Here is a 97,113-nt window from a genome sequence, read left to right as displayed (position 1 = left end):
TTTTGTTATAGAACTTAGAACGAGTTGTCATTCAAAAAATTCGAACAATCAAAACGGTCTCAAAATAGACCATTTTCTAAACAGAAGATCATCGAGGAAAAACATGCGTGGTCACAAGTGGTCACAATGGTGACCACTTGTGACTAGATAGATATGAGTCATCAAGCGTTGAGTGAATAATGGCGAATAACTATTTTTATGAAAAGATGTAAAAGCGAACTGACATTCTGGTGAGTTGGACACAAAAAAGCCCGCTATAAAGCGGGCTCTTTTGTTTAATTTGGTGGGTCCGGGCGAACTCGAATCGCCGACCCCTACCATGTCAAGGTAGTACTCTAACCAACTGAGCTACGGACCCAAATTTTGTGTTCAACTGAATAATCATTCAAGCAAGAATGGTGCGTCCGAGTGAACTCGAATCACCGACCCCCACCATGTCAAGGTGGTGCTCTAACCAACTGAGCTACGGACGCATTGTCTTGGAACGACGAGGATATTACCCAGTGTTGTTTTTAGGTGCAAGAGGAAATTTTGCTTTTTCGTACCGTTTGATGCACTTATCACCTGTTTGATTATTTTTTGCTCCCAACTTCCTCAATATTGCTTTATTCTCTGCGTAGATGAAATACGGTATGAACGCCACCTTTACCATCTACCATTTGGTATTTTTGGAAGCAAAGTCCGTGACATTGGGCATGTTTACAACAACACGTCGTACCAAAAAGCGATATTCGTTCAAATTATGATTGATCGCTAGCACTAAAGTATTAATATGAATTCCAATATTCACTATCTAGCATATTAATCAACATCGAAAGGATTCGATTAACATGGATATAGACTTGTTTAATCCTTCTAAACAGATCAGGACTCTGATTTTGTTTAGACTCAGCGTATTATTGGCGCTGGTTTCGTTGTTGCTCGCCTTATTCAGTTTCAGTTACGGCAATTATTTCTCCGCCAGTGTGGATCTGCTGTTTTGTTTATTCTCACTTTGGGTTTACGCCAGAATAAAACACTCTCGCTACAGTTTTGTGATGGCGAATTTATATACCCATGCGATCATTACGCTGGTCATAGTCGGAACCCTGACTACCCCACTCTCAGACGGTTTGTTTGTCTGGTCGTGCCTATTTCCGGTGATGTTTTACTTAGTGCTCGGAAAGACGTTTGGCTTCGTTTCAACAGCAATGGCGCTGGTAGTCGAGAGTATTACCATCGTATACAAGCTCAACCACTCAGAAGTATTTGAAGAAACGCTTTTCCTGATTAATTTATATCTGTGCTTCTTTTGTATTTGGGCGACAGTACATATTTTGGAAGTTAAAAGACATAATTCAGAAAATTCATTGGGTGAATTAGCGGCGCGAGATGCACTAACGGGCGTTTATAATCGTCATGCACTGATCCACAATTTTCAAACCTTTCGCCAGCAACAAAACCAACAACCCTTGGCATTATTGATTTTAGATATCGACTTTTTTAAATCGGTTAATGACCGTTTTGGTCATCCTATTGGCGATAAAGTCTTAGTGCAAACCGCAAGCCTTATCGATGGGCTCTCAGGCGATAACATGGTGTATCGAATTGGCGGAGAAGAGTTTTGTGTGGCTTTGACCAACACGGGCATGGCAAAAGCCAAACAAAAAGCCGAGCATCTGCGCTCGGCTATTGAAGCTTATGAATTTAATGATAAAAACTTGCCGATCAAGCTCACGGCGAGTATCGGCGTATATCAATGTGATCGACTGATTTCCTTAGAAGACGTATTAAAAAGAGCAGATAAGGAACTGTATCGCGCCAAACAAAACGGTCGTAACCAGGTGATGATTTCCGGCTTTGAAGAATCGCCAAGTATCGTCAGTTACAGCTAATGGGTAGCGTTATGGCCCATCAATAACCCTTTGTCATTTATAACTCGTCATCTTCTTCAAAGACAACATTGTAGTTTTCTGTATAGGTGCAGTGCGGCTGACGGCTGCAGGTAAAGAATTTTCGCCCTTTGAACTCGCCTTGTGCAGCAACTTTAATTACCATTGGGCTTCCGCAGCGCTTACAAAACCGCACTTCTTTTTCTGGTTCGATCAATTCTATATGAGTCGCTAACAAGCGGCGCAACCGGCCCACTTGATAGCTGTGTTTTATATGGCAACCAATCAGCGGCAAATTCGCGGTTTTACATACATGAATGATCAGCTTTTGACGCTCTATTTTACCTTTATCTAGCTCTTTACCGTTATCAAGTTCAATCACGACTCGCGGTTCAAAGGTTCGAGGGTCGCAAATCACATAATCAAAATAGCTGCGCGCAATACGGTTATTGGCAATGAACCACTGCTTTTTATTGCCTGACTTCGGGCCTATAACTTGGCTCATCGCAACTTTAGGCATCACCACGCCATTGTTCGCTACCGCCGCAACCAATGCGTTGTAAAACACGCTCTCGTTGTTGTTTAACAGACTGCCTTTGAGCTTATATTGGCTCTCTTTGAGTGGGACCTGTTTTGCCGCTCGTTTTTGAACTAAAAAAAAGAATGCCACTAACACGACAACGATGATAAAAACGCTTTCCATGAACCCAACCGATAATGATAAAAATACAAAAAACTGGTAACGCTTTAATTATTATTCGATTTCAGCTCAGTTGAGCAAGAAACTTTTCCTATTTCGAACTCAAAATGCCAGCAAAAGCGCACTCTGTGCCCTATGGTGAGATACTAGGCTACAAAAAACAAACCCGAGCCAAAGCTCGGGTTCACATTACATAATTTGTCGGTTAGCTACCGAACACGTATTTGTCCATCATGGCGACCATCTTGCCAATTTCGGGTTTGGTAATCGTGTCATTGGCACCTAGTGCAAGTGCTTTAACGCGGTTATCGTCACTCATGAGCGATGAAAACATCACAATAGGTGTTGAGTGGTATGCTGCACTGTCGCGAAGGCGTTTCACTAAATGCATTCCGTCCATACGTGGCATTTCAACGTCCGTCACTACAGCGTTAATCAGTTCATCTACGCTCATATTTTCGTTTTTAGCCACACCGGCCACTTCCATCAGTTTGTCATGAGCTTCACCGCCGTCTTTACACGCGATGATGTTATAACCTGCAGAGCTAAGCGTGTCTTGAATGAGGCTACGGATAAATGCTGAATCATCTACCACCATGATGGTTTTAGAATTGCGTTTTGAGACCATTTTTTGGTTAAGATCGACGCTTTTATCCACTTTGACATCGTACTTTTCCATACTCAGTTCTGGGTTGATGTCGGCGATGATCTTTTCAAAGTCCAAAATCATGATCAGGTTGCCATCTTTACGTACCACAGCAACCACACAATCTTGTTCGCCCGCTTCGAGAAATTGGCTTGGCGATTCTACATCATTCCAAGAAATACGATGGATGCGGCTAATGCTGTCGATTAAAAAGCCATTCGTCATACGGTTGAAATCGGTCACGATAACAAATTTCTTTTGGATATCATTGCGAGTCGGTACACCCAGCCAGCCTGCTAAGTCGACTAACGGTGTTAACACGTCGCGCGATGAAAATACACCGATCATATGAGGTTGGGCGTTCGGATAGTCGGTCGTTTCAGGCACTTGAATCACTTCGCGCACTTTCGCAACGTTAATACCGTAATAGCAGGTTTTGGTACTCCCATTAGGCAATTGTTTTTCTAGGTGGAACTCGATGATCTCAAGTTCGTTGGTGCCACTTTCGGTCAGGATAGTACTACTTGAAACACTCATAATTGGTTCTTACTCATCACTGGTATTCTAAACAAGGTAAATCGAACGGCTTCCAGCGTTCAATTCTGCGCTGGAGGACGACTGCATCTTTGTATTTATACTACTGATAAACTTTATATTTATAAATGCTTATGTGAATGTATCGTAGATTGCGAGATAAACGCCAGACAATTTTATCATTGTGCTAGCTGAGCCAAACTATTGAAACAACAACAGCTAAACTCTAGAACTAATTTTTAATATCGTCCAGAAATGGACCGCTATCCCATTCCCTAACCGTTAAACCGTTGCCATCCCTGTAACGACTGTCACTTGAGTGCAAAAATCGCTCAAAATAGTTGAATATTTTATGTGCCTATCTGAGTTGCGGATTATACTTATTTCTTAGATGGATTTTTAACCTGTGCCCAGTGTGAGTCGTTGCAGGTTAAACGTAGTTTTCCTTAGCACGGAAAAGACAGCAAGGAGCAAGAGGTGAATATGGAACGTGACGTCTTTGGCATCTGTTTATCAACATCAATGTTATCTCGTAATTTATCCAGCACGTTTACTCATGTGCGAGCTTATGAAGCGGGTGATGATGTGGAAGTGAAAGTGAAGCACACTTTTCCTCAGTTATCTGGCGAGCAAGTTTTAGAGAGCATGTCTCAACGTGACGATTTGATCTGGCGCGCCGAGTTTTGCTGCCGCTTCGATAAATAGCACCAATCGCTATAGCTAACAGCTAAGCACCCCGTTAAACCTAACACTTTTAAATTTAACCATACTTCATGCCAAAACTGTGTGGTTGAGTATTTGCTCACCACCGACCTCACCAAACTCTCACTATTCATACAGAGCGCCATACTCAAAAATTGGACGTTTACCGGATGCCAATTTTGCTAACAATACTCTGACAGTTGCATAGCGAATGAATCCTATTTTATCGCCACGAGCTTTAAAGGCTCTTGCAATAAATAAGGATTAATAAAATGAAAAAAACTACGTTAGCGCTAGGCCTAGTAATGGCTTCTGTTTCTGCATTCTCTCAAGCAGCGGTATTGCTAGACAAAGGCACACAAGAAATGTCTCTTCAAGGTAACCTAAACCTTGATTACTCTGATGATTACCAACTAATCCTAGATTCTTCTTACGGTTACTTCATCATGGATAACTGGGAAGTGGGTGGTACTCTAGGCATGAACATGTCTGAGCACAACAAACGCTTCGATCTAGGTGCATTCACTGAGTATAACTTCACTAACTCTACTGATTTCGTACCTTACGTTGGCGCTGCAGCTCAATTTGCTAACCTTGACTACAAAGATGGCAACGGCGATGCAGATTGGGGCGACGGTACTAATAACGCTCTTAACTTCAAAATGGCTTTGGGTCTGAAATACTTCGTAAACCCAAGTGTTGCTCTAAGTGCTGAAGTTAACTACAACATCGCAACTGACGACATCAACGTAACTAAAGACGGTCTTGAAGACAGCTTCACTAACATCGTATTCGGTACTCGCTTCTACTTCTAAGCGCAGAGCAATTAGCACATTTGCTAATACGATGAATAGACAAAAGGATGCCAATTGGCATCCTTTTTTATGATCAGTAAAAAGCGAATTGTACGAAACAAGCTAGTACGAAAAGCACATTCGCTCAGTGCTTAACTATCAACACCCTGCTGGGTTTTACGCAAGTTCGTCAAAAACTTGATCCAGTTTTCAGACTCTTCAGAGTGTTTAATATTGTGCGCCTGTTTGGCTTCAACCAGCGCTTTATCAAGATTATCGAGTTTGTAATGCGCTCTTGCCTTCGCCAATAATACTTGCCGCTGTTTATCGGCATCTTTGACTTGCTCTAACGCCGCAATCGCACTTTGATACTGCCCTTGCTGCAATAATAACTCGGCTAAGTTCCACTGATATTTGCTGTCGTGTTTCGCTGCAAGTTGCCAAGATTCAATCGCACTATCCCACTCTTTGGCTTGCTGCCAATACACAGCTTGTTGAGTGATAAGCTTAATATCACTATTCGCATCGGGCAGTTCGCCAAGCACCATGGCGGCACGCTCAGGAATTCCGCGCTGTGCATACAACTGCGCCAGCAAGCGCAAATCAGAATCTTTCAATGGAAATTTTTTTAGCTTAGCTAACGCGAGCGTATCTAAAGCTTTACCATACTGTTTGGTTTGTAATTGCAGACCAACAAGCTGACGCCACCAAGAGAACTTATCCGGCTCTAAGCTAATTAGCGCTTCTAGAGTCGGAATCGCCGCTTTCCAGCGCTCAAGCGCCATTTCTGCGCCCAACTTAAGCGATAAGGTCGGTACTTTATTGATCGGCTGATACTTTTGGTATTGCGTCAGCGTGCTCAATACTTCCGGCCACTGCTCTAGCTGATAATGAGCCTGGGCAAGTCGCATCCAGACTTCGTCAACCTTTTTGCCCTGCGGCACGTTTTTGGTCAGTTGACGATAATGAGGAATCGCTTGTTGATACTCTTGATGAGTCATCAATAGATCGGCCAACATACGTTCAGTCGCCCAGCCAGCTTCATCTTCAAGCTGATGGCTATTCACCGCTTGGCTTAAATGGCTGATCGCTTGTTTGGCGTTGCCCGCTTGCCAATAGAACACGCCAAGCATGCGCTCAACATAAGCGGTATCGTATTCACGTGACGACTCGATTGAATCCAACACTTGAATTGCTGGCTGAAATTGTTCTTTTAGCGCTAACTCATTGGCTTTTTGCACGCGAATTGCCGTGTACTGGCTAAGCTGCGGCGCAGCAAACGATGCCATCGAAAGCGTTAGCAAAGGAACTGAGTAAAAAATTCGTCTGATCATTTTGCTAATTTAAACTCCACTTTTACTGTCTGGCCTGGCTGTTCAACAGCTTTGCCATCAATAATCTGCGGTTGATACTTCCATTTACCCAACGCTCGAACCGCTTCCCTGTCAAAGATACGTTTTGGCTCTGAATCAACTACCTCGATATCGGTTGGACGACCAGTTTTATCTATGGTGAAACGTAGCGAGACAAAACCTTCAATACGGCGCTTTTGCGCCCGAGCTGGGTACACAGGTTCCACTCGCGTAATGGGCATCGCCTGTTGGTTTACACCAAAATCCCCAAACGTCGGTGCGTCGATCGCCAAACCATGAATGCTGGTATCCAGGCCAAGCGCGGGCAGCGATTCAATACTGTTCATTGGCGAAACTTCAGCACTACTCACATCGCTTACTGGGCTCTGCTTTGGCGCCTCAGGCATTTTCGGTTTGTCTGGCACGCTACGGTGGCGGCGCTGAACGTCTTGTTCGTGTTCCACCATCACCATGTTGAAACTCAGTGCTGGTTTAGACGCCGGCGGCTTGCGATTGCCGTTGTCCACCATCCAAGCCATAAACGAAAACACCGCAAACGCCATAACAACCGCGACTGGCGCGGCAAGCATCAGACGTTTCACTATTTATTCTCCGCAGCCAAGGCGATGTTCTTCACACCAGCGCCTTTGGCGGCATCCATCACTTTGACCACAGTACCGTTATAAGCATGTTCATCGGCTTGGATAACCAATGAGGCATCCGGCTTATCCAAAATTAAATGCTCTAAGGTCGCCTGTACACGCTCAGCATCGACCATACGTTTATCGATGTAGATATCGTTCGCGGATGTAATCGCGACAAAAATACCGGCATCCTTTTGACTAACAGCGTGCGAGGCTTGAGGACGATTCACCTCAACTCCGGACTCACGCACAAATGAGCTGGTTACAATAAAGAAGATCAACATAATGAAGACGATATCTAGCATCGAGGTTAAATCGATCTGCGCTTCTTCTGTTTTTGAATGACGTCTACCGAGTCTCACTTCTGACTCCTCAAAGATTTTTCTAATTTCAACTCTCGAAGCTGACAAGCTTTGACTAAACGCGCATGGACGAACATGCCTGCCAGCGCTGCCACCATGCCAGCCATGGTTGGTAAAGTGGCAAGAGAAATACCTGCGGCCATTAATTTCGGGTTACTGCTGCCTTGGTTGGCCATCACATCAAACACTGAAATCATGCCAGTCACGGTGCCTAGCAAACCTAGCATTGGGCAAATAGACACCAACACTTTGATGAGATTGAGGTTTTGCATCAATTCGCTTTGCGCTTGTCCAAGCCAGCCTTCACGAATCGAACGGGCATACCAAGAATGCTGTTCACTGCGCTTTTGCCACTCGGAGATCCACACTGAACGCTGCTTTGGAAAGGAAAACAGCAAATACAGCGCTCGTTCCACAATCAAAAGCCAATACAGCGCAACGACTGCGGCAAGCCACCAAAGCACCTGACCGCCCTGCTCCATAAACTGTTGCAGCGAGACTGCCCAGTCAGTATGCGCAAGCGCATTTGGTAGCCATGCGAAAAGGTTAACGCTACTCATTAGGCTGCGTTCCCAACCGGCGCACTATGATTGACGGTTTGATCTTTCTCGGCCTGCGCCGCGACCAAACCGATGCCTTGTTTCTCTAAAATATTGCGAATGTGTTCGGCTTGTGAGCTCAAGAAATTGTGAGCCAACAGAAGTGGCATCGCCGCAACCAAACCAAGAACCGTGGTCACCAGCGCCATCGAAATACCGCCTGCCATAACTTTTGGATCGCCGTTACCAAACTGAGTGATAACTTGGAACGTATCAATCATCCCGGTGACAGTACCCAAAAGGCCGAGCATAGGCGCAAGCGCCGCAAGTAGCTTAAGCATTGATAAGCCTTTTTCTAGGCTTGATTGCTCATCAACCACCGCTTCGAGTAAACGCAGTTCAAGGGATTCAACGCTGCGGTTTTGTTCTTTGCTGTACACACCGAGCACACGGCCAAGCGGGTTATTGCCGGGATTTTGCGGATTTTTCAGCTGAGCGCGAATTTTTTGTCGCGCAAGCGCTAGGCTAGTACCGCGAACCAGCGCGATAACAATACCGATCACCAACAAACCAAGAATGATCTTACCGACCACGCCGCCAGCTTGCAGGCGCTCCATCGTTGTTGGCTCTAAAGCAAGTTGGTCAATCATCACGCCTCGCGATGGGTCGACCACCATATTGACGATGCCGCCTTGGTTAAGCGCTGAGAGGCTTGATAACGTTGGGCCATTTTCAGGCTGCTTCGCAAAGCCTTGCGCTTCGTTTTTATCGCCTTTCCAATCGACATAACCTTGGTCGGTCACTAAGCCAAATGCGCCAATACGCTCGGCTTTGACTTGCTCAGTTTTGCCTTGGCCATCCACAAATTTAATTTGGGTGCTCGCTGCTTCGCCGCTGGCTTTGATTTGCTCTTCAAATGCCTGCCACAAACCTTTTAGCTGTTTGATCGAAGGCAACGATTTTGCCGCCACGATATCGTCAACTACAGATGCAAACTGATTGCGATCGGTTTTTGTTACCGATTGATGAATTTCACTTTGTAGCTCTTTGGCGTTTTGGCGCACAACGCCAAACACTTCTCCTAGACTGCCACTTTCTAAACGCAGCTGCTCTTCAAGGCGCGCTAATTTGTCTTCATTTTGGCTAAATGTCTGCGTCAAGCTGTCGGTTTGCTTTTGCAGCGCATCGCGCTCGGCAACCAACTTCGCTTTCATTGCGCTGAGTTCTTTCTCAGTCATTTTGAAGCCCGCTTCACGCTGGCTGTTGTGTTGCAGTTGCTGTTTCTGATCGGCTTTTGCCGCACTGGTTAACGTGTCAGCGGCATGAAGATTTAGTGACATTGTCACTGAAAGCAGTGCAATAGAGAGAGTATGCAATTTCATCTTAGTTCTCCTCTCCTTGCGCTAAAGAGACAGGCAGGGTTAATAAACTTGGCGCCGCTTGTTGCATCGCCACGCTAAACGCTTTATTCAACTGTGGCTGCATCGATGCATCGACGCTTTGCCATGTTTGTGCTTGCTGGTTCCACGTCCAGTATTCGCTTTGGTCAAAATTGCGGGCAATCAGAGAGATGCGGCCTAGGTGGAGAATATCGGCTTGACGGTTTTGACCATCGATGGTGATGTCGCCTTGGTAAGCCTCAAGTTTAGTGCCGTAATCCATTTCGATTTGGTAGGCTTCCAAAATACGGCGATATTTCTCTGCATCACTGACATCGGCGCGGGTCATCAGTGCATCGAGTTTCTCGATACGTGCTTGACGCTGAGCCAATTTGATCGGCTTATCGTCTGCCACGACTTTTTTCAGACCATCAAGCATGGCGTACATCAACGGTACAATGCCTTGACGCGTATCTTTAATTTCATCAATTTGCACCGCAAGACTATCGGCTTCGCCTTGTTGGTTTTCAACCAAGGCCGCTAAGTGGTCGCGGTACACTTTCATATTTTTGACTTCTTCTTGAAGTCGCTCGATATCGCCACGCAGCTCAAGTGTGTTCACAGCGCTTTTATCGATGGCTTTTTGGCTCGCCGCAGATGCAGAGTTAGTCTGGCTTTGCACCGCTTGTGCATTGCTCAGCGAATTCGCTGCGTAAGAAGATGAATAACAAGCCGCTAATATCAGGGCTAAGCTGGGTTTCATTAAGTTCATATCAGTGATCGATTACTATTGAAGAAGTCATACGGCAAAGTTGATAAGAAATCTCATTATCAATTCGAGCCCATACTAACGATTTTTGACGTTAATTCCAATGATGAAAAACAAATAACAACACTCCTAGTAAGTGTTTGATGAGATTTTTATCAATGAATCATTGCGATAGCCGCTTTTTGTTGTCTTCATGGCGCGGGCAATTACCACAAAGGCCACGTCCGTGGCACTTGTAAACCAGACAGCAACTTTTTCGTATTTGGATGATTTCGCTCGATATCGGTGCATGGAAAAGTGTATTGGCGAGAGATAGCGGTAACTGACAAGCTTCAAGCCACCACTGGCAATGAGCGCGAAGTGACGCTTCATCCAACTCTCCAGATTGATGAGCATTAAGCAAACAGCTCATCACCACATCGCCAAGTAAATGGTCTGCAAAACCTGGGCGAATGCGGGTCCAAGTCGCCATTTGCTCTCGATAATCATCAAGCAAAGCGCGCAACTCTCGCCCAGCACACTCAATCAAGGCTTTAACGCCACCTTGGGTGACAGTGTGACGCTGAAATTGATAGCCGGAGATAAAGTTGTCGCTGACGTACTGCACCATACTTGCCAGCGGTGGTACCGATTTGAGTTGATAAACCGAGATAAATGCCAAATACACAGGCTGCCAGCACAGCAATGACCAAGTGCGAGTCAGCCAATAGGCATTGCCCGCTTCTGGGTGATCTTGTTCAAGTTGGGAGAACAACGCTTCGATCACCGCTTGATTATCTTGCTGAGGAATGACCGCATTCAACGCCACTTCACCTTGGTAGCCACGCAGGTAAGGCGTTAATTGTGACGACTTGGAATGAAGCTGAGAGAAAAACGACGATGCAACCATAGACTAACGAACGTAACTGACGAAACGTACCTAACGAAAAAGTGTACTAAGGCATCAAGAATATCGTCAGCGGCGGATGAATGCAATTGGTTATCATTAACTAAAAATAATTAATCTCATTATCACAACAGTTTAATCGCGCTGAAACCACCCCAAGCGATGATGAAGCAGAGTGACACTGCCGACCACGATCAAAGCCGGACTTTTTGCCTGCTGCGCCAATGCCGATAGCTGATTCAGTGTGCCACTTAGCACTCGCTGTTCACGGCGAGTGCCATTTTCGATAACGGCAACCGGCGTGTTGTCATCCAGCCCTTGCTTTAGCAGCTGTTGCTCAATGTGTTCTGACTGCTTGAGGCCCATGTAAAACACCAAAGTATGGTTTTGATGAGCAAGCGATGACCAATCGATCTCTTGGCCATTTTGCTGAACATGCCCGGTGATAAACTGCACCGTTTGCGCGTGATCGCGATGAGTTAGCGGAATGCCTGCATACGCCGTTGCGCCAGCCGCCGCCGTTATTCCAGGCACCACTTCGTAAGCGATATTTTGCTGTGCCAGCGCTTCAAGCTCTTCTCCGCCGCGGCCAAACATAAACGGGTCACCGCCTTTGAGCCTGACCACACGCTTACCTAGGCGAGCTTTTTCCACCAGCAATTGATTGATTTGATCTTGGGGGACACAGTGATAATCGAGCTTTTTGCCGACATAAATCATCTCTGCTTGATCGCTCGCAAGCGCCAGTATTTCCGGTGAAACTAGACGGTCGTACACCACCACTTGCGCCTGCTGGATGACTCGCTGACCTTTGACCGTCAGCAGGTCCGGATCACCCGGGCCTGCGCCGACTAAAGAGACAAAGCCTGAATGCGATGAAGAAGGAGAAGTCATAACTTACCTATCCGTATGAATTTTAATATAAAAAGTTGCCCTGCTAACACCTTGAACTTAGACCTTGAACCTAAGCCTTGGACTTAATCCTTGAATTTAGCGTCAAATCAAGACCACTTTTTATACTTAAACTCGCTGTGATGTTGAAAGATGGCCACGGCAAAAAGTCGAATCTACGCCGTGGCCTTTTAGTAGTTAACCGCATTTAGTGGTTAACCGTTTTTAATTATTAGCCTTTTTTAAATAATTAACGCGGGCTCACAACAGATTGAGGGTCGTCACTTTCTGCGCTATCAAGGCTCGGCGCGGTTTTCGCGTGAGTCAGATACAGTGGGATTGCAGTAAACAGCAGCCCGCCGACAATGTTGCCCAAAATGGTTGGGATCAGGTTGAAGTTAAGCCATGTCGCAATACCGAAGTCTGCGCCAAGCATCATACCCAGTGGGAATAAGAACATGTTGACCACCGCGTGCTCAAACACCAAGGCGAAAAAGATAAAAATCGGTAGCCACATGGCGGCGATTTTGCCTGCCACACTTCGGGCAGTCATATTGCCAATCACGCCCAAGCACACCATCAAGTTACACAAAATGCCGCGCACAAAGCAGGTGATCCAACCATCGGCGCCTAAGTTTTCAAAACCCACGGTGCGAGCAGTCGACACTTTAATAAAGGTTTGTCCTACCGCATTAGGTTCTACGCTGAAATTCATGGTCAGTGATAGCGCGATAAACCCAGCCACAATCAAAGAGCCAATCAGATTACCAAGGCCAACCAAGCCCCAACAGCGCAGAACGCGCCCGAGGCTCGCTCCTTGGCGACGGTCTAATAGCGCCAGTGGCGCAAGACCAAACACACCGGTCACTAGGTCATAGCCCATCAAACTTAAAATACAAAATCCGACTGGAAACACCAGTGCCCCAACCAGTCCAATACCAGTTTGAGTGATGGCGGTGATGGCCACCACGACCGCCAATGACAAAATGATCCCCGCCATTGCGCCGCGCAAAATCAAATCCCGTGTAGCGGTTTTGATTTTCGCTTCGCCAACGTCAATCATAGTTTGAACAAATTCAGCTGGTTTTAATGCCGACATAATCGTGTCCTATTCAAAAGTTAAAATTAAAAGTGAAAGATTAAATAGGCAAAGCCACTTAGCAGAAACCTTGGCTATTTAATCAAAAGGCCCTCCTTCGCAAAGCAGGGCCTGATGTTTAAACCGCGATATTAACCACGCCTTCGACAACGCGCGCTGGGTATGCTTTAACGCTAAAGCGCTCATCTTCCATGCAAAGACCTGAGCTCAAATTAAAGCGCTGCTTTTTCAGTGGGCTGGCTACCCAAAGCTCACCGTTATGCTCACAAATTAAGCCGCGCGACAGCACATTGGCTTTGGCAAACGGATCCATATTGTCGATGGCGAAAACTTCGGCTTCGCCGGTTGGACGAAACACCGCGACTTGACGGTCGTTGACCAAGGCGCAAACGCCAGTACCTGCCGTGATGTCATCAATGCTGCATACCGACGTAAACGTTAGATTTGAACTCATGTCTATTTCTCCAATTCGACGTGCAAAATGTCGCCTTTCGCTGCGGGGTGTTTCTCTGCATAACTGGCCGGACGATGCTGGTCGCGCGCCGGGACAAACACCAGGTTCTCATCGCGTTCATTCGAGTTAATAAAGTGCGCAAAGCGTTTGAGCTGCTCTGGCGCATCGAGAGTGGTTTGCCATTCACAATGATAAGCACTGACCAAACGCTCAACATCCGCTTCAAGCTGGGCATTGATGCCGAGTTTGTCATCGATGATCACCTCACGCAGATACTCAATCCCGCCTTCTAAGTTTTCAAACCACACTGAGGTGCGCTGCAGCGGCGCCGCGGTGCGAATGTAGAACATCATGAAACGGTCGATGTATTTCAGTAGCGTTTGTTTATCAACATCGCTTGCCAGAAGATCGGCGTGGCGAGGCTTCATACCACCATTGCCGCACACATACATGTTCCAACCGGCGTCGGTAGCGATAATGCCTAAGTCTTTACCCTGCGCTTCGGCGCACTCACGAGTACAACCAGAAACGCCAAACTTCATTTTGTGCGGAGTACGAATACCCTTGTATCGATTTTCGATTTCAACCCCAAGGCCAACCGAATCTTGCACGCCGTAACGACACCAAGTTGAACCGACACAGGTCTTCGCCATACGCAGCGCTTTGGCGTAGGCCTGACCCGTTTCAAATCCTGCGTCGATAAGCTTGCGCCAAATCTCAGGTAAATCGTCTTTTTGCGCGCCAAATAGACCAATCCGCTGGGCGCCGGTCACTTTGGTATACAGCTGGTATTCGGCGGCCACATTGGCGAGCACCGCCAAGGCTTGCGGCGTGACTTCGCCCCCGGCCATACGCGGAATAACCGAGTAAGTACCGTCTTTTTGTAGATTGCCAAGGAAGTTGTCATTGGTGTCGTGCAATTTAACCAGTGGCGAAGTAAGAATGTGTTCGCCCCAGCACGACGCCAAAATCGAACCGACAGCTGGTTTACACACTTCACAGCCATAACCGTGACCGTGTTTCTCAAGCAGTTGATCAAAGGTTTTTATCCCTTCGATACGAATCAGGTGGAACAGCTCCTGACGCGAATAAGCGAAGTGTTCACAGATATCGTTTTTTACTTCGATACCCGATTTAGCAAGCTCCGCATTCAGCACCGATGTCACCAGCGGCACGCAGCCGCCACAACCGGTGCCAGCGCCAGTTGCCGCTTTGACATCGGCCAGTGTGTGATGACCCTTTGCGACCGCATTGGCGATTTTGCCTTTGGTCACGTCAAAACAAGAACAGATCACAGCGCTATCTGGCAATGAATCAGGGCCCAGTGCCGGTTTTTCTGCGCCCGCGTGGGCCGGTAAAATCAGCGTGTCCGGATGTTTTGGCAGCTCAATTTGGTTCAGCGCCAGTTGCAGTAAATCGCCATAATCAGAAGTATCCCCCACTAACACAGCGCCAAGTAAGGTTTTGTTATCCGGTGATACAATCAGGCGCTTATACACCTCTTGCTCTTCGTTTTGATACACATAGCTTTTGCATCCTGGCGTTCTGCCGTTGGCATCGCCAATCGAGCCCACTTTGACGCCGAGCAATTTCAGCTTGGCACTCATGTCTGCGCCTTCAAAACGGCTGTCATTGCCAACAATGTGGTCAACCGCAACGGTCGCCATTTTATAACCCGGTGCGACTAGGCCGTAGAATTTCTCATTCCACGACGCACACTCGCCGATGGCGTAGATATCGCTATCAGAGGTTTGGCAAACATCGTTGATGGCGACTCCGCCACGCGGCGCAATGTCCAATCCCATTTGGCGAGCGAGCTTATCTTGTGGGCGGATGCCGGCAGAAAAAACAATCAGATCGGTCTGCAGTTCGCTGCCATCAGCAAAGTGCATGGTGTTACGCGCTTGATCGCCTTGCGGCGCAATTTCTTGGGTATTCTTGCTGGTGTGAACCTCAACGCCCATGCGCTCGATTTTATTGCGCAGCTGCAGGCCGCCTTGCAGATCCAACTGTTCTGCCATCAAAACCGGAGCAAATTCGACCACATGAGTTTTTAGCCCTAGCGCTTTCAGTGCGCCAGCCGCTTCAAGGCCCAGTAAGCCGCCGCCGATGACTACGCCAGTGGTGCTGTTTTTCGCACACGCTTCAATGGCTTTAAGATCGTCGATGGTGCGATAAACAAAGCAGTCTTTGCTTTCATTGCCTTTGATTGGCGGCACAAACGGATACGCGCCGGTGGCAAGAATCAATTTGTCGTAGCGAAGTTCGCGGCCCGAGCTCGAATAAACGGTTTTGCTATTGCGGTCAACATTGATGGCTTTTTCGCCAATCAAAACTTGAATGCCGTATTTGGCGAAAAAGCCCTCTTTGACTAACGACAGTTCATCGGCGGTGTGATGAGAAAAATACGAAGAGAGATGAACGCGGTCGTAAGCGACACGGGGTTCGGCGCAAAAGACGGTGATATCAAAATCAGCAGAGTTTGCTTTATCAACCAAATCTTCTAAAAAGCGGTGGCCAACCATTCCGTTACCAATGACCACAAGTTTCAACTTGCTCATAACAGTTCCTATGGATTATTTCACTAAGCGAATTTTTAAACGCCTAATCAAAACACAGGATGATATAAATCAAATGCGAGGATAAACTACCCTAAAGGGGTAGGCAGCAGCAGACTTTTCACTGCCACATTCACGCCGATGAGAAATCAAACTCAACCTTTTGCGCTTTTATGTCGTATAAAAGAAAATCGTTTAAAATCAAAAAGCCGACTACTTTTATTGATTCAGTAACCTCGGCTCTTCACCTGCAAATAAGGATACACATTCATGGCTTGGATTAAGCACACTTTAGCGCTGTTGGTAACAGGTTTTGCTGTTTTGGGTTGTACTGGTCTACCCGACAACATTGCGCCTGTCGACAATTTTAAGGTCACCCCATACATGGGAAAATGGTATGAAATCGCACGCCTTGACCACCCGTTTGAACGCGGACTTTCAAATATTTCTGCCACCTATACGTTGCAAGACGATGGTAACGTTGAAGTGCTTAATCAAGGTTGGGATGAAGAAGATGGCGAGTGGCAGCAAGCGCTCGGCAAAGCCAAATTTGCGGGCAGCAGTGATAAAGGCCATTTGAAGGTATCGTTCTTTGGTCCGTTTTATAGCAGCTACGTCGTGTACTATTTGGAACCCGACTATTCGGTGGCGTTGGTCAGCGGTTATAACCATGATTACATGTGGATTTTGTCGCGCACTCCCACTCTAAGCCAAACCCAGCTCGATAAGTATGTTGCGATTGCGAAAAAAGCGGGATTTGATACCGATGCGTTGATTTACCCACAGCAGCAAACCCGCAAACAACCTTAATAGCGAGTGGCGAACAAGCATAAAAAAACGGTGAATACTCACCGTTTTTTTGTTTAAGCTTTGATTACCACTGGTAGTTGACGGTGGCTGATACGCTGCGCGATTCACCGTAGTAGCAGATGCCGTAGTCACAGCTTGCCACGTACTCTTCATCGGCTAAGTTATTGACGTTAAATTGCAAATCCCACTGTGAGCTAATGCGATATTTCGCCATCGCATCCCAAACAACCACATCAGGAACCACATCGCCGGTTGAGGCATCAATACTCTCGCCAACATAGCGTAAGCCACTGGCAAGTACCACATCACCCAATCCTTGCGGCGCAAAATCGTAACTTGCCCATAACGAGGCTAAGTGGCGCGGTGCAAGCGATGCGCGCTTATCATTTTCACGCACATCCGAATAGGTGTAGTTCGCGGCAAGTGACAGTGCGTCGGTCACTTGTGATTGCGCCTCGATTTCAACCCCAGTACTGGTCTTTTCACCGGTCTGGCTGGTGGCCAGCGCGCCATCCACCATCGCTGAAGCGGTGGCATTTTCTTGGGTAATATCGAACCACGCGAGGTTAATGTAACCGTCCATCCAATCTGGCGTGTATTTCACCCCCAGTTCAATTTGGTTACTCTCTACCGGTTTGTAGAGTTTATCGGTCACCCAGTCAATACTGCTGATAACGTAAAAAGATTCAGAGTAGCTGGCGTATGGATTGAAACCGCTGTCGCTGAGATACATCAACCCTGTGTTGAGCGACAGTTGAGTATCTTTGACTTGATCAGACACGTCAGCGCGGTTTTCGACATCGACCCAATCAACACGCGCACCAACATTGGCTATCCAGCGCTGCTGCCAAATTGAGCTCATCTGCGCGTAAGCACCAAGCTGCTGCTTAGTAATTTTGTTATCGACCATATTGGCGCTGATGTCCGCTGGCGATGTGTAAGCGCCAGTGTGCGCCGGATTTAGGGTATTAATGGTACCAATCCAACTGCCGGTGCCATTGCCCATCCAGTCGTTGACGTGATACTGCGCATCCATACCCACAAGGAGGGTATTTTCAAAATCGCCTTGGAACCACTCGGCAACGCCATTGGTATCCAACGTAAAGCTTTTCGCATCGCCATCATTGACCAAAGTGTATTGCGATAATGAATACGGGTCACTGTCTAGCCATGAATCGGGATACGCGGAAGAGCTGCGTAAATACAACTTGCTATAGGCGTAATTAAAGTTTTGGTTCAGCGTCCAAGTGTCATTCACTTCATGTTTGAGAATATAACCAAGCGACACTTGAGTTTTATTGAATTGGTCGTGATTTGGCTCACCGTAGTTGGTCGATGGCGAAATGTACTCCCCGTTTGGCAACGCTTTTAACGTACCTTCAAGTGGAAAAAAGCCATTTTGTGGTACGCCGTCATCTTTTAAGTACGACGCCAATAGCGTCAATGTCGTCGCGTCATCAACGTCTATACTGTAGCTAGGCGCTAAGTACACCCGCTGTGAATCGGTGCCGTCTAATTCACCATTTTTTTGATCCACTTTTGCTACTAAACGATAACGCTGCGAGCCATCTTCATTGGCCCAATCCGAAATGTCGATGCCAAAATTGACATAATCTTTATTGCCGACAGAAAACGTCATGCTCTTTTGCGGCGCGTCGGTTGGCTTTTTCTGAACGAGGTTGACGACGCCACCTGGATACGCTTCGCCGTAAAGCACCGAGTTGGGCCCTTTGACCAGTTCGATACTTTCTAGGCCATAGGTTTCTGCCGTCCAGCCCCAGAACCCTTCTTTATACAAGCGGTTACCATCAAGATAAGTACTAGGCTCAAAGCCACGTACCAGCAACCAGTCTGTGTCGTTGTCAGCGCCGTAAGGCGAAACCACACTTGGCGTATAACGAAACGCCTCATCGACTTTTTGAATATCGCGCGCTTCAAGCTCGCTACGGTCGACAATGGTCACGGTCTTTTCAGTTTCTTGGTTCGGCGAGGCGACTTTTAGCGCCTGCGCAGTGACCGTAATGGTCTCAACCTCAGGAATAATGTCTTGGCTGTCGTTTGCGGCGCTAGAGAAAGGCAACAAAATGAAAGGCGCAGCAATAAAACCGACACAGCGGCGAATCGATATAGTGATAAGATTGGCTTTAATAGAATGCATTACATCGGCTCCTACTAATAAGTTTGAGAATCATTCTGATTCCACATATCATGAGCCGCGCATTCTATACTGTGTCGCAATCTAATTGGTACGATATCTTGTAAATGAATTAGGTTATTTCAAAATTACTTGTTTTAGGTCAATTTATACATGTTTCAATGGTTCGAAAGTCTTACAAAACCTTTCCCTCAAGAAGAACCGCAAAAGCCACCAAAGAATTTGCTGGGATTTTGCCGCCATTACACCCGTGGTTATGAGATCCCACTTGTCCTGATGTCGATTCTCAGTGCTGTGGTGGCGATCGCCGAAGTGACGTTACTTCGCTACATGGGCCAACTGGTCGATATTCTCGGCAGCCAAGAGCGAGCGACGTTCTGGGATACCCAAAGCGACACACTTTGGTCGATGGGCATTCTAGTGGTGGTGATTATGCCGATTTTGGCGTTTACCCACTCAATGATCATGCACCAAACCTTGCTCGGTAACTATCCGATGTCAATTCGCTGGCTGGTGCACCGTTACCTACTAAAGCAAAGTGTGGGCTTCTTCCAACGCGATTTTGCTGGCCGCGTTGCCACCAAAGTAATGCAAAGCGCATTGGCGATTCGCGAAACCGTGATGAAATTGGTCGATGTGATGGTCTACATCAGCGTCTATTTTACTTCCATGGTGTGGATGATGGGCGAATCCGATGTGATTTTGATGCTACCGATTTTAGCCTGGCTTTTGGTCTACATTGGAATTCAGTTTTATTACATTCCGCGCATGAAAGCGATTGCCACCGACCAGGCCGATGCCCGTTCACAAATGACCGGACGAATTGTGGATAGTTACACCAACATCACCACCGTCAAACTGTTTTCTCACTCCGAACGCGAAATGAAATATGCCGAAAGCAGCATGAAGGGCTTTTTACAGACCGTGTATCGCCAAATGCGCATGGCAACCTGCTTGCTATTCAGCGTCGATATACTTAACTACTTGTTGCTGTTTTCGATTGCCGCGCTATCCATCATGCTATGGCTCGACGCATCCGTAACCGTCGGTGTTATCGCGGTGGCGATCAGTATCGCGCTGCGTATTCAAGGCATGTCGAAGTGGATCATGTGGGAGCTTAGCAGCCTATTTGAAAACATCGGTACCGTCGTTGATGGCATGAACACCATTTCAACCGAGGTAGAAATTAAAGATGCACCGAACGCCCCGCAGCTTAACGTGCGCCAAGGTGAAATCGAGTTCGACGATGTCACCTTCAACTACAGCGAAGAAGTTAATGTGTTTAACCGCTTAAACCTGACACTCAAACCGGGCGAGAAAGTCGGTATTGTTGGCCGTTCGGGTGCGGGTAAATCTAGCCTGGTGAACTTGCTGCTGCGCTTTTATGATATTCAGTCAGGCGAAATTCGCATTGATGGACAGAATATTGCCGGTGTCACTCAAGAATCGCTGCGTCATCAAATCGGTATGATCACCCAAGACACCTCGCTGCTGCACCGCTCGATTCGCGACAACATTTTGTATGGCGCGCCAGAGGCAAGTGAAGAAGCGCTGATTGAAGCCGCCAAACAAGCGCATGCCCATGAGTTCATCACCACATTGCGTGATGAGCAAGGCCGTGCGGGTTACGATGTGGAAGTGGGCGAACGCGGCGTTAAGCTCTCGGGTGGCCAACGCCAACGTATCGCCATTGCCCGTGTGCTATTAAAAAATGCGCCAATCTTGATTATGGACGAAGCCACGTCAGCGCTCGATTCCGAAGTGGAAGTCGCCATCCAAGATAACCTAGATGCGTTAATGGAAGGCAAAACGGTCATCGCCATTGCACACCGTTTATCGACGATTGCCGCCATGGACCGCTTGATCGTGATGGAAAACGGCCAGATTATCGAGCAAGGATCTCATCAAGAGTTACTCAAACAAAAAGGCATTTACGCTCAGCTTTGGACGCACCAAACTGGCGGATTTATTGGCGACGAGTAAGCGTCGTTAACTTTCAACACATCACTTAAGCGGCGGATTAAAACCCGCCGTTTTTTTCTATTTGATTCGATATTTATGCACATTTACCTTATTTCATGCGATTTAATTGACTAAATAGCCATCACTTCGACCAGTTCAAAAATGTGATCGATTACCAAATAATAGTAAAACATCGTTTTACTAACATGATCACCAATCCTAAATTGCCACCACAATCACGACATTTCATACGCTGTTCTTATAATTTCCCTAGTGAACATAATGACATTCACACGGACGACAATAACAATGAAAAAGAACGCGATTACCCTACTGGCGGTAGCATGTTGTACATGCTTTACGCCACTCGCTCTTGCTGCTGCCGATGGCCCGGAATATCAAACTCAAGCGTTTGATTCTGCGGACCGTACTTTCCCTCTTTTTTATCAACAGCTTAAAGATAAAATGCCGTTTACCATGAGCTGGAATGATAAAATCAGAAATCCACAAAAGTGGCGCAAACAAGGCATCGCTAAAGCGCGAGAAGTGATTTTCCCCTACGCCGACAACACGCCATTCAATCCATTGGTAATAGACGAAATTGACCGCGGTGATTACATCGCGCAAAAAATTGTCTTTAATATCAGCGCCGAATCTCGAGTGCTGGCACTTAAATTGGTGCCTAAAGGTGACGGTCCTTTCCCTGCCGCGCTATTTCTCCACGACCACGGCAGTAAATTTGATATCGGCAAAGAGAAATTTGTCGAAACCTGGGATGACGATGACCGAGTCGCTTCCTCCCAAGCATGGGCAGACAAGTACTTCTCTGGCCGCTACCCAGGCGATGAGTTAGCCAAACGTGGTTATGTGGTGCTGTCCATTGATGCACTCGGCTGGGGCGACCGCTCGGTTGAAGACTTTGCCACAGATTCCCAACAAGCGTTGGCGTCCAACCTATTTAACTTAGGCTCGTCTTTTGCTGGCATTATCGCGCTGGAAGATGCGCGCGCGGCGAAATTTCTTGCCCATCAACCTAAAGTCGACCGCTCTCGCGTCGCTGCGGTTGGGTTCTCAATGGGCGCGTTCCGCGCATGGCAGGTGACCGCGCTATCTGATGACATCACCGCCGGTGTGGCAGATTGCTGGATGGGCACCATGAAAGGCCTGATGGTACCGGGCAACAACCAACTTAAAGGTCAGTCGGCATTTAGCATGTTGCACCCTGGCATTTCAAAATACCTCGACTACCCCGATATTGCGGCGTTAAGTGCGCCAAAACCGCTGCTGGTGTTTGCCGGCGGCCAAGATTCGCTATTCCCGCTGGATTCTGTCGAGGAAGCGTTTGACAAGATGCATTCGGTTTGGAACGCCAACCGAGCGGCAGACAAACTCACCACCAAAGTATGGCCAGACAAGAGCCATACCTTTACTGAAGACATGCAAGAGGAGGCATTCGATTGGCTAGACAGTCAATTTAAACAGTAATTGCCGCTGTGTTGGGTAGCATTTTGCTGCCCAACCGTTTGTATCAGCGACCACTAAGACATCAACACCAATTAGCGACATCCATAAAACCGATAATAATTAGCCAGTTAATGGCAACAGCAGTGCAGTGACTCTTTTGCACTTAACGTCTCGGCATGATCCGTACACTAAGGATCCATAACCAAAATTCGGAAACTCGATTTTGGAAACTTGGATTGGAAAACCAGACACGCTTAAACACCGATGAGGCACGAATGAAACTTTCTAAACAACTTGCGAGTTTGATTGCGGTCATGGCGATTGCACTATTACTCACTGGAACTTTGGCACTTAAGCTGCTCAACGATGAAATGATCGATGGGCGTAAACACGAACTGCAAACCGTTCTTAAACTCACCCTAAATCAAGTGAATCATTGGGTGGATATGGAGCAATCCGGTAAAATTTCGCGTGAACAAGCAGAGCAACACGTGGTGGAAATTTTATCTGGAATTCGCTCAGGCACCTCCTATATTTGGGCCAATGACAACAATGGCATCGCTCGCGTTCACGTACGCGATAGTGTCATTGGTCAATATCAAAAATCTTATCCTAAAGCGATGGCACAACTGGTTGGCAAAGACCTAGACTTTACGGTTTCTAATAATACCAAGCCCGGCACCAACGAGATGGTGGTTAAAATCAATGGTATGGCCAAAATTCCCAAATGGGACTGGGTTATGGGCATTGGCGCCTACATGGATGACATCAACAGCGCGTACTGGAAAGTGGTGATGTCATTTTTGGCGCTGTCGGTGATTGTACTCGCCGTGATCATCGCAATTGCCATTTACATCGCGCGCAATATTCTAAGTAAAATCGGCGGTGAACCGGGCTACGCCATGATGATTACGCAGCATATTGCCAAAGGCAATCTGGATGAGAAAATCGAAGGCAAGTTCAGCGAGAACAGTTTGCTCGGCTCAATTTCCAAAATGCAGAACTCTTTGCGCGACGCGGTGCAAAGTATCCACTCAGGCTCGCAACACTTAACCCGCTCAACAGCAGAGCTTAAGCAGCAAATGGATAATATTTCTCGCGCCTCAAAAGCTTCCTCAGATGCCTCCCATTCAACCGCGGCATCGATTCAAGAACTGTCATCGTGTATCGAAGAAATCTCGCGTCACGCGGCGCAAACGGAAGAAAACTCCGCGCGTTCAAATACCATGTGCACACAGGGCGAAGCGCTGGTGTTGGAATCGTCGCAACACATTCAATCGATTTCGAAGCAACTCGAAGACTCCATTGGTAATATTGACAAGCTGCAAGAGCGTTCGTCGCAAATTGGTGAAGTGGTTAATGTTATCAATGACATCGCTGAGCAAACGAACTTGCTCGCGCTCAACGCCGCCATCGAAGCGGCGCGTGCTGGTGAGCAAGGTCGCGGTTTTGCGGTGGTTGCCGATGAAGTTCGCACCCTCGCCTCACGCACTGCCAAAGCAACCTCTGAAATCACTGACACCATTGGTGTGGTGCAATCGGAAACCGACCAGGTTGCCAACTTAGTCAAATCAATTTTGCCAACGGTCGAAAACAGTGTGGCGAAATCCGCTGAAGTAGCCACTATGCTTGAAGAGATCAAAAACGGCGCTTCAGATACACTCAGCATGGTCAAAGATGTGTCTCATGCAACGTCAGAACAGACCATTGTCGCGGATGAACTGGCCAAACATTTTGAGCAGATTTCCCACATGATCAATGAGTCAAGTAACGCTGTTGTCGCCTGTAATGGCAACGTCGAAGACTTAGATGTTCTGGCTCGCGATTTGGACGAAGCGGTAAGAATTTTCAAAGTGTAAACGTCTATCAAACCAAAAAGGTCAGCATACATGCTGGCCTTTTTATTGGTTATAAAACCCGTTTTAACCACTATCTAACACTCAAAGATGTATTTGTGGATAAAAAAACGAAAACCCGTTTTATAAATTACAGCAATTCAAACAAGATTAATTGGCCACGATTGATATTTTAATCACTACAAGAAAATAAATCTCAGCCTGAACTGAGAAAAAGATTCGATTGAAATTAAACGTAACAAATTTAAGCTTGAAGTTTTGCTTAAATAAACTATGGTTTAATTTCTTCTATCTGTTAAAACCAAATAGCTTAATTTAAGCGCCACCTTCTCGGTGGTTTTTTTGTATCTATAAAACTCCAAATCTAAATAAGAAACAATCGCAATAAAATAGAGTGTATATTCTAGAAGTGAATATTATGCTCAACATCGCGCAGCGCATCCACCACCGCATTATATTGACTATCAAAACGCGCATTGAGGGTTTGCAAAGACAAACTTTCATCAACACCATCGAGGTGTAACTTAATATCAAACCAAGTTTCTTTTAAATTGAGAACCAATTTAGTCCATGAGAAACGGTGATTCCTTAACAGCATGTCAATTTGATAAAAATCGTCTTCCAACGAACTTAATGCGCTTTCGAGACGCTGCTCTTGCAGTAAAACATCGCTGTGGTTTCCCCCAGACCTGTTGATGATCGATTTAGCGATATACCACTCTTTCTTGTAGACACGTACTTTACGCACATCGTGAATGGCAAAACTGGCAATATGACGAATTTGGCTGAATTTACGACGATTGACCAGATAGCGAATGCCCATCACCACCATAAATATCGTCGCCATGACGCCAACAATGAGCACTGTGAGATTAACTATTGTCCCCCCTTACCCAAGCGCAGTTGTGCTTAGGTACCATTGATGCAAAGCTTAGCCACCAATAGTTTAAACAAATACAATACGTTGATTTCTAATGCTTAGTACGGTTAATTTTATAAAATAGCGCTCGCCGAGTATCAGTTTTTTGTCATGATATTGCTGATATTTCCCCAACCTTTCGCATCAAGGATGAACAAAATACTATTCCATTTAATTATTTTTATATTCAACCTAAGTGTTAAACACAAACATTTCATTTAGGCAGTATGATCTATTTAACAAATTGACAAATAATAGGCGGGATAAAATAGGAATAACCCTACAGAAGATAATTTTATAATTAGCAAATCATCTGTCATTGATAGAGGTTATAATTATCATTTAGAGAATGAATAACCACAAACAATGAAGATGTATATTTATAAAATTACACCTTCACTATTTTACGGTTATTGAAAATAATTCACCATAAGCGCAATGATGGAAGTGATGGTTACTGAGAGTAACGAACCGAGCAGCACATACTCAGTGAGACTGCGGTTTTGGCTATGATTCAGTTCACCAAAACGAAATATCGATTTAGCGGTTAATATAAATCCAATCACCGCATACTCTCCTTGCAGAGAAAAAGTCAAAATTAAAATACGCTCCAAATAGCCTATCAATTCACCTCCCGCTTTGAGGCCATTATGCTCACGTAGGATGTCGCTGAGAGAATAGCGCTTTAATATTTTTTCAATAAGCAATGAGCTAGGTTTTAATATTAAGGCGTAGCCGAAAAGGATCACGCTGTGCTTTATATTAAATAAGTTTGATATAAAACTGATCAACCTCGTCGTGCTCACCTGGGTTAAATAACTGGCACTGCCAATTAATAGCAATACCATTAACACGTGCATGCTCACCTGCAGCATGAGTGAAGGTTCGCGCGCGCTAAATCGCTCGCTTGAACATAAATAACCCAATACAGTTCGCAGCACCCCGAGCCCTATCGCGACAGCCAGCGCAAGCATAACTCCGTAACTCGTGACACCTTGACTGGCAAATCCCTGATTGGAAAAGCATACCAACACCAACGCGCACAATACGCCATAAACGCCACCTCGTAGCCAAACAGACTTCAAGCGTAGATATCCTTCACTGACAAGGTGTCCGCTAAGCAAGGCGAGAATCAGATTGATGGTCATAGATAACATTCCTTGATTTGCTGGTGGAGAAAATTGGCATATTGTTCAATTAGGTCCAAGCGCGCCGTTTTTATCGAGCGAGTAATCGAGACGCGATTTGCTTCAAGTTGATGGGCAATATCACTTTGTCGCCATGTTGGATGACGCAGCTTCAAATAGCCGATTGCGCTTTGCCGCTCAGTCAATTGGGTAATTTGATGATCGGCAAATTGAGTTAACAAATCCAGCGTTTGGACAAAGTTGGCATTGTCACCTGCCAACAATAATCTCGCGGTTTTCATGTTATCTAGCCCTCTTCCCGATAACATAAATGCCTGTCCGCTAGAAGTGCCCAGCTTGTCTCGCAGACGACTAAAGGTTCCAAAACCGATACATATACGACAATCAAACGCCGAATCTTTCGCTTTGAGCGCCATACGGATCAACAAAGCATATTTCGCCGCGTTGGCATAATCGAAAACCAAAATTTGGAACCCATCACCGCGCATTAACTCAAACGCGTTACCTTGATGTTGGGCGACAATCCAATCACACTGAACGTTTAGCTCTTGAAGCAAGCGGTCAAATTGCGGCTCAGTCAATGATGTCGAGCCGATAACATCACCGGTCAGCACCGCAACGGTTTGAGCTGGCGAAGCAGCAGTCATAGGCGAATAATCCTGTGTTGAGTGAATTCTATCGGCTTTTGAGCAACAGAATCGTGCTCATCGATACCGTTAGCACGTTAATAGGTAACCAAAGAGAAATGTAACCCATATAGATTACAAAGTAAAATGTAACCAATATGAGTTACAACAAACCTCACTAAATGCGCAATTTGAATCAAGACTTGGGCGATTGCCCATGCGAGGATAAATGCACTTAAGCAGTCAATAGGAAAGAATTATGGCGTCAAACCGCCACCAAGTTCGCATGCTAATGGTATGTGACTACATTCAACAACATCTCGATGAAACACTGAATTTAGAACAGCTTAGCCAAGTCGCCGCACTGTCTAAATATCACTTTCATCGCGTTTTTAGTGCGGTTGTCGGAATGAGTTCAACCAAATACATTCAGCTCGCTCGACTCAAGCGCGCGTCATACCGTTTAGCATTTGAAGACCAACTTTCCATTACCGACATTGCTTTTGAAGCGAGTTTTGAGAGTGTCGAAGCGTTTTCCCGCGCTTTTAAACGCACTTTTGCTCAATCCCCAAGTCAATTTAGGCAGCAAGCAAACTGGACCAACTGGCACCGCATGTTTGAGTTTACTTCGCCATCAAGAGGACCTTTTATGATCGACGTCGACATCATCGATTTACCGACCCAGCGTATCGCGTATCTGAGCCATTATGGCGCCATCGATAAAGTGCTGGAAACCGTAGGACAATTTATTACCTGGCGCAAACAGAGCGGTGAATCCCCGATTGCCAGCAGCCGTACGTTTGGCATTCCCTATGGCGACCCTTACGTACTTCCAGCGAATCAATTTCGCTTTGATGTGGCCGGTTCCATTACTCAAGCTATCAGTGATAACCGTTTTGGTGTGCAAGTTGGCGAGATTCCGGGTGGGCGCTGCGCCGTCGCGGTGCATAAAGGTAGCCATGACAATATCAGCGACACCATTTACGCCCTGTATCGTGATTGGCTACCAAACAGTGACCAAGAGCTAAGAGATTACCCATGCTTTTTTGAGTACCTCAATTTCATTCACGAAGTTGACGAATGTGACCTTGTCACTAAAGTCTATTTACCACTTAAAGACGCGTAAATTCAGAGCGTTATATGTTCGCTGAATCAAACACCAAAGCTTGTTGCTTGGTCAGTAATGAGGAGGCGGACACAACCTGATTTTTACCATTCGACTTCGCAAAATACAGCGCTTGGTCGGCGTGGCGGATTGCTTCTTCGACTTTTTGGTTGTGCAATATCGACCAGCCAACGCTTATCGAAATAGGCTGTGACAACGCAAATGGATAGGCGTAGACCGCCTCTTTTGCGCGTTCTAAATGGTCCGCAGCTAACGCTTCGTCGCCCTCGGTGATAAGAACAATAAATTCTTCCCCGCCCCAGCGCCCCACGATACCCACTGAGATAAACAGATGATCCAATACTTCAGCGATTTTCTGTAACACCGAATCACCGACCATATGGCCGTTTAAATCGTTAACTAACTTAAAATTGTCGACATCAATCACCGCAATGGCTTTAACCACAGGTAGTTGATTTAGGCGTTTTTCGATAAAGCGACGGTTATAGGCCCCCGTCAGAGAATCTGTGGTCGCCAAAATTTCGAGTCGCTCTTTGGCTTCATAAACTTTACGCACCGCTTGAATACGGCTGGAGTCAATGTACCAAAACAGTAAAGTGACGCTGAGCCACACAGATATCAAATTGAAATAACTCGCTTTTTCAAAACCGATCTCCAACCAACTGTCCATATCGATGAGCAGCAAATAGTTGAATACCAGAAATTGCCCACCGACCACAAGCAAAGCCACTTTGCGTACCAATAATGTAATCGCCACCATTGGCGTTAGCATGCCAAACACCAGTGCATATTCGAGATTTTTAACATCAAACATGTAATAGTGCGTGAGGCCAAATACCACCAGCACCAATAGACAAGACGACAAACAAACTCGCCGCTTAATAAATAGCGCATATTGGCTCAGGCTGAGCAGCAACAAGGTAGCGCTCATCGCAAACACGAGCGGCAAGTAATAATCGTAAACGAGGTTATAAAAAAGAAAAAAAGCCGCATTAATACCAAGAATCGCTGTACATACGCAGTTTAGGTATACACTACGATATTGCTCATCATCAGAGCTTATTGACAGGTGATGAAAAATTAATTTTGAAAACATACTGGTGTCCAATGGCGCATCTGTTGAAACATTCTGCAGAGCCCCGTTTATGAACATCATAATTTTCGGTGGTACTCGGCTAAACAAATGTATTGCTTAGCCTTTTTGTGATTTCTCGTTAGCAAATCGCTAATTATAGAATTAAGGCAGAAACGTCAACTCATTCGAAAGTTTATAGATTCTACCCCAATATAATAAATTTCTGATATAACGATGCGTTATAAGAACGCCATCTCTTAACTAAAAAGATAACGTTCCCAACACAATTAATGCCTATTGGCACATAAACGCAGACTAAAGCACCACACACATCGGCGTTTGAGCCACCGGATCTTGATGAATTTCCGCTTCTAATTCAAACACCTCTTTGAGTATGGCCTGAGTTAACACCTGCCCAGGCGCCCCTTCATCAACCACCTCACCGGCTTTCATCACAATCAAATGGTCGCTATAACGACAAGCTTGATTGATGTCGTGTAACACCGTCACTATAGTCTTACCCTGTTGATTAAGACTGCGCAGCAATTTCATCAATTCGACCTGATGATTTAAATCCAGGTATGTCGTGGGTTCATCGAGCAAGATGTAGTCGGTATCTTGCGCTATTGTCATCGCCAACCACACGCGTTGGCGCTGCCCGCCAGACAAATCCGCGACAGGGCGTTCAGCAAACTGGCTAACGCCTGTGGCGTGCATAGTTTGCTCCACCACGAGCTTGTCTTGCTCACTTAATTGCCCCCAAAATCCGGTATAAGGGCTGCGACCGTAGGCTACCGCTTCGCGAACACTCACTCCTTCTGGCGCTTCTTGAGACTGAGGCAGCAGCGCCAAATGTTGCGCTAATTGCTTGGATGGTGTGTCGTTAATCGGTTTGTGATTCCAAAGCACTTGCCCTTGCTGGGCGGGTAGAATTCTCGACAACGCTTTAAGCAGTGTCGATTTTCCGCAACCATTCGGGCCGAGTAACGTGGTGATTTTGCCTTTTGGGATCACCACATTCACGCTCTTAACGATGGGATCTTTGCCGTAACTCACTACCAGATTTTCCGTTGTTAAGTGCATGTTCTATCTCATTTTTAACAGTAAATACAAAAAGTACGGTGCGCCGATGATCGCGGTTAGGATCCCGGCAGGCAGCTCAATCGGTGGATGAATAATGCGCGCCACCAGATCTGCAATTAGCAGCAGCAAAGCACCGACCAACATCGCTGTTGGCAATAAGATTTGATGGCGCCCCCCGACTAACTGGCGAGCCAAATGTGGCGCCACCAAACCTAAAAAGCCCAGCGGACCGCACACCGATACCGCCGCTGATGTCCACACCACGGCGACAAACAAAGCGCCAAAACGCACCTTGTTAACACTAATGCCAAGGCTTAGCGCTCGTTCATCACCAAGCGTTAGCAAGTTAAGGGCATGACTTAGCCACACCACCAATGGCGTAAGCAAAAGCCAAGGCCAAAGCATTAAAAGCTGATCCCAACTGCGCCCCCACAAACTGCCCGTGAGCCAAAGCAGCGCATTATTCACTTCAAGTGGCTGAATTAAAATTAGAAAGTCAATCGCGCTGCCATACAGAGCCGCCAGCGCCACGCCGGTAATCGCAAGGCGCACCGGCTTCACATTTGCGCCGCACACTAAGGCGAGGATGATTGCTGAGGCAATGCCACCACACAGCGCCGCTGGCGGCAGCCAATAAATCGAAACCGCAGGAAATAAGGTCATCAGCACCACGGCGGCAAGCCCTGCCCCGTGGCTTACGCCAAGAATATCAGGAGACGCAAGCGGGTTTCGAATCACACCTTGAATCAAGACACCGGCGCTTGCCAGCATAGCGCCGACAATCACCGCTAAAATGATGCGTGGAAGACGGTATTCATGAATGGTGAAATAGTGTTCGCCGCCGTGAAATAACCCAGACCAAACTGCGGTTAAATCAAGGTTGACCGCGCCAAAACAGAGACTGGCTAACGCACTGAGCACACACAACCCGCTAAGAACAAACACAGATTTTTGTATTGAACTCATGCTTTGCGCCTTACTAAATAGAGAAAACACGGCGCGCCAATCAGCGCCAATACTGCTCCAGCTGGCGTTTCGGTTGGAAACGTCACCGCGCGGCTGAGTACATCCGCGCCAATGGTAAGTCCAGCGCCAATTAACATTGAAACTGGCAACACTAAGCGATAGTCATAGCCCACCAGCGCCCGCGCCATATGGGGCACAATCAGGCCAACAAACGCAATCGCGCCGACTGAGCTGACGCTAATTCCCACCAGCAGCAGGACCACCAACGCAATCAAACCACGCAACAAGCTAAGGTTCACCCCTAAGCTTTTAACGCGCTCATCGCCCATTACCAACAGGTTCACTTTGGGTGCAAGTATGAATCCGCCCAGCAATGCGGGCAGCAATATCGGCCAACTGGCGCGCCATGTATCCCAGCCGGCATTGGCAAACGAACCGGCCAGCCAACCCATTACGGCAATCGCTTGGTCTTCAACCAAAATCACGCACGCTTTGGTCAGTGCGCCAAGTAGCGCCGAAATAGCGATGCCCGCTAGCACCAATTGGCCGCGCTCGGAGCCCATTTTCCATGCGCCGCCCAGAATCATCACCAATACCCAAGCACCAAAGCCGCCAAGCATGGCAGCGGCTTGCGTCGAGATGGGTGAACTGGCAACGAAAAACGTGGCCACTAACGCCATGCCCAATGCTGCACCGGCATTCACCCCAAACAGGCTTGGCGAGGCGAGCGGATTGCGCGTCAGCGCTTGCATTAATGCACCAGCGCAAGCGAGCGCGGCCCCAATGATCCCGGCTTCAAGTACCCGAGGAAGACGAATGTCCATGACCACAATGTGCGCCATCTGAGTCGAATTGGGTTCAAACAGCGCATGCAGCGCCTCGAATGCCGAAACCGGCACCGCGGAGTAACTGAACAGCCCAAGCCAAAACAGCCCGGCCAAAAACACAACGAGCGTGATAACCACGCTCGTAAAGGCTAAATAACGCTTTGCCTGCATTAAGCTTTAACCAACTTCAGCAGATCCGCTGCCATGTATTCGGCGGCCAGAATGCCGCGACAACGCGCCCACATGTTGCCATCCACATGGTAGACATGTTTGTCACGTACCGCCTGAAGCGCGTTCCACAAAGGCTGTTTCGCCCACTTAGAAATAATGCTGTTTTCGGTATAGTCACCCACCACCAAATAGGCAGGGTTGAGCGCTAATAACTGTTCCAGGCTGATTTGACGCGAGGCATTTTCGTTATCAAGCCCTTTAGGCGTCGTCAGACCAAGAGTTGTAATCACACCGCCCGCGTAGGATTCAGGAGAATGGGCATAAAAACCGTTTTCACGCGCGACGCCAAATTGAATGGTTTTGCCATTGAGCACCGAAAGTTGCTTACCATAATCGGTCATCACTTGATGATGCTTCACCAAACGAGCTTGCATGGCTTTGTTTTTACCAATCACTTTACCAATGATTGCCGCGGATTTTAGGTTGTCTTGATAGGTTTCACGACGTGAAGGCAGTAACAACGTTGGTGCGATTTTAGACAAATCTTTGTATACCGCTGAGTGGCGATCAACATCGGCAATGATAAGGTCTGGTTTAAGTGATGCGATAACTTCAAGGCTTGGTTGCGAACGCGTGCCAACGGAAGTCCATTTACCGAGCTTTTGGCTGACGGCGGGAAGCAGTCGGCTCGGATCATTATCGTCGGCGATACCCACTGGGCTGACATCTACCGCTGCGAGTGCATCAACAAATGAAAACTCCAACGCTACAATACGTTTAGGCACGTAATCGAGGCTAAACTCTCCGCGACTGTCTGTCACTGTCACCGCTTGAGCGGTAAACGTCATGCTGCATAACAGAGCAACCATCGCCTTTAAAATCCATGAAAAACGCATAATATCAAACCCTTTCATTCCTAGTTTTATCGCTTGTAAGCCGCGAGAGATTGTACTCTCACCACCACAAAATGGAATAATAATTCCATTGAGAATTATTCATGTTAACAATGACTTCGCTGAGTAACGACAAAGGCCTGGTAAAAACCTAGGCCTTAAGCGATCAGAAATTGTAGCTTGCCGTTAAGTAAATACGGCGCTTTTCTCCAGGAAAGTGGCCGGTGTTATCGGTAAACCCGCTCACTGCATACTCTTTGTTAAACAGGTTCTTGACGTTAAGCTGGAACTGCCATTGCTGCCAATGGGTTTGCCACGAGGCGTCATACACCACATAAGACTTCACAATCGAGCCACTACGGTTGTACTGCTCGCTGACATAGTCAGCACCAAAACCCATCGATGAATTGAGCGCGTTAATGTCGTAGCGAGTCCACGCACCTAACTGGTTATGCGGCGCGTTGGAAAAACGTGTTCCAACCGCATTAGTAATGCCGTCATAGGCTTTTTTCACCCGCGTATCGTTGTACGCATAGCTCAAGTTGGCGGTCCAGTTTTCGGTCAAGTCCGCGAGAATATCTACCTCCACCCCCTGGCTACGCACTTTGCCGTATGCAACCAAACGATCGCTGTCATCAGGGTCGGTTTGCAGAATGTTCTCTTTAATGATGTGATAAGCCGCGATATTAATGTTGAGCGCGTTATCAAACCAGTAGCTGCGCAGACCGGTTTCGTACATTAAGCTCTCTTCTGGATCAAACGGCCCACCATTGGCGTCTGCCTGATCAGCCGCATCTTGTGGTACAAAGCCCGTCGCCACCACCGCATAAGGGTGCAAGTTTTGATTGATTTTGTAGGTGGAACCTAAACGATAAGACAGCCCTGAGCCATTGTAAGAACTGACGGTGTCATTGACGATGTCATTAACTTGGTCATCAAAGGTATCCACACGCAGCCCAGAGAGCACGTTCCATTTGTCGGTAATATCCCATTGGTCTTGGACATAAGCACCGAAGCGATCAGAACGAGAAGAGGTCTGCTTGGTCAGCTTTAAGTTGTAGCTTGAGACATCATCACTGTAATCCGGGTCAGTCAAACTGATACCAGACACGCCATCAGCGGTCTTAGCGCGATAGTAAACGTAATCTTGGTCAACGCGATAATAATCTGCACCAAACAGCAACGTATGTGCGCCAAGGTCAGCAATCAAGTTTGCCGTCAGCGAACCGGCCTTGTTTTGACGAACCTGATCACGATACTGACGTTCGCTCCAGTCTACGACACCATCGCCATCTGTGTCTGTAAACCCAACGGGCTCATGGTATTTTTGCGTCTCTTTGTTCTCGTAGTAGCGCGCTGTCACGTTACCGCTTAGCCAGTCGTTAAATACGTGATCGACATGAATCTGATATACACGCGCTTCTAGGTCTTGGTAATCCGAAGATGAGTTGGCATTCCAGTCGATATCGGTGAGGAAATTACCATCTTCGTCCGTTGGAATGCCGCGCAGACGGGCACCGCCGTAATGCTGAATAATGTCGGTAAATTGAGTCGTCACTGTGGTGGCATCGGTGATATCCCACGCATAGCCCAAATCGATGATTCGGTTACGCACATCGGTGTTATCACGCGATGGGTTTTCGTGGTCTTGATAGATGCCCACGCGATAACGTTGCGTTGCATCGTCGTTGACAGGGCCAGACAATTCAACACTGCCACTGACAAAATCTTGGTTTCCGCCCGTGACTGAAACTTTACGCTCAGTGTCGTAAGTCGGCTTTTTGGTGGTGTAGTTGATTACCCCACCCGGCTCTCCACTGCCACCAATCGCAGAAGATGGGCCTTTTAACACTTCAACCTGTTCGATATTAAACAGCTGTGGAATGGCAAAACCATTGAATGGGTCACCGCGTACACCATCATAAAGAATTTCATCTTCGCGAAAGCCGCGAAACGTCACACCTGAATAGGAATACTGGCTTACGCCACTGATAGAACGATACAGGTCAGTAACCTGACGCGCGCCTTGGTCTTCAATTAGCTGTTGAGGAAGCACTTGAATAGACTGTGGCGTATCATCGATGTCTGTCGCGGTTTTGGTGGCAAGGCTCGCTTGCTGAGCGCGATACACAGACAGCGCACGGCCATACACAGTGATGGTATCATCAGCACCACTGCTAGTGACGTCGCTCGATGTGGCATTTGAGGTTTGCTCAGCGCTGGTCGTTGCTGAGTCTTGAGACAAATCGTCTGCCCAAGTTTGGGCACTTAATCCTGCTAAAATCGCAAGGCATAAAGGATGGTAGTTTGCGCGGATTTTCATTGTAATTATGAAGTGTTATTTGAAGTTAGTCGCAAAAATCTAACTGAGTTTAATTCTCATTACAATTTATTTTATGAATAGTTCACCCTCACCGCATTCGTTTGCTCAATAATTAAACATCGATAAACAACAGTGCGCACAACAGAAAATGCACACTTTTGCGTAACTATACTTTTGCGTACCTATACTTTTACGAAACAAGGTAAACGACCACAAGATGCAGCGCTGAACAACCATCTCTCCTGACCCACTCGCCGCTACCCAGTCAGCTCCACCTATTCAGCCAGCAATAAAAGAGCACAGGCCAAAACCTGTGCTTTTTAACAATCCTTTCTCAGCGCTAGTTGGAAGATTAACCTTTAAGACCCGTGTTCGCCGCAACGTTTGCAATCAACGCCTGTAAATTCTGCGCAATTTTCTGCAGGGTCTTTTGCTCTTCATCACTAAATGGATGCTGCAAAATCGACTCAGCACCGTTGCTGCCAATGATGGTCGGAAGGCTCAACACCACATTTTCCAAACCGTAATCCCCTTGCATCATACTGCCGACCGGCAGTACCGAGCGCTCATTGATCATAATGGCTTGAATGATGCGAAATACGCTTGCGGCGATGCCGTGGGTAGTATTGCGTTTACGTTTAAATATCTCAAAGCCCGCTTGTTTCACTGACTCAAGTAACTCGTCGGCATCAATGCGCGGAATACGGTGCGTATCGCAGTAGTAATCCGCCGGTTGACCAGCAATGGAGATCAAACTCTTCGGCGTGAAACAGTTGCTGCCGTGTTCACCCAGTACATAACCAAACACATTTTTCGGGTCAAGGTTAATGCGCCCTGCCACAATCGACATCAAACGCGCCGTATCAATCACGCAGCCGCTGCTGATCACTTGCTGAGCTTTGTATTGCGTATTCTTAACAATAAAGTGCGCGACGATATCACATGGGTTAGTGACAATAATTAACTTAGCGCCGGGGGCGACACGTTCGATTTTTTTGGCAATTTCCACGCCGATTTGGCTGTTCACTTCTGCAAGTTCAGAACGCGGCTGACCTTCTTTGATCTGCGCGCCAGCGGTGATCACGACAATATCTGCGCCGATTAAGGTGAGATAATCGTCGGTAGCAATAATATGGGTATTTTTCGAAAACGTCAGTGCCGCAGTATGGCGAAAGTCAAACACTTCCCCTTCTGCACGTTCAAGGTTTTGGTCAAGCAATACCAGTTCACTGACACTGCCCATGGTCAATAGGTAGTTGCATACGCCAACGCCGACTGCACCTGCACCAATCACACCGATTTTCATTGTTCTCTCCCTGAGATGATTCCACATAAAACAATGTCGATTATACCAACAACCCTCTAGATCGCTTCAACATAATTTTTTAAAGGAAATGAATATCAGATGTAAATTTTACAAAATTAACCTTTTACAAAATTTGGAACTTATCACCTTGCACCAAAATGCGTCTGTGATTCACCAAAACAGCGCATTATTCTAGCTAAAGCGGCGCAGTCTAAAACGACCATCAGTACGATAAACCAGCAATGCGAACAAAATCAGCACACAACCAAACAACTTGGCATGAGAAAGCTGCTCGGCATACCACACCACACTGAGCACCACAGTCCAAACTGGCTCTAAAATCATAATCAGCGCCGCATTACCAGGATTGATGTGTTTTTGACCTAACGTCTGCAGCACATAGCGCAACGCCGTCGCCAACAGAGCACTTAATGCAAACCACCCCCAAATACTCGGCTCGACACTTGGCGGTGCGGTTTCAAACAGCAAGCTGGCGATCATCGCCAGCACACCAGTGACAAACAGTTGAATACAGGTGAGCAGCAACACGGGTAGAGTTTGTGAGTATTTGCTGTTGATATTGAAATGCAGAGCGAGCATGGTGGCATTGATCAAAAACCACAGCTGACTGGCTTGTGGATGCCATCCTTCCGATAGCGACAGAAATCCCAAACCGATCACTGCGATAGGCAAAGAGACCCAGAAGATACGTTTGGGGCGTTGTTTGAACAGCGCCCAAGCAATTAATGGCACGATCAGCATCGACAGGCTAACGATAAACGCGCCCTCGCCTAATGTATCGCTAATCGAAATGGCATGAATCCAACTCAGCAGTGCGCCGCTAAGTAAAACACCCACCAGCGCCGCGCGGCCAATATCTTGACCACTGGCTTGCTTTAGCGCTCGATGACAGAGTGGCAAAATGCACAGTGAAGCAAGCAAAAACCGCAATCCGACAAAGCCAAACGGCGGTAATCCTGCAATCGTCTGTTTGGAAAAAATCCAACCAAAAGCAGCAAACAGTGTGGTTAGGACCAAGATCCAACTCGCTTTACGTTCAGCATTCACAGGCAGTACTCATTAAAGATTCACGGCATCATTGCGCGGCGCGCCAATAATGCCAAAGCGCGCTATTTGTGGCGACAAAAATAATCCCTAGCTGACAACAATTCTGCACAGCAAACTTAAAACGCGCCCCTCCATTAGTTTCGCAATCGCCGATTTCATTTCGCTTCTAACATTAGCGAACGTCATATTAATTACTTTTAAATTCAATCACTTTTAATATGAGCTGCCACAAATTAGCCATAAAAGCTTCACTAAGCTGACATCTGTGGCTCACCAATCTGCAACAAACGCCACGCACCATGATCATCAAGCGAAACACACTATGCCTCGTTCGAAACTTTACAAGGAAATGATCAATGAACAAGTTATGGCTAGCAGGCCTTTTGTCTGCGACTGTCTCTGCAAACGCTTTTTCGGCAACCGAAATTACTTGGTGGCATGCAATGGGCGGCCAATTAGGCGACACCGTCAACCACATGGCTGAGGAGTTCAATGCCTCACAAGACCAATACAAAATCACCCCTGTCTACAAAGGCAGCTACACCGAAACCCTTACCGCAGGTATCGCCGCATTTCGCGCCGGTCAAGCGCCGAACATTTTGCAAGTCTTTGATGCTGGCGCGGCCACCATCATGAACGCCCCCGGTGTGGCAAAGCCAGTTGAAGACATCATGGTCGACTCCGGTTACTCATTTAACGCCAAAGACTATTTAGCTGGCGTACGTAATTTCTATGCCGATGCCAAAGGTAAGATGGTGGGAATGCCGTTTAATAGTTCAACTCCAGTGCTCTATTACAACAAGGATGTACTGGCAAAAGCAGGCGTTGACGTACCAAAGACCTATGAAGACATTGAAGCGGCAGCCGCTAAGCTCAAAAAAGCAGGCTACATTGCGTTCTCTCAATCTCATACACCGTGGATCATGTTTGAAAACTTCAAATCTCGCCACAACTTGCCGCTGGCGGATGAACACAATGGTTACAACGGTTTAGCGACGAAACTTGATTTCAACAGCAAAGACATGATCATGCATTTCAACAAGCTCAAGCAGTGGTCAGACGAAGGCTATTACAAATACTACGGCAGCGATTGGGACGCGAACCAAACTCCGTTTGAGCGTCAAGAAGTGGCGATGTGGATCGGCTCTTCCGGTTCATTTGGCGGACTGCGTGACCGCGTCAAATTCCAGCTTGGCACCGCCTATTTGCCATATTGGTCAAAACTCAACGCACATCCAGTGCACACCTTTATTGGTGGCGGAGCGCTGTTTGCCCTTAGCGGTCACGATAAAACTCAAGATAAAGGCGTTGCGGCATTTTTCAACTACCTGACCAAACCAGAAACTCAAATGTACTGGCATAAAACCACCGGCTATGTGCCTGTCACCAATGCCGCTTATGAGCTCACTAAAGCCTCTGGCTATTACCAACAAAACCCAGACGCAGAAGTGGGAGTTAAGCAGCTCAGTCTTGCTGATGGTGAATGGGCAAAAGGCTACCGCCTTGGTTTCTATCCGCAAATTCGCGAAGTGATGAACCGCGAGTTCGACAATATTTTTGCAGGCTCTTCCAGTGTCGAAACCAGCTTGAATAAAGTCGAGCAAGAGAGCTCGCAATTACTCAAACGCTTTGCGCGCACAGTCAAAAACTGATCTTGCTTGGTTGGCCTCACTAACATAGTGAGGCCATGTGTTTTTGCTGCGGGAAGTTTGTCATGCAACGACGTCAACAATTTAACCACTCTGCACTGCCTTACTTTTTTTTGGCACCGCAGATCATCATCATCACGATATTTTTCGTCTACCCGGCGCTTAAAGCGGTGTATTTGTCTTTTATGCTTGAAGACCCATGGGGCATGTCTTCGACCTTTGTGTGGTTTGAAAACTACCAAATGCTGTTTGCCTCAGACGAATACCTCAAATCGGTCGGCTTTACGCTGTGCTTTGCGTTTGCCGTATCGTTTTTCTCATTGGCGCTGGCGCTACTGCTGGCGGTCAAAGCCGACAACGTCATTCACGGCCAAAGTTCTTATAAAGTCACGCTCACTTGGGTGTATGCGGTTGCGCCAGCCATTGCCGGTGTGATTGGCAGTTTTTTGTTTAACCCCCATATTGGCGTACTCACCGATTTCTTCGCCGCCCTTGGTTGGCATTTTAGCTTTCAAACCGACCCGTTTGACGCCACTTTTGCGCTCATTTTAGTTTCGGTTTGGAAACAAGTCGCGGTTAACTTCATCTACTTTTTGGCCGGATTGCAGTCGATTTCTCATGCTGTCAAAGAAGCCGCAACACTGGATTGTGTCAGCGATAACAAGCGTTTTTGGAGCATCACGTTTCCTTTACTGGCGCCTACCGGTTTTTTCTTACTGGTGATTAACCTCACCTATGCATTTTTCGACACCTTTGGCGTTATCGACACCATGACCAATGGTGGCCCTGGTGGAAGCACAACCTCGCTGGTGTACAAAGTCTATCGTGATGGTTTTGTCGGCGCCGACCTTGGCGGCAGTTCTGCGCAATCGGTGGTGCTGCTGATTCTGGTGCTCAGCCTGACATTTATTCAATTTCGTTTTGTTGAAAAACGCGTGCATTACTGATGCGCAATGTATGGCTGCGCAAACGCGCGAGTGGACCGAACTCTCAAGGAGCGATGATGAACATTCAACGATTGTCCGATCATATTATTTTAATCACCGGCGCCCTATTTATGCTGGTGCCGATTTGGCTGATTTTCGCCAGCTCAACCCACGATCCCAACACCATTTTGACCGATGGCCTGCAATGGTGGCCCGGCGATCACTTTATCGATGTTTATCGCGAAGCGTGGAGCCGCGCAACTGGCTTTGCCGGCCAAGTCACCACTCAAACCATGGTATTCAATTCGATTGTCATGGGGCTTGGCTTTGCGATTGGTAAAATCATTATCTCGCTGATGGCGGCATTTGCTTTGGTGTACTTTCGTTTGCCCTACGCCACCCTATGGTTCTGGCTGATTTTTGTCACCCTGTTATTGCCACTGGAAGTGCGCATCATTCCTTCTTATGAAGTGGTGTCTAGCCTTGGCATGTTGAACAGCTTTTCTGGCCTAGTGCTGCCACTTATCGCCAGTGCAACCGCAACCTTCTTCTTTCGTCAGTTCTTCAAAACCGTGCCTGACGAACTTCTTGAGGCGGCGCAACTTGATAACGCAGGGCCGTTTCGCTTCTTTATCGATATTCTGCTACCGCTTTCCAAAACCATGGTGGCGGCCATTTTCATCATCATGTTTGTGGTTGGTTGGAATCAATATTTATGGCCGATCATGATGACCACCGATGAAAACTACAACACCATCGTGATGGGGATTAAGCAACTGCTCAACAACATTCGCGAGACGCGCACACCAAGATACGATTTCGCTTTTGCGATGGTGATTTACGCCATGTTGCCACCGATTTTAGTGGTGGTGATTTTTCAGCGCTGGTTCGTAAAGGGTTTAGTCGAAAGCGAAAAATGACCACATCGAACGGCGCAAGCCGGGTCATTTGGCAAGCTTTGATGATTGCAAGGAATCTATCCAATGTTAGAAATTAAAAACTTAATCAAAACCTATGAGAACGGCCATCAGGCCGTCAAAGGCGTCAGCCTTGATATCGCAGATGGCGAATTCATTGTTTTAGTCGGTCCATCCGGCTGTGGTAAGTCGTCAATTTTGCGCTCGATTGCCGGTTTAGAAGCCATTTCCGGCGGAGAAATTCATTTGAGTGGTCGACGCGTTGATGGCGAAAAACCCGCGCTGCGCGATATCGCGATGGTGTTTCAAAACTACGCGCTCTACCCGCATATGACGGTGTACAACAACCTCGCCTATGGGCTAAAAAATCGTGGCGTCGATAGACACACCATCGAAGCAAAAATTTCTAAAGTGGCTAAGACGCTGAAAATTGAACCCTATCTGCAACGCAAACCAGCTAAGCTCTCAGGCGGCCAACGTCAGCGTGTGGCGATGGGACGAGCGATTGTGCGCGACCCGCAACTGTTTTTATTTGACGAGCCGCTATCAAACCTCGATGCGGCGCTGCGCGCACACATGCGTCTGGAAATAAAAAAATTACAACGTGAACTTGGGGTCACCAGTGTCTACGTAACCCATGATCAAATCGAAGCCATGACCCTTGCTGATCGCATCGTGGTACTCAACCAAGGACAAATCGAACAAGTGGGCTCGCCGAAAGAGGTCTATCACCACCCTGCCAGTACTTTTGTCGCCAGTTTTATTGGCAGCCCAGCAATGAATTTTCTGCCAGCTCAATTAGATAACGGTACATTGCGCGTTGCAAACTGTGAGCTCTATAACCCATCACTTTGCGCATTTGGTAACGGTGAGGTAACGCTCGGTATTCGCCCTGAACACGCCAAACTCAGCGCTAATGAGCTAGATATTGCCATTGACGTTAAAGTCAATGTCGTCGAACCCCTAGGGCCAAATCAACTGGTACATGGAACGGTCAATCAAGAGCCTTTTATTGCTGCCACCGAAGAGATAGAGATTGGCAGCAAGCGTATCACAGTGCACATTGCGTTGGAAAACCTGCATCTTTTTGACCAGCGAGGCAAACGCATAACCGCGTTGGAGCCAATACCTCACGGCGCCCAAACCAGCACTCGCTATCAACAGGCTATCGCATAAAGGTTCGCTGTGAGTTTATCGTCGAGACAAAAAGACATTTTGGCCTATTTGCAACGCTGCCATGGCGTACTATCGAGTTCACTACTATCAGAGCGATTTGCCGTCTCAGTACAGACCATTCGCAAAGACATGAATGAGCTGAGCGACCAAGGCATGGTGAAACGAGTCCATGGTGGCATCATAGTGCCTAGCGCCAATGACAACTTATCATTTACCAACCGTGAGCTGCTCAACCTGCCGGCTAAGCAAACCATCGCTCAACGCGTAGCCAGTGAGCTTCCTGAAGGCATTAGTTTGTTTCTGGGGATTGGCACCACGCCAAAACATTTGGCTCACGCCCTATTAGATCATCCAGGATTGACGGTGGTGACCAATAATATCAACGCTGCGCTGACCTTAAGCCGTAACCCGAATATTTCGCTGCATTTGGCTGGTGGCGCGGTGCGCTCCTCAGATGAAGATACCGTGGGTGAAGCAACCACGCAGTTTTATCGCCAATTCAATATTAAAATAGGTATATTTGGTGTGGGCGGCTTAGGTGCGCAAGGTCAACTGCTCGATTTTACCCCTGAAGAAGCCAGTTTGACTCGCGCCATCATCGAGCAGAGTGAACAATGTTGGCTGATGGCAGATAGCAGTAAATTAGGCCGCTACGCACCAATTGTCAGTGGTAAACTGCATGAAATCAATCGGCTATTTATCGATGCAAACGTCAAAGACATCACCAAACTTTGCCAAATCAACCAAACTGAGCTGGTCATAGCTCATCACAACGAGAGTGAATCATGACACAAATTATTGTTGGTCATCGCGGCGTCGCGGGACACTTTCCCGAAAACACTAAGGTCAGTGTGCAAGCCGCTATCGACATGGGACTAAAATGGGTTGAAGTCGATGTACAACCGACCAAAGATGAAATTTTGGTGGTTTGCCATGATCACACCATCAATCGCTGCAGTAATGGCAAGGGCCGAGTCGACGACTATACCCTCGATGAGTTACAACAATTTGATTTTGGTGCTTGGTATGACGCCAAATTCGCCGCTGAGCCGCTGATGACATTGCAACAGCTGCTGGATTTGGCACATCAGCATCAACTGAGCCTCAATATCGAAGTGAAAATCGATAAACAGGATGTGGCGCATGTCGCGCAGATCCTTAAGCAGCAACTAGACAATGCAGAATTAGCGGCGTCATCAGTACTGTTATCGAGCTTTAGCCATGACATCATTCGTGAATTACATCACCACTGCCCCGGATACAAATTAGGGGTATTAAGCGAACGCCTAGGCAGAAAAGATTGGCAAGTGCTTGAAGAAGTCAACGCGTTTAGCTGTAACTTAAACTACCGCTGGGTCAGTCAAAGCCAAATTGATGAATTGCATGAAGCGGGTTATCAAGTCTGGTGTTACACCGTTAACCAAGCAGAAAAGTTTAAACACCTCGACAAAGTGGACGCGATATTTAGCGATTTTCCTGAGCGCTTTATTGACCGCTAGACATAATTGACGGCTAAACTAAACGCCAGCGTCTCGCGTTTTAGTCGACGGCTTGCCAATCTTTGGGCGCTAAGATTTTCCAGCGCTTAGCTTCGCTGCGGCTATACATAGCTTTACCTTGAGTGTCGATTTGAATCGGAATCAAATCGGCACTTTCACCGTTAAAAATACGATTGACGATATGCGCGCTAGCTTGCCCTTGAGATTGCCCGTAAGTCACCACGCCGCCAACCGCCTTTCCTCTACCCACTGCATAATCCATAAAGGTAAACAGTGGCACGCCAGTATATTGATTGGTCCAATCCATTACGGTTTTCGCCGGAACGCTACGTTCGTTTTCATCGACCAGCGTTTGGTATAAACCGACTAAAATAGCGTCAAAACCTTGTGCTTGGGCACTATCAACTTGCGCCTTCCATTCATCAAACAGCGCAATATTGTGCACTTCGATTTCAACGCCAAGCCCTTTTTTGATCAGCTCATACTGTTCAATGATGAAATCACTGGCAATTTTCGATGTCACTCCAGAATCAAATAACACTCGAACTCGAATTTGGCGCTTGTTTAGCATCAAGCTGATTTCACTCAAGTTTTTCACAAACAAAGGCCGCTCTAAAACGCCGGTGACCTTAGCTTGCCCCGGATATTGCATCAGCAGACGGCGCGGGTTGGAGTTGATACCCAAAAACACAATCGATATCGGTTGATTGTAGAGTTTGGGGTACATCAGACGCAGCGCATTATCATCACCGAGAATCACCACTTTGGGTTGGTGCTGAAGATAAAATTCCCACGCTTTACTGGCCATTTGCTCAAATTCACTTTCCGGCAGACGTTTCGTATCCATCTCAAAGCGCACCATATCGATGCTCGGATCCAGCTCTTGGTTGATGCCCAGCAAATAGCTTTTATCCCATTCATAGCCAGAGTGATAACTTTCAATCAGTACCACATCGGCCGCTCGCAATGAGCCACAGAAACACAGCAATAAAACGGAAAGAATGCGCATAGTCACCTCGCTTAAATACGTCATACTAAAGAGTGTAGAGCGTTTTCGTGTCGAGAGAAGAATCTGGCTAACAAATTTAAGATGACCTGTGAGCATTCTAAATAACGCTATCTATACTCATAATAATTAAAACAAAAGCTGACTTGATATGAACAGAACCCAGCAGTTTGAAGAAAGCATTCACAATCCATACTTTAGTGTGATTGGCCGTCGAATCATTTTTATCATGATCGTCCTAAGCAGCGTAGTGACTTTAGCCACAACCGTGCTGCAACTCTATTGGGATTACGACAAAGAGTTCAACGCGGTTAGCCAGCGCCACGCTGAGATAAAAGACGTTCATGCCGATACACTTGCCGCCTCGCTGTGGGCATTTGATTTGACCTTGCTGCAAGAGCGTTTGGAAGGTTTGGTCAATCTTCCCGGCATCGACTACATCAAAGTCACATCCGGTCGTTATGAATTCAGCGCGGGTAAAAAAGTGACCAACAACCCTATCGTCAGTAACTACGCGCTGGTTTACCACGACCCGCAGCCTAACCTGTTTGAGACCATAGGCACCATCGAAGTCGAATCCGATGCTCAGCAGATCTATCACTATTTAATGAAACAGTTTTTTGTCACGCTGGCGATGAACGCCCTCAAGACCATCATAGTGTGTTATTTCATTTTGCTGGTGTTTCACCACAGTGTGAATCGCCGAGTGTTTGCCATTGCGCAATACCTGCGTAAATACAACCCAAGGCACCCAGCTAAAACTCTTAAACTGAGCCATACCAGATGGATTATGAATGAAGAAGACGAATTGGATTGGCTGGCGGATGAATCAAATAAAATTACCGATAACGTCTCAACCTTGTACCGAAGCATCAAGTTTGAACAAGAACGGCTCAGTGATTTTACCCATGTTTCGTCAGATTGGTTGTGGGAAACTGACGCCAATGGCCAATTGACCTACAGCTCAGAGGCCATGCTCAGAGCACTTCGCCTCGAATTTACTGACCATTGCAGCCTGCACGACATCGAACTGCTCAAGCAGTGTCAATCTCTACTCACTCTGCTTGACAAGCAGCACAGCTTTAACAAGTGTGAAGAGTGCATCATCGTACAAGGCGAACCCAATTATTTTATTTTTCAAGCAATTGCTCGCTATGAAAAAGACATCTTTCTTGGTTTTCGCGGCACCGCGATTAACATTACCGACCTGAAAATGGCGCAACTTGAAGTCGAGAGTTGGAACATCAAACTTGAGCAGATCGTTGCCAAGCGCACTCAAGATCTTGAGCAAAGCATGCAGCGCTTACAACAGACTCAAGAGCAATTAGTTGAATCAGAAAAACTCGCCGCGCTCGGAGGATTAGTGGCCGGCGTCGCTCATGAAGTCAATACGCCACTTGGTATCGCCGTCACCGCAACATCGGTGATTCAAGAGAGCGCCAAAACCCTGCAAAAAGCGTTTACGGAACAAACCCTCACCAGCACCCAATTTTCTGAACTAATGACTCGCTTGACCCAAAGCGGCGAAATGCTTGAGCATAACTTAAATCGCGCCGCCAAACTGGTGCGTGACTTCAAGCAAACTGCGGTAGATCAAGTGTCTGAAAGTCGCAGCGAGTTTCGCGTTAAACAGGTACTTGATGCGCTCATTGCCAGCTTGCATCCAGAAACACGCAAAGTCCCAGTCACTCCGAACCTGGTCGGCGATGAAACCGTCACAATGAACAGCTTACCCGGGGTTCTGACACAAATTTTGTCGAACCTTGTGATGAACAGCGTCAATCACGCATTTACTCACCAGCAACAACCACAGATCGATGTTGAATTTGAGCAGCAAGACGAGTGGATCATTTTGCAATACCGCGACAACGGCGATGGTATCGAAAAAGCGCTCCACTCACGTATCTTTGAGCCTTTCTACACCACCAAACGTGGTAAAGGCGGCTCGGGGCTTGGGCTTAATCTGGTGTTCAACTTGGTGAAACAAAAACTCAAAGGCGAGCTTGAGTTTGATTCTGAACCGGGTAAAGGGGTGCACTTCACAATAAAATTGCCGAAAGTGTTACCTCAAGAAATTCAATCGCCACAAGCTCAGAAACGCAGCGCGGATGCAGAATAATGGCGTAATTGCTGAAATTGCTGAGATAAAAAAGCCACCTCAACGGTGGCTTTTTTGGAACGTTATTCGTGACAGTTAATCTGGCAGTTGGCTACGAATATCAACGAAGCTTTGCCAATTGGCGAGCATTAAATCGACCAATTCCGGGTCAAAATGTTTGCCACGCTGGGCTTCGATTTCTTCGCGAATCGCCTCGTTGGTCCAAGGCTCTTTATAACTGCGCTTTGCCCCTAAGGCGTCAAAGACATCCGCAAGCGCGGCAATTCGCCCACTGATTGGAATCTCCTCACCTTTTAAACCGTTGGGATAGCCACTACCATCCCATTTCTCATGGTGGGTACCCGCAATTTCTCGCGCTACCGCAAACAAACGGCGCTTGGAGTTACTGAGAATATTGACGCCATACTCAACGTGTTTTTGCATCTCACTCCACTCTTCTCGATCAAGCTTGCCGGGCTTGTGCAAAATGCTATCAGGAATCGCAACTTTACCCACATCATGAAGCGGCGAAGCGTGTTTGATCATATTGACATCGTTATCGCTTAAGCCGCTCAGTTCGGCCAGTTTTTCACAAATCAACGATACTCGCTGAACATGCGCCCCAGTTTCTTTACTGCGCGCTTCCACGGCATTGGCGAGGTTATACACCAGCTCTTTGGAGGTTTCGCGGATGTCATTCATTAAGGTCAAGTTTTCAAAGGTAAGACCGATGTTTTGCATATAAATCTCAAGCAACTGTTTATCGAGCTCAGAGAGCTCACGGTTGACATTCACGTACAACAAGCGATCAACGCCCTGCTCGTCGTTGGCATATAAAAGATATGCGTCTGGGTAACTGGTGCTTTCTCTCTTTTCTAGCACTTCGCTGCAGCGAGTCGAGACCGGTTCGGGTAAGCGCTCAAAAGCACACTCGCTGTAGCAATCATAATAATTGCCCGTCGCCGCCAGCGTTAATGCTCGTGACGCTTCACCATTGGGTCTTGGATGAACCAGGCAATAAAAAGCTGAGCGTTCCAGTTTGAGCAGCGATGTTAATTGATCCAGTACCGAAGTGGCGTAGGCCTGTAAAGTCGTAGTGTTTTGTACCAATGCAGAAGCTTGGATAACACGGCTTAGCCCCTGTTTTTGCTCTTCGATTAAGCACAGGTCGCGATACGAACGCAGCATTGAGTACAACAAGGTTTTCAGTTTTTGTGTTGTCAGTTCGGTCTTTTCTTTGTAATCATCGATGTTGTATTCACGGATCACCACATCTTCAGGCGCTTGCCCAGCTTGCCCAGTACGCAGCACCAGACGAATCAAGCCGTTACCTAATTCATCGCGAATATATTTGACTAGCGATAAACCCGCATGCTCCGACTCCATGACCACATCAATCAAAGCTAACGCGATATCATCGTGCTCGGCAAACACTTGCTTGGCTTCCTGGCCCGAAAGTGCCGAAATCAACTCCAGTTTTCGGCCTTCGAATTCAAAATCTGATAGCGCTATCTGAGTAATTTGGTGGACTTGTTCGTCGTCATCAACGAGAAGAATTTTCCATGGTTTGGAATGCGTTAGTAAAGGCTCATGACAGCTTGGGTCGCCACTATCTTTGTTATTCAAATCGGCAAAGAAATCCATTTACGTCCTTACTCTTTAAAAGTCGATTCTATGCTTTAGGTTTAGCACATATCCCTTCGTTATGATTAACAAAATAGAGCACGGTTAAGCTTTTCGTTTAAAAATGTTAGTCAGCATCCACTTGAGCATGTGGATTTGCAAGTTCAAAAGCAGGAAGTGTTTCAAGATACTGACAAATCTCACGAATTTTAGGGTAGTTATCCATCGGACAGGCAAATCGCTCAGCATTATAGACTTGCGGAACCAAGCAAACGTCGGCCAATGTCACCTCATCACCCACACAGCATTGCCCCCCAAGTTGATTAAGCCGCTGCTCTAAAGCCGTAAAACTCACCGCAACCCAATGACGATACCATTCAACTTTACTGTGTTTATCCCCGGCAAAATGTTCAGTTAAATAATTCAACACTCGAAGGTTATTGAGCGGATGCAAATCTGCGCTGATATCCAGTGCCAGCGCCCTCACCAAGGCGCGCTCTTTTGCATGACGAGGCAATAAATTTGGGCTTGGGTAGCGCTCGTCCAGATATTCGACAATGGCTAGTGATTGATTCAGTACCACATCGCCATCACACAAAGTTGGCACCAGTTCACTCGGGTTTAAATCCCGATACCAAGTTTGGTGCTGTTCGCCACCGTCTCTTAGCAAATGAACCGGTTGAGTGTGATAATCCAGACGCTTCCAATTAAGCGCAATGCGCACTCGATACGCCGCCGAAGAGCGCCAATAGCTGTAGAGCGTCATGGTCATGGGCTCACCACTTTTTGTTCAATCGCACCAAATATTGAGCGGCCATTGACATCAAACATCTCTATTTTGATGCTATCGCCAACTTGCATAAAGGGCGTTTGCGGCGCGCCATCACGAATGGTCTCAATCATTCTCAGCTCAGCCAAACACGAATAGCCAACGCCTCCCTCATCTATGGCACTGCCATGATCAGTCCCTTGCTTGTTAGACACCGTTCCTGAACCAACAATGCTCCCTGCGCACAGCGCACGAGTTTTCGCGGCATGGGCGATCAATACTCCAAAATCAAATGTCATATCAACGCCCGCATTCGGACAGCCAAACATTTGCCCATTATGACTGCTGCAAAGTGGCAACGACAGTTTGGCGCCCTCCCAAACCTCGCCCAGTTCATCGGGCGTCACGGCGACAGGCGAAAACGCGCTGGCGGGTTTGGATTGAAAAAAGCCAAATCCTTTCGCCAGTTCCGCCGGTATCAAGCCTCGTAGCGAAACATCGTTGACCAACATCAGCAAGCGAATCCGCTCACGTGCATCGCGCGGCGAAATCCCCATTTCGACGTCATCGGTAATAACCGCCACTTCCGCTTCAAAGTCGAGCCCCCAGTTAGGATCGCCAAGCACAATGTCTTCACACGGTGACAAAAATTTGTCTGACCCACCTTGATACATCAGCGGATCGGTCCAAAATTCTGCTGGCATCGATGCGCCGCGCGCTTTGCGTACCAACTCAACATGATTAACATACGCAGAGCCATCCGCCCATTGATATGCACGCGGCAATGGCGACAAACAGAGTTTGGCAGAAAATGGCTCACCCTTGGCATGGCCAGAATTAAGCGCTTGATATACCTCGGCCAATTTAGGCGCCACGCTCTGCCAATGGTCGAGTGCATTTTGCAACGTAGGCGCTATGCTCGTAACCGGCAAATACCATTTCAGATCGCGGCTCACCACCACAAGTTGGCCATCTCGCGACGCAGTTTTCACGCTCGCCAGTTTCATTTCAATGCTCCTTTCCAGCTATCGACGTAAGAGCTATTTTCCACCGCCTGTGCCGCCTCTCCCACGCTCAAAGCGTGGCGCGTATCAATCATTACCGCCACTTCATCGGTAAACGTTTTGCTGGTTGTTTGCGCACCATCAAAGGCTTTGGGATGGGGGCCGTGGGTAAAGCCAGCCGGATGAAAAGTCACCATACCCGGTTCGATGTTGTCGCGACTAAAGAAATCACCACTGTGGTAAAACAACACTTCATCAAAGTCGTCATTGTTGTGAAAAAACGGCACTTTTAACGCCCCTGGTTCGCTCTCGATTGGACGCGGCACAAAGGTACAAACCACAAAGTCGTTACCTAAAAAGGTGGTATGCGCCGAAGGCGGAAGATGATAACGGTGCGACATTATCGGCCTGATATCGCGCCAATTGAGTTTGAATACCGACAAGTCGCCGTGCCAACCAATCGCATCCAGTGGATTAAACGGAAACGTCACCACGCTGAGTTGTTCACGGCGCTTAATCTGCACTTGAGTGGTTTTTTCACTGTATTGCTGGCGAAAAGTTTGGTTGATACTGGGGACTTCAAGCACTGCAGGGTCGAAAATCGCGTGCTGCCCAACGATACCTTTGTCGGGTAACTCATAGCCGGCATCGGTGTTTTCAATCATCAGTAACATCATCGCCGAGTGAGGGCTGATTCGCCAAGTGGTCGAACGAGGAATTAACACATAATCGCCAGTGTTGAGAACCAAATGTCCGTAGTCGCAAAACAGCTCGCCACCACCTTGATGGACAAACAGCAGGTCATCACCATCGGCGTTACGCACAAGGTGCTGCATCGGTTTTGCTGTGCGCCAGAGGCGAATTTTGCATTGCGCATTCGAGAGTAATACTGGTACTTGCCAAGGCGAATCAGCGTTTGAATCTACACGGTTAAAATCAAAGCAGCGCGGTCTTAATTCCCCTTGCCAGTCGCTCCACGCCGTCGGTGGATGCTGATGATGAAAATGACTTGCAGGACCAAAAAATCCGCTGCGCCCGGCTTCGCGCTCATAAATCGCTTGTTTCGGAAAATCCGCATGGGCTTGGTGCGAACATTGTCCTTCACTATGTGGTATTGGAATTCGTCTACGCATCGCTCAGTACTCCGCGGCGGATTTGATCGTCTTCAATCGACTCAAACAGCGCTTGAAAATTACCTTCACCAAAGCCTTGATTACCCTTGCGCTGAATGACTTCAAAGAACACCGGACCAATCACATTTTGGGTAAAGATCTGCAGCAAAATACCGTCTTTATCCGCAGAGCCGTCGATGAGGATCTGCAGCTCTTTAAGCTTGTCCAGATCTTCCTGATGCCCTTTGATACGTTGGTTGACTTTGTCGTAATAGCTGCTTGGCGTTGACATAAACGTCACGCCACGCTCTAACAACCGTGCGACTGTGGCGTAGATATTGTCAGTGGCGAGCGCGATATGCTGAATGCCCTCTCCGTTGTAGTCACGAATGAATTCCTGAATTTGCGATTGTTCATCGCTGGATTCATTAATCGGAATCCGAATTTTGCCACACGGCGCCGTCATTGCTCGGCTGACCAAACCGGTATGCTTGCCTTCAATATCAAAGTGACGAATTTCTTGAAAGTTACCAATGCGCTGATAAAAGTCGGCCCACTTATCCATTCCGCCGCGGTTAACGTTGTGAGTAAGATGGTCAATAACCGTTAATCCCACCTCGACAGGCAAAGGTTTTGAGCGGAACTCGGAATAAAACTTAAAATCCACGTCATAGATGGTGCTATCGCCATAACGATCAACGAAATACAGCAGACTGCCACCCACCCCATAAATCGCGGGAATACTGAGCTCCATTGGGCCAATTTCAGTGACATAACGCTGAGCGCCTTTGGCTAACGCATGGCTATGTGCCATCGCCGCATCTTGGACGCGAAACGCCATGCCGCACACCGAAGGGCCATGAATACTGGCAAAGCTGTGCGCTTGACTGCGCGGCTCGGCATTAACGATAAAGTTGATGTCTCCTTGGCGAAAAAGCCACGCCTGCTTGGAACGATGCTTGGCCACTTTGGCAAATCCAAGCGCCAAAAACAGCGATTTTAACGCTTCAATACCGAATGAATCGGCAGCGGTAAACTCGACAAATTCAAACCCATCGCAGCCCAGAGGATTATATTGCTTGGTCATTTTTCACCTTCCTTTAGCACCGATTTCAGCGCACTAAACGTGCCTAGCAGTGCGTGCTCTATAAAAGTGGATGGTGCGCGCTGGAAAGCAATTTTTGGCGTTCAAAAACGTGGGTGGCAAAAAGTGTAAAATGTAAATTTAACATGACATTAACAATATAAAATCACTGATAATTGGCGATTTTGAGATAAGAAACTACTTACAAAAACCAATAAATAACCTTAAATATCAACAACTAAAAATTATTTTATTTTTTTAGCGATTTTTTTGTTGCGCTTTTTAAAAAGCGCTTTTATTATCGCCCTGCTTCTTGATGATAGCCAATCCGAGTACATCACAGGTTGTTTGTGGCAAGGCGATAGAGCAACTATCCAAGAGTGACTTTGACGGCGTTTAAACGCGCTTTTATTGACGCTCAACTTTTCGATCAAATTCCGAAAAGTTTGCCCACTACCTTGGAGGCTTGCTATGGCACAATCAGCGTTGGATGTACTTTCTATCTCACCTTCAGCTCTTAGCGCTGAAGAAACTCACCTAATCGAATCTTCAGTTGCTCAATTTGGCGCACCTTTGTTGCTGCTTGATTGCGACTCTGTTCGTCACCAATACCGTGCACTACAAAACGCATTACCAAATGTGACTTTGCACTTTGCACTTAAGCCGCTTCCTCACCCAGCTGTTGTTCGTACTTTGCTGGCAGAAGGCGCAAGCTTTGATTTGGCGACCACAGGTGAAGTGGAATTGGTGGCAGGCGAAGGCGTTCCTGCAGACAAAACCATCCACACCCACCCAATCAAACGCGATGCCGATATTCGCGCTGCGCTTGAGTATGGCTGCTGTGTGTTTGTTGTCGACAACCTTAATGAACTTGAAAAATTCATCGCTTACCGCGACGAGGTTGAGCTATTGGTGCGCTTGAGTTTCCGCAATGCCGACGTATTTGCGGATTTGTCGAAAAAATTTGGTTGCAGCCCAGATCACGCGATTGAAATCATTACTCGTGCGAAAGAACTTGGTATTCGTATCAAAGGCTTGTCGTTCCACGTTGGTTCACAAACCTTGAACCCGCAAAAATACGTGGATGCGATTTTGGCATGTAAAGAAGTGATGGAGCGTGTGGTGGAACTTGGTCTACCCGCACTGAGCACTTTGGATATTGGCGGTGGATTCCCAGTCAACTACACCAAAGCTGTGATGCCGATTGACGAGTTTTGCGTGCCGATCAATCAAGCGCTGAATACTCTGCCTGAAACCGTTCAAGTGTTGGCAGAACCAGGTCGCTTTATTGTGGCTGGCTGCATGACATCAGTGGCATCGGTCATGGGTCAAGCGGATCGCGAAGGTCAAACTTGGTATTACCTAGACGATGGTCTGTACGGTTCATTCAGTGGCATTATTTTTGACCATGGCGAATACCCGCTGTACACCACCAAACACGCTGTTGAGACTTTCTCTAGCGTTTTGGCAGGCCCAACATGCGACAGTATCGACGTGATTGCTGAAAACATCATGTTGCCAAAACTTGAAAATGGCGACTTGATCATCGGCCGTATGATGGGTGCGTACACCAGCGCAACCGCAACCGACTTTAACTTCTTCAAACGCGCGCAAACTGTGGTGATGAATGAAGAGGAAGTGATGGCCAGCCGTAAAATGGGCTAATATCTAGCGACCGACATCCGTCATAATGTCCAAACACGAGCCTCTTTATGAGGCTCGTGTTGTTTGTGTCTATCCTGTTATTTCTGATCAATTTGATTCGTATTTATCCCTGATCTGGCTCACATTTTTTTGGTGAAGCACATAATCAGTGCTAGTCTAAACTTTCTCGCAGCTATGTTGTCCATAGCACTACTGACCTAAGAAACAAGGACTTCCATTATGGCTATCACCACCCTCGATACCAACACTGCTCTGATTATTATTGACCTGCAAAAAGGCATTATTGCTTTGCCAACGGTCCATCCAGCGCAACCTGTGATCGACAAAAGTGCCACACTTGCTGAGGCATTTCGCCGTCACCAGCGCCCTGTGGTGGTCGTCAATGTGGTCGGACACGCGCCCGGTCGAAATGATTCAGGCCCAGCCAGTAATGCACAGCTGCCCGCCGATTGGGCAGAGCTAACACCTGAACTGAATGTTCAAGACAGCGATATCATGATCTCCAAAACCACTTGGGGAGCCTTCAACAAAACCGACCTTGATCAGCAATTGCAAAAGCTTGGCGTGACACAAGTGGTGATTGTCGGTATCGCAACCTCAATTGGTGTGGAATCGACTGCCCGTCAAGCCTTTGAGCTTGGTTACAACGTCACTATCGCAACAGACAGTGTGACCGATTTGAACCTCGATACTCACAACAACAGCTGTAATCTGGTGTTTCCACGCCTTGCTGAAACTGGCAGTGCTGCAGATGTACTGGCTTTACTAGAAAAATAACCTTCTTTGCAAGATAGCAAGAAACCGTCATAGAAGATGCTTGACGGGTTTATAGACAAAAATGGGCCACAAGGCCCATTTTTTATACGGAGAATTCGCTTGATGAGTTAATCAATGAGCTGGGTGAACGCGCGTGCATCAATGGGTTTTGAGAAATAATAGCCTTGATACTCATCGCACCCTTCCAGACACAATAATTCCAGCTGCTCTTGATATTCTACCCCTTCCGCCACCACACGTTTACCAAGGTTACGACCAATTTGAATAATGGTACGCACCAACATGTGGTCGGTTGTTTCATGCACGCAATCATCAACAAATGACTTGTCGATTTTCAGCACATCAATCGGCAGCTGTTTGAGATAATTGAGCGATGAATATTCGACGCCAAAGTCGTCAACCGCCACCGATACCCCCATCTCACGCAGCTTTTTGCAGCTGCCAACCACAAATTCTGAGCGCTGCATTAATGCGGTTTCGGTAATTTCAATTTGCAGTAAATGCGGTGGAAGACGAATTTCATCTAACACAGATTTGATGTATTCATCGATTTCATCGTGCGCAAATTGTACTGTGGAGACGTTGACGGAAATACAAATCGGCCGGTTCATGTCATACCAAGCTTTAGCCTGCATACACGCTTGACGAATCACCCAGCGGCCAATGGGTACTATCTGCGCGGTTTTTTCCGCAATGCTAATAAAATCGTTCGGCGGAATCATACCCAAAAACGGATGTTGCCAACGGATCAGTGCTTCGGCGCCGAGCACCAAATTCTGTTTCACATCGACTTTAGGCTGATACAGCAAATAAAACTGCTCGGCTTCAATAGCGCTCGCCAATTCAACTTCGATCTGATGTTGACGAATCGACTCTTCCAGAAGTTCATCGTCGTACCATTGGATTTGGTTTGGCCCCCGCGAGCGTGCTTTGTACAGCGCTGTCGCGGCGTTTTTGCCCCACAGACGCGTATCGCCTAGCGCATCACTTAAAAGCGCGATGCCAATACTGTAGGTTAAACGGTGCGAGGTGTTGCCGATCATGAAAACTTTCTGTGCGCTATCGACCAGCATATCCAAAATGCCAATCACGTCTTGAGTAACATCTTTAGACGAACTAATCAGTATAATAAATTCATCACCGCCAAGACGGTAGACCCGCCCCTTATCAGCCACCAGCGACACCAAATGACGACCAAATTTCACCAGCAGTTCGTCGCCGTTGGTGTAGCCAAGGCTATCGTTGATATTCTTAAAATCGTTTAAACCGATTTCAATCACCGCATAATCAAGGCGCGCCGACAGATGTCGAATATCGTCAGAAAACGCTTTACGGTTAGGCAGCTTGGTTAAGTAGTCAGTCAAACTGTCTTGTTTATAGGTGCTCGCCAAATAGAGATAACGTTTATGAAACAGCATCATCACGGATGCAAGGCCGGTAATAGCCGCTAATTCAAAGGCATCTTCAAAAAATTCGCCGTAATCGCCACTCGGTAAATAGTGCAAATAGGTGGCGATTAAAATCGGCACGATCGCATTGGGCCACAATGAACCGGGAAACATCACGATGTAGCACAGCGGCAATAGGATAAAACTTTCTTCGATATAGTCTGGGTCAAGTGGATCAACCCATCCGCCATAAGCGATAACCGTAATTGATAACACTGCGCACCAGCGTTTGACATTCGGGTGCTGATGATAATGACCAAGCGTCATAAATAGAGGAAAAGCGAGATAGAGCCACAGCTGCTGTTGGTGCTGTGAAACCAGCGTATAAGTGATAAGAGCAATCGAAAGATAAAACACAATTTGAACGGCAAGCTTCACTTTCAAAACTTGTGCGTCAATATGTCTCGCTCTTTCCATCTAAACCTCAACTCATACAAAAAATAGAGAAGTGCCAGCAAAGTGCCGACCGAAATAAGTATAAATGGAAAAAAACTTTTAATTGATCTGTTTTTATAAACCACTGGGCTCAATGAGATATGTTGCACAAAAATGCCCCGACAGTGCGGAGCATTCACAATTGAGTTTTATATTAATCTCTCATTTTATAAAATGGAGTTTAATTTATAAGCCCAACTCTTCGCTAAGCGCTTGGATTTGTTTGAGATCCATTTGATGAACTTGAATCATCTGCTCCACTTGGCTCATTCTTGAGTTAGCTTCATCTTGTTTATCGCATGAATCCGATTTGGCATCCCAAGATGCACCATCAAGGTACGCGTCACACTCGGCCTTAAGCGCTTTAATTTTTGGCCCGAGCTCTTGCTTCTCTTTTTGCAGTGCTTTCAGCTCCGATTTTGTCTGTTCTTCTTTCTTAAACAGATCCTTGGCGCTTTCAAACATGGTTGCTTGCATATCAGTTTGCTGACTTAAACGGCTATTTTGCTTTTCCGCCGACTGCAATTTCTCACTTTGCTGCTCAATATTTTTGCTCAGCTCACTGTTCTTTTGCTGTTGCTCTTGCAGCTTTTTCTTTAGATCTTCAATTTGCTGTTCATATTGCTGCTTTTGCTCAGCAACCGCATCTTGCAGTTTGGCGTCGAGCTGTTTGTCGACACTGGCGAGCTTCATATCCACTTGGGCAGCTAATTGCTTTTTATCATCTTCCAAACTTTGGTATTTGGTTTCTAACTGCTGATAAGTCGATTCCCAATCTTTGGCTGTCACTGAAGAACCAACCAAGCCGCCAAGCGCAAGCCCTAACACGCCGGCAATCGCCACATAGAGATAGGTGCGCTTATCACGCTGCTCTATGACAACAACATCGTCTTCGGCTTCATCAACTTCATGGTGCTTATTCACTGCGCGCTCCTAGCGTAATAATTCTGAAATCACCAGAGTGCCGGTGTATAAAACCAATCCAGAAACGATGACGATAACCACCCATTTCTGCAGCTTTTCACTCGTTCGGTAGCGTATTAGTACAAAAGCCAAAACAATAAACAGCGCAATGGCAATCAGTCTCGTCATAACAGCTCCTTGATTCTTGGCCGACAGCGAAAAACGCCATCACCCAGCACTCGAATTATGTTTAGTTTACATGACTTATACGTAATTTGGTCAGCATCAGGTAGATTCCCCGTCGCTAATGCTGATTTATTAGTCAAAGCCACGTTTTTTCACATGACATCACGTTTCTTTTTGCGTACTATGCTTGGCACTAATTACCTTTTCTAGGTAATTGTTCCAATGAAGACTACAGGAGAGTGGTTTTTAACCAATTTATAACAATTGGTTAGTTTAACCCGCCGAAGAAGTAAATCTTTCAGGTGCTTTGTTCTGAACTCATTCAGAACCGCTTAAAGGACACCCTTTAAGCAAGCGAGGACTGTAGTTGGAGGAACCTCTGGAGAGAACCGTTAAATCGGTCGCCGAAGGAGCAAGTCCCACACGGGGTGAAACTCTCAGGCAAAAGGACAGAGGAGTGGAAAGAATCCATACGTGCTTTTTGCCGCCTGCGATCTCATGGGGCGAGCGTACTGTTCCGTCGATGTTTTATCGGCGACAGTGATGTTCAACCCGACAGCCCTTTCCCTCTTCTCCTTAGTAACGCATTATCCATTAAGGGGAAAACATGAACGACCTTCAAACCATTTTGCACCGTATCGACAATTTCGTCTGGGGACCACCTTTGCTGATCCTACTGGTCGGAACCGGTATTTTCTTTACCTTTCGCCTAGGCATGCTGCAGTTTCGTCATCTGCCAACCGCACTGAAACTAGTATTCTGCCGCGATAAATCCAAATCCCGCGCCGAGGGTGACGTATCAAGCTTTGCCGCGTTATGTACCGCACTGTCGGCCACCATAGGTACGGGTAATATCGTTGGCGTGGCAACCGCTATCAAACTCGGCGGCCCAGGCGCGCTATTTTGGATGTGGCTTGCAGCGCTATTTGGCATGGCAACCAAATATGCCGAGTGTCTACTGGCGGTAAAATACCGCAAAGTTGATGAAAAAGGTCAGATGGTCGGCGGACCGATGTACTACTTGCAATATGGTGTTGGTTCTAAACTATTGGCAACGCTGTTTGCCATTTTCGCACTGGGCGTCGCTTGTTTTGGTATCGGTACGTTTCCACAGGTCAATGCCATCATCGATGCCAGCCAAATCTCTTTTGGTGTCTCACGCGAAATTTCAGCCGTGGTTCTCACCCTGCTGGTGGCGTTTGTCACCTTAGGCGGCATTCAATCGATTTCAAAAGTGGCCGGAAAAGTGGTGCCGACGATGGCGGTGTTCTACGTGCTTGCTTGTATCAGTGTGATTGCTCTGAATGCGGAGCACTTACTTTCTGCCATCAGCTTAGTGCTCAGCTCTGCGTTTTCAACCACCGCGGCATCGGGCGGCTTTGCGGGCGCAACCATTATGATCGCCATTCAATCGGGTATCGCTCGCGGCGTGTTCTCCAATGAATCCGGACTTGGCAGCGCGCCAATGGCCGCAGCGGCGGCTAAAACCGACTCCTGCGTTAGACAAGGTCTTATCTCGATGACGGGGACTTTCTTTGACACCATCATCATCTGTACCATGACAGGCCTCGCTCTCATTCTCACTGGCGCATGGCAAAGCGATTACTCAGGAGCAGCGATGACGACCTACGCGTTTGCGCAAGGCCTAAGTTCCGACACCCTTGGACCTATGTTGGTATCTATTGGTTTGATGTTCTTTGCCTTTACCACCATTTTGGGTTGGAACTACTATGGTGAGCGCTGCGTGGTTTACTTATTCGGTACCAAGGCGGTCAAAGCGTATAAAGTGGTATTCCTTGCTTTGGTGGCATCAGGCGCATTTTTGCATCTCGATATGATTTGGATCATCGCTGATATCGTCAACGGTTTAATGGCGATTCCTAACCTAATTGGCCTACTTGCGCTTCGTAAAGTGGTGATCAGTGAAACCCAGCAATACTTCCAAGCGCTTAACGACAGCAAATCAGCGCTGTCACTGCAACGCTCATAAGCTGGCTTTAAATATCGAAGTAACCAGAAACGAAAAAAGCGCCTCCTAAGGGCGCTTTTTTTAATTAACTTTTGCAAGTTCCGATGGAGTAACGACGTTTTTATTAATCACATCTTCGCAATGGTACGGCACCAGAATTTCTTTGCCGTTGTGGGTTTCGATCACATTGCAAATCGGCTCTGCAGTCATCTTGTTCCAGCCCCACATGATCACGCCGACCATGAGTCCTATTGTTAACGGATCCGCTTTTACTTTCACTGCTCTGTTCTCCCTACCCTTTACTTTTTTGACTTTCCTCTGTCATTGAACTGACAGTAGCGCGAACAATCGCATCAAGTAAAGGCGCTGACTTTGTAAATGGGTACATCTCTTCAGTGCGTCTCGAATACGAGAGGCTTTAAACCGAAAAATTGAACCGTCATCAACTATTGGAAGATTTTAACCAAGCGTGTACGCTGTTTTTTGCGTTGAATATGCAACTTTTAATATACAAATCAACGCCTTTCACAATATCATCGAGCCGATTGAAAAAACCGCACTTAAGCGGTCTTCTCCAGCATCAATTTCACCCCAAATGCCACCAACACCACACCCGTGGTCCCTTCCATCCAGCGCATAAAACGGCTGCTCTTGAGTAAATTTTTGGCTTTATCGAGCGCGCCAGCCAGCCCGCACTGCCAAATCATCGCAATTACAAAGTGGATCGCCGCCATCAGCATTGATTGCAGTAATGGTGAATATTCCGGGTTAATAAATTGAGGTAAGAATGCGAGATAAAATACCGCCGTTTTCGGATTGAGGACATTGGATAAAAAGCCCTCTTTGAGCGAACGCTTAACCACGAACTGCGCACCTTGGCCTTGTCCAATCGCTAAATGCGCTTGACCTTTGAGTGTCGATCTCAGACTACTGATACCGAGGTAAACCAAATATGCCGCACCGACCATTTTCACCATATTAAATAACTCTGCCGATTGGGCGAGCACCGCAGAAATCCCAATCGCGGATAGTAATGCATGAACAAACAGTCCTGAGCAGATGCCCAAACTGGTGACACTGCCGTCAACGAAGCCGCCGCGTGACGTATTGCGAATCACCAACGCAGTATCGAGCCCTGGCGTCAGAGTAAGAATGGTAATAGCGATAACAAAGGCTTGAAAATTTTCGATCATGGCAACGACATCCTGTGCAAGATAAATCCATACGCCCCGCTCTATGCAGTTAACGCTGAGAGTGGCTAACACTGAATGTTGTCAAAACTGAGTTTTGCAATCGACAGCAGATAAAACCGGCCCATTTAGCGGCCAACGAATGGCGAGGAGACACACAAAGTAGCTTGAAACGCGAATGGCAACAAGCCACTTTTTTCACTTAACGATAATTGGCTTGGGCACAATGTTAAAACTTGCTAACATTTACCCTTCATTGCTATTTATTTTCGGGGTTTCCATGAGCGCTTTCAAACAGTTAGTCGATCATTCCAAAAAGATTTCTCATTTCAAACATCTCTCTGCCATTAGCGGTTGGGATCAAGCCACTGTGATGCCAAGTGGCGGTAATCAAGCCCGCTCCGAGGCGATGGCGCAGCTTTCCGTACACATTCACAGCTTGCAGACCGCGCCAGAGCTGGGTGAATTATTTGATAAAGCAGAGCAGCAACCCCTTGATAGCGAACAACAAGCAACACTGCGCGAGATGAAACGTGAGTGGCAACAAGCCACGGTTTTGCCAGAATCTTTGGTACAAGCCAAATCCTTGGCAGGTTTTAAGTGTGAGCACGCATGGCGCACGCAGCGCAAAGACAATGACTGGCAAGGTTTTGAGAAAAACTGGGCCGAGGTCGTGGCTTTATCTCAGCAAGAAGCGCAAATTCGCGCTGAAGCCACAGGCCTTAGCGCCTACGATGCGATGCTCGAACTTTACGAAGCCGGCACCAGTTCAGCGTCACTGGATACGCTATTTAGCAATGTGAAATCTTGGCTCCCTGAACTTATCGACCAGGTCATCGAAAAGCAGTCTCATGAGAGTGTTATCGCCCCGAGTGGCCATTTTGCCCGTGAAACGCAAAAGCAGCTCGGTTTAGATGTGATGAAACTGCTGCAATTCGATTTTGATCACGGCCGCCTTGATGAAAGCGTGCATCCGTTTTGTGGCGGCGTGCCGAGCGATGTTCGAATCACCACCCGTTATGACGAAAGCGAGTTCGTGCAATCTTTAATGGGGATTGTGCATGAAACCGGTCACGCGCGTTACGAGCAAGGCCTGCCCAAAGCCCTTGCTGGCACTCCAGCAGGTGAACCACGTTCGATGGGCATTCACGAATCACAGTCGCTATTTTTTGAAATGCAAGTCGCGCGCAGCGGCGCGTTTATCGACCACCTCGCAGCGCTGGCGCAACAACATTTCGCCAGCCACGATGCCAAACTGATGTCGAAAGCCAATCTGCAAAAGCTCTACACGCGAGTGAAAAAAGACTTTATTCGCGTCGATGCCGATGAACTCACCTACCCGGCTCACGTTATTTTGCGCTATGAAATCGAAAAAGAGCTGATCAACGGCAACATCAAGCACACCGATGTCCCAGAGCTTTGGGATACAAAAATGCAAGCCTATCTCGGCCTTTCAACCAAAGACAATTACCGCAACGGGTGTATGCAAGATATTCACTGGACAGATGGCGCATTTGGTTACTTCCCAAGTTACACACTTGGCGCCATGTACGCTGCGCAGTTTATGAATGCGATGAAACAAAGCGTGAATGTAGACAGCGCGATTCAAAGCGGCGACCTCTCGCCTATCTTTACTTGGCTTGGCGACAATATCTGGAGTAAAGGTAGCCTGCTAACCACCGATGAACTGGTGAAACAGGCCACTGGCGAAACCCTTAACGCCGAGCACTTTAAACAGCATCTGATGACCCGCTATTTATAACTGCACTATTGATAACTGCTCCGCATAAAAAAGGTCGACATGAGTCGACCTTTTTTATTACCTGTTTTTATTTAACCTCGGCTTTATTTAACCGCGGCGCCTATTACGCCTGAGCCAGCACGGCATCGATATCTTGAGCGCTGTGGCGCTCTTCAACGAATCCGTCACCAGTGCGATTGACGATTCGACCACGTTTTACTGCGCTGCGGGCATCAATAGCTTGAGCCCAGCGCTGAACATTTTTATAGCTTTGCACATCTAAAAACTCTGCGGCATCGTAAGCACGGCCAAGTACCAAGTTGCCATACCATGGCCAAGTAGCGATATCGGCAATGCTGTACTCATCACCGCCAAGGAAAGCGTTATTGGCAAGGCGCTTATCTAACACGTCCAATTGACGCTTAGCTTCCATCGCAAAGCGGTTGATTGGGTATTCAAATTTCTCCGGTGCGTAAGCATAGAAGTGACCAAAACCGCCGCCAAGATAAGGCGCAGAGCCTTGCAGCCAAAATAGCCAGTTCATGACTTCAGCGCGCGCTTTACCTGCGGTTGGCAACAAGTAACCGAACTTTTCAGCCAAATAAAACAAAATGTTACCAGACTCAAACACGTTAATTGGTTCGGCGCCAGAGCGGTCAACCAAAGCGGGAATTTTTGAGTTCGGGTTAACCTCAACAAAACCGGATGAGAATTGATCGCCTTCGCCAATTTTGATCAAAAACGCATCGTATTCCGCCTCAGTCACGCCAAGCTCAAGCAACTCTTCTAGCATAATGGTCACCTTCTGACCATTTGGCGTCCCCATGGAGTACAGTTGAATCGGGTGTTTGCCGACTGGCAAATCTTGTTGATGACGCGCACCAGAATCAGGACGGTTAATGCTTGCCCACTGACCACCATTTTCGCTGTCCATCGTCCACACTTTTGGTGGCGTATATTGAGTTGTCATTGTGCTTCCTTATCAAAGTTGATTATCGGCTTTCTTCATCAATATTGGGCTGGTAGGGTAAATTTACTAGCCCTAAATGTTCATCGCTTTATAATCTTTGGTTATGAACAACACATCTTGGCTATAAAGCATTTTGTTCTCTAACAGATTGAAATAAAAAGAGAGATTGCACATCAATTATCCGTGCGCTGTGCGGGCAGTGAGCATTGCACTTATGCGCAGTTTTCTCTAGATTAGCCATTAGCAGCTGTGCAAATTAGCTCGCTTAAAAAAGATTTAAAAGGACTGTTTTAAAAGGGAAAGTATGAAGAGTCTAGTGATTGTTAACGTCGGCCAAGCGCCAAAAAATCAACTCGAAAAGTATGGCGATTTTGAACTGTGGGCCAAACGCGCGATCGGCGAACCAGTTGTGCCAATTGTCTTTCATGATGGCGTCGCCGAGCCACTGCCCGATTTTGATACCCTCGCGGGCGTCATCATTATGGGCTCACTTGCCATGGTGACGGAGCAAACACCTTGGATGAAGCGCTTAGGTGAGCAGATTTTGGCGTTAAATAACCAGAAAATTCCACTGCTTGGGATCTGTTTTGGCCATCAGCTTATCGCCGATGCCTTAGGCGGACGGGTGGATTATAATCCACGCGGACTTGAAATCGGCACCATCGAGCTGGAGCGCTGTGATGACGCGCAGCACGATGCGCTATTTTCATCCGTCTCCCCACAATTTAAAGCGCAAGCAGTGCATTTTCAGTCGGTGCTCGATCTGCCGCCTCATGCGGTGCGTCTGGCCAAAAGTGCCATGGATGACAATCACGCCTTTCGCGTCGGCGAAAATACTTGGGGCGTGCAATTCCATCCGGAATTTACCCCAGACATCATGCACGATTCTTTGAGCAATCAAAAAGATCATTTAGGGGATGAGTACGCTAGCAAAGTGCAATGTGTCACTGACACAGAGCAAGCCAAACAAATTTTGGTTCAATTTGCTCAACTTTGTGCTGAACGCACCTAATACTGTTACACTACCCGCCTTTTTGGCGAGCTCAAATGCACTCGCCAAAACAACAGTAAATTAAGTTATTAATAAATAAAGGATTATATATGAATCTTTCAGCAAAAACCGTGGTTGTCATCGCGATCGGCGCGGCGCTTTACGGTATTGGTGGCTTACCGATGTTCGGGATTCCCGTGTTTGCCAATACAACTTTAAAACCAGCTATGGCAATCTTGGCGCTTTTTTCGGTATTATTCGGCCCCTTAGTTGGCTTCCTAGTGGGTTTTATCGGTCACTGGGTCACGGATTTGTTTGCCGGTTGGGGCGTGTGGTTCACTTGGGTATTGGGTTCAGGCATCGTTGGTTTTGTGCTGGGTTTGTATCCACGTCTAACCGCTAACCGCTTGGCACAAGGCGAACTGTTAACCAAAGACTTACTGTTATTTGTGGTATTGGCCTTAGTGGGCAATATCGTCGGTTACGGCTGTTCTGCTCTTCTTGACACCGTTTTATACGCTGAACCGTTTAGCAAAGTCTTTACTCAATTGGTGATTGTCGCAGCAGGTAACACTGTGCTGATCGCAGTTGTGGGTTATTTCATCCTTAAAGCCGTCGCTAAGCGTAATAAACAGAGTCGTAATCTAACCGAGGCCTAAGCTTTCATGACCATCCAATTTTCAGACTTTAGCTTTCGATATGAATCGTTAGACAAACCCACGCTTAAACACATAGATCTAGAGATAGCGAGCGGTGAAAAAGTTCTGATATTGGGAGCAAGCGGCAGCGGAAAATCGACATTAGGCCATTGTCTTAATGGCCTCATCCCCAACGCCATGCCCGGCGAAATCACTGGGCAGCTTGAGCTCAACGGTCAAAACGTACAGTCTCTGACCATAGATCAAATCAGCCAACATGTGGGCACGGTATTGCAAGATACCGACAACCAGTTTGTTGGCCTCAGTGTTGGCGAAGACATTGCTTTTGCTCTAGAAAATCAGTGTCGTTCGCGCGCCGAAATGTACCCACTGGTCAAAGCCACCGCCGAATTGGTGGAACTTGGCGACATGCTCGAACGCTCGCCGCAGCAGTTATCTGGCGGTCAAAAACAGCGTGTATCTCTGGCCGGCGTTCTGGTTGATGACGTCGATATTTTGCTGTTTGACGAACCGCTTGCGGCGCTCGATCCACAATCGAGCCAAAAAGCCGTTGAAATCATCGACAAGCTAAGCAAAGAGACCAACAAAACCATCATTATTATTGAGCATCGCCTTGAAGATGTATTGCATCGCAGCGTTGATCGCATCGTGTTGATGGATAACGGCAGCGTCGTTGCCGATGGCCGCGCCGAAGATATTCTGGTCTCGCCACTGCTTGCTCAATACGGCATTCGCGAACCTTTGTACTTAACGGCGCTGCGCCGCGCTAATTGCCACATCTCAAGTGCCGATCATCCTCACCAGCTTAGTGCGATGCCTTTAGACCAATACGCCTCGCCGCTCGCAGATTGGTTTCAAAACGCGTCGCCCTACTGTCCGCCGCCTCACGGTAAGCCGTTACTGCGCATCAACCAGCTGAGTTACAGCTATCAAAATCAGGTTAATGTGATCGATGCGATGAGTTTTGGCATTGCGCGCGGCGAATTTGTGTCGATTTTGGGCAAAAATGGCTCTGGTAAGTCCACGCTGACCAAACTGATCATGGGCGTTGTTGATGCCGATAGCGGCAGCATTGAATTTGACGGCCAAGATTTGGCGTCGCTGTCGATTTTTGAGCGCAGCCAAAAAATCGGTGTGGTGATGCAAAACCCTAACCACATGATTTCTCATCATATGATCTTTGATGAGATCGCGTTTGGGCTACGTAATCGCGGTTTGGACGACAGCCAAATCGAGTACAAAGTAAACCAAGTTCTTAACTTGTGCGGCTTAAGTAAATATCGTCATTGGCCGATTTCTGCGCTGAGCTATGGGCAAAAGAAACGCGTTACCATCGCATCGATTTTAGCGCTTGACCCTGAACTTATCATTCTCGACGAGCCAACCGCGGGGCAAGACCATCGCCACTATACCGCGATGATGAAGTTTATTAAGCGCCTCAATCGCGAACTGGGCATCACCGTGGTGATTATTTCTCACGACATGCATCTGGTGCTTGAATACAGCTCTCGATCGCTGGTGTTTAGCGACGGCAAAGTCATCGCTGACGCGCCTATGGTGGAGATTTTCAGTAACCCGCCACTGCTCAAGCAAGCGAACCTTGCAACCACCAGCCTGTATCAATTAGCGCAATATGCACAGATTGATGACACCCACGGCTTTATGCGCCACTTTATTCAACAGGAACAAGAGACACCCCTGGCATGAGCACTTCCAAATCCCAATTTGGCATTCAATATGTCGATACCGGCTCTGCGCTGCACGCGCTAAATGGCATTACAAAATTTATCGTCTTCATTTCTTGGGTCACTATCGTGCTCACCACCTTTGACCTGCGTATTATTCTATCGATGGTGGCAATTGGGTTGGCGTTGCTGGCCGTGTCGCGCGTGCCATTTTCTGTGTATCGTCCACTGCTGATTGGTGCGGTTGTGATGCTGTCGCTCAACGCGCTGTTTATGTTTTTGCTTGCGCCAAGACAAGGTGATATTTACATCGGTAGCCAGCACATTTTGCTGTCGCTGCCTGGCGATTACTCGCTAAGCGCCGAAACACTGTTTTATCTGGTCACGGTGACCCTTAAGTACTTCAGCATGTTTCCGATTGCGTTACTGTTTGTGTTCACCACCCACCCCACAGAGTTTGCCGCGAGCCTGAATAAATTGGGTGTGCCCTATAAAATCGCTTATGCGGTGAGCCTGACTTTGCGCTACCTGCCTGAAGTCAAAAACGATTTTGTCAATATCATGCACGCCCAGCAGGCGCGCGGTATTGAACTATCGAAAAAAGCGCCGCTGTTTGAACGGCTCAAAAACAGCGCAAAGATTTTGATTCCGTTACTGTTTTCAAGCTTGGATCGCGCAACCGATATTTCCAACGCCATGACACTGCGAGGCTTTGGTCAGCACAAAACGCGCACTTGGTACAGCCAAAAGCCACTCACTCAAACTGATTGGCTGTGGATCGGCATCATGCTGCTACTCACCATTGCGGCCATCGCCAAACGTATTCTCGACAATGAGCTATTTTGGTATCCGTTTTATTAAACTCAATCGTTAGGATTTGGCGTTTTCAAATGAAGCAGGCAAATCGCTTGACGCGAACTTCTTGCCCATTCCGAAGAAGCAATTTTACGCGATCATGCGTTTATACGGCGCGAACGAAGAGATGCAAAGCGGCGAATATCAAATGCCGGAAGTGAAAAAAGCGGACTAAGTTTGTACGTCGCATCACCCATCCATGCGACGTTTAAACGGCAAAGAGGCAGGTATCCCCTGCCTCTTTTTCATGCCTGATTCGCTGTTAACGATTAAAAGGTTCGAATCGCATCAACATCGCGCTTCGCCGATTCAATCAAGCCTTTTTGCTCATCAACCGCGCTCATTAACTGAGTGATTTGCTCACTGACATTGGCTAAGCGCTCAAAGATGCTCTGCATCGATTCGGTTTCTGCGCCGTTGTAGACCACCGCTTGATCCACATGGCTGCTGATGCGCTCAATCCCAACACGGCACTCTTCGGCTTGTTTCGCGACCGACTCAATGCTTTGCTCAATTTTGGCACTCGACGAACGCGCGCGCGCCGCCAAATTACGCACTTCATCTGCCACCACGGCAAAGCCACGGCCCTGTTCGCCTGCGCGCGCCGCTTCAATCGAAGCATTGAGCGCCAGCAAATTGGTTTGATCCGAGATGTCGTTGATTTCCAGCGCCAGCGAATTGATGGTACCGACACTGCTGCCGAGCTGAGCGATTTGGCCTTTAAACCCGCGAATAAATTCCGCATCTTCTCTGGTTGCCTGAGCGGCGGCGTTCATATTGTCACAACTGCTCGAAATATCTTGAGTTGACGACTTCGCCCCTTCAGCGCATTCACTCACCGAACCTGCCAAGTGTTCAACGACCTCATGCAGTTTCTCAAGAGAATGGGATACGCTGCTCATGCGGTCTTGCCACACGCCATCTTTGCGATGCACGGAGGCTTCGAGCTTACTGATACTTTGCTTATACGATTGATTTTGCTCACCAAGCGTCGACACTTGCTGTTCGTAACTCGCACAATCGTCGAGCAGGAGTTGTAATCCACTTTGAATATGTTCAAGCGCATGACCATGACGGCTAACACGACGACTATTGTGCAATTGAGAGAATAGTTTACGTTCAAGCTTAGTGATATTGCCAACCAGTGATTGGCAAATCATGACCATATTGATAAACCCAAGCGCAAACAAAGCCGCGATATAGATTGTCAGATCAAAATTATTATCAACCAGCCAATAATAAGCGAGAGCAAGTACAATGATCGCGATATCTGCGACGGCCAACTTACGAGTAATTGACAGTTTAAAGAGCATGTGAGTCCTTATTGATTTGTATCTGAGATTGGCTATCTCAATCCATTTAATTAAACTTATTGCATATTGTTTTTATATTCATGCGCAATCGTTACATCACCATTAATAACGTTTTCTTTTTGAAAAGATTAGAATTAACGCTATTAACTTTCGATTATAAGGCGACTCATTCAGAAACTGAATTAGATTTATAGTAAATACTCTAATAGATTCATTCCGAACACCATTCCAAGCCTTATGCGATAAGGGCGTCTCATGAATGAGTTTTATGATATGTAATTTTGAATCTGAAAAATATCCATTTACAGGACGGTCAACTATATATTTAAAACCTATCACAGGTTAAGCGCGGTTATTTTTCGACTCGCCATACCAATAGAAAATTATTCGCCGGCATCGCAATTCGCTCACGCAAAATTAATCCTGGCGCCCACTGCTGCAACTGCTCTATATCACGAATCCCACCAAAACCTTGGGCGAGAATATGGCGATCAAATTCCTCATCCGACAAACCCGTGTAATCACCCGCTATTTTCATCGGTCCATATTGGCAAAACACCCCACCCTTAGGCAGATGCGAAGCCACCAGCGCCATCATTAATTGCGCTTCGTGCACTTGCATAATATGGGTGGTATTAGCGGTGAACACCGCATCGACATCCAATTTTGGCCAGTCATTCACGCCGACGATAAACTCGCAAGGTGCTACAAGATTATTCAGTTTCGCATCGCGTAAATAGGCGTGAATACTGGCATGATTGACCGCTGAATCACTGGTGTGCCACTTAAGATGGGGTAAATGTTTGGCAAAATGAATCGCGTGCTGCCCCGTCCCTGAGCCAATTTCCAATACCTGAGTGGCGTTGGCAAAATGCACTTGGAGCTGCTCAAGTATTGGTGCCTTATTACGCTCACAAGCCGGAGCAAAATTTTTCGACATAACCGTTCCTCTATCATTGGCGCAAAACTTAACCTATTGCACCGATGATAACGAAATCCTATGCAGATGGGAGCAACGATGGTGAAAAAGTCGCGATTAACGATTAACGAATGACTTTGTTCAACGGTCGAGTTTACTGAGCGACTAACGTTACTTAACGACTGACGTTAGTTAACTACAGACACGACTTAACTACTGACATAGCAGCGGCGATGGCGGTTGAGTACCACCGGATGTTGATTTTGGTGAAACAGAGTAAAAATCGGCGCGAGGCCTTGTTCTCGTTTGAGCTGATATTCAGCGTCGGTGATCGGTACCACCCAAAGCGGTTCAACCGGATACGGCGCCAGCGAAAAATCATCCAGCAGCGTATCGTCGATTTTGATTACTGGGCTGATAAACAAAAACTTCGATAAAGTACTGTGTGAATAAAGCGGTTCCGACCAAAACACACTGTGGCCATAACCAAGTGCAAAATCGTCGATAAACGGTAGCGATGACAGCCACACCATCCACTCAATATCTTGTTCGGTGACCGTATCCAAATACAAAATCAGCTCTGTCGACCAGCGTTCTTGATGATAGTCTTCAGGAAACGTTTGTACTTGACTGCTCATTCCCGCGGTAATGAGAATGTCGTGAGGACGTCCAGTGTCGCGCTTGGAATAATGAGCAATCACAATCTCAGGAACACGCTGATGACGGTCACTCAACTGTTGGTTAGAGTACAACTTGGCATATTTACTGCCAAAATGCAGATTGTAATGTTTGAGCTCAGTTTCAATGTATTTGTTCATTCGTCTACTCGCTTTGGATAACGTCTTTATACCCACGGATACCGCCCTTGACGGCGTGCGATATCTTGAGGAATCAGAATCAAGTCATACCAGTTATTTGACTGGGCTTAACATTTAGGCGGCTATTTTGGCCAAATTAGTTAAATCGAGTGACACATTTTTGAGACGCCGCACACCATTCCGTTGGTTAGGAAATTTGATATTTCTTAGCCGTCAAAGACTTAGTTGTGTAATCACTCAATAACTGCGATTGGCTTTTTCCTTGATTGTGATAAAACAGCGCGCCGCCCTGTTCCAGCTGCGAAAAATGGCCCTGAATCGCGGCCAATACCACGTCGATACGCTTTAACGTCAGTGCGGTGCAGCTTTGTCCAGCAAGATCGTCTTCAATATCCAACACATGAGAGCGAAACATCTCAACCAAAAACAGCGCGTGAAATTGCGAACCACTTTGCAAAGCCTGTTGCCAGAGCTCAACCGTATTCTCGATTCGCCCAATGACCGCCTTACTCGCACCCTTTTCAACCAGCCAAGCCAAGCGCTGGCGATAATTACTCAGCGCCGCTTGCTTCCATACGCGATACAAGGCCAATTGCTGGTCAATATCAAACCCTAGCAGCCACCCCGAAATAAAGCGGGTTTCAAAACGCTCTGCGGCGTGAAATAGCGGATCGCTTAGGCCATTACTATTAAATTCCGTTAACGGGTCGAACCGATACATATAGCCAAAATCAAACAGCTTCAGCGCTCCGCTGTCATCGACCAATAGATTCCCTTGGCATAAATCCCACTCCATTAACCCGTGCTTTTCACAGGCAAACAGCGTATCGAGCAGTTGCTCAGCCAATCCTGGAGTCAACTCATTGAGCGCTCGACCTTCAATCCACGGAGACAAGATAATGCCAAGCCGATAATCGGCATAAACGGTATCAACAATGTGATGAAATGGCTGGTGAGATTGAAACTCGTGACTGTGATGGCTTTTTAACTGTGCAAAATCCGCGCGGCGCTGCACTTCATTAAGAAACGAATATTGACCATCAAGATTGGCCACTTTTGCTTGCGGGCGGCGTTTCTTGAGTGTGTAGTCTTTGCCATCACACGATAATCGAAACACTTGCGCGGTTAATCCTGAGCCAAAGTACTCCACCACGCTTGGGTGCTGAGCATCGATCGCCGCCAGTTCGCTCGGAGGCAGCGGACAATGACCCGCATCGCCGACAATGATATTGGCGCGGCTTTGATCAAATTCGGCCTGTTGTTGCTGACGTCGATTCATGTTGCTCTCCTTCGCATAAGACATCTTTACCTAAGACATCACCCACGAATTAATATTGATGACAAACCCTGTCTTCACATCCTCCTTACCAATATGTTTTAGGGCGCAGAGCGCTAGGCGTAGTCTCATATAGTTAAAGCAAAACTTGTTTCAAATATATTTTGGTTTTATTAACATCGATATTAAAACCGTAATCGATTACATTTTCTTGGTCAGCGTTATTATTACTTACCCAACAGTACGATCATTATTTTTGGACAGAGTTATGTTTTAATTCTCAACAGATAAATATGAAAGGCTCAATTAATAAAATATTACTTACATTACAAACACCTTAATTTATGCAATTATCAAACACTATAAAAACGCAAAATTATGGCATTTTTATGACGATTTTTCACAAAACAGACCAGCGATAAACCTAACCTTAGCCAAACAAAACTTGAGCTTAATCGAATCACACACAGCTTATGTAAACACTCAATAAATATAGCGCCAGTTTGAATTTTACATTTCACTACTCTAAGCGAAAAACGCATCAAATCAGCTCTGGTTTTGATAGTAACCTGACTATTTAAAGACGATTATCACTTTATTTAAACCTGCCATCATTCTGCTTATTCAACGCATAATAACTGGTCAAATGTTATGATATTTTCCACTTCTATTTTGTGTCTCAAAAATAAACTTAACCATTTCTATTTCCCTCTCTAATCTGATTTTCGACCCCAACCGGAAAATAAAGGAATGGATACCATGAAGATCAAACTTTGTATTTTAGCCAGCTGCTGCGTATGGAGCAGCGCTAACTACGCCGCCAACTGTGTTTACGGCTGCCCATCGGGCGTCAGTGGCGAACAGCTCGAACGCTCGGTGTACACATTAAGCAATAACGCCACCACCAAATTTGCCGACTGGGTGGCTTATCACGTCACCACCGATACCATCAACGGCCCATCGCGCAGTCGCAACTGGAAAGCGGACCCCGACCTTGATAGCGACGATACACTTGAACCTGCCGACTATACCGATGCTCACGCGACCATCGGCACCGACCGTGGCCACCAAGTCCCGCTGGCGGCGTTCAGTAACGCCGACGATTGGGCGATGCTTAACTACCTTTCCAACATCACTCCTCAAGCATCCGACCTCAATCAAGGCCCCTGGGTCGATTTAGAATCCGCAGTGCGTGACTACGTCGAAACCGGTCAAGATGTGTATGTGGTATCCGGGCCTTTGTACGAGTGGTATTTCGCCACTCTGCCAGAGGCTGACGAAAGCCATACCATCCCAAGTGGTTACTTTAAAGTGGTGATTACCGATGTCGATGGCTGGGTCGAAGCGTCGGCGTTTATCATGGAACAAGACGCCTCACGCAGCAGTGACTATTGCTCCTATGAAGTGACGGTGGATGAGGTGGAGTCGCGTTCAGGTTTGGACATCATGCCATCACTGGCTTCTTACAAAGAAAGCGCGGTGGAAGGTGCAGTGGGCGGCCTGACCAGCGCGCTTGGCTGTGACTAAGTGATCTCAGGCGCTGCGCTCAAATAGAAAAAGGCCAGTCTTATGACTGGCCTTGGCTGCGCTGAAAATATCAGTACCATTAACTAAATGCAGTGTTGAGGTCTAGGCGTTTCGCTTTCAATTACCGAACCTCACGGTTTAGAAATCTCCTTGAGTCACCTTAACCGCTTCTTGCATTGGCGTCGGCAGCGGGTTGGAATCTCGAGTGGTAAGCGACAGCGCTTTGGTTGCGCGCACCACCGCTTTTTGGGTTAAGTTATTTGAACTGTCCCCAACCAAAATGCGATAACGTGCTTTGTCGACATCCCAGCTGTCGGTGCTTTGCTCATAGTAAGCAAACGAGCGAGCATTAAGTGGAATCGTTACTTGCTTACTCTCACCCGCTTCGAGATACACCTTACTAAAGCCTTTCAGCTCTTTCTCTGGACGGTCAACCGACGAGTTAAGCGGTTTCACATACAGCTGCGCAGTTTCATAGCCAGCTTCGCCGCCGGTGTTGGTGACCGTGAAGGTGGCGTAAAGCGTGCCATCTTCAGAAACCGTATTTGAACTTAGCGCCAAATCGCTAAACGCAAAGCTGGTGTACGACAGGCCAAAACCAAATGGATAGAGCGGCTTTTTCCCAGACTGGTCATAGCCACGATAGCCGACATACAAACCTTCTTCATAGGTCATTGTCTCTTTGGCATCATCGCCAACGTAGTCATCAGGGTCTGAATAGGACGCATAACTTGGGTTATTTTCGATCTTCTTATCTAAGGTGATCGGCAATTTACCCGATGGATTCACATCCCCGTAGATGATTTCAGCCAGTGCTTGACCACCAAGTTGACCGCTATACCACGCATGTAAAATCGCGCTGGCATTGTTCGCCCACGGCAGCATATTCATGCCACCACCACCATGCATCACAACAATAGTATTAGGGTTGGCTTTAATCAGTTTGTTGAGCAGCACTTTTTGTTGATCCGGCATATCAAAAACCGAGTCCATGCCCTCGCCTTCGGTTTCATAGTTGCGTCCAACCACAGCAACCACTGCGTCGTAATCGCCAAGATCGCTTGGCGGTGTCAGCGAAGCCCAGCTCAACTGTACGCCGTTAAGCCCGCCCAATGTCGGCTGATAGTATTGCTCACGGCTGTATTCCAAACGCACTTCATACAGTTTTCCAGCTTTAAGACGGCCCGTTTTAACGCTTTGTGCCAAGGCATCTGGCACATCAGTAGCACGAGGTTCGCCATCACTTTGCAAAATTAACTCATCATCAAGATAGAGCTTAAATGGGCCGTCGGCACGCACTTTAAGCACATGATTGCCGCTGATTTCAGGCTTGAATTTAGCGGTAAACCGCGCCGAAAATGCGCCCAAGGTCGCGCTGACATCATCGACACTGCGCTCTTCGTCACCGAGGTTGTTGGTCATCTCCGTCCAATCGAAATTGACCACCGGAGCGGTGCGACTCACATCGGCTTCGCCGTCTAAATCGGTGTTACTAAAAAACTCCGCTTCAACACCCACATCACAGTCGTCACGGGCTTCGGTGCAACTTGGCAGGTACCACTTGCTTGTGCTTGGGGTTAACGACATGCCCGATAAAAACACCACATTGCTTGAGCTGGTATTGAGCGCCTGTAAGCCATTGAGCTCGCTGACGTAATCCGATTCAGCCACCGAATAAGCGGTGCCAAACGGTGAGCTAGGCGCGTGCTGGGCAAAATCGCCCACCACCGCGATGGTCGAACTTTTGCTCAGAGGCAATAAATCGTTATCATTTTTAAGCAGAACGATACCTTCACGGGCGGTATCAAGCGATGCGCTTAAACCTTTGTCGGTATTTTCCAGCGATTGCGCGTCAAAAGTGCGTTCATCAAAACCATAACGCACCAATGCGCGCAGGTTGCGCTGCACTTTGTCGTCAATGACGTTTTGTGTCAACGTGCCCGCTTCCAGCGCCGGAGTCAGGGTCGATTCGGTAAATTTAAGCCCAGATGGCATATCCAAATCTGTTCCAGCCCATGCACCTTTTACGCCATCCGTTATCGAGTTAAAGTCAGATAATACAAAGCCTTGATAGCCCCATTCCCCTTTAACGATGTCGGTAATGATGTGGTGATTTTCACACGCATATTCGCCGTTAATCTGGTTAAAACCACACATTAGACTGGCGATATCGGCGTTTTTCACCAACGATTCAAACGGCGTTAAATACAGCTCACGTAGCGGTCTTTCATCAACAATCACATTAAGATTATGGCGATCCGCTTCTTGCTCGTTGGCGATTAAGTGTTTGGCACTGGCTTGTACCCCTTGGCTTTGAATACCGTTGGTGATTGCAGGCGCCATCACCGCGCACAAAAATGGGTCTTCACCACAAATCGACTCTGCGGCACGGCCATTAAATGGCGTGCGGTACAAATTCGCCACTGGCGATAACATCTGCTCGCCACCAGCGATGCGTGTTTCATACCCCAAGGCACTGCCGACTTCTTTGGCGCGATTTAGGTTCCACGTAGCGGCGAGTGCGGTTTGTGAAGGATAACCAGCGCCGAAGTTACCACCATCAACATGCACAGCAAGCGAGGAGTCATACGCCACGGTACCTTCGATACCAAAACGCGATGAACTTGGAATCATGTGGCCATCATCAACACGGATGAAGGCAATTTTTTCAGATTGAGTCATGTTATCGAAGATAGCGCTGACGCGCGCTTCGACATCGGTCCATGACATATCGTTGTAGTACGCATGAGCAACGCCAGAAGTTCCTGCGCTCGCCAATGCTATCACTGCTAAAGCTGTTTTATTTTTCGACATTTCTGTCTTCCTTATTATATTCGACGAACGACTAATTGGTTTGCTGCGCCGCGGCTACGGCATCATCTTTTTTTACATCAGCGCTAAACAGCACAGGCATGTCGGTGGTCGAAGAGGAAGATTTATAATCTCCAGCGTGGGTAATATTTTCTTTGTTTTCCTCATATTGCTGTTTGAGCTTTCTGACTTGCTCAGTCGATTGAGAAGATGAGTCGGCCCAACTGGCGGTCGAAACCAGGCTGGTGAACACCAGTAAGGCCGCATTAATTTGCAACGAACGTGTCATAATCGATCCTTCCTTTGTTTATCATTGACACACACCAAGTAACCTAACTACTTAGCCTTAATTGGTGCGAAAGTTCACAATAGGTTATGTACAGTACCGTTCAGTATTGTTATGAAAATGTCAGGGAAAGGAAAAAAGGAATTGATTGCGCGAATAACATTCAAATTACTGATAAAACAATTAGTTTAAGCATGGTTTTGTTGATGTTTTTTTACCCTCGGGCCTGTACACAAAGAAACGCACGGCATAAAACAGCGCTCTGACACGAGCGCTTTTAATCACGATTTCGGCATCTATTGACTTACATCGGTACTTGCTTACATCGGCATTTAAACTGGCTCACCGGCTTCGTCTTCATCGACGATATCCGTTTCAAGGCTCGCTTCATCAAGCCAACGCTGCATGGCCGGGCTATTGAGCACTTTTTGCTGATAGCTCTGCGCCAGTGGCGAAAGTGTAATTTGATAGGTTTCAAAGCGCAGTGCGAGCGGTGCGTACATGGCATCGGCTATTGACCATTCTCCAAACAGAAATTGCTCTGGGTACGCGGCCATTTGCTCACTCCACATCGCATCAACCCGTTCGATCTCTTTCAGCGCTTGCTCGCTCAAATTAACCCGGCGTTTAGCGCGGCAGTTCATCGGCATTTCACCGCGCAAGGCGAAAAAGCCCGAATGCATTTCACACGCCAGCGCGCGTGCTTTGGCGCGTTCGGCCACAGACTCAGGCCACGCTTTACCATCGAGCACCACTTCATTGACGTATTCTAAAATCGCTAATGAATCCCACACCGCGATGTCGCCATCAATCAGTGCAGGTACTTTCGCCGCCGGGTTTTTATCTTTCAGCGTGGCGTAAAATTCCTCACTAAACAGCGCCAATTTTTCAATCTCGACATCAAGCTCACACTGGGCAAAGATCAACCAAGCACGTAACGACCAAGTCGAATAATTCTGGTTACCGATATACAGTTTCATCTGCGTTTCCTTATGCTTCTCATACCTTGAGTAGTGAGCATAGCGGTATCGATGCGCCGCGACTAACAGATAGTTTTGATAGCAATTATCAATATTTACGATGGATGGTGACCACACCGATGAGCCCATCGACCGATGGGGAAATATCCTAGCTTTTGCTGATAAGGGCTTGTTTTATCTGCTTCAAAACGCTAGCTTGGAACCCTACCCACCGCTTATGTTGAGCTGAGTTATGGATATCGAAGCGCTACGCAGTTTTCTCGCCTTTGTTGAAACCGGAAGTTTTACGCGCGCAGCAAAACAGATCAATCGCACTCAATCGGCGTTTAGCGCCCAAATGCGTAAATTGGAAGACGAAATTGGTGCGCCACTGTTTGAGAAAGATGGCCGCAATTTAATGCTCAGTGAAGCTGGCATTCGCTTGCGCTCGCACGCCAAAAATTTGGTCAGCTTTCACGACAGCGCCCTTAGTCAGATGCAGAAATTCCAAGCCAAAACACCGCTGCGACTCGGTTGCCCAGAAGATTATAACGATGCGGTATTGCCGGTAGTGATTGCCGCGTTAAAGTGCGCCGCGCCGATGTGCTCGATTCAAATCTACAGCGAACCCAGTGTCTCGCTAAGGCAAAAGTTAGATAGCGGTGAGCTTGATGGCGCGATTTTAACTCGCTCACCAAATAGTGAAGAAGGCTATTGGCTAACGGCGGATCAAGGGGTGTGGATCGCCGCGCCAGATTATCAGATGAATTTCCATCAACCGCTGCCGCTGGCATTGTTTCAATTTGATTGTAAATACCACGCTGCGGCGATTGATTCACTCACCAAACGCGGCGTCGACTACCAACTTCTGGCCTGCTGCAACACCGCCTCTGCGCAGCGCGCGATTGTACGCCAAGGTTTGGCGATTGGCGCAATGGGCAAACTCAGCGTCAGCCCTGACCTGCGCATTGTTGAGAATATGCCGCCGCTGCCTGCGGTCGATGTGGTCCTCGCGGTGGGCGCTAAGCCCCATCCACTGCTAAGCGACGAATTTCTCAAACAGCTCAGCGGTAAATTTCGACTGCGCAAGCCGCAACTTCACCTGGTGTAGTGCTTACTGATGTAGTGCTTACTGATGTATAGCTTGCCCGTCTAGCGGCTTTCCCCTTTGTGTTCTTCTACCCTTGACGCAATCAAACTTAAGGGTAGTCACTTTACCAAGTGAACCTTAGGGGAAATGACCACATCAGAAGGTGAATTGCGGCGCCCACCTGCTGTTCGTGAGCCGGCCTTGGGGCTATCGCTCGATTATTTTAATTATCATTAATGAGTTTTGTATGGTTTGGATTTTATTTACCCTCTTTGCCGCCTTCTGCCAGGCGTGGCGTAATGCACTGCAAAGTACTTTAAGTAAACAATTAAATATCATCGGCGTGACATTGTCACGTTTCTTATGCGCCAGTCCGCTGGCGCTGATTTATTTGTTGGTGCTGTATCAAGTGGATGAAGCGCCGCTGCCCGAGCTCACCACTCAGTCGATCGGCTTTGTGGTTGGCGCCGCGGTGATGCAGATCATCGCCACCGGTTTGATGGTGGTGTTGTTTAAACAGAAAAATTTCGCCATTGGCGCAGGGCTAGCCAAGTGTGAAGCGCCAGTTGCCGCGTTGCTTGGCGTGCTATTTTTTGGCACCACGCTGACTTCTTGGGGCTGGCTTGGGGTATTTATTGGCGGCGTCGCGGTGGTGATTTTAAGCTCGCCAGGCAAACTGAACCAGTTGTCACTTAAGACTGTGATGATTGGCCTTGCCTGCTCAAGCGCTTTTGCCCTCACCTCGCTGTGGGTACGCGAAGCCAGCTTGAGCCTGCACCTGCCGTTTCCACACAGCGCGGCTTGGGTGCTGTTTAGCGTGATTACTCTGCAAACCTTGCTGCTCACTGGCTACTTGCTGATGCGCGATCGCGCCACGCTCAGCGCGATGTTTGTTCATCGCAAACGGGTCATGCTGACCAGTTTGATGAGTTTTTTGGGCTCACTGGGCTGGTTTAGCGCCATGTCACTGCAAAGCGTGCCGTACGTGAAAACCCTCGGCCAAGTTGAGATCTTCTTTATGATGCTGATTTCGGCGCTGTGGCTGAAAGAAAAGGCGCGCCGTAAAGACATGTTCGCGCTGTGTTTAGTGGGCATCGCTGCTGTGCTGGTGATGTTTCATTAAGTGTTAACCCAAGAAGCTTAATCCTTGAATAATACCTGAAGCTGCAAATTGCGGGGTGCATTTTTATTCATTTATCCATAGTATGTGTTTGATATAAAAATAATCACAACAAACACAACATGGATACGAGAATGCTCAATAAAATCACCCAGCTGTTCCCAGTTTGGGCGGTGGCGCTGTCTGCCATCGCCTTCTTTCAACCCGAGCTGTTTAGCGGCTTAAAAACCTCCATCGTGCCACTGCTGACAATCATCATGTTAGCCATGGGCTTAACCCTCAGACCACAAGATTTTGCCAACGTGCTGACCAATGCTAAAGCGGTCTCGACAGGCGTGGTGCTGCAATTTACGGTTATGCCACTGGTAGCACTAGCCATCGCCAGCGTGCTCGGTTTTGATCCAGATTTAACCGTGGGCTTGGTGTTGGTCGGCTGTGTGGCCGGCGGTACCAGCAGCAACGTGATGTGCTTTTTAGCCAAGGGCGATGTGGCGCTCTCTATAACCATGACGGCAATCAGCACCTTGCTGAGCGTCATTTTTACGCCGTTTTTGGTCGAGCTGTTGGCAGGCAAAGCCGTCGACATTCCGGTCGCAAGCATGATCCTAAGCTTGGTTAAAGTGGTGCTGGTACCGGTATTAATCGGCATTGTGCTCAATAGTTTACTGCATAAGCAGATCGCAAAGGTGGAAGCCGTTCTGCCTTTGATTTCGATGCTGGCGATCATCACTATCATCGCCATTGTGGTGGCACTCAATGCGGGCAAATTAGTTGAAGTTGGCCCTATGGTTGCCGTTGCCGTGGTGCTGCACAACTCAATTGGCCTTGGCGCCGGTTATTTGATCAGCAAAAAGCTCGGTTTTGAAGAAAAAACCTGCCGCACTATCGCCTTTGAAGTGGGCTTACAAAACTCTGGCCTTGCCACCGCACTGGCGATGAAGTTTTTTGCCCCAACCGCAGCGATTGCTGGCACCATTTTCTCGGTTTGGCACAACATCAGCGGCTCCCTTTTGGCTGGCTTCTGGTCAAAACGTCAAGCACAGCCTAGTGCGAAACTCGCCTCCGAGGCGTAATGCTCACGCTTTGCTCAAAGCGCTCCTAAGAGAGCGCTTTTTTATGCGCTAAAGAAAACCCGATAAACCGCTTTACTCGGCGTACACTGTCAGGCCTAAAAGCAAAGTCACACTGGCACGAAAGTCAGAATTTGCCTCAATCTAACCGCTTTAATACGAAACGCTTGCACCGCTTATCTTTGCCAGCGCATACTCTAGGTTGATTCACCCGTAAGCGGCTCAAGCTGTTTTCCCGTCAAAGAGAAACGAGTACCTACATGTCAGATAAAAACGTTAAATTCATCGCCGCCGATATGGACGGCACCCTACTCAATGAACACGGCCAGCTCGACCCAGAATTTTTCGAAATTTTTCCAAGATTAGAACAGCACGGCATTATCTTCGCCGCCGCCTCAGGACGCCAATATTACAGCCTGCTCGATACCTTCGCCTCAATTCAAGACCGCATGATGTTTGTGGCTGAAAATGGCACGTTTGTGATGCATCAAGGTAAAGAGCTTTATAGCTGTACGTTAGACAAACAAGACGTGGTCGAAATCATTACCGCCGCGCGCCAAATCGAAAACACCCACATTGTGCTGTGCGGCAAGCAATCAGCCTATATCGAAACCAACGATCCACAAGCGGTCGCAGAGGTCCAGCACTACTATCATCGCTGCGAACGTGTGGCGGATCTGCTGGCGGTCGAGGATGAATTCGTTAAAGTGGCGCTATGTAACTTCAACGGCACCGAAGATAACGTCTACCCAAGCATTAATGCCAAGTTTGGCGAGCGCCAAAAAGTGGTGGTGAGCGCAAAAATTTGGCTTGATGTGATGCATGCCGATGCATCGAAAGGCGCGGCAATCAAACAGCTACAATCACGTCTTGGCTTTAGCTACGAGCAAACCATGAGTTTTGGCGATTATTTCAATGATGTGGAAATGCTTGAGGCCAGCTATCACTCTTACGCGGTCGAAAATGCCCACGAAGGGGTGAAGAAATTCGCCCGTTTTCGCGCCCCAAGTAACCGAGAAAGCGGTGTCCTTACCGTGCTTAAAGCCTATTTGGATAAACTAGAATAACCTCTCTAAAGCCAGCCATTCGCTGGCTTTTTTATTCTATTCTCCATCGCACATAAAGTGTGCGCTGTTTGGTACGATGCAGAGCATTCGCTGGCGCTCTGCCTCATTTGGAGCTTCAAATTGAGACCAAAACAGTGCCAGCATTTCAGGCGTCATTTCAAACGCATCCTGCTGCGGCCCTTGCTTAATTGTTTGGTTACGCTGCTGGGCACGTTCGCAGCACAGGGCATAATCGCTGTCGAGATAGACAAATTGGAACTCAAGTTGCTGCGATATCGCCCAGTGTCGAATCGACTGACGATCGGCGTGGCGCCAAAAACCAAAATCGAAAATCACTGGCACGCCAAGTTCGAGAAGCGCCAAAGCCTGACGTTTAAATAGCTCGGTGAGCAACTCGATGCGCGCATCAAACACGGCGCGTTCCATATGTTCGCCATACAGCGGAATCATCCACTCATCGAGATTATATCGATAGCCTTGGCTAAGCGTTGCCAACTGTTTTGAGTAGGTCGTTTTGCCACTGCCGATAAAGCCGCAGATAAAATAGATTTTCGCCATACGGCCTCCTAGCCAATCGCGATGCGTATCAAGCAGCAATTCCTGCCGCATCAATTATGCACTCTGGTGCACAAACAGCAAGTACGTCAGCTAATTGGTCAATATCTGGCGGATCAACCAGCGTGGTTACTGGATGCAATCTGTCTACTCAAAGAAGGCGCCATCACTCAAGCCTATGTGCAACATGATGGCGTTAAGGCAGCCGAGCTCTTTTATCAACTGCTGATGCAACTCGACAAGCAGCCGAGCGCTTAGCCAATCATGGTTAATTGATTGATCTTCAGTGAGGCGACCGCTTGCTTGGTGGCCGCGGAAAAGGCTTGAAAATGTTCTGAAGCAATGTGTGATTCAAGTGCGGCTTTGCTTTCCCAGCGCTCGATAAACACCAGCACTAAGGGGTTTTCGTTATCTTGGTGCAGCACATATTCAACACAACCGGGCTCGATTCGAGTCAGGTCGATCAGCTGTTGAGCCTCGGCTTTGACCAATTCAAGTTGCCCGGGTTTGGCCTCTAGGGTGGCCACCACCACTAACGCATTGAGCATAATAATCCCTCATAACTTATTGATGATGGGTCAATTATACCGACGCGCGTTGATGGCTGATGGTGGCAATGTCAAATCTTTGCTTTGGCTTAAGCTTGAGAATTCGCTTAAGCTTGAGAATTCGCTTAAGCCTTTGAATCAGCCTCGATTTGCTGCTGCCAAACGTCGATGGCACGCTGGCCGAGATCCATTCCTAGCTGATACGCCTGCTCAAGCGGTTCCACTTCTCGACTTAAACGCTTAAGTTTAAAATCTTCTGGCGGGCAAAACTGCAACACTTTCACCCCTTGCGGCGGCGAAGCAATCAAATCAAGAGTTTGATTGTAGCGCAGATGGCGCGTTAGCATCGGCTCGATAAGCCCTGGCGTCTCGCGTAATAAACGCCTGGTTAAGCCGCGCCACTTAGGGGCTGGCTTGCGATAAGACTCAGGGCGGCTGCGCAAAATCATGATGTTTTTAGCCCCCGCATCGATCGCCGCTTGCAGAGGAATCGAATCGGCCACGCCGCCATCCACATAGCGCGTACCATCGAGTTCAACGCCGCGGCGGTATAAAATCGGCAATGCGCTGCTAGCTTTCATCGCTTCGGCAACCTGATCTGCAGACGGGGATAAATACGCCGCCTGACCGTCACTTTGGCGCGTCACCGTAATAAACAAAGGGCGTTTTTCCGCGTTCAACGTCTGTTTATCAAGGCCAAGTTCGCGCAGTGAAATTTCCCACATCCAATCCAGATCCATCAAATCGCCGCCGCGAATAAAGCGCCCGGGTTTGATGAAGTTTTTACGGCAACTGTAGTCGAGATACACTTTGAGGTTACGCCTCGGCATGTTCGCCAAGTAAGCGACTAAATTATTCGCGCCAGCCGAGACGCCCCAGAAACTATCAAAAGGTGAGAATTGCTGCGCGAGGAATTGATCCAGCACGCCACACGAAACAATACTGCGCATCGCCCCGCCCTCGACGATTAATGCGTTAGGTCCGACAACCACATTCCTCTCCTTGTAACATGATGATTATCAAACACTTTACACCATGATAGCGCCAGCGCCAATCGCTGATTTTCAAGGCGCTAAATATGCTATACTCGCCGTTTTAAAAGCCACTTCCCCTTGCGCCATGACCGATCATCTTGTTGAACTGCAGCACATCTATCTGGAAATCCAAGCCGAGCGCTGGCAGCACATCGAACGTTTTTTTCTTCCTTACGTCTGTTATCGCGAGCATTACCTGACCAGCCAAAATAAACCCGATTGGCAGATAGCCCGCGCCCATGCGCCGAAATCCCAGCGTTTAATCGCGAGTGGAGAACGCGGTCAACTGGAACCTTTGGTGCCCTATTCCTCAGTGATTGGGCTACTCAAATCAAAGGCGCGCGAAGGCGCTTTGTCACTTGAGGATGTGCAATCGCTACTTGACCAGTTTCTGCATTTGGTGGTGATTTGCGAGGCAGAATTATCTGCATTAAAACTCGCGGGATTGAGCGCGAACATGCCGCCAAACTGGTATCGTTCCCTAAATCAAAAACCAAGCGTAAGATTTGAACAAATTGGCAGTGAATTTAGAGATTTATCTATATGAATTTATTGATATTTTTTGACGACCAAAATTTCACCGCACAAGCTCATTTTCGAGCCAGATTAGGATCACATTCTGAGGCGCTTTTTCAGCGTTTTTATTGCATTGCTAAAACGGTTCAGCAATCATTACCCCAGTTTGCATAACCACGGTAAATAACACCATGACCAACCGAGTTTGGGTCACCGGCGACGCCGTTGTCGACCTTATTCCTGATACTGAAAATACCTACTTAAAATGCCCAGGCGGCGCTCCAGCTAATGTCGCAGTCGCCATTGCGCGCTTAAACGGTGATGCGGCGTTTTTTGGCCGTGTCGGTCAAGACCCTATGGGTCGTTTTATGAAAACCACGTTAGAACATGAACAGGTCAATACCGAGTTTATGCGCCTTGATGATACCCAGCGCACCTCAACTGTGGTGGTCGATTTGGATGCAGGCGGCGAGCGCAGTTTTACCTTTATGGTCAAACCAAGCGCCGACCAATTTCTGCTGCCAACGGATATTCCGGCGTTTAAGCCCCATGAATGGCTGCACGTTTGTTCCATTGCACTGGCCAATGAGCCAAGCCGCAGCAGCACTTTCCAAGCCATGCGTGATATAAAGAAAGCGGGCGGCTACGTCAGTTTTGATCCGAACCTGCGCGAGGAAGTGTGGAGCAACCCAAGTGAACTCCTTGATGTGGTGCGCGAAGCCATTGCCCTTGCTGATGTGGTGAAGTTCTCAGACGATGAACTGCTCTATCTCACGCAAACCGACTCGCTTGAGCAAGGCATTGCCGCACTTGAAGCGTTTAACAATACTTTGGTGCTGATCACCCAAGGGGCGAAAGGATCAATCATTGTGTTTGAGCAGCAGCAAACATTAGTGACGGTCGAGCCAATTAAACCGGTCGATACCACCGGCGCTGGCGATGCCTTTGTTGGCGGATTGCTAGCTAAACTGGCGGCGCAAAACCTATGGGCCGATCGCGATACGATTTTCCTTGCAGTCAAAATGGCCAACGCCTGCGGCGCATTGGCGACCACCAAAAAAGGCGCCATGACGGCGCTACCGACCCAAAACCAATTACTGACGTTTCTTTAGCCGCGTCGATACGCTTTGAGAATGCGATGTAAAAATACGCGCTGAGAGCCTTGATTTGCTGATTAAAAAAGCCCAAGCATTTGCTTGGGCTTTTGGGTTTAGGCGCGATGAATTATCGCTTATTCAATCATTGCTTGGCTAGGCGGTGGCTTCATTCGCAAACGGCGCTTTTGGCGCTTTGAGAGTTTTCAGGCATGCATTAACATCGCCGCCGAGTACCGACATACAGGTAGACTGCTTTGAAGTAAACACTCGCGAGGTCATCACGTATTGGCCTTGATTGATGAAAATCTCCACCGAGGAGGTGTCGGCCAGAATACGCAGTTCAATCAAATCGGTGTCGATATCGACTTCGCGAATCACATCCGCCGCACGATTGAGTGTTTCGCTGCGATCGAGTATCAGCTGATGCGTCTCAGCATTCGCTTTGATCACCAATTGATGGCCATCCCCTTCAAACAAGTTGAGGCTTTGTCCCCACTCCAGCGTTAAGCTGAGATCAAAACTTTGCACTCCAACATCGTGCAGTGCTTCAGTTAAGACCACGCTTTGCTGAGTCTCGATCAAGCTTTCAAGCTCACGAATCGGGTATTGGCGCACCACGCCATCTCGATAATCCAGCTGACGAAAACAGGTCAGCTGATGCGCCCAACCTTCATCACTTGACGGCTGATCGACTTCGTCAGGCAGCCCCATCCAAGCGCATAAAATGCGGCGACCGTCTGGCGCTTGCATGGTTTGCGGCGCGTAGAAATCAAAGCCGTAGTCAAGTGCTTGAAAATCGCTAAGCTCCAGCGTAATTTCATCACCAAACTGCGCTTTCGCCAAACCATTATGATGACCAATGGTGTGATAAGGACTCTCAAATTCAATGCCTTGTGGGCAGAACATCGCAAAGTCTTGACCGCCGAGCTCAAACATATCTGGGCATTCCCACATATAGCCGAAGTCACCCAACTCTTGACCAAACAGCCCTTGATAATCCCAGTGTTTGAGATCGCGTGAGGTATACACCGCAAGGCGTCCTTGCAGCTCAGTGGTTTGCGCGCCAAGCACCATCCACCATAGTTCGCCGCGTTTAAACACTTTCGGGTCACGAATATGTTCAGTCACACCCGGTGGCAAACCTTCAATAATTGGCCCTTGCTTAACCAGTTCGCCATCGCCTTTTGCGATCGCAACACATTGCGTGGTGTGCCTATCGCGCTGCGGGCCAATTCGCGTATTGCCAGTATAAAAGGTGTATAAGGTGTCGCCTTGGCTGACGCTGTGGCCGGAGAACACTCCGTGGCTGTCAAACCACGCAGATGGCGTCAGCGCCACGCGCTGCCACGTCCAATTCACCAAGTCGTCGCTGGTCAGCAGCACCCAGTGTTTGTCTTTGTGTTCACAACCGTACGGATACCACTGATAAAACAGGTGATACTGACCATTGTGATAGATAAACCCGTTAGGGTCGTTAAGAAGACCAATCGGCGGCGAAATATGCCAGCTCGGACGCCACTCACTCTCAATCGGCGTTTGATACGCTTTAGCGCGATGCTTTTGCAGCGCCGCCAACGTCTGATCAAGTGCTAATGCTTCATCAAAGGTCAAATCCGCTGGGCGGCGAAAGACCAATTGCGTCTCGCCCTGCACTTCGATGGTTTTGATAAATTCGGGCGCGTTTGGCTCCTCAACATCGTGTTTTACTTCGATAATGAGTTTGTCATCAGGAAGAAGCACTCGGGCGATATTTTGCACACCGCCGCAAAGGGAAAATATTTGCTGAATTGACATCTCAATAACCTATTGTTCAAAGAAATTCTTAATGGGAACGTTTGCAAAAATAACCGATCACGCTTTTGCCAACAAGTAAAAATGCTGTGATGGGTGAATTAACCTCGCCAATCACAGCCATAATCAAACTAAAATGATTCAGCCGACGTAAACGCCGGCTGAGTGGCAAGTCCGTTAGAACCAAGTTTCCATTTGCAGTGCAAACACGGTTTCACCGCCGTTACCCATGGTGGACGCATCCGATGCCAAACTCACAGCGTAGTTGTCTAAATCGCTGCTCCAGTCAACATAGCTCACAGCAAAACGCAGCTCTGGGCGGTCAAAGAAACCCGCAGAAGTGGCAAGTTTCACCGTTGGTGCAAGCGTGACCTTATAGAATGAACCTTTGGCACTATCGACACTGTTATCGAGATCCATATATTGGTAAGAACCTTCGTAAACCATTTCAAAGTTCGGGTTAAACTCTTGCGCAAGACGCACATTCGCCGACGCCCACAAGAATTCGTCGTTGTCTTTGATGCGATCTTGGCTGTATTCCGCCATCACCGCTGGAGCAATGCGCCAGTTGTCGGCAAACTTGGTCACCCCGTAGCTAAATACACGTACCGCTTTGGCATCGTCATTTAAATCGGCGTTTGAACCAATCCCTTTCAGGTTTGCACCCAGGCCAGAGCCCACTAACACACCCGATTTTGAAAACCCGTCCGCAGCGCCATAGAAGCTGCCTGCGTGGTAAGCCAGCAAACCATGCACACCATTTTCAGCACGCTTGGTTGGTGAGTCTGTGGTGACATCTTGGTCTGAGTTATCTTTGGCTTTCATGCCGCTTAACATCAACTGCCAATTGCCAAAGTGGTTGTTGACCGTGGCGATGTAGTTTTCGACATCGGTGCTTGAGCTATCGATTTCCCCAAAGTCACGACCGTAAAGCGAGAAGTTGGCTTTCCAGTTGTCACTCAGTTGCACGTCGTACAGCCCTGCCCCGGTTCCGGCAAGGAACACGATATCTGAGTCAAAAAAGTGAATATCGAAATTGTCGCGGTCAAAGCGTTTACCCGCCCAAATGCTGGCGTGTTCAAACGCACCGCTAAACCAGCTCAGATCAGACAGTTCAGTATAAAGCTGACGCACGTTTAATTGGCTATCGGTCGCGGTCCACTCGTTGTTGGTTTCTACGCTGTCGGCCAGCATGATTCGGTAGTACGCCTTAGAACCGTCTTCAGCAACGCGATTGTGAATCAAGTTGGCTTCCATATAGTGGTCATCTTCCAGACCAAGACGTCCAACCGGTGCGCCAAGATCGCCGGCCGCCGTCATGTAAGGGCCTGTTCCGGTCGCGCCGTTTAGACTATCTCCAACCAGCAGACCAGAGCGCGCATAGCCATGAAACTCAAAGCTGGATGCGTTTTGCTCGGCTTGTTTGGCCACTTGTTCCGTTTGTGATAGACGCGCTTCAAGTTCGGCAATTCGCGCTTCAAGGTCACTGGTCGAGGCATTCGCAAAGCTCATTTGTGGCAAAGCAAGTGCAGCGGTACAAGCAAGACATAGGGTTGTTTTTTTCATTATTATTACTCCACATTCATGGTTTTTTGTTATTTCGAAATTGGGCAAACGTTCCCGAAATAAGGCATCAATGTGGACGGTTAAATGGTGGAACAGACATCAACCACTTAACTTCGACTCGGCAGAAACAGGTGGTTCACCTGTTTCCGATTCCCGTTGCGAGCAACTATAAATCCATTTTCGGGAACGTTACCAAAAATAGTTGCAATATTTTTAATTGGCTCACGAATTGAGGTTGAAATGAGAGCTGGAGATTAAAACTGCATGCATATAAAAACGGCGTATCGAGTGTGCGATACGCCGTTAAGACAGAGCTCATGATTAAAATTGAATGCAGTGGCTTAAGTGATTAGCGACTGGCTAGCAGGTCTCACGCGTCACGTTTTGGAATGTCAGCACCACTTTGCTCATCAGTTGTGGCTCGCCGCTAATTAGGTTTAGCAGCAATTTTGCACTACTTTCCCCTGCTTTATCAAAGGCATAGTTAAAAGTGGATAAGCTTGGTGACACCACAGACGCCAGTTCATCGTTACCCACGCCGAGCACTTTCACCTGCTCGCCGATGGCAACGCCAAGCTCTTTAAGAGCTTGAATCGCGCCGATGGCAATCCGGTCGGTAGCGCAAAATACGCCGTCCACTTGCGGATATTGCTGATACAGCGCTTTCATTTGCTGATAACCGGACTCAATGGAAAATTTGCCGTGACTGTGAAACAGCAGCGGTGAGCTTTTGGCGTCTAGCGCTTGAATCAGACCATCTGAGCGCAGTTTGTCGACCGACAAATCCGAGGCTTCGACACCAATAAAGCCGATGTTTTGACAGCCCTCAGCCAACAGACGATTACCCGCTTCATAACCCACGCGCACATCATCATGGACGACGCTGGGAATGTTAAACAATGAGCCATCTTGCCCCACCAACACCACTGGCGCTTGCGAGCGCTTGATCGCCGCTATCAAATCGTCATCAATGTGGGTGGCGTAAAAGATGATCCCTTCGACCCGTTTTTGGTTAAACAGCTGAATGAACTCAATCTCTTTTTGGCTACTCTGCTTGGTATTGGCGAGAAGCACATGTTTGCCAGCTTGCTCAAACACCGCCGTCAAACCGTCAACACCCAGCGCAGTAGCATAAGAAGAGACACGAGGAACAATCACGCCGACCAAATTGGTCTTTTGTGATTTCAGATCTTTTGCAACCTGATTGACCACGTAACCGCACTCTTCAACCGCTTTCATCACTTTGATCTTGGTCGCCTCTTTGACGCCATATTCGTTGTTTACCACTCGGGAAACCGTCGATTTGGAAACACCTGCCAATCTTGCTACATCATGTAGACTTGCCATGGTTCGCTCTCAATTAGTATCTTACTTGTTCGTACCGCTAGGAAATTATCAAATTGGTAAAGAAAAGCTACTGTTTCGACAGAGATTTACAAAATGTCAGCAGATCCTCGTCACATAACTTTGCAATATGTTTTGACCGAAAATGAGAAATGACTAGAATTCGGAATTGCAAACGTTCCCAAAGGCAATCAATTTAAGACAACAACTATAATGCCGAACACCAAACGGGGTATGGAATGAATTATCCAATAATTGCAAAACAGCTGCTCGAGCTACTAGGCGGTAGAGATAATCTACAAGCTCTCGCCCACTGTGCCACTCGTCTTCGTCTTGTCGTCAAAGACGATACGCTTATCGACCAAGAAGCGATCGAAAATCTTGATGGCGTGAAAGGTCAATTCCAAGTTGCCGGCCAATACCAAATTATTTTTGGTTCTAGCGTAGTCAATAAAGTGCATGCCGAAATGGTCAAGCTGACCGGCATGGGCGAAATGTCGACTAACGATGTCGCTCAAGCGGGTGCCAACAAACAAAATATCGTTCAACGCGCGGTGAAAGGTCTGTCGGATATTTTCGTACCGATCATTCCTGCTATCGTCGCCGGCGGTCTGCTGATGGGGCTATTTAACGTCCTCACCGCTAAGGGTTTGTTTATCGACGGTCAATCGCTGATTGAAGCCAACCCAGGCCTTGCTGACCTTGCCAGCATGATCAACACCTTTGCCAACGCACCTTTTGTCTATTTGCCTGTACTGCTGGCGTTTTCCGCCAGTAAGAAATTTGGCGGCAACCCATTTTTGGGCGCAGCGCTTGGTATGTTGATGGTCCACCCTGATCTTCTTAACGGCTGGGGCTTTGGTAGCGCCAGCGTACAAGGCACGGTACCAACGTGGAATATTTTCGGCTTTGAGATTGAAAAAGTCGGCTATCAAGGCTCGGTACTGCCGGTTTTGGTCAGCGCGTTCATTCTTGCCAAAGTGGAAAATGGCCTGCGTAGAATCGTCCCTGCGGTACTGGATAACCTGCTTACCCCGATGCTAGCGATCTTCATCACCGGTTTCCTCACCTTTACTTTGGTTGGCCCAGCGACGCGCGATATCGGCTTCCTACTCGGTGATGGCCTAAACTGGCTGTACGACTCAGCAGGCTTTATCGGCGGCGCACTGTTTGGCTTTATCTACGCACCGTTTGTTATCACTGGCATGCACCACAGCTTTATCGCCATTGAAACTCAGCTTCTGGCCGATATCACAACCACTGGCGGCACGTTTATCTTCCCAATCGCGGCCATGTCTAACGTCGCGCAAGGCGCAGCAGCACTCGCCGTCGCGTTTACCACCAAAGACGTCAAACTTAAAGGTATCGCATTGCCATCGGGTATCACTGCCCTACTTGGTATCACTGAACCTGCCATGTTCGGCGTGAACTTGAAACTGCGTTACCCGTTTATTGCCGCCATCATCGGCTCTGCGGTTGCAAGCGCCTTTATCACGCTGTTTAACGTCAAAGCGCAAGCCCTTGGCGCAGCAGGTCTACCAGGCATCATCTCTATCGTGCCAGATAAGATCAGCTACTACGTGATTGGTATGCTTATCGCGTTTGTCGTTTCGTTTGTCGTGACACTTGCCCTTGCGATGCGTAACGGCCTTAAAATCGGTAAACAAGCGACCGCATAATCGCTTCCCCCTCGCATCATTTTTTGATGTTTAGCGCCCCACCGGGGCGCTTTTTTGATCTTTATTTTTGGTGGTTTTGCGAGCTTTTTGCTATCTGCGATAGCGGAGTGCTGTTTTGAAGTTGTTTTATGATGCGCTAACGCTTCTTCGATTTCTTTGCCATCTGTGATGGCGAGTGATTTTTTGTGAGGTTGTTTTATGATGCGCCAACACTTCTTCGATTTCTTTTTCATCTGCGATGGCGCACCAGTCACTGTTTGCTGGCACAAAGAGTAACCAGAAATGCCTTTTGTACTCTGATGTTGTCCGGCACGGTTTTACGCGTTCCCGACGCGGAAAACCTAAAAATTCATCCATGAATTTTTGCCTAATTGATTGGGGTTATTGATTAATGAGTTTTTGGACAATTTTATTTCAGACATTTTGCTAATCTAGCATTTTACAGAGTACTTATTGTATTGCAAAGCTCTAGTCAAGTGGTAAAACTAAGTCATCCACTACAATCTAACTGTCCGACTTACTGGCATGAAGACTCTGATTTACAAGGGCGCGATGGGTGTATTTCACCTTTGTAAATCAGGTTCTGTCTGTGCACGGTTCAAAGGAATAAGCAACGAACGAAGAAGCAATGAAGCGAGTTCTAAAGTCCGACTAGACGTAAGACATTAGGTTTATTAACGATACTAACCCTGCTTGAAACTGAGAATAACATAACCGTGCAGCGCATCAATTATGGGAAAGGTAGAATATTCTTTTGAACTACCTCGATTTACTACTAAGCTGTTAGAGTTTTCGCCGCCAAACAATGCTTTGGCGCAGCCCACTTTAACAAACAGGTTTCGTTGAATAGGTTTAGCGACCTTAATATTGCTGTCTTCAAACCTTTAAGTCTATACGCTTAAAATGGAGGCATTATGGATGATAAATGGTTATCTCTGACGGCAAATAAATGGAGTCTTGTCATACACGAAGTTACGAACACGAGCGCGACTCTATGGTTTGGTACTCTTTACCATAATCTCCGAAAACCAGATAAAGTCAGTATCATTATTACCAAGAATGATGATACGAAAGTCAAAACCCTCACCATTAAAAAATCCGATTGGGAACGTCCGTTCAAGGACATCACAAGTCAGCGATTCTACAAAACAAAGGACGTTAAGAAACTAGAGTCTGGGCAACGATACTGGATAAAGGTCGTCGAGCACTTACGTAATACTGCCACAGGTAATCTTGACGAAATACTCTTAGCTCGAGGTAGCTTTTGGACACTCCCGCAAGAGGTAAACAGTATAGATCAGGGTTTTACCGTGGCTCTAGGAAGCTGTTTTTTCGAGGAATACGATGGAGGTCAAGTCAGCACCAGCTACCAATCTTTAATAGCGAGTGATGAAGCTCCTGTGCGCCCTCATATAACCTTTTTAGCTGGTGATCAGGTCTATCTTGATATTGGTCTCGATTCATTAAGCCCCATCCCAAAAGAAGTAAGAGATCGAGTCGCTGATGATTATGCGAGTCAATGGCGAGGCTTGCGTAACGTACTTTGCCATGGGGGAACATGGTTTCTAGCAGACGACCACGAGTATTGGAACAACTATCCGTTTGTCGAAGGTTTTAACCCATTTATTCAGGCACTAAGAATCCCCAAGATCAAAAAGGCTTGGAAGAATACCGCACATGATGGCCTTGTGAATGTGCAGCGAGTTCAACCTGTAAGAACCTTTAAAATCGGTAACGATGTGTCTTTCTGCATTGCTGATTTGCGAAGCTTCCGAACTAAAACCCGAGTTCTTCCAGCTGCCGAAATAGAGACAATCTGTCATTGGGTCAAAGGACTAAAATCGCCTGGTGTACTCGTTTTGTCGCAACCCATAATTGAAAAAGAAGGCTCGAACTCCGATCGTAATTTTGTCTCGTATTCAAAAGACTACAATGTTGTTGTGAAAGCTATCCACGACGCCTCACATGATGTGCTGGTACTTAGTGGCGATATTCACTATGGTCGAATCTGTAATGTAGAGTTTGAGGGGCGCTCCAATCGCTTATATGAAGTTGTCTCTTCCCCTATGTCCAACCTAAGTGGCGTAAGTAGTGTTGCCGTCGCCAGGGCAGACAAAATCAACCGTCTTAAGTACTTTCCAGCAATTGATGTCAATGGCGTTACTAAAGCAGCAATCAACTATAACGCCCCATGGTCGGTAAGCACTGAATTTAAACTCTTTGATTTACGATATCTGCGAGAGCGAACAAAAGAGCATTTTATGACGCTGCGTTTCAACAAAATGGATTCTGGAGAGCTGACTGTCGAGGTGAGAGCATGGCTCTGCCGAGAGCAACGATCAGCAAACGGTTTACCGAAAGAAGACTGGAAAAAACCGGTTAAATTAATACTCAAATAATGTAGACCAGAGCATGTCGTCTCGTGTCGCACGGTAGAAGTTCACCGTGTCAATATGATGCTGTTGTGACTTAGTCGTTGATTATTGTGCGTTAATAACGTGCTAGGTAGCACATACAATGTTGGGAAGAGAAACATGAATGATGAGTACATAAAGGCGATCAAGAGTACTTATTTTTTTATCGTCGCGTTTTCGTTGTTTTCAGTGTCTCTAATTTTTGACCCTAGTTCTGACATAGACAAAGCTAGAAATGAATCATCGCTTATAAATAAAATTGTCGAAGAGCTAAGAATAAAGCGCGAAGACCACTTTAAATACCAAACGCTTTACACGGTTGGCAAAGAAGAGTTCGCGCCGTTAGAAGAAGATTTTTGCTCAAGTACCTCTATAGCACTCTCTTTCGAAGGTTTAGACATTACAAAAAGAGATGTAACCGGTAAGATCTTGCAACATGACAATGCTATATACCTCAGTCGCCTATACGTAAAGGATATGTTCGAGTTTCGAGATATATTTGCAGACAAGTTCGTCACAAGTAAAATTCAGCAAGTACGGCAAGCTAGCTTCAATCACTACAGAGAAGAAAGCAAGAATACACTCAGCGTTATAGAGACGATTGATCTTGTGAACGATTTACGCAAGCTAAGACAAATAGAGTTTCTACCGATGGCTAACTATGACAAAGCTATGTTAAGGCTCATACCGGTCGATAGTATCACCGGCACCGTTTTAGAAAACAGACTTAACGTAACAAAACTGGTAAACGTTAAACACCTCAATTCTACGACCGAGTGCTCTGTTAGACAAGCAAACTTACTAGAATTGAAAGACCATGTCGCGCAGAAGGTGAGCGGTAAAGTATTCAACCTCTTTGGCTATGTCAAACACAACATTCGCCGGGCCGCAGACTCAGCTCTACCCTACTTCTATGTTAGCGACTCGAAAGAGAGCTACATTATCGAATCAATCACTGTTCGTAATATCAAAGGCACAAAAGCTCGCTATCTTAACTTATTAACAAAGTACTGTGACACTCACGCTGAAAATTGCGACGAGCTGATGCTGTCAGGATCAGTAAACAACTTTGACACATTGCGTGATTACCAGAGCAAGTTGAAGTCTGAGAGTCTTGCTGATCTCGATAAGGTTCTAAATATACCGCTGCTCGACGCCAAAAAAGAGGTATCTCTCTTTGGGTTTGTGATTAATGCCAACATGTTCAAATCACTAGGGCCTAGCATTGTCCTGCTTATGATGGTCTATCTCATTTTGCACTTAAGAAAATTTGACACATTTATCCCGTGTAACTCTAACGTTCCGTGGGTCGCAACCTATCCAGGTTTCTGGACAGTGGTCATCAACATCATCTGCCTCGTTATTATCCCATTAACTTCCGCCTACTACAGTTTCAGCGTTAGCACGACCCCGGTTCCATGGTTCACTACAACGATGATGTTTACTCTATTCGCTGGTATTTACAACGTCGTGATCCTAAACAAAATAAAGAACACATTGCTCAGAGGAGCATCTCAAAGAGATCTCTAAAATGAACAGAATTCCTAATCACAACCATTAATGCGTTTTTGTGATTTCATCCTTTTATAAATGGGCCTTTGTATGTAAATGTACGCCCAAGAGACAAGCGTGCAAAAGCAAGGGGGCGAGACAAACAAGACGCCATTTTTCTTTTATGGTGAGTATATTTATTTAAGAAAAAGTGAGTCAAATGGCGAGGCTAGAAATCAGATTCAATCTCGCTCTAGCGCGCTTTGGAGCAGAAACGTTTTATAGAATCAAAGTTATTAGAAATAAACTAGGCAAAAATTCATGGATGAATTTTTAGGTTTTCCGCGTCGGGAACGCGTAAAACCGTGCCGGACAGCGTCAAAGATACAAAAGGAACTGGTGCGCTATCGCAGATAGAAAAGAAGTCGACGAGCGTTTAGCGCATCAAACCAAACTGCCTCACCAAACTATCCCAAAAGGCGTTTGCCTCCTTTTGAGCCAGCAAAAGGAACTGGTGCGCTATCGCA

The 97,113-nt window shown here is 47.3% G+C and carries 86 protein-coding genes, 2 tRNA genes and 2 riboswitches; of the genes, 35 read left to right on the top strand and 53 right to left on the bottom strand.

Features of this window, described 5'->3' with window-relative positions:
- Nucleotides 1-281: 281 nt before the first annotated feature.
- Both BLS03_RS16800 and BLS03_RS16795 read right to left on the bottom strand, forming a co-directional pair.
- Nucleotides 282-358 (bottom strand) — tRNA-Val (locus tag BLS03_RS16800).
- Between the two features lie 38 nt (nucleotides 359-396).
- A tRNA-Val gene (locus BLS03_RS16795) sits at nucleotides 397-473 on the bottom strand.
- 357 nt (nucleotides 474-830) lie between these two features.
- Between BLS03_RS16795 and BLS03_RS16790 the strand changes: the two genes are divergently transcribed.
- Nucleotides 831-1,874: a GGDEF domain-containing protein gene (locus tag BLS03_RS16790; RefSeq protein ID WP_093276562.1), complete on the top strand. Its 1,044-nt coding sequence runs from the start codon at nucleotides 831-833 to the stop codon at nucleotides 1,872-1,874.
- Nucleotides 1,875-1,911: 37 nt separating this feature from the next.
- Here the strand turns inward: BLS03_RS16790 and BLS03_RS16785 are convergent, their stop codons facing one another.
- Together BLS03_RS16785 and BLS03_RS16780 are read right to left on the bottom strand one after the other, a co-directional pair.
- Nucleotides 1,912-2,574: a DUF2726 domain-containing protein gene (locus BLS03_RS16785; protein WP_093276559.1), complete on the bottom strand. Its 663-nt coding sequence runs from the start codon at nucleotides 2,572-2,574 to the stop codon at nucleotides 1,912-1,914.
- A 202-nt stretch (nucleotides 2,575-2,776) separates the two neighbouring features.
- Nucleotides 2,777-3,754 (bottom strand): chemotaxis protein, encoded by a 978-nt coding sequence (locus BLS03_RS16780; RefSeq protein ID WP_093276557.1) that lies wholly within the window; start codon nucleotides 3,752-3,754, stop codon nucleotides 2,777-2,779.
- Between the two features lie 480 nt (nucleotides 3,755-4,234).
- On the opposite strand from BLS03_RS16780, the gene BLS03_RS16775 reads away from it, so the two are divergent.
- Nucleotides 4,235-4,456 (top strand): hypothetical protein, encoded by a 222-nt coding sequence (locus BLS03_RS16775; protein ID WP_093276554.1) that lies wholly within the window; start codon nucleotides 4,235-4,237, stop codon nucleotides 4,454-4,456.
- Nucleotides 4,457-4,725: 269 nt separating this feature from the next.
- Nucleotides 4,726-5,268, top strand: a complete 543-nt coding sequence (locus BLS03_RS16770; RefSeq protein WP_093276552.1) for an outer membrane beta-barrel protein — start codon at nucleotides 4,726-4,728, stop codon at nucleotides 5,266-5,268.
- A 131-nt stretch (nucleotides 5,269-5,399) separates the two neighbouring features.
- On the opposite strand, the gene BLS03_RS16765 is transcribed toward BLS03_RS16770, so the two are convergent.
- The 11 genes from BLS03_RS16765 to nirB form a co-directional block, all read right to left on the bottom strand.
- The gene (locus BLS03_RS16765) at nucleotides 5,400-6,581 is read right to left on the bottom strand and encodes a tetratricopeptide repeat protein (protein WP_093276549.1); all 1,182 of its coding nucleotides are present in this window, start codon (nucleotides 6,579-6,581) and stop codon (nucleotides 5,400-5,402) included.
- Nucleotides 6,578-7,201 carry an energy transducer TonB gene (locus tag BLS03_RS16760; RefSeq protein ID WP_093276546.1) on the bottom strand — a complete coding sequence of 208 codons (624 nt, stop codon included), beginning with the start codon at nucleotides 7,199-7,201 and terminating at the stop codon, nucleotides 6,578-6,580. The genes BLS03_RS16765 and BLS03_RS16760 overlap by 4 nt, the downstream gene beginning before the upstream one ends.
- Nucleotides 7,201-7,605, bottom strand: a complete 405-nt coding sequence (locus tag BLS03_RS16755; RefSeq protein WP_093276544.1) for an ExbD/TolR family protein — start codon at nucleotides 7,603-7,605, stop codon at nucleotides 7,201-7,203. Before BLS03_RS16755 ends, BLS03_RS16760 begins: the two co-directional genes overlap by 1 nt.
- A complete protein-coding gene (locus BLS03_RS16750) occupies nucleotides 7,602-8,165 on the bottom strand; it encodes a MotA/TolQ/ExbB proton channel family protein (RefSeq protein WP_093276541.1) in 564 nt (187 codons plus the stop codon). Before BLS03_RS16750 ends, BLS03_RS16755 begins: the two co-directional genes overlap by 4 nt.
- Entirely contained in the window at nucleotides 8,165-9,526 is a 1,362-nt protein-coding gene (locus BLS03_RS16745) for a MotA/TolQ/ExbB proton channel family protein (RefSeq protein ID WP_093276539.1), read from the bottom strand. Before BLS03_RS16745 ends, BLS03_RS16750 begins: the two co-directional genes overlap by 1 nt.
- Nucleotide 9,527: 1 nt before the next feature.
- Entirely contained in the window at nucleotides 9,528-10,295 is a 768-nt protein-coding gene (locus BLS03_RS16740; RefSeq protein ID WP_093276536.1) for a DUF3450 domain-containing protein, read from the bottom strand.
- A gap of 160 nt (nucleotides 10,296-10,455) precedes the next feature.
- The gene (locus BLS03_RS16735; RefSeq protein WP_093276534.1) at nucleotides 10,456-11,181 is read right to left on the bottom strand and encodes a siderophore ferric iron reductase; all 726 of its coding nucleotides are present in this window, start codon (nucleotides 11,179-11,181) and stop codon (nucleotides 10,456-10,458) included.
- A 132-nt stretch (nucleotides 11,182-11,313) separates the two neighbouring features.
- Nucleotides 11,314-12,072 carry a uroporphyrinogen-III C-methyltransferase gene (gene cobA, locus BLS03_RS16730; RefSeq protein ID WP_093276531.1) on the bottom strand — a complete coding sequence of 253 codons (759 nt, stop codon included), beginning with the start codon at nucleotides 12,070-12,072 and terminating at the stop codon, nucleotides 11,314-11,316.
- A 247-nt stretch (nucleotides 12,073-12,319) separates the two neighbouring features.
- A complete protein-coding gene (locus tag BLS03_RS16725) occupies nucleotides 12,320-13,168 on the bottom strand; it encodes a formate/nitrite transporter family protein (RefSeq protein WP_093276529.1) in 849 nt (282 codons plus the stop codon).
- Nucleotides 13,169-13,286: 118 nt separating this feature from the next.
- Nucleotides 13,287-13,622: a nitrite reductase small subunit NirD gene (gene nirD, locus BLS03_RS16720; RefSeq protein WP_093276526.1), complete on the bottom strand. Its 336-nt coding sequence runs from the start codon at nucleotides 13,620-13,622 to the stop codon at nucleotides 13,287-13,289.
- 2 nt (nucleotides 13,623-13,624) lie between these two features.
- On the bottom strand, nucleotides 13,625-16,183 hold the full coding sequence (gene nirB, locus BLS03_RS16715; protein ID WP_093276524.1) for a nitrite reductase large subunit NirB: 2,559 nt from the start codon (nucleotides 16,181-16,183) through the stop codon (nucleotides 13,625-13,627).
- 276 nt (nucleotides 16,184-16,459) lie between these two features.
- On the opposite strand from nirB, the gene BLS03_RS16710 reads away from it, so the two are divergent.
- Entirely contained in the window at nucleotides 16,460-16,990 is a 531-nt protein-coding gene (locus BLS03_RS16710; protein ID WP_425445117.1) for a lipocalin family protein, read from the top strand.
- 64 nt (nucleotides 16,991-17,054) lie between these two features.
- On the opposite strand, the gene BLS03_RS16705 is transcribed toward BLS03_RS16710, so the two are convergent.
- Nucleotides 17,055-19,148: a TonB-dependent siderophore receptor gene (locus tag BLS03_RS16705; RefSeq protein ID WP_093276521.1), complete on the bottom strand. Its 2,094-nt coding sequence runs from the start codon at nucleotides 19,146-19,148 to the stop codon at nucleotides 17,055-17,057.
- A 150-nt stretch (nucleotides 19,149-19,298) separates the two neighbouring features.
- Between BLS03_RS16705 and BLS03_RS16700 the strand changes: the two genes are divergently transcribed.
- The 3 genes from BLS03_RS16700 (at nucleotide 19,299) to BLS03_RS16690 (ending at nucleotide 24,430) form a co-directional block, all read left to right on the top strand.
- Nucleotides 19,299-21,128, top strand: coding sequence for an ABC transporter ATP-binding protein (locus BLS03_RS16700; RefSeq protein ID WP_093276519.1), 1,830 nt, complete (start codon nucleotides 19,299-19,301; stop codon nucleotides 21,126-21,128).
- Between the two features lie 288 nt (nucleotides 21,129-21,416).
- Nucleotides 21,417-22,592, top strand: coding sequence for a dienelactone hydrolase family protein (locus BLS03_RS16695; RefSeq protein ID WP_093276517.1), 1,176 nt, complete (start codon nucleotides 21,417-21,419; stop codon nucleotides 22,590-22,592).
- 254 nt (nucleotides 22,593-22,846) lie between these two features.
- Nucleotides 22,847-24,430 (top strand): methyl-accepting chemotaxis protein, encoded by a 1,584-nt coding sequence (locus tag BLS03_RS16690; RefSeq protein WP_176765625.1) that lies wholly within the window; start codon nucleotides 22,847-22,849, stop codon nucleotides 24,428-24,430.
- A gap of 400 nt (nucleotides 24,431-24,830) precedes the next feature.
- On the opposite strand, the gene BLS03_RS16685 is transcribed toward BLS03_RS16690, so the two are convergent.
- From BLS03_RS16685 to BLS03_RS16675, 3 genes are all read right to left on the bottom strand, one after another.
- Complete coding sequence (locus BLS03_RS16685) at nucleotides 24,831-25,274, bottom strand: hypothetical protein (RefSeq protein ID WP_143015646.1); 444 nt, start codon at nucleotides 25,272-25,274, stop codon at nucleotides 24,831-24,833.
- Between the two features lie 482 nt (nucleotides 25,275-25,756).
- Entirely contained in the window at nucleotides 25,757-26,494 is a 738-nt protein-coding gene (locus BLS03_RS16680; RefSeq protein ID WP_093276511.1) for a hypothetical protein, read from the bottom strand.
- Nucleotides 26,491-27,141 (bottom strand): hypothetical protein, encoded by a 651-nt coding sequence (locus tag BLS03_RS16675; protein ID WP_093276508.1) that lies wholly within the window; start codon nucleotides 27,139-27,141, stop codon nucleotides 26,491-26,493. The genes BLS03_RS16680 and BLS03_RS16675 overlap by 4 nt, the downstream gene beginning before the upstream one ends.
- Before the next feature lie 235 nt (nucleotides 27,142-27,376).
- Between BLS03_RS16675 and BLS03_RS16670 the strand changes: the two genes are divergently transcribed.
- A complete protein-coding gene (locus tag BLS03_RS16670) occupies nucleotides 27,377-28,246 on the top strand; it encodes an AraC family transcriptional regulator (protein WP_425445116.1) in 870 nt (289 codons plus the stop codon).
- 10 nt (nucleotides 28,247-28,256) lie between these two features.
- On the opposite strand, the gene BLS03_RS16665 is transcribed toward BLS03_RS16670, so the two are convergent.
- The 8 genes from BLS03_RS16665 to BLS03_RS16630 all read right to left on the bottom strand — a co-directional run bounded on the left by BLS03_RS16665 (nucleotide 28,257) and on the right by BLS03_RS16630 (nucleotide 37,958).
- On the bottom strand, nucleotides 28,257-29,342 hold the full coding sequence (locus BLS03_RS16665; protein WP_093276502.1) for a GGDEF domain-containing protein: 1,086 nt from the start codon (nucleotides 29,340-29,342) through the stop codon (nucleotides 28,257-28,259).
- 294 nt (nucleotides 29,343-29,636) lie between these two features.
- Complete coding sequence (gene fecE, locus BLS03_RS16660; RefSeq protein ID WP_093276498.1) at nucleotides 29,637-30,404, bottom strand: Fe(3+) dicitrate ABC transporter ATP-binding protein FecE; 768 nt, start codon at nucleotides 30,402-30,404, stop codon at nucleotides 29,637-29,639.
- A 3-nt stretch (nucleotides 30,405-30,407) separates the two neighbouring features.
- Nucleotides 30,408-31,370, bottom strand: coding sequence for a Fe(3+) dicitrate ABC transporter permease subunit FecD (gene fecD / locus BLS03_RS16655; protein ID WP_093276495.1), 963 nt, complete (start codon nucleotides 31,368-31,370; stop codon nucleotides 30,408-30,410).
- Nucleotides 31,367-32,368, bottom strand: a complete 1,002-nt coding sequence (locus BLS03_RS16650; protein ID WP_093276493.1) for an iron chelate uptake ABC transporter family permease subunit — start codon at nucleotides 32,366-32,368, stop codon at nucleotides 31,367-31,369. The genes fecD and BLS03_RS16650 overlap by 4 nt, the downstream gene beginning before the upstream one ends.
- Nucleotides 32,368-33,264: a Fe(3+) dicitrate ABC transporter substrate-binding protein gene (locus tag BLS03_RS16645; RefSeq protein WP_093276490.1), complete on the bottom strand. Its 897-nt coding sequence runs from the start codon at nucleotides 33,262-33,264 to the stop codon at nucleotides 32,368-32,370. The genes BLS03_RS16650 and BLS03_RS16645 overlap by 1 nt, the downstream gene beginning before the upstream one ends.
- Before the next feature lie 163 nt (nucleotides 33,265-33,427).
- Complete coding sequence (locus tag BLS03_RS16640) at nucleotides 33,428-35,584, bottom strand: TonB-dependent siderophore receptor (RefSeq protein WP_176765624.1); 2,157 nt, start codon at nucleotides 35,582-35,584, stop codon at nucleotides 33,428-33,430.
- Between the two features lie 352 nt (nucleotides 35,585-35,936).
- Nucleotides 35,937-36,890, bottom strand: a complete 954-nt coding sequence (locus BLS03_RS16635) for a lactate/malate family dehydrogenase (protein WP_093276488.1) — start codon at nucleotides 36,888-36,890, stop codon at nucleotides 35,937-35,939.
- A gap of 192 nt (nucleotides 36,891-37,082) precedes the next feature.
- Nucleotides 37,083-37,958, bottom strand: coding sequence for a DMT family transporter (locus BLS03_RS16630; protein WP_093276485.1), 876 nt, complete (start codon nucleotides 37,956-37,958; stop codon nucleotides 37,083-37,085).
- A 356-nt stretch (nucleotides 37,959-38,314) separates the two neighbouring features.
- Between BLS03_RS16630 and ugpB the strand changes: the two genes are divergently transcribed.
- From ugpB to BLS03_RS16600, 6 genes are all read left to right on the top strand, one after another.
- Complete coding sequence (ugpB, locus tag BLS03_RS16625) at nucleotides 38,315-39,610, top strand: sn-glycerol-3-phosphate ABC transporter substrate-binding protein UgpB (protein ID WP_093276483.1); 1,296 nt, start codon at nucleotides 38,315-38,317, stop codon at nucleotides 39,608-39,610.
- A gap of 62 nt (nucleotides 39,611-39,672) precedes the next feature.
- The gene (locus BLS03_RS16620) at nucleotides 39,673-40,554 is read left to right on the top strand and encodes an ABC transporter permease subunit (protein ID WP_093276480.1); all 882 of its coding nucleotides are present in this window, start codon (nucleotides 39,673-39,675) and stop codon (nucleotides 40,552-40,554) included.
- A gap of 56 nt (nucleotides 40,555-40,610) precedes the next feature.
- A complete protein-coding gene (ugpE, locus tag BLS03_RS16615) occupies nucleotides 40,611-41,453 on the top strand; it encodes a sn-glycerol-3-phosphate ABC transporter permease UgpE (RefSeq protein WP_093276572.1) in 843 nt (280 codons plus the stop codon).
- Nucleotides 41,454-41,516: 63 nt separating this feature from the next.
- Nucleotides 41,517-42,626 carry a sn-glycerol-3-phosphate ABC transporter ATP-binding protein UgpC gene (ugpC, locus tag BLS03_RS16610; protein WP_093276478.1) on the top strand — a complete coding sequence of 370 codons (1,110 nt, stop codon included), beginning with the start codon at nucleotides 41,517-41,519 and terminating at the stop codon, nucleotides 42,624-42,626.
- A 9-nt stretch (nucleotides 42,627-42,635) separates the two neighbouring features.
- Nucleotides 42,636-43,415, top strand: a complete 780-nt coding sequence (locus tag BLS03_RS16605) for a DeoR/GlpR family DNA-binding transcription regulator (RefSeq protein WP_093276475.1) — start codon at nucleotides 42,636-42,638, stop codon at nucleotides 43,413-43,415.
- Nucleotides 43,412-44,125 carry a glycerophosphodiester phosphodiesterase family protein gene (locus BLS03_RS16600; protein WP_093276473.1) on the top strand — a complete coding sequence of 238 codons (714 nt, stop codon included), beginning with the start codon at nucleotides 43,412-43,414 and terminating at the stop codon, nucleotides 44,123-44,125. The genes BLS03_RS16605 and BLS03_RS16600 overlap by 4 nt, the downstream gene beginning before the upstream one ends.
- Before the next feature lie 40 nt (nucleotides 44,126-44,165).
- Here BLS03_RS16600 and BLS03_RS16595 read toward each other — a convergent pair whose 3' ends face one another.
- Nucleotides 44,166-45,134 (bottom strand): ABC transporter substrate-binding protein, encoded by a 969-nt coding sequence (locus tag BLS03_RS16595; protein ID WP_093276470.1) that lies wholly within the window; start codon nucleotides 45,132-45,134, stop codon nucleotides 44,166-44,168.
- A 148-nt stretch (nucleotides 45,135-45,282) separates the two neighbouring features.
- Between BLS03_RS16595 and BLS03_RS16590 the strand changes: the two genes are divergently transcribed.
- The gene (locus tag BLS03_RS16590) at nucleotides 45,283-47,250 is read left to right on the top strand and encodes a sensor histidine kinase (protein ID WP_093276468.1); all 1,968 of its coding nucleotides are present in this window, start codon (nucleotides 45,283-45,285) and stop codon (nucleotides 47,248-47,250) included.
- A gap of 75 nt (nucleotides 47,251-47,325) precedes the next feature.
- Here BLS03_RS16590 and BLS03_RS16585 read toward each other — a convergent pair whose 3' ends face one another.
- From BLS03_RS16585 to hppD, 5 genes are all read right to left on the bottom strand, one after another.
- Nucleotides 47,326-48,873: a response regulator gene (locus BLS03_RS16585; protein ID WP_093276465.1), complete on the bottom strand. Its 1,548-nt coding sequence runs from the start codon at nucleotides 48,871-48,873 to the stop codon at nucleotides 47,326-47,328.
- 106 nt (nucleotides 48,874-48,979) lie between these two features.
- Complete coding sequence (gene maiA / locus BLS03_RS16580) at nucleotides 48,980-49,624, bottom strand: maleylacetoacetate isomerase (protein ID WP_176765623.1); 645 nt, start codon at nucleotides 49,622-49,624, stop codon at nucleotides 48,980-48,982.
- Nucleotides 49,621-50,628 carry a fumarylacetoacetate hydrolase family protein gene (locus tag BLS03_RS16575; protein ID WP_093276463.1) on the bottom strand — a complete coding sequence of 336 codons (1,008 nt, stop codon included), beginning with the start codon at nucleotides 50,626-50,628 and terminating at the stop codon, nucleotides 49,621-49,623. Before BLS03_RS16575 ends, maiA begins: the two co-directional genes overlap by 4 nt.
- A complete protein-coding gene (locus tag BLS03_RS16570) occupies nucleotides 50,625-51,758 on the bottom strand; it encodes a homogentisate 1,2-dioxygenase (protein ID WP_093276460.1) in 1,134 nt (377 codons plus the stop codon). Before BLS03_RS16570 ends, BLS03_RS16575 begins: the two co-directional genes overlap by 4 nt.
- The gene (gene hppD / locus BLS03_RS16565) at nucleotides 51,751-52,824 is read right to left on the bottom strand and encodes a 4-hydroxyphenylpyruvate dioxygenase (protein WP_093276458.1); all 1,074 of its coding nucleotides are present in this window, start codon (nucleotides 52,822-52,824) and stop codon (nucleotides 51,751-51,753) included. Before hppD ends, BLS03_RS16570 begins: the two co-directional genes overlap by 8 nt.
- A gap of 468 nt (nucleotides 52,825-53,292) precedes the next feature.
- On the opposite strand from hppD, the gene BLS03_RS16560 reads away from it, so the two are divergent.
- Complete coding sequence (locus tag BLS03_RS16560) at nucleotides 53,293-54,486, top strand: type III PLP-dependent enzyme (RefSeq protein ID WP_093276455.1); 1,194 nt, start codon at nucleotides 53,293-53,295, stop codon at nucleotides 54,484-54,486.
- A 219-nt stretch (nucleotides 54,487-54,705) separates the two neighbouring features.
- Nucleotides 54,706-55,263 carry an isochorismatase family protein gene (locus BLS03_RS16555; protein WP_093276453.1) on the top strand — a complete coding sequence of 186 codons (558 nt, stop codon included), beginning with the start codon at nucleotides 54,706-54,708 and terminating at the stop codon, nucleotides 55,261-55,263.
- 107 nt (nucleotides 55,264-55,370) lie between these two features.
- On the opposite strand, the gene BLS03_RS16550 is transcribed toward BLS03_RS16555, so the two are convergent.
- The 3 genes from BLS03_RS16550 to BLS03_RS25705 form a co-directional block, all read right to left on the bottom strand.
- Nucleotides 55,371-57,128, bottom strand: coding sequence for a putative bifunctional diguanylate cyclase/phosphodiesterase (locus tag BLS03_RS16550; RefSeq protein WP_093276450.1), 1,758 nt, complete (start codon nucleotides 57,126-57,128; stop codon nucleotides 55,371-55,373).
- A 204-nt stretch (nucleotides 57,129-57,332) separates the two neighbouring features.
- Nucleotides 57,333-58,070, bottom strand: coding sequence for a chromosome partitioning protein ParA (locus BLS03_RS16545; RefSeq protein ID WP_093276448.1), 738 nt, complete (start codon nucleotides 58,068-58,070; stop codon nucleotides 57,333-57,335).
- Between the two features lie 9 nt (nucleotides 58,071-58,079).
- Nucleotides 58,080-58,238, bottom strand: a complete 159-nt coding sequence (locus BLS03_RS25705) for a hypothetical protein (protein ID WP_093276446.1) — start codon at nucleotides 58,236-58,238, stop codon at nucleotides 58,080-58,082.
- Between the two features lie 219 nt (nucleotides 58,239-58,457).
- Nucleotides 58,458-58,560: riboswitch (glycine riboswitch) on the top strand.
- Between the two features lie 44 nt (nucleotides 58,561-58,604).
- A riboswitch (glycine riboswitch) is annotated at nucleotides 58,605-58,698 on the top strand.
- A 144-nt stretch (nucleotides 58,699-58,842) separates the two neighbouring features.
- On the opposite strand from BLS03_RS25705, the gene BLS03_RS16535 reads away from it, so the two are divergent.
- Nucleotides 58,843-60,225, top strand: coding sequence for an alanine/glycine:cation symporter family protein (locus BLS03_RS16535; protein WP_093276444.1), 1,383 nt, complete (start codon nucleotides 58,843-58,845; stop codon nucleotides 60,223-60,225).
- A gap of 60 nt (nucleotides 60,226-60,285) precedes the next feature.
- Here BLS03_RS16535 and BLS03_RS16530 read toward each other — a convergent pair whose 3' ends face one another.
- Nucleotides 60,286-60,483: a hypothetical protein gene (locus BLS03_RS16530; protein WP_093276441.1), complete on the bottom strand. Its 198-nt coding sequence runs from the start codon at nucleotides 60,481-60,483 to the stop codon at nucleotides 60,286-60,288.
- Nucleotides 60,484-60,764: 281 nt separating this feature from the next.
- Entirely contained in the window at nucleotides 60,765-61,397 is a 633-nt protein-coding gene (locus BLS03_RS16525; protein ID WP_093276439.1) for a LysE family translocator, read from the bottom strand.
- A 277-nt stretch (nucleotides 61,398-61,674) separates the two neighbouring features.
- Between BLS03_RS16525 and BLS03_RS16520 the strand changes: the two genes are divergently transcribed.
- Nucleotides 61,675-63,156 (top strand): carboxypeptidase M32, encoded by a 1,482-nt coding sequence (locus BLS03_RS16520; RefSeq protein ID WP_093276567.1) that lies wholly within the window; start codon nucleotides 61,675-61,677, stop codon nucleotides 63,154-63,156.
- A gap of 103 nt (nucleotides 63,157-63,259) precedes the next feature.
- Here the strand turns inward: BLS03_RS16520 and yghU are convergent, their stop codons facing one another.
- Entirely contained in the window at nucleotides 63,260-64,105 is an 846-nt protein-coding gene (gene yghU / locus BLS03_RS16515) for a glutathione-dependent disulfide-bond oxidoreductase (protein WP_093276436.1), read from the bottom strand.
- Nucleotides 64,106-64,409: 304 nt separating this feature from the next.
- Here yghU and BLS03_RS16510 point away from each other — a divergent pair, with 304 nt between their 5' ends.
- From BLS03_RS16510 to BLS03_RS25700, 5 genes are all read left to right on the top strand, one after another.
- Nucleotides 64,410-65,117, top strand: a complete 708-nt coding sequence (locus BLS03_RS16510; protein WP_093276434.1) for a glutamine amidotransferase — start codon at nucleotides 64,410-64,412, stop codon at nucleotides 65,115-65,117.
- An 89-nt stretch (nucleotides 65,118-65,206) separates the two neighbouring features.
- Nucleotides 65,207-65,755: an ECF-type riboflavin transporter substrate-binding protein gene (locus BLS03_RS16505; protein ID WP_093276431.1), complete on the top strand. Its 549-nt coding sequence runs from the start codon at nucleotides 65,207-65,209 to the stop codon at nucleotides 65,753-65,755.
- A gap of 6 nt (nucleotides 65,756-65,761) precedes the next feature.
- The gene (locus BLS03_RS16500; RefSeq protein WP_093276428.1) at nucleotides 65,762-67,462 is read left to right on the top strand and encodes an ABC transporter ATP-binding protein; all 1,701 of its coding nucleotides are present in this window, start codon (nucleotides 65,762-65,764) and stop codon (nucleotides 67,460-67,462) included.
- Nucleotides 67,459-68,301, top strand: coding sequence for an energy-coupling factor transporter transmembrane component T family protein (locus tag BLS03_RS16495; RefSeq protein ID WP_093276426.1), 843 nt, complete (start codon nucleotides 67,459-67,461; stop codon nucleotides 68,299-68,301). Before BLS03_RS16500 ends, BLS03_RS16495 begins: the two co-directional genes overlap by 4 nt.
- 16 nt (nucleotides 68,302-68,317) lie before the next feature.
- Complete coding sequence (locus BLS03_RS25700) at nucleotides 68,318-68,470, top strand: hypothetical protein (protein ID WP_176765622.1); 153 nt, start codon at nucleotides 68,318-68,320, stop codon at nucleotides 68,468-68,470.
- A 94-nt stretch (nucleotides 68,471-68,564) separates the two neighbouring features.
- Here the strand turns inward: BLS03_RS25700 and BLS03_RS16490 are convergent, their stop codons facing one another.
- From BLS03_RS16490 to BLS03_RS16475, 4 genes are all read right to left on the bottom strand, one after another.
- Nucleotides 68,565-69,608 (bottom strand): methyl-accepting chemotaxis protein, encoded by a 1,044-nt coding sequence (locus BLS03_RS16490; protein ID WP_093276423.1) that lies wholly within the window; start codon nucleotides 69,606-69,608, stop codon nucleotides 68,565-68,567.
- Nucleotides 69,609-69,960: 352 nt separating this feature from the next.
- A complete protein-coding gene (locus BLS03_RS16485) occupies nucleotides 69,961-70,548 on the bottom strand; it encodes a DUF938 domain-containing protein (RefSeq protein ID WP_093276421.1) in 588 nt (195 codons plus the stop codon).
- Between the two features lie 188 nt (nucleotides 70,549-70,736).
- Nucleotides 70,737-71,345: a suppressor of fused domain protein gene (locus BLS03_RS16480; RefSeq protein WP_093276418.1), complete on the bottom strand. Its 609-nt coding sequence runs from the start codon at nucleotides 71,343-71,345 to the stop codon at nucleotides 70,737-70,739.
- 187 nt (nucleotides 71,346-71,532) lie between these two features.
- The gene (locus tag BLS03_RS16475; protein WP_093276416.1) at nucleotides 71,533-72,624 is read right to left on the bottom strand and encodes a protein kinase family protein; all 1,092 of its coding nucleotides are present in this window, start codon (nucleotides 72,622-72,624) and stop codon (nucleotides 71,533-71,535) included.
- A gap of 756 nt (nucleotides 72,625-73,380) precedes the next feature.
- On the opposite strand from BLS03_RS16475, the gene BLS03_RS16470 reads away from it, so the two are divergent.
- On the top strand, nucleotides 73,381-74,148 hold the full coding sequence (locus BLS03_RS16470) for a DNA/RNA non-specific endonuclease (RefSeq protein ID WP_093276414.1): 768 nt from the start codon (nucleotides 73,381-73,383) through the stop codon (nucleotides 74,146-74,148).
- A 138-nt stretch (nucleotides 74,149-74,286) separates the two neighbouring features.
- On the opposite strand, the gene BLS03_RS16465 is transcribed toward BLS03_RS16470, so the two are convergent.
- The 3 genes from BLS03_RS16465 to BLS03_RS16455 all read right to left on the bottom strand — a co-directional run bounded on the left by BLS03_RS16465 (nucleotide 74,287) and on the right by BLS03_RS16455 (nucleotide 78,225).
- Nucleotides 74,287-76,962, bottom strand: a complete 2,676-nt coding sequence (locus BLS03_RS16465; protein ID WP_093276413.1) for a beta-glucosidase — start codon at nucleotides 76,960-76,962, stop codon at nucleotides 74,287-74,289.
- A gap of 31 nt (nucleotides 76,963-76,993) precedes the next feature.
- Nucleotides 76,994-77,248 (bottom strand): hypothetical protein, encoded by a 255-nt coding sequence (locus tag BLS03_RS16460; protein WP_093276410.1) that lies wholly within the window; start codon nucleotides 77,246-77,248, stop codon nucleotides 76,994-76,996.
- Between the two features lie 329 nt (nucleotides 77,249-77,577).
- Entirely contained in the window at nucleotides 77,578-78,225 is a 648-nt protein-coding gene (locus BLS03_RS16455) for a glutathione S-transferase family protein (protein WP_093276408.1), read from the bottom strand.
- 232 nt (nucleotides 78,226-78,457) lie between these two features.
- Between BLS03_RS16455 and BLS03_RS16450 the strand changes: the two genes are divergently transcribed.
- From BLS03_RS16450 to BLS03_RS16435, 4 genes are all read left to right on the top strand, one after another.
- A complete protein-coding gene (locus BLS03_RS16450) occupies nucleotides 78,458-79,315 on the top strand; it encodes a LysR family transcriptional regulator (RefSeq protein ID WP_093276407.1) in 858 nt (285 codons plus the stop codon).
- A gap of 226 nt (nucleotides 79,316-79,541) precedes the next feature.
- Nucleotides 79,542-80,417, top strand: a complete 876-nt coding sequence (locus BLS03_RS16445; protein ID WP_093276404.1) for a DMT family transporter — start codon at nucleotides 79,542-79,544, stop codon at nucleotides 80,415-80,417.
- A gap of 131 nt (nucleotides 80,418-80,548) precedes the next feature.
- On the top strand, nucleotides 80,549-81,487 hold the full coding sequence (locus BLS03_RS16440; protein WP_093276402.1) for a bile acid:sodium symporter family protein: 939 nt from the start codon (nucleotides 80,549-80,551) through the stop codon (nucleotides 81,485-81,487).
- Between the two features lie 257 nt (nucleotides 81,488-81,744).
- Nucleotides 81,745-82,551 (top strand): Cof-type HAD-IIB family hydrolase, encoded by an 807-nt coding sequence (locus tag BLS03_RS16435; protein ID WP_093276399.1) that lies wholly within the window; start codon nucleotides 81,745-81,747, stop codon nucleotides 82,549-82,551.
- Between the two features lie 36 nt (nucleotides 82,552-82,587).
- Here the strand turns inward: BLS03_RS16435 and BLS03_RS16430 are convergent, their stop codons facing one another.
- Complete coding sequence (locus BLS03_RS16430; RefSeq protein WP_093276397.1) at nucleotides 82,588-83,109, bottom strand: P-loop nucleotide/nucleoside kinase family protein; 522 nt, start codon at nucleotides 83,107-83,109, stop codon at nucleotides 82,588-82,590.
- A 21-nt stretch (nucleotides 83,110-83,130) separates the two neighbouring features.
- Between BLS03_RS16430 and BLS03_RS25695 the strand changes: the two genes are divergently transcribed.
- Nucleotides 83,131-83,364, top strand: coding sequence for a hypothetical protein (locus tag BLS03_RS25695; protein WP_093276394.1), 234 nt, complete (start codon nucleotides 83,131-83,133; stop codon nucleotides 83,362-83,364).
- On the opposite strand, the gene BLS03_RS16420 is transcribed toward BLS03_RS25695, so the two are convergent.
- Together BLS03_RS16420 and BLS03_RS16415 are read right to left on the bottom strand one after the other, a co-directional pair.
- Complete coding sequence (locus BLS03_RS16420) at nucleotides 83,361-83,654, bottom strand: putative quinol monooxygenase (protein WP_093276392.1); 294 nt, start codon at nucleotides 83,652-83,654, stop codon at nucleotides 83,361-83,363. The two genes, BLS03_RS25695 and BLS03_RS16420, sit on opposite strands and share 4 nt — an antisense overlap.
- 125 nt (nucleotides 83,655-83,779) lie before the next feature.
- Nucleotides 83,780-84,646: a patatin-like phospholipase family protein gene (locus BLS03_RS16415; protein WP_281241240.1), complete on the bottom strand. Its 867-nt coding sequence runs from the start codon at nucleotides 84,644-84,646 to the stop codon at nucleotides 83,780-83,782.
- Between the two features lie 43 nt (nucleotides 84,647-84,689).
- On the opposite strand from BLS03_RS16415, the gene BLS03_RS16410 reads away from it, so the two are divergent.
- Nucleotides 84,690-85,235, top strand: coding sequence for a hypothetical protein (locus BLS03_RS16410; protein ID WP_093276389.1), 546 nt, complete (start codon nucleotides 84,690-84,692; stop codon nucleotides 85,233-85,235).
- 160 nt (nucleotides 85,236-85,395) lie between these two features.
- Entirely contained in the window at nucleotides 85,396-86,316 is a 921-nt protein-coding gene (locus tag BLS03_RS16405) for an aminoimidazole riboside kinase (RefSeq protein WP_093276387.1), read from the top strand.
- A gap of 138 nt (nucleotides 86,317-86,454) precedes the next feature.
- Here BLS03_RS16405 and BLS03_RS16400 read toward each other — a convergent pair whose 3' ends face one another.
- The 3 genes from BLS03_RS16400 to BLS03_RS16390 all read right to left on the bottom strand — a co-directional run bounded on the left by BLS03_RS16400 (nucleotide 86,455) and on the right by BLS03_RS16390 (nucleotide 91,005).
- A complete protein-coding gene (locus BLS03_RS16400; protein ID WP_093276384.1) occupies nucleotides 86,455-88,095 on the bottom strand; it encodes a glycoside hydrolase family 32 protein in 1,641 nt (546 codons plus the stop codon).
- A 174-nt stretch (nucleotides 88,096-88,269) separates the two neighbouring features.
- The gene (locus BLS03_RS16395; RefSeq protein WP_093276381.1) at nucleotides 88,270-89,658 is read right to left on the bottom strand and encodes a carbohydrate porin; all 1,389 of its coding nucleotides are present in this window, start codon (nucleotides 89,656-89,658) and stop codon (nucleotides 88,270-88,272) included.
- Between the two features lie 360 nt (nucleotides 89,659-90,018).
- Complete coding sequence (locus BLS03_RS16390; RefSeq protein ID WP_093276379.1) at nucleotides 90,019-91,005, bottom strand: LacI family DNA-binding transcriptional regulator; 987 nt, start codon at nucleotides 91,003-91,005, stop codon at nucleotides 90,019-90,021.
- 236 nt (nucleotides 91,006-91,241) lie between these two features.
- Here BLS03_RS16390 and BLS03_RS16385 point away from each other — a divergent pair, with 236 nt between their 5' ends.
- Nucleotides 91,242-92,681, top strand: coding sequence for a sucrose-specific PTS transporter subunit IIBC (locus BLS03_RS16385; RefSeq protein ID WP_093276376.1), 1,440 nt, complete (start codon nucleotides 91,242-91,244; stop codon nucleotides 92,679-92,681).
- A gap of 126 nt (nucleotides 92,682-92,807) precedes the next feature.
- Here the strand turns inward: BLS03_RS16385 and BLS03_RS25420 are convergent, their stop codons facing one another.
- Nucleotides 92,808-93,038, bottom strand: a complete 231-nt coding sequence (locus BLS03_RS25420) for a hypothetical protein (protein ID WP_143015645.1) — start codon at nucleotides 93,036-93,038, stop codon at nucleotides 92,808-92,810.
- A gap of 557 nt (nucleotides 93,039-93,595) precedes the next feature.
- Here BLS03_RS25420 and BLS03_RS16380 point away from each other — a divergent pair.
- The gene (locus tag BLS03_RS16380) at nucleotides 93,596-95,080 is read left to right on the top strand and encodes a metallophosphoesterase family protein (RefSeq protein WP_093276374.1); all 1,485 of its coding nucleotides are present in this window, start codon (nucleotides 93,596-93,598) and stop codon (nucleotides 95,078-95,080) included.
- A 135-nt stretch (nucleotides 95,081-95,215) separates the two neighbouring features.
- A complete protein-coding gene (locus BLS03_RS16375; protein ID WP_093276371.1) occupies nucleotides 95,216-96,625 on the top strand; it encodes a hypothetical protein in 1,410 nt (469 codons plus the stop codon).
- Nucleotides 96,626-97,113: the final 488 nt, after the last annotated feature.

Origin of the sequence: Vibrio xiamenensis (genome assembly GCF_900100015.1) — a bacterium.
Lineage (GTDB): Bacteria > Pseudomonadota > Gammaproteobacteria > Enterobacterales > Vibrionaceae > Vibrio > Vibrio xiamenensis.
Note: the sequence above shows the minus strand (reverse complement) of the source record. Positions and strands in the feature narration are given on the sequence as shown.

Bases quoted from the DNA above. Each gene is read 5' to 3' on its own strand.
- BLS03_RS16405 (WP_093276387.1), top strand. From the start codon at position 85,396: ATGACCAACCGAGTTTGGGTCACCGGCGACGCCGTTGTCGACCTTATT.
- BLS03_RS16485 (WP_093276421.1), bottom strand. From the start codon at position 70,548: ATGTCGAAAAATTTTGCTCCGGCTTGTGAGCGTAATAAGGCACCAATA.
- BLS03_RS16790 (WP_093276562.1), top strand. From the start codon at position 831: ATGGATATAGACTTGTTTAATCCTTCTAAACAGATCAGGACTCTGATT.
- BLS03_RS16505 (WP_093276431.1), top strand. From the start codon at position 65,207: ATGAATCTTTCAGCAAAAACCGTGGTTGTCATCGCGATCGGCGCGGCG.
- BLS03_RS16510 (WP_093276434.1), top strand. From the start codon at position 64,410: ATGAAGAGTCTAGTGATTGTTAACGTCGGCCAAGCGCCAAAAAATCAA.
- BLS03_RS16740 (WP_093276536.1), bottom strand. From the start codon at position 10,295: ATGAACTTAATGAAACCCAGCTTAGCCCTGATATTAGCGGCTTGTTAT.
- BLS03_RS16635 (WP_093276488.1), bottom strand. From the start codon at position 36,890: ATGAAAATCGGTGTGATTGGTGCAGGTGCAGTCGGCGTTGGCGTATGC.
- BLS03_RS16575 (WP_093276463.1), bottom strand. From the start codon at position 50,628: ATGAAACTGGCGAGCGTGAAAACTGCGTCGCGAGATGGCCAACTTGTG.
- BLS03_RS16535 (WP_093276444.1), top strand. From the start codon at position 58,843: ATGAACGACCTTCAAACCATTTTGCACCGTATCGACAATTTCGTCTGG.
- fecE (WP_093276498.1), bottom strand. From the start codon at position 30,404: ATGCACTTAACAACGGAAAATCTGGTAGTGAGTTACGGCAAAGATCCC.
- cobA (WP_093276531.1), bottom strand. From the start codon at position 12,072: ATGACTTCTCCTTCTTCATCGCATTCAGGCTTTGTCTCTTTAGTCGGC.
- BLS03_RS16590 (WP_093276468.1), top strand. From the start codon at position 45,283: ATGAACAGAACCCAGCAGTTTGAAGAAAGCATTCACAATCCATACTTT.
- BLS03_RS16750 (WP_093276541.1), bottom strand. From the start codon at position 8,165: ATGAGTAGCGTTAACCTTTTCGCATGGCTACCAAATGCGCTTGCGCAT.
- BLS03_RS16665 (WP_093276502.1), bottom strand. From the start codon at position 29,342: ATGTTTTCAAAATTAATTTTTCATCACCTGTCAATAAGCTCTGATGAT.
- BLS03_RS16640 (WP_176765624.1), bottom strand. From the start codon at position 35,584: ATGAAAATCCGCGCAAACTACCATCCTTTATGCCTTGCGATTTTAGCA.
- BLS03_RS16735 (WP_093276534.1), bottom strand. From the start codon at position 11,181: ATGGTTGCATCGTCGTTTTTCTCTCAGCTTCATTCCAAGTCGTCACAA.
- BLS03_RS16675 (WP_093276508.1), bottom strand. From the start codon at position 27,141: ATGACTGCTGCTTCGCCAGCTCAAACCGTTGCGGTGCTGACCGGTGAT.
- BLS03_RS16380 (WP_093276374.1), top strand. From the start codon at position 93,596: ATGGATGATAAATGGTTATCTCTGACGGCAAATAAATGGAGTCTTGTC.
- ugpB (WP_093276483.1), top strand. From the start codon at position 38,315: ATGAACAAGTTATGGCTAGCAGGCCTTTTGTCTGCGACTGTCTCTGCA.
- BLS03_RS16500 (WP_093276428.1), top strand. From the start codon at position 65,762: ATGACCATCCAATTTTCAGACTTTAGCTTTCGATATGAATCGTTAGAC.
- BLS03_RS16490 (WP_093276423.1), bottom strand. From the start codon at position 69,608: ATGCTCTTTAAACTGTCAATTACTCGTAAGTTGGCCGTCGCAGATATC.
- BLS03_RS16525 (WP_093276439.1), bottom strand. From the start codon at position 61,397: ATGATCGAAAATTTTCAAGCCTTTGTTATCGCTATTACCATTCTTACT.
- BLS03_RS16375 (WP_093276371.1), top strand. From the start codon at position 95,216: ATGAATGATGAGTACATAAAGGCGATCAAGAGTACTTATTTTTTTATC.
- BLS03_RS16705 (WP_093276521.1), bottom strand. From the start codon at position 19,148: ATGCATTCTATTAAAGCCAATCTTATCACTATATCGATTCGCCGCTGT.
- BLS03_RS25695 (WP_093276394.1), top strand. From the start codon at position 83,131: ATGCGTATCAAGCAGCAATTCCTGCCGCATCAATTATGCACTCTGGTG.
- BLS03_RS16495 (WP_093276426.1), top strand. From the start codon at position 67,459: ATGAGCACTTCCAAATCCCAATTTGGCATTCAATATGTCGATACCGGC.
- fecD (WP_093276495.1), bottom strand. From the start codon at position 31,370: ATGAGTTCAATACAAAAATCTGTGTTTGTTCTTAGCGGGTTGTGTGTG.
- BLS03_RS16400 (WP_093276384.1), bottom strand. From the start codon at position 88,095: ATGTCAATTCAGCAAATATTTTCCCTTTGCGGCGGTGTGCAAAATATC.
- BLS03_RS16465 (WP_093276413.1), bottom strand. From the start codon at position 76,962: ATGTCGAAAAATAAAACAGCTTTAGCAGTGATAGCATTGGCGAGCGCA.
- BLS03_RS16745 (WP_093276539.1), bottom strand. From the start codon at position 9,526: ATGAAATTGCATACTCTCTCTATTGCACTGCTTTCAGTGACAATGTCA.
- BLS03_RS16650 (WP_093276493.1), bottom strand. From the start codon at position 32,368: ATGCAGGCAAAGCGTTATTTAGCCTTTACGAGCGTGGTTATCACGCTC.
- BLS03_RS16420 (WP_093276392.1), bottom strand. From the start codon at position 83,654: ATGCTCAATGCGTTAGTGGTGGTGGCCACCCTAGAGGCCAAACCCGGG.
- BLS03_RS16435 (WP_093276399.1), top strand. From the start codon at position 81,745: ATGTCAGATAAAAACGTTAAATTCATCGCCGCCGATATGGACGGCACC.
- BLS03_RS16785 (WP_093276559.1), bottom strand. From the start codon at position 2,574: ATGGAAAGCGTTTTTATCATCGTTGTCGTGTTAGTGGCATTCTTTTTT.
- BLS03_RS16700 (WP_093276519.1), top strand. From the start codon at position 19,299: ATGTTTCAATGGTTCGAAAGTCTTACAAAACCTTTCCCTCAAGAAGAA.
- BLS03_RS16695 (WP_093276517.1), top strand. From the start codon at position 21,417: ATGAAAAAGAACGCGATTACCCTACTGGCGGTAGCATGTTGTACATGC.
- BLS03_RS16585 (WP_093276465.1), bottom strand. From the start codon at position 48,873: ATGGATTTCTTTGCCGATTTGAATAACAAAGATAGTGGCGACCCAAGC.
- BLS03_RS16620 (WP_093276480.1), top strand. From the start codon at position 39,673: ATGCAACGACGTCAACAATTTAACCACTCTGCACTGCCTTACTTTTTT.
- BLS03_RS16600 (WP_093276473.1), top strand. From the start codon at position 43,412: ATGACACAAATTATTGTTGGTCATCGCGGCGTCGCGGGACACTTTCCC.
- BLS03_RS16385 (WP_093276376.1), top strand. From the start codon at position 91,242: ATGAATTATCCAATAATTGCAAAACAGCTGCTCGAGCTACTAGGCGGT.
- BLS03_RS16560 (WP_093276455.1), top strand. From the start codon at position 53,293: ATGGCACAATCAGCGTTGGATGTACTTTCTATCTCACCTTCAGCTCTT.
- BLS03_RS16450 (WP_093276407.1), top strand. From the start codon at position 78,458: ATGGATATCGAAGCGCTACGCAGTTTTCTCGCCTTTGTTGAAACCGGA.
- BLS03_RS16475 (WP_093276416.1), bottom strand. From the start codon at position 72,624: ATGAATCGACGTCAGCAACAACAGGCCGAATTTGATCAAAGCCGCGCC.
- BLS03_RS16775 (WP_093276554.1), top strand. From the start codon at position 4,235: ATGGAACGTGACGTCTTTGGCATCTGTTTATCAACATCAATGTTATCT.
- BLS03_RS16595 (WP_093276470.1), bottom strand. From the start codon at position 45,134: ATGCGCATTCTTTCCGTTTTATTGCTGTGTTTCTGTGGCTCATTGCGA.
- maiA (WP_176765623.1), bottom strand. From the start codon at position 49,624: ATGACCATGACGCTCTACAGCTATTGGCGCTCTTCGGCGGCGTATCGA.
- hppD (WP_093276458.1), bottom strand. From the start codon at position 52,824: ATGACCAAGCAATATAATCCTCTGGGCTGCGATGGGTTTGAATTTGTC.
- BLS03_RS16690 (WP_176765625.1), top strand. From the start codon at position 22,847: ATGAAACTTTCTAAACAACTTGCGAGTTTGATTGCGGTCATGGCGATT.
- nirD (WP_093276526.1), bottom strand. From the start codon at position 13,622: ATGAGTTCAAATCTAACGTTTACGTCGGTATGCAGCATTGATGACATC.
- BLS03_RS16480 (WP_093276418.1), bottom strand. From the start codon at position 71,345: ATGAACAAATACATTGAAACTGAGCTCAAACATTACAATCTGCATTTT.
- BLS03_RS16445 (WP_093276404.1), top strand. From the start codon at position 79,542: ATGGTTTGGATTTTATTTACCCTCTTTGCCGCCTTCTGCCAGGCGTGG.
- BLS03_RS16765 (WP_093276549.1), bottom strand. From the start codon at position 6,581: ATGATCAGACGAATTTTTTACTCAGTTCCTTTGCTAACGCTTTCGATG.
- ugpE (WP_093276572.1), top strand. From the start codon at position 40,611: ATGAACATTCAACGATTGTCCGATCATATTATTTTAATCACCGGCGCC.
- BLS03_RS16680 (WP_093276511.1), bottom strand. From the start codon at position 26,494: ATGACCATCAATCTGATTCTCGCCTTGCTTAGCGGACACCTTGTCAGT.
- BLS03_RS16770 (WP_093276552.1), top strand. From the start codon at position 4,726: ATGAAAAAAACTACGTTAGCGCTAGGCCTAGTAATGGCTTCTGTTTCT.
- BLS03_RS16520 (WP_093276567.1), top strand. From the start codon at position 61,675: ATGAGCGCTTTCAAACAGTTAGTCGATCATTCCAAAAAGATTTCTCAT.
- BLS03_RS16395 (WP_093276381.1), bottom strand. From the start codon at position 89,658: ATGAAAAAAACAACCCTATGTCTTGCTTGTACCGCTGCACTTGCTTTG.
- BLS03_RS16430 (WP_093276397.1), bottom strand. From the start codon at position 83,109: ATGGCGAAAATCTATTTTATCTGCGGCTTTATCGGCAGTGGCAAAACG.
- BLS03_RS16555 (WP_093276453.1), top strand. From the start codon at position 54,706: ATGGCTATCACCACCCTCGATACCAACACTGCTCTGATTATTATTGAC.
- BLS03_RS16685 (WP_143015646.1), bottom strand. From the start codon at position 25,274: ATGGCGACGATATTTATGGTGGTGATGGGCATTCGCTATCTGGTCAAT.
- BLS03_RS16455 (WP_093276408.1), bottom strand. From the start codon at position 78,225: ATGAAACTGTATATCGGTAACCAGAATTATTCGACTTGGTCGTTACGT.
- BLS03_RS16780 (WP_093276557.1), bottom strand. From the start codon at position 3,754: ATGAGTGTTTCAAGTAGTACTATCCTGACCGAAAGTGGCACCAACGAA.
- BLS03_RS25705 (WP_093276446.1), bottom strand. From the start codon at position 58,238: ATGACGAGACTGATTGCCATTGCGCTGTTTATTGTTTTGGCTTTTGTA.
- BLS03_RS16390 (WP_093276379.1), bottom strand. From the start codon at position 91,005: ATGGCAAGTCTACATGATGTAGCAAGATTGGCAGGTGTTTCCAAATCG.
- BLS03_RS16725 (WP_093276529.1), bottom strand. From the start codon at position 13,168: ATGTCGGCATTAAAACCAGCTGAATTTGTTCAAACTATGATTGACGTT.
- nirB (WP_093276524.1), bottom strand. From the start codon at position 16,183: ATGAGCAAGTTGAAACTTGTGGTCATTGGTAACGGAATGGTTGGCCAC.
- BLS03_RS16570 (WP_093276460.1), bottom strand. From the start codon at position 51,758: ATGCGTAGACGAATTCCAATACCACATAGTGAAGGACAATGTTCGCAC.
- BLS03_RS16645 (WP_093276490.1), bottom strand. From the start codon at position 33,264: ATGCGTTTTTCATGGATTTTAAAGGCGATGGTTGCTCTGTTATGCAGC.
- BLS03_RS16470 (WP_093276414.1), top strand. From the start codon at position 73,381: ATGAAGATCAAACTTTGTATTTTAGCCAGCTGCTGCGTATGGAGCAGC.
- yghU (WP_093276436.1), bottom strand. From the start codon at position 64,105: ATGACAACTCAATATACGCCACCAAAAGTGTGGACGATGGACAGCGAA.
- BLS03_RS16550 (WP_093276450.1), bottom strand. From the start codon at position 57,128: ATGGAAAGAGCGAGACATATTGACGCACAAGTTTTGAAAGTGAAGCTT.
- ugpC (WP_093276478.1), top strand. From the start codon at position 41,517: ATGTTAGAAATTAAAAACTTAATCAAAACCTATGAGAACGGCCATCAG.
- BLS03_RS16440 (WP_093276402.1), top strand. From the start codon at position 80,549: ATGCTCAATAAAATCACCCAGCTGTTCCCAGTTTGGGCGGTGGCGCTG.
- BLS03_RS16410 (WP_093276389.1), top strand. From the start codon at position 84,690: ATGATAGCGCCAGCGCCAATCGCTGATTTTCAAGGCGCTAAATATGCT.
- BLS03_RS16460 (WP_093276410.1), bottom strand. From the start codon at position 77,248: ATGACACGTTCGTTGCAAATTAATGCGGCCTTACTGGTGTTCACCAGC.
- BLS03_RS25420 (WP_143015645.1), bottom strand. From the start codon at position 93,038: ATGGATGAATTTTTAGGTTTTCCGCGTCGGGAACGCGTAAAACCGTGC.